Here is a 114,637-nt window from a genome sequence, read left to right as displayed (position 1 = left end):
GAGGGGCGAGTGGTCGACGAGTTCTCGGGCAATGACATCACCGAACAAAACCTCGTCGCAGCCGCAGTCGGTGTCGATGACGATGCCGCCTGACGCGATGGCCCAACCTCTGGAATGAGAACGGATATGAACAGTATCAGCAGCGCCGTAGCAGCCTGGCGCTCCCGCATCAACGCTCAGGCGTTCACCATCGCGATCGCCGCCCTGGTGATCTACCTGGGGTTCGGCATACTCAACCCCCGGTTCCTGGGACTCGACAACCTGCGAGATGTCGCCATCTCTGCCTGCGTGAACGGTCTCATCGGCCTGGGCATGACCTTCGTCATCATCACCGGCGGCATCGACCTGTCGGTGGGCTCAATAGCGAGCCTGTCGGGCATGGTCAGTGCGGCGCTCATGGTCAACCAGGGAATGAACCCGTACCTGGGTTTCCTGGTCGGTCTCGTGGTCGGTGCGCTATGCGGTTTGGTCAATGGAGTTCTGGTGGCACTCGTGCGGCTACCACCATTCATCGCGACTCTGGGAACCATGTCGATATTTCAAGGCTTGGCGTACGTCGTGACCGACGGTTTGCCCGTGTACAACATACCCAAGCCATTCGTCATGATTCTGAACTCGCGAATCATGGGCGTGCCCACCTCGGTAGCGGCCGTCGCCATCTGCGCAATCATCTGCTGGTTCCTGCTCCGGCGCACCGTGTTCGGGCAGAACGTGATCGCAACGGGCGGCAGTGAGGAGACCGCCTGGCTCTCCGGAGTCAACGTCGCCCGCGTCAAGATCATGGTGTATATCCTGGCCGGCACCTTGTCCGGCCTGGGAGGGATGGTGGTCGTTGCCCGCATCTCGGCGGCACAGTCGGAGGCGGGGGCTCCCTACCAGATGACGGCGATCGCCTCCTCCGTGATCGGCGGCGCCAATCTGATGGGCGGCGAGGGCAGCATCGGGGGGACGATTATCGGCGCGCTGATTCTCGGTGCATTGACCAATGGCCTCGTGCTTCTCAGCGTCCCGAGCTTCTACGAGCAGATCGTCACCGGCCTCGTAGTGGTCGTCGCGGTCACCTTCGACCAAGTAGGGAAGAACTGGCCGGCCATGAGGCGCGGCACCAAGCGGCCCAAGCAGCTGGACGGGTCAACGGACGGAGCTCGAGAACCGGGGCTGCCGACCAGCGTGCCCGCAACGGAGGCGGACGCTTCAGGGGTCGACCATGATTGACGTGCCGGTAGTCGACGCGCACCACCACCTGTGCCGGCTCAGTGACGGTTATCCCTGGCTCAGTGGGGAGCCCATTCCGCGGTACCACGGCGACGACACGGCCCTGCGCCGCGACTACTCCATGGAGGACTACCGCGCAGACTGCGCCGGGATACCTGTGTGTGCGTCGGTTGTGGTGGAGAACGGTGCCGCCTCGCCGCTGCGCGAGGCGGAGTGGGTGGACGGGGTGCTCGCCGGCACTAACAGCGTGCAAGTCGCGAAGGCTGATCTGTTGGACCCCTCTGTGCCGGCACTGCTGGAGGAATATGCGGGGTTCTCGACCATTCGGGGAGTGCGGGACATCCTCAACTGGGATCCGGATCCCTATTACAGTCATCGTGCCCGTGACGGAATCATGAACGAGTCCGCGTGGCGAGAGAACTTCGCCAGGCTCGAGTCGTTGGGATTGTCCTTCGACCTCCAGATCTTTCCCAGGCAGCTGGTCGACGCGGCACGGTTGGCGGATGCGTTCCCGTCTACGCGAATCGTTCTCGATCACCTCGGGATGCCCATTTACCGCAACGCGGAGTATCTGCGGAACTGGGGGAGAGGGCTGCGTGAGCTCGCCCGGCGCGAGAACGTCTTCGTCAAGCTCTCCGCACTGGGGACAACGGATCACCACTGGACTGAGGAGTCGATAAGGGGGCCACTGCTGACGGCGATTGACGCGTTCGGAGTCAAGCGGTCGATGTTCGGCAGCAACTTCCCCGTCGATTCGCTCTACTCGGATATGCGGACGCTGTTCTCCGCATTCGCCGCAGTGGTCGCGGACTTCTCCGACGGCGAGCGGCGCCGGCTGTTCGCTGGCACAGCGACCGACTTCTACCGCATGGACGGTGGGAGACTCCAGAGATCGGTACAAGCAGGACATGGGGTCGGGGGGAGTGCAGGCCCTGGTGCGGATGCACTGATGGAACAGGATAAGTGATATGGACTACTCGGCTAGAATAAACTCATACATAAAACAGGGCGTGAGTGTTGAGGGAGCGCTCGCCGCGATAGCTGCGGTGGACGGCGTCGGGTACGTCGACCTCAACTACCCCGAGCACTTTGCGGACGGGCTCGACGTCGTTAGCGAAGCGCTTAAGCAGCATGGTCTGAAACTTAACTCGATCGCGGTTAGGTTCCGGAGCAGGTTCCGGGCCGGAGAGTTCACGGGGCCGTTGGCGGAGATCGCCGACGACGCTTATGCTCTGGTCGGTACCGGCGTAGATGTCGCGAGATTCCTCGGTAGCGACCTGGTCACCCTGTGGCTCGGGTACGACGGCTACGACTACGCCTTCCAGAAGGACTTCGTGAGTGCAACGGACCGGCTTGTGGATGTATACCGGCGGCTCGCCGACGAGCACCCTGACATGCGGTTCAGCATCGAGTACAAGCCCTATGAGGAACGCGTTCACACCATGATCCCCAGTAGCGGCTTCGTCCTCTACCTGCTTGAACGCATCGAACGCCCCAACGTGGGTGCAACTCTGGACTTCTGCCACATGATCATGGCACGCGACTACCCGGCGCACGCCGCGGCACTTCTGCTCGCGGCGGGCAGGCTCTACGGGATTCATCTCAATGACGGGTACGGGGGTAGCGATGACGGCATGATCGTTGGATCCGTCCATCTGTGGGAGACCCTGGAGCTGCTGTACTGGCTCAGGCGCGGCGGGTACCAGGCGCCGATCTACTTCGATACCTTCCCGGTGCGGGAGGATGCGGCGGGTGAACTAAGCGCAAACGTGGCGGCGACGAACAGGCTGCTGAAACTGTTGGAGAGCCGGGACGGGGAGCACATCCAGGAGGTTATCGAGTCTCAGGACGCGCTCCTGGGGGCGGCGCTGCGGTTGGAACTGTTGGGAGGAGGTCGGCAATGACTGCACCCACATCAACAAATCCGAATGTCACGGTCGTGGGCAGCCTCAACACGGACTTTACGGTGAGGGTGGAGCGACTGCCCAGGCCGGGAGAGACGCTCTGTGTGCCCGACGCAGTGATGAGCTTCGGTGGGAAGGGCGCCAACCAGGCGGTCCAGCTTGCCCGACTTGGACTTCCGGTGACCTTCGTCGGGGCAGTGGGTGCCGATGACCGCGGACGCGAATACGTCGACAGGCTGAAGCTGCTGGGTATGGAGATGCACGTCGCCCGGATCGATGGTGCAGCGACGGGTCTGGGCTTCGTTCACTGCATGCCGGATGGAACTGTGTCCTCCACCGTGATCGCCGGTGCCAACGCCCGCGTCACGGCGGCGATGATCGATGAAGCGCTCACCGAGGCGCCGCGGCCCGCGCTGATACTGACACAGAACGAAGTCCCGACCGATGCCGTCGTTGCGGCGGGACGCTGGGCGCGTAGGCATCAGGTTCTCGCCGTGATCAACGCTGCGCCTCATGTCTCGAACGGCGATGAACTACTCGGGCTCTTCGACTACTTCATCGTCAATGAGGAGGAGGCGCTGGGGTATGCGGGCCGGAACCGGGCCCCGCAGGACGTCGCGGGTTGGCTCGGACTGGCGGAGGGGCTGCGGAGGATCGCCCCGAACGTGGTCATCACCCTGGGCGCCCAGGGAGCCGTGTATGCGGGTCCGGGAGGCGTACTGGTGGTGCCGGCGCGCCGGGTCGATGCGGTGGACACGACCGGTGCGGGTGACTCCTTCGTGGGCGCCCTCTGTGGCGCCCTGGCCACAGACGAGACCATCGAACACGCGCTGGAGTGCGCAGCCCGCGCCGGCGCCATGACGACTCTGGGAGTAGGCGCTCAGGAGAGTATGCCGGAGGCGGGCCAAGTGTTCGGGGCAGCCGCGGCCGGGGCGGGCTGACCGACCAGACCCGCAGGGACCGATCCGAGCGATCAAGAAGCTGACATGGGCCCATCTCTGTGGGACAAAAGACCCACTGTCGGCTATCTCGAACGATCGAAGCGATCGAAAAAACGATCGAATAGATCGATCTGGGTTGACGCATCGGCTCGAGCGGGACGATCATGGCGTTGTTCGAACGATCGAAACGATCGCAATCAAGTCAGTCAATGATCGTAACGCTCATTGATGAGGTGCAAGGAGGTATCCATGACGGCTTCACCCAGAGTCCAGGTCCGTCGGCCGGGCAAGACCAACTGGCGGTGGATCGTCGCTGTTGTCTGCGCCTTCGGGCTCGCCATCAACTACATCGACCGTTCCGCGATCTCGGTCTCGCTGCCCTACATGACCAAGGACTTCGACATCACGCCGGGCGAGCAGGGCCTCATCCTGTCCGCCTTCTCCTGGTCGTACGCGATCATGCAGATTCCCGCCGGCTCACTGATCGACAAGTTCGGCGAGCGCGTGATGTTCGGCGCCTCGGTGTTCGTGTGGTCGGTGTGCACCGGCGCCACCTTCCTGGCCAGCAGCTTCGGCATGCTGTTCGGACTGCGTCTAGGACTGGGCATCGGCGAGTCTGGCGCGTATCCGGCCTCCGCCAAGACCGTGTCTCGGTGGTTCCCCCAGCGGGAACGCGCCCGCGCCACCTCCGTCTACGACTCGGGCGCGCGCATCGGCTCCGCCATCGCCACCCCCGTCATCGCCGGAATCATCGGCCTTTGGGGATGGCGCTGGGTGTTCCTGATCGCCGGGGTGCTCGGCATCCTGTGGGCACTTGGCTGGTGGGCTCTGTACCGCCGTCCAGAGCTGGTCGGGCGGATCGGCGAGGAGGAGATGTCGATCATCAACGAGGGCCGCGACGAGGAGGCACGCGAAGCGGCTGCGGCCGGCACCGAGAAGGCCATCCCGGTGCTCGTCCTGCTGCGCAAGCGGGCTGTGTGGGCCATGATGATCGGTTTCTTCTGCGTCAACTTCGCGGTGACCTTCTTCCTCACCTGGTTCCCCACCTACTTGGTTGACGAGCGCGGCTTCGACCTGCTCAAGCTCGGCCTGTTCGGGGCGATCCCCCCGATCTGCTCCATCATCGGCTCCTGGAGCGGCGGCCTGGTCAACGACGCCCTGCTCAAGCGCGGATGGTCAGTGACTCGTGTGCGCAAGACCTGCTTGGTGGTCGGCATGCTGCTGTGCGCCGTCATCGGAGCGGCGGCCTTCGTCCCGACGGCGGGCCTGGCTCTGGCGCTCATGTCGGTGTCTTACTTCGGCTCCGCGTTCACCATCGTCACCATCTGGTGCCTGCCCGCTGACTTCGTGCCTGCGTCCACCGTCGGCGTGCTGGGCGGTACGCAGAATTTCTTCTCCAACATCGGTTCGGCACTCAACCCGATCGTCATCGGCTTCCTGTACGGAGCCACGGGCACCTTCGGCCTGCCGCTGCTGCTGTCCGGGGCCGTATGCATCCTCGGTGCCCTGGTATTCGCCTTCATGCTCCCCAGGGTCGAGCAGATCGACTTCTCCCGGGACGTGGTCACCGTGTGAGACCAGGAATAGACGACCGGCCGGGTGCGAACCGGGCCGAGGCCAACGGCCTGGAGTGTGCACGCCGAGAGACACGCTCCACACAGGTTCATCGCCGCTGACACGACACGACGCAACCACAACAGCGAAAGGAGGTGGGACGATGCGGTCAGAAGCAGTCCTCAACGACCAGGGAGACGCCATGGCCATCACCGTTCGCGCAAACGTCGTAGCCGAGCCTCGCACCAAGGGGGAGCGGCGGCGCGCCCGACTCGTCGAGATGCTCAGCGAGGGATCGGACAAGCGCGCGTCGGTGAATGAGCTGGCCCAGGCCCTGGACGTATCGGTGGTCACGATCCGCAGGGACCTGGCGCTCTTGGAGAAGGACGAGATCATCTCCCGCACCTACGGGGGCGCCTCGCTGGCTCCGGGGCGGCGCGAAATGACCATGGCGCAGCGCGAGGTCTCCAACGTCGTCGAGAAGGAGGCGATCGCCCAGGTGGCCGTCTCCCTGCTGCATGAGGGCGATCTGGTCATCCTCGACGCCGGCTCCACCGCGGAGCGCATCGCCGCCGCCATCGACAACCGCTTCGAGCTCACCGTGGTCACCAACGGGCTGCGCTGCATCAACCGGCTGGTGGGGCAGGACCGGGTGCACGTGCTCGTCCTGGGCGGCAACCTGCGTGGCATCAACGAGACCATCTGCGGTGGCGACGCCGAGATGACCCTGTCCCGCATCTACGGGAACATCGCCTTCGTCGGCGCCGACGCCGTAAGCGCCGAGCGCGGCATCGCCTCCCGCACCTATGACCAGTCCCGGCTGAAGTCGATGATGCTGCGCCAGGCCACCCAGGTATACATCATCGCCGACTCCTCCAAGCTCGACGATGACACCGACTACCCGTACTGGTCCCCGCTGCCCCACGAATGGGGACTCATCACCGACGCCGGAGCGACTCAGGAGCAGCTTGACGCACTCGAGGAGCACGGCGCCACCACCATCCTGCTCGCCGGTGAGCAGGACACCCAGAACTCACGTAATCCCAAGGAAGAACCATGACTGTCAACACGACCGTCGACCTGAACGCCACCATGAGGAAGGCCGTACTGCACGCTCCGAACGACATGCGGATCGAGCAGGTTCCGATCCCGCAGCTTGAGCCGGGGGACGTGCTGCTCAAGGTGACCGGGGCCCTCCTGTGCGGCACGGACGTGCGCATCTACACCGGCCGCAAGACCCGCAACGTGACCCTGCCCTCCACGCTCGGGCACGAGTTCGCCGGGGAGGTGGTAGCCGTGAACGGGGAGCTGCCCGAGGGCGTGTCCATGGGCGACCAGGTCTGCGTCTACCCGCTGGTCCCGTGCGGTACCTGCTCCGCCTGCGCCAAGGGTCACCCCAACATCTGCCGCAACCGCGTCGCCTTCGGCTACCAGCTCGACGGCGGGCTGTCGCAGTACGTGCGAGTCCCCGCCCGGGCCCGCGAGAACCTCATCCCGATCAACAATGTATCCGCCCTGGAGGCCGCCATCGTCGAACCGGTCTCCTGCGCCCTGAACGGCCAGAACCTGGCCAAGGTCGCCGGGGCGGACACCGTCCTGGTGGCAGGGGCCGGCCCGCTCGGCCTGATCCACATCCGCCTGGCAAAGGCGCAGGGCGTCAGCCGGGTGATCTCCGTCGAGCCCAACCAGGCCCGCCACGCCATCGCCCGCGAGTCCGGCGCTGACCTCGTGCTGACACCCTCCGAGGACATCGCCGACCGCATCCGGGCCTTCGCCCCCGACGGCATCGACGTGGTCATCATGGCCATCGGGCGCCCCGAGGCCATGACCCCCTACCTGGGCGTGCTCGCCCCCGGCGCCCGCATCTCCGTGTTCGCCGGCTTCAACTCCGAGGCCAAGCTCGAGTTCGTCGCCAACGACATCCACTACAACGAGTACGAGATCGTCGGCGCCTCCTCCTGCCGCCTGGAGAACTTCCAGCAGGTGGCGCCGATGATCGACGACGGCCGCCTTGAGGTGGCCGACCTGATCGGTACCCAGCTGCCCCTGGATGACGCCGCCCGGGCCATCGACTTGGCGGCCTCCGGTGCCGACATGCGCGTCGGCGTCGATGTCTGGGCCTGAGGCCCGGCCCGTCCCCACACCCCATTCCGACTCGCGTCACCGACGCGAGCCCGGGCCAGCGCACCCTCTTCCGCTCAATCACACCCGACCGACCCGGCAGCTGACCGGGCCGTACAGGAACACACACAAGGAGAAACATCATGTCCATCTACTCGCTCAACCCCGTCGGCACCACCCCCGCCCTCGGCCGCCAATTGCGCCTGCGCCGCCTGCTCGGTGCGGACGGCCGCATGATGTCGGTGGCCCTCGACCAGGCCGTCCCGCGCGGCGTCGCCCCGCGCCTGGCCGACATCAAGTCCACCTTCAACCGGATCATTGCGGCCGAGCCCGACGCCTTCACCGTCTTCAAGGGCATCGCCGGGCACCTGCTGTGGGACAACGACGTCACCGTCCCGCTCATCATCAAGGGCTCCACCTTCTGCGTCGACTTCCACCCCACCTACGACGCCACCGTCGCCTCCGTCCACGACGCCATCCGCCTGGGCGCCGACGCGCTCGCCATCGGCATCTCCGCCGGCTCGGAGAACCAGGTGGCCATGCTGGAGATGATGGCGGCCACCACCGAGGAGGCCCACAAGTGGGGCATGCCGGTCATCTGCCACGCCTACCCCTCGGGGGAGCTGTGGGGTGACCGCAAGGGCTCCACCGAGTCCGTGGTCTACGCGGCCCGCGCCGCCGCCGAATGCGGCACCGACATCGTCAAGACCTGGTACACCGGCTCCGCCGCGGAGTTCAAGCAGGTCGTCGATGCCGTACCCACGCCCGTCGTCGCCGCAGGCGGCGCCCCCGCTCCCAAGCCCATCAACGTCCTGGAGCAGGCGGCCGCGGTGATGGAGGCCGGCGGCGTGGGCATGACCTGCGGACGCAACATCTGGCAGGCCGAGGACCCCGCCAAGATGGTGCGCGCCCTCAAGGCCGTGGTGCACGACGGCGTGGCTCCCTCTCGGGCCGCCGAGCTGCTGGACTGAGGCCTTGCGGCTCCCGCAAGGACGAGAGGCAGACGGAGGTTCAACGATGAGCACATTCGTCGGAATCGACCTGGGGACCTCGGCCACCAAGGCCGTCGTCGTCGACGCCGGTGGGGAGGTGATCGCCCGCGCCCGCTGCGCGCACCCGGCCTCCCGCTCCGTGCACGGCCGCGTGGACCCGCAGGCATGGGCACAGTCCATCCGCGGCGCGCTGGCCGAGCTGGGCCCGGCAGTGGACGGCGCCGTCGGCGTCGGCATCGACGTCCACTGCCCGGTGGCCGTGCCGCTGGACGCCGCCGGCAGGGCCTGCGGGCTGGGGGTGGTGTGGGACAACAACATCCTGCGCTACTACTTCAACCAGTACTCGCAGCGTCGCTCCGAGCAGGCCCTGGCGGCCACCGGGAACCACCCCTCGCAGTCGACCTTCATGGCCCTGGCGCACCCCTACCTGCGCAACCACGACGCCGACGCCTTCGCACGCATGACCACCTTCGGCATGGCCGGCACGTGGCTCGGCGCCCTGCTCACGGGCGAGACCGCGCTGGACCCCACCCAGGCCTCCTACTCCGGCATCTTCAATACGCTGGACCCGGGCCAGGGGTGGATTCAGGAGACCGTCGACCTGCTGGAGATCGACCCGGGCGCGCTCCCGCCGATCAAGCACGCGGTGGAGATCCTCGGTCAGGTCACGCCCGAGGCGGCCGCCGACCTCGGCCTGCCGGCCGGCATCCCCGTGTCGGTGGGCTCCGCGGACACCCCCGCCGCCTCCTACGCCCTGGGGACCAGGCCGGGCACCAAGCCCTTCTTCATCATGGGCACCACCCACGTGATCAACTCCTGCCTGGCCGCGCCGGACACGCGCGCCACTGCGTTGCAGCGCTGCGGCAACCGCCCGGGCGAGTGGCTGATCAACGGGGTGACCAACGGCGGCGACGCCCTGGCGACCGGGGCCCTGGTCACAGGCTTCGGCGGGGAAGGACGCGGCGTCGCCGACATGATCCGCACCGCCTTCGAGATCTCCCGGGAGGACGCGGTCACCGCCCCGTTCTTCATCCCGCACGTCATGCGGGAGCGGGGACCGCTGTGGTTCGAGGCTCCCTGTGCGCGGCTGATCGACATCACCCGCGAGACCAGCCGCGCACAAGTGGCCCGCGGCATCGTCGACGGCGTGCTGCTGGTGGACCGCATGGTGCTCGGCTCCTGCGTGCCCAAGGGCTCGGGCTCCATCTACGTCACCGGCGCCTTCGGGGCCGACGCGGCCTTCCCGCAGATGCTGGCCGACATCCTGGACGCCGACCTGGACCTGGTGGACGAGTCCTACCTTCCGGCCATCGGTGCGGCGGGCATGTGCGGCGCCACCGTGGCCGGACTGGTCCTGCCGGAGGTCGCCTCCCGGCGGGTGAGCCCGCGACCGGACTGGGTGGCCATCAACGACGACCGCTGGGACGCCTTCCGCGCCTCCTGGACCCAGGCCACCGGGCGCGAGCTGCTCCCGGAGATCTGACTGCCGCGGCCGCTCATCTTCAACTGTCACCCCCAACGAAAGGCAATTCCATGACCACTTCTACAAATAGTGTGGACGCCATGAAGCCGACCAAGTCCGTCTACGTCGCCCGGCTGCTGACCGAGTCCGTCACCCGCGAGCTCGGCTCCCACGCCGGCCTGGCCTTCGACATCGGCCAGGAGGCGCCGCCCGCCCGGGCCGAGCTGCTGGAGCGGGTCGCCGACAAGGACGCCGCCATCGTCACGCTGACCGAGCGCATCGATGAGGAGTTCTTCGCCGCCGCCGGCCCGGGTCTGAAGGTGGTGGCGAACGTGGCCGTCGGCTTCGACAACATCGACCTTGCGGCGGCCGCCCGCCATGGCGTGACCATCACCAACACCCCCGGCGTGCTGGACGGCGCCACCGCGGACCACACCTTCGCCCTCATCCTGGCCCTCGGTCGGCGCATAGTTGAGGCCGACCGCTTCATCCGCGAGGGCAACCAGTGGGTGTGGGGCCCGCGCATGTTCGTCGGACTGGACATCTCCGCCGGCGCCACCCTGGGCATCATCGGCCTGGGCCGCATCGGCCTGGCCGTGGCCCGGCGTGCCCGCGCCTTCGACATGCGCGTAATCGCCACCGACGCCACCCGGCCCCTCGGGTCCACGGTCGAGGGCGTCGAGATCGTCAGCCAGGAGGAGCTTCTGGCCGCCTCCGACGTGGTCACCCTGCACGTGCCGCTGCTGCCCTCCACCCGCCACCTGATCAACCGCGAGACTCTCGCCGCCATGAAGCCCGGCGCCTACCTGGTCAACTGCGCGCGCGGCGGCATTGTGGACGAGCAGGCGCTGATCGAGGCGATCGACTCCGGGCACCTGCGGGGTGCCGCCATCGACACCTTCGAGGGGGAGCCGCAGGTGAACCCCGAGCTGATCGCCAGGCCGCAGGTGGTGCTCACCCCGCACACCGCCAGCGCGGGTGAGGCGACCCGCGACCGCATGTGCCGACTCGCCGTCGACAATGTTCTCGCCGTGCTGGCCGGGCGCGAGCCGCTCACTCCCGTGCAGACCGCCTGAGGCGAATGCCGAGGCCCCGCCGCGACCGGAGAGGAAGGACAGCACCGTGAAGATCGTTCTGGCACCCGACTCCTTCAAGGAGAACATGACGGCCCCCGAGGCCGTCCAGGCCATGCAGCACGGCGTGCACGACGTTTACCCCGACGCCGAGACGGTCATGGTGCCCATGTCCGACGGCGGAGAGGGATTCGTGGATGCCGTCACCGCTGCCTGGGGCGCTGGGCTCGTCACGGCGTCCACCGTCGATGCCCTGGGCCGCCCCATCCGGGCCGCCTACGGGCTCGACGGTGACCGCGCCGTCATGGACGTGGCCAGCTGCGCCGGCCTGGAGCTCATCGACCCCGCCGACCGCGACGTCCTGCGCTCGAACACCGCCGGACTGGGACTGCTCATCAAGGACGCCGTCGGCCGCGGCGCGCGCACGATCGTGCTGGGCATCGGCGGGTCGGCGACTAACGACGCCGGCCTGGGCATGCTCACCGCCCTGGGCGCTCGGCTCCTTGACGACGCCGGCGACCCCGTGGCCCCCTACCCCGACCAGTTCGGTCGGATAGCCGCCATCGACCTGGCCGGCCTGCTCCCGGAACTCGCCCGGACCCGGTTTCAGGTGGCCTGCGACGTGACCAACCCGCTGACGGGCCCTGCCGGCGCCACCGCCGTGTTCGGGCCGCAGAAGGGCGTCGCTCGCGAGTCGGTGCCGGTTCTGGATCGCGCCCTGGCGCACGTCGCCCGGGTATCCGGTCACGAGCCGGAGGCGGCCGTGCCCGGGGCCGGTGCCGCGGGCGGCCTCGGCTTCGCCCTGCGGGTCTTCCTCGGCGCCGTCCTGGAGCCCGGAGTCGAGCTGGTGGCCCACGCCGTTGGCCTCGCCGACGCCGTGGCCGGAGCGGACCTGGTGCTGACGGGGGAGGGGTCAGTGGACGCCCAGACCCTGGCGGGCAAGACGCCCGCCGGGGTCGCCCGCGTCGCAGCCGGGGCGGGCGTGCCCTGCGTCGTCTTCGCCGGGCGCATCAAGGACGGGGCGGAGAACCTGCTCGAGCACGGGGTGCGCGAGCTGGTCAAGGTCGGCCCGCCGGACGAGCCCCTGGCGCAGGCGCTGCGCCACGGCCAGGAGAACCTGCGCCGCGCCGTCGGCGACTACCTGCGGCGCTGATCCCCAGCCGGTGCGGGGCCGCCATGCGTGATTTCTACCGATCTGGGCACGTGACTTCTACCGATCTGGGCATGTGACTTCTACCGATCTCGGCGAGTCATTCTGCGGGGGCGCAGGTGCCGGGAGTGTAGCCGTAGGCGGCCAGGGTCTTGTAGGTCTGGTCCGTCGGCGGTGCCGCGAAGCCGTCGCCAACGGGGCCTGCCGGAACCTCCACCAGGTTGACGGCGGCGGTCGTGCCCTCGCCTGAGTCGCTGACGGCGCGGGCCAGTCGGGCCAGGTCCAGCAGGCCGGTGCCGGAGTCGACCCCAAGGTTTCCGGTGAGCGTCCACGCCAGCGACTGGAGCGTCAGCGGGTTATGGCTCCGCTCCAGCAGGGCGGAGATGACGCAGCGCATGACGACGCCGGTGAAGTGGCTGCGTCGTTCTGCCCCCTCCTGCTCCGACAGCGCCACCCACTGCCCGTTGCGCTGCACCTCCGGGTGGCGGGAGCGCACCAGCGCGAGCGCATCGACGCCGTTCAGGTGCTGCGGGCCCGCAGTACCGATCTCAAGGCCCGAGTAGGTGTCGCGCACGGGTTCGTCGATGTCTACGTCGATGCCGCCCAGCGAGTCGACAATCCCGGCGAACTGGGACATATCGACGGTTACCACGTGGGCCGTGGCGATGCCGTAGGTGGAGCAGAGCGCGTCGACGGTGCGCTGAGGCCCCTGAAGAAAGGAGGTCGCCAGACGCTCGTCGAACAACTGCCCCTGCGCCACGGTCAGGTCACGCGGCAGGACCAGCACGTTCACGCCGGCGGCGGTCGGCTGCACCAGCGCGGCCACGTCGGCGCGGGCGCCGTCGCCCACGTCCTCCACGCCGCCGTAGCGGTCGGGGCCATCGGGCAGATCGGTGCGCGAGTCGGTGCCGATCACCAGCCAGGTCTCCGGGGCGTCCGCCCCGGCGGCGTCGGCGGCTGTGGTGAGGCTCGGCACGTCCACGCCGAAACGATCCAGACGGGCGTACAGCACGCCGAGGTCACCGATCCCCAGAAGCAGCGCGGCGGCGAGGAACGCGCCCAGGGTGGTGAGCAGCGGCCGTCTGCGCCACCGTGCGAGCACCCGCGCCCGCCAGGCGTTAACCGCCTGGCGGGCGCGGGTGGTGATGCTGGTCGCTGCGGGCGACGACTCCGGTGCTGTCATCGCCGACAGACTAGCGGTCAGGCGCGACGGCGGGAGCGCAGCAGTACAGCGCCGGAGGCGACCAGGCCGGCCGCGAGCACGGTCAGGGTCAGGCCCTCAGCGCCGGTCTTGGCAAGCTCCTTGCCGGAGGCCTTGGCCGGAACCGCGGCGGCCACCGTCGGGACGGCCGTGGAACCAGTGCCGGCCGTGGTGTCCGTACCCGTCGCGGCGCCGTTGCCGGCGATGCTGTTGCCGCTCGGGTCGTCGGTCGAGCGGGCGGTGGTGCTGTAAACCCCGTTCTTCACGGTGATCAGCGAGACGGAGTCGCCGCCCTCGCCGTAGCGGGAGCCGGTCAGGCGCGACACGTAGGTGCCGTCCGGGACGGAGGGGGCGGGGAAGGTGCCGGAGAAGTTGCCGTCGGCGTCAACGGTGCCCGAACCGATCGTGGCGACGGGAGTGGCGTCGGCGGAGTCGGCGTCGGCCTGGCTGATCAGCGTGGCGGTGGCGGTCTCGCCCGGGGTCAGGCCGGAGGCCGTGATCTCGAAGGACTGCTGACCGGCGGTGCTGCCGTGAATGATGTAGGAGCCGTCGAAGCTGGTGCCATCCAGGATGATCGCCTCGGAGGCGATTCCGCTTTCGCCGACGTTGTAGGCGTTGCACTGAGCCACGATGTACCACGGGTCCACATCGGAGTCGCCGCCGACCTCGGCGACGGCGGTGGACAGATCCAGGGTCGCGGTCCAGGCGCCGTCGGTGCCGGCGTCGACCTCGACGTAGGTGGAGAAGCCGGAGTCCGCCTGGCTGTCGGTGAGGGCGACGCGCACCTTGCCGGGGTTGTCTGCGCTGCCGCAGCCGGATCCGGTCACGGTGATCGAGGAGTTGGGGTCGACGACGAGGCTGGCGGGGGCGTCGAGCGTGAAGCCGTCCGCGGTGGTGTCGGCGAGAGCGGGGGTGGATACGGCTACACCGCCGGCCACAAGGGCGGCGGTGGCGCCGACGGCGGTGATGGAACGTCCTAGACGCATAGATCCTCCAAATGGGATAGATGAGACACGGCGCGGGGCGGCGCCGGACTGAGCTCAGCCTCTCCCGGATCTCGTTTTGAAGACAAGCCTTTCTTGTGTGATCTACCTGTGATTCCGGGCCGGGCTGCCGCCTCAGGAGTCACAGCAGTCGCAAACCTGGGACCTATATCCCGGAAAAGGGGTCTTCTCGCACGAATCGATGGGGAGAAGTGCCCATGTGAGGAGGCCGACTTACAGGGCCTGTTACCAGCAGCTTCCAGCCGATCCCCGCGGTCCCGTCGGCTCGCGCGGATCCGGGGCGGTGCCGCCGGGCCGTTGCCGGCCGACGGCCCCTCGCCTCACCAGATCGTCACGCGCTCTTCGGGCGCGAGCCACAGCGCATCACCCTCGGTGACGCCGAAGGCGTCGTAGAAGGCGTCCACGTTGCGCACGATCCCGTTGCAGCGGAACTCCGCGGGAGAGTGGGGGTCGATCGTCAGCAGCAGCTCGGCGTAGTCGTCCCGGCTCTTGTTGCGCCAGATGCGCGCCCACGAGTAGAAGAAGCGCTCCAGGCCGGTGAGTCCGTCGAGCACCGGCGCCTGCCGCAGGGAGTCGATCCCGGCGTCGGCCAGGGCCAGTGCGTAGGCCTTCAGCGCGATGCCCAGGCCGCCCAGGTCGCCGATGTTCTCCCCGATCGTGAGCTCCCCGTTCACGTGCGGGACGGCGTCGGCCTCCTTGCCCTCGGCCTGCGCCCGCGCCACCAGCGCCTCCGGGCGGTAGGCGTCGTACTGGGCGATCAGCGCATGGGTGCGAGCCTCGAAGGCCTCCCGGTCGGCCGGGGTCCACCAGTCGGTCACCTTGCCGTGCCCGTCGAAGGTGGATCCCTGGTCATCGAAGCCGTGGCCGATCTCGTGGCCGATCACGGCACCGATGCCCGCGTAGTTGACGGCGTCGTCGGCCTGCGGGTCGAAGAAGGGCGGCTGCAGGATCGCTGCGGGGAAGACGATCTCGTTCATCGTCGGGTTGTAGTAGGCGTTGACCGTCTGCGGCGTCATGTGCCACTCCTCCCGGTCCACCGGGCCGCCCAGCTTGCGCAGGGCGCGGGCCAGTTCGAATGCCTCCACCGAGCGCACCGAGCCGACCACATCACCGGGCGTCACCGTCACGGCGCTGTAGTCGCGCCACTTGCTCGGGTAGCCGATCTTCGGGGTGAACAGGGACAGCTTCTCCAGGGCGCGCTCGCGGGTGGCCGGGCCCATCCACTCCAGGGCGGAGATCGACTGCCGGTAGGCCTCGATCAGGCGAGCGACCAGCTGCTCCATACGAGCCTTGTGCTCGGGCGGGAAGTGCCGGGCCACGTACAGCTCGCCCAGCGCCTCGCCCAGCGTTCCCTCGATCAGGCCGACGCCCCGCTTCCAGCGGGCCCGCAGCTCGTCCACGCCCTGGAGCGTGTGGGAGTAGAAGTCGAAGTTCTCCTCCACGAAGGCTCGCGACAGCAGCGCGGCGCGGCCGTGTACCAGGTGCCAGGCCGCCCAGGCGCGCAGGTCCTCCAGCGGCGTGTCCTGCCACACCTGCGCCAGGTGCGGCAGGTAGTCGGGCTGCTCAACAATCGTCTCGTCCAACAGCGTGCCCGGCTGCGCGCCTGCGGCCGCCACGGCCGCGTTCACGCCCTCGCGCCAGGTCGTCCAGGGGAAGCCGGGCGCGGAGCCGACCAGCTCGTCCCAGGCAGTGGGGTTGTTGATCTTCTCGATGTCGCGGCAGGCCACCCGGTCCCAGTGACCCTTGGCCAGCGCCGTCTCAACCGCCATGATGCGCCCGGCGAGCACATCCGCGGCGGCCCCCAGCCGCTCCGGCAGCTCGGCCAGATCCAGCATGCGCGCCACGTGGGCTACGTACGCCTCCCGGATCTCGGCGCGGTCCTCCTCCCGGTAATACGACTCGTCCGGCAGGCCCAGACCCGACTGCTCCATCCAGGTGGTGTAGCGATCCGGGTCGTTCAGATCCACCTCGACGGCGATGTCCACCGGCCCGGTGAAGCCGGCGGCCAGGTGCGCGCCCAGGGCGCGGGCGAGCGCATCCTTGTCCGCCGCCGCCAGCACCGGCTCCAACTCGGGGGCGAGCGGAGCGGCGCCAAGGGCCTCGACGTGCTCCTCGTCCAGGAAGGCGGCGTACAGTGCGCCGAGCTTGTCCGCGGGTGTCGTGGGGACGTCTGTATGGGGGGCGGAGGCCAACTCCTGCAGGATGTCCCGGCAGGCCGCCTCCGCGGCGTCACGCAGCACCAGGAAGGAGCCGGTGGCGGGGCGGTCGGCGGGGATCGTCGTCGTGGCCAGCCAGGTCCCGTTGACGTGCCGGAACAGGTCGTCCTGCGGGCGTACGGAGGCGTTGGCCGCAGCGGTCTCGTATACGCCCGCCAGCACGGTGGCGTCCGAGCCTGCGGACGCCACCGAAGAATCGGCGCCGGATGCGGGGGCGGACGAGGAGGAGTCGGTCGGATCAGTCATGGCGCAACGCTAGCCCGTGCCCAGCGAGCCGCCCGCATCCGCAAGCGGATGGCGCCAAAGGTGTTCGCGTGAGGCACAATTCACCCATGCGCATTCACATCGGTACCGACCATGCTGGATTCGAGCTCAAGGGCATTCTGGTCTCGCACTGGCGCGAGGCCGGCCACGAGGTCATCGATCACGGCTGCTATGTCTACGACCGCCTTGACGACTACCCGGAGTTCTGCATCGCCTGCGCCGAGGCCGTGGTGGCCGACCCGGGCAGCCTCGGGGTGGTGCTCGGCGGCTCCGGCAACGGCGAGCAGATCGCCGCGAACCTCGTCGACGGCGTGCGCGCGGCGCTCGTGTGGAACGAGGAGGTCGCGCGGCTGGCCCGCCAGCACAACGACGCCAACGTCGCCGGCCTCGGCGCCCGCATGCACCCCACCGAGGAGGCGGTGCGGATCCTGGACGCCTTCATAGCCGAGCCCTTCAGCGGCGAAGAGCGCCACCAGAACCGGATCGACCAGATGGCGGACTACGAGCGGCACCGCCCCCGGCGGCAGGCCTGATCGCCGCGCGCCATTCCCAGCCACTGACAGTGCCGCTTGTCACGTTGTAAGTGGAGCATAACCATCGGGTAGCGTCCCCGGCATGCCAGAAGGCCACACCATCCATCGCCTCGCCGGCGCCCTCATGGAACTGTACGGCGGTCAACGCCTGACCGTCTCCTCCCCGCAAGGGCGCTTCGTCGCCGGCGCCGCCCGCCTGGACGGGCAGGTGCTCCTGGACGGCCAGGCGCATGGCAAGCACCTGTTCCTGGCATTCGCGCCGGTCGCCGACGTGCCCGTCGACTCCCCGGACGTGATCTGGCTGCGCATTCACCTGGGCCTGTACGGCTCCTGGACCTTCGACGGCGACAGCGCCTTCACCGCGCCCCACTCCATCGGCGCGCCCCGCCGCAAGGTGGGCGAGCGCGGGGAGCACGCGCTGGCGCACGGCGGCGGCTCAGCGCTGTCCGGCATCAGGGGTGAGGAGCCCGCCTCCGCCGCCCCCGGCGACTGGACGCCGCCCGCGCCCCGCGGTGCCGTCCGACTGCGCCTGGCCGGTGAGCACGGGGTGGCCGACCTGACCGGCCCGGCCGCCTGTGAGCTGCTCGACGCCGAGGGGGTGGCCGCGGTGCGTCGTCGCCTGGGGCCTGACCCGCTGCGCGCCGACGGTGATCCGGAACAGTTCATAGCCGGGGTGCGCCGTCGCAAACGGGCGGTCGGTGAGCTGCTGATGGACCAGTCGGTGCTGGCCGGAGCGGGCAATATCTTCCGCGCCGAGACGCTCTTCCGGGTGGGGCTGTCCCCGTTCCGCCCCGGCAACCGGGTCAGTGTGAAGCGGCTGCAGCAGGTGTGGAACGACCTGGTGCCGCTCATGGAGTACGGGGTGGCCACCGGCTTCATCACCACGGTTGACGCCGCGGAGGTGCCCGAGCCGCTGCCGGTGGGCGATGAGGAGGCGGGCCGCTGGTACGTCTACCACCGCACGGACAGACCCTGCCTGCGCTGCGGCACCGCGATCGCGGAGCGCGAGGTGGCCGGCCGACGCCTGTTCTGGTGCCCGAGCTGCCAGGCCTACTGACCGCGCCCGCTGCCGCCACCACGTTTGCAGGCCGCACGTGAACGCCGCCCCCGGGCTCCGGAGTCGAGCTCCAGGGCACAGGGGGCGGCGGGCTGACTCTGGCCGGAGCCGGCCGGACACGGTAGGAGGCGACTAGATGTAGATGGTCGGGTCGAGCATGAGCTCGGGGTCGGTGCGCGGGTCACGGGCACGTGCCGGCACGCCGACGCCGACGTGGTCCGCGGGGAGGTTCTTCACCAGGACGGCGTTGGCACCGATCTTGGCGCCGTCCTCCACCGTCACCGGCCCGAGCACCTTGGCGCCGGCCCCGATCTGCACGTTGTTGCCGATGGTGGGGTGGCGCTTGCCGGGGTTCATGGACACCCCGCCGAGCGTGACGCCGTGGAACATGAGCACGTCGTCGCCGACCTCGGCCGTCTCCCCGATCACCACCCCCATGCCGTGGTCGATGAAGAAGCGCTCGCCGATCTTGGCGGCGGGGTGGATCTCAATGCCGGTGGCGGCGCGGGCCGCCTGCGACAGGGCGCGAGCCGCGAAGTAGCGGCCCCGGAGCCAGAGGTGGTGTGCCGCGCGGTGCGCCCACAGGGCGTGGACGCCCGGGTACAGCAGCGCCACCTCGAGGTTTGAGCGCGCCGCCGGGTCTCGGCGTCGGGCGGTCGCCAGATCCTCCTTGGCGAGATCAATGAACGACCGACTGGGCTTATGCATGGTGCTCCTCTGGCAAGGGCCTGACGGCAGGTCTGACAACTGACAGGGAAATCAGGGATGGAGTACGCGGGCGGCGCTGTGAACAGCGCCTGACCTGCGATGACCCGCACGGGCAACGCCAGTGGTGGCATCCCTGTTCCCGGGATACCACCACCGACGCCGGAGCGTGTCCGAATCCGCTGTGGGATATGACCGAATGCGGGTGCGGGCGGCCGCGGTTCGGCGGGGCCGCCGGTGGTCGGCGGCTAGTCCAGGTACTCGGCGTACAGCGCGGTCGACAGGTAGCGCTCGCCGGTGTCCGGCAGCAGCGTGACGATCGTCTTGCCCGCGAACTCCGGGCGCTGCGCGATCTGCGCGGCGGCGGCCAGGGCCGCACCGGAGGAGATGCCCACCAGCAGGCCCTCCTCGGCGGCGGCGCGGCGCGCGTAGGTCAGTGCCGTGTCGGACTCGATATGAAGCAGCTCGTCCCAGATGGACTGGTCCAGCACTTCGGGGATCACGTTGGGGCCGATGCCCTGGATCTTGTGCGGTGCGGCCTTGCCCTCGCTGAGCAGCGGGGACTCGGCGGGCTCGACGCCGAAGATCTTCACGCCGGGTACCTGCGCGCGCAGGACCTGCCCCACGCCGGTCAGGGTGCCGCCGGTGCCGATGCCGGCGACGAAGGCGTCGACCTGGGAGTCGGTCGCCGCCAGAATCTCCTGCGCGGTGGTCTCGCGGTGGATCTGCGGGTTGGCGGGGTTGGTGAACTGGGAGGCGAGCACGGAGTTGGGGGTGACGGCCTGAATCTCCTCCGCGCGCTTGACCGCGCCCGCGACGCCGCCCTCGGTGGTGAGGACCAGGTCGGCGCCGAAGGCCCGCATAATGGCGCGGCGCTCCTTGGACATGGTCTCGGGCATGGTGATGACCACCCGGTAGCCGAGCGCGGCGCCGACCATGGCCAGGCCGACGCCGGTGTTGCCGGAGGTCGCCTCGATGATGGTGCCGCCCGGCTTGAGCGCGCCGGAGGCCTCGGCCGCCCGGACGATCGAAAGGGCGATGCGGTCCTTGACGCTGCCGGCGGGCTCGAAGGCCTCGACCTTGGCCAGGACGGTAGCGGGGGCGCCGTCGGTGACGCGATTGATGCGGACCAGGGGAGTGGAGCCGACGAGTTCGGTGATGTTGGCGGCGTATGACATTGCAGTTCCTTAAGTCTTGTGAAGGTGCGGAGCAGATGCGCCGGGTCGGTGGGAGTGATGTGTAGCTCCAGAACCTGAAGGGCGCTTGAGTGCTTGAGGGGTCGAAGGGGAGGGGCGTTAGCAATGCCCTGAGCGCCGGGCATGCGCGCTGCGGCGCGCGCACAGTGTCGTGGCCAGGCGCTCTATCGACACTGGCAGCAGCAGGGGGACATCACGCGCATGACGCTCATGGCCGTCATGGGGGTCCTCCTCGGTACTGGTGCTGCTGAAGGCTGCGGAGTCCCGTCGGCGTACAGTGCGCAGGCCCTCCTCGGGCAAGACCCTAGCGCGTGCGCCGGCGCCGATGTCAAATGTTCCGCATGGTGAGGTGCGTTTCATTGTGCGGGTGCGAGGGCGGTCTCGATGACGCTGCTGCCAGCGGGCTCGGCGACAGCAGCACCCCCGGTCAGTGCCGCCAGTTGCTCGCTCAGCGCCTCGGCGTCGGCCGAGGGCGTGGACAGCGTGAGGACCGCGTGGGTCGCCGCCCACGCCGTCCCCTCCACCCCGATTCCCCCCGGGCCGCGGCCGCGCAGCTGCGCCTCCAGCCTGCCGGCCTCGGTCACGGGCACCCGCACCCGCCACAGGTGACGGGTGTCCAGACGGACCCGGGAGGCGGCTGCCAGGGCCTGGGCGGCGGCCTGCGAGTAGGCCCGGGCCAGGCCACCCGTGCCCAGCAGGGTTCCGCCGAAGTAGCGGGTGACGACGACGGTGGTATTGGTCAGGCCGGTACCGCGCAGCACATCCAGCATGGGCCCGCCGGCGGTGCCGGAGGGCTCGCCGTCGTCGCTGGAGCGTTCGATGGGCTGCGCCCCGGGCACGGAGACGGTGAAGGCGGTGCAGTGGTGGCGCGCCTCCGGGTGCCGGGTGCGGACGGAGGCGATGAAGGCACGGGCGGCGGCCTCGTCGTCGGTGCGGGCCGCCCGCCCCAGGAAGTGGGAGCGCTTGACCTCTAGATCGGTCTCCGGCTGCTCTCCTCGTGCCAGCGTGACCACGGCAGCGGGTGCGGCGTCGGTGGGGGAGTGCGCGGTCATGTCCTCATGTATAGCGGCGGATGCTGGTACGGCACTGTTTTCAGGGGGGACGGGACTGATCTCACACGGCCGGTGAGGGCGCCGGGCTGGAATGGGCTCCGGTCGAACCGCTAAGGTGACCCCTGGTCAACTATCCTTCGGGCTGCTCGTGACCGGGTGGCCCCACGAGTTTGAGAGGAGCGGGCTCATGGCAGTACCGAAGCGGAAGATGTCCCGCAGCAACACCCGCAATCGTCGTTCTCAGTGGAAGGCCAAGCTGCCCGAGCTCCAGACGGTTCGCGTCGGCGGCCGCAAGATCGCGGTGCCTGGTCGGCTGTCGAAGGCCTACCGGACCGGCCTCCTCGAGGACTGAAGCCGCTGACGTCCCGGCGATGCCGGTGACGAACCGGCAGCAGCGGCGGGCCCGGGCCCGTCCCACGCGGGTGTAGCTCAATGGTAGAGCCTCTGCCTTCCAAGCAGATGGTGCGGGTTCGATTCCCGTCACCCGCTCGGTGAACGCGCGGCCGTCCCGAATATCGGTGGCGGTCGCGATCGTTTACGCGGGGTGTGGCGCAGCTTGGTAGCGCGCCTGCTTTGGGTGCAGGAGATCGTGGGTTCAAATCCCGCCACCCCGACGACGAGAAGGTCCATGAGCTTGCTCATGAGACCTTTGAGGAGGAAGGGGCAACCAGGCCGCCAGGCCGAATACCCCGACGACGAGGACACCCGCAGGCCTCCTCGAAAAGTGCTTGGCCTCCGCGCTCAGAGCTGGTCGCGGTTGGAAGCTCTGCCTTAGTTGCACACTCAAGACGCCGCTTAAGTCTTAGAATCCGCGTGATTGTGCGGTTTCGGCGATCGGGTTCGATACAGTGGCAGGCCTCCCGTGTGCGACGGGGGCCTCGTCGCACACGGGAGCACCTTCACTGCTTTTCCGCCGATCCAGTGATTCCGCGTCATTTCAATGAAAAACCAAAGTCAGGAGTTTTTGTTCTGACAACTCCGGTGTGCAGCCACGTTCGGTGGAGCTGATTCACGGAACCGACAGGCGTCGCATCGCCTCACTGAGAAGGACCTCGACAGCGGCTCCGGTCGGGTTCAGCGTGTCACTCGTGTCGGTCTCACGAAGAAGAAGTGGGGGGAGGTGCCTGCCGGACCCCGTGGACGGCCTGGGACCCTCACCGTGGCCGCGGGCTCTCACACCGCGGCCGCCAGTGCGCGAATCTGCGCCGGGGTGGTGCGGCAGCAGCCGCCCGCGGCGCGCACCCCCAGCTCCTTCCAGGCCGGCAGCGCAGCGGCCAGCAGGCCCTCGTCGTTGCCGTCTCCGGACCAGGTCTTGGTGTCGGCGTCGTAGTCCTCGCCGGAGTTCGGGTAGACGATCAGCGGCAGGCTGGTGGCCTCGGCGAGCCGCCCCAGCGCCGTTGTCGCCGACTCCACCCCGGTGCAGTTCGCCCCCAGCAGCCGCACCTGCGGGCAGGCCTGCGCCCAGGCGGCGACGTCCTCCAGCGGCGTGCCATCGCGCAGCGCCCCGCCGTCATCGCGCACCGACAGCGACAGCCACGCGGGCACCCCCGGCGCCTGGTCCGCCAGCAGCCCCAGCAGCGCGCGCAGCTCCGGCCCCTGCGGCATGGTCTCCAGTGCCAGCACGTCCACGCCCGCCTCGACCAGCAGCCGCAGCCGCGGGCGGTGGAAGTCGCGGAAGCCCGCCTCAGACAGCGTGTAGGCGCCGGTGTACTCGGAGCCGTCGGCCAGGTAGGCGCCGTACGGGCCCACCGACCCCGCCACCAGGCCGCGCCGCCCGGTTGCCGCCTCGTGCTCGTCGCGGGCCCGACGGGCCAGCCGCACCGCCTGGCGCACCAAGTTCTCAGCATCCGGGCCGCTCAGGCCCGCGCGCCGGTAGGCGTCTAGATTCGCCTGATAGGTGTTCGTCGTGGCCACATCGGCACCGGCCTCGAAGAAGCTGCGGTGCACCTCCGCGATCGCCCCCGGCGCGTCCCGCATTGCCAGCGCGGACCACAGGGGGCCGGAGGTGTCCACGCCCCGCTTCTCCAGCTCGGTCGCCATTGCGCCGTCGAGGACGATCGTGCCTCGCTGCGCCAGCAGGCGCGCCAGTGCATCGCTCACGTCGGCTCCTTCCCGCTCCCGTTCCCTACTGTCACCCGCCGGCCTTTGACGGTGCAGCCAACCCTAACCGGATAGGCCGGACGCACCTCCAGGAATCTCATGGAACTCAACCACGAGGACGCGACCGCATCCGCGTCGCCCGAGCCAACTGCCCGCGCCGGGTCCAGCCCCGCCGCCTCGCCGTCGCCGGCGGGACGGTCATCCGTGCCCGGCGATGACCCTGCTGCCGACAGGCACGACCGCCTCCAGCGCAAGATGAGCTCCCGCCACCTGACCATGATCTCCTTCGGCGGGGTGATCGGCACCGGCCTGTTCCTCTCCTCTGGCTACACCATCAGCCAGGCCGGCCCGCTGGGGACCGTGCTCGCCTACGCCATCGGCGCGCTCCTGGTCTACCTGGTCATGCTCTGCCTGGGGGAGCTGAGTGTGGCCATGCCCTGGACCGGCGCCTTCCACGTGTACGCCAAGGAGCTGATCGGCCCCGGCACCGGATTCGTGGTGGCGGTGCTGTACTGGCTGACCTGGACCATCGCGCTCGGCTCGGAGTTCACCGCCGCCGGCGCCATCATGCGCCACTGGTTCCCCACCACGCCGGTGTGGATGTGGGCGGCCATCTTCATCGTGGTCGTATTCGCCTCCAACGTGTTCTCCGTGCGGGTATTCGCCGAGGCCGAGTCCTGGCTGGCGGGGGTGAAGGTATTCGCCATCATCGCCTTCATCGTGCTCGGCACCTTGGCCATCGTCGGCCTCATCCCCATGATCGACGGCTCGCCCGCCCCGGGACTGGGAGGCCTCACCCGTGACGGCATCTTCCCGAGGGGCCTCGGGGCGGTTCTGACCACCATGCTCACGGTCAACTTCGCCTTCTCCGGCACCGAGCTGATCGGCGTGGCCGCGGGGGAGACCGCCGACCCCGGTCGCAACATCCCGCGCGCCATCCGCACCACCCTGGTGCGGCTGACGGTGTTCTTCATCGGCTCGATCGTGGTCATGGCCGCTCTGATCCCCTGGCAGGAGGCGGGGGTGAGCGCCTCGCCCTTCGTCACCGTGCTGGACATGATCGGCGTGCCCCACGCGGGCGACATCATGAACGTGGTGGTGGTCACCGCGATACTCTCGGCCGCCAACTCCGGGCTGTTCGCCTCCACCCGCATGCTGTGGTCCCTGGCCAACGAGGGGACGATCCCGAGGATCGTCGCCCACACCAACATGCGGGGCGTGCCGGTGGTGGCGCTGGCCCTGTCCATGGTGGGCGGGCTGCTCGCCCTGCTCAGCTCCGTGGTTGCCGCGGACACCGTCTACCTGGTGCTGGTGTCCATCTCCGGGCTGGCGGTGGTGATCGTCTGGATGGCGATCGCCGCCTGCCAATTCCTCTTCCGGCGCCGCTGGCTGGCCGCCGGGCACGACGCCGCCGAACTCGGCTACCGCACCCCCGGCTACCCCCTGGTCCCCATCGCCGCCTTCATCGGCTCGGCCGCCTCCTGCATTCTGATCGTCTTCGACTCCTCCCAGCGCTCCGCCCTGTACTGGACCGTGCCCTTCGTGGCCCTGTGCTACGCCGGCCACGCCCTGGCCCTGCACCGCGGCTGGGTGAAGGCCTGAGCCGGAGGCCGACACGCGTATGCAACGGCGGCGTCCTGCGCGCGCCGTAGGCTGCCGCCATGCCCTCCTACCGCAGCATCCTCACGGTCACCGACCTACTGCCCGGTCACGGTCCGCGGGACGTGGAGGCCGCCGCCCGCGCCGCCGTGACCTCCTCGACGACGCTCGAGGCCTTCCAGGTCGATGTCGTGCGCGGCCGGCCGCGCGTGACCGTCCGCTTCACCGGTGCCGACGACGCCGAGGCGCGCGCCGTCCATCACCGCACCTTGGCGCAGGTGCGGCAGGCCGCCGTTGTGTCGGCGCAGGTACTCGCCAAGGTGGTGGGTGGGCGGAGCGTGCCCATTGCCATGGAGCAGTGAGGCCTGCACCGGCTACCGCCGTCGCCGGGAGCCGAATGTGAGCAGTTCCCGCCGCCTGTGGGTGGGCTCATTTGTCACCGGGCCGCGGCCGTGCCCTAGGATGGCCCGGAATTGACGCCGCACCAGGGCGTCTGCCAGGGCCAGCCCGGCCCCGCACCTACCAGTCGCATTCATACATTCGGAGCAGAACCCCGTGAAAAGCACCGTCGAGAACCTTGACCCCGCGCGCATCAAGCTGACCGTGGAGGTCCCCTACGAGGAACTGGGGCCGAGCCTCGACGCCGCCTACAAGGAGATCGGCTCCCAGGTTCAGATCCCCGGATTCCGGCGCGGACACGTCCCGCCCCGCATCATCGACCAGCGCGTCGGCCGCGCCTCCGTCATCCAGGAGGCCGTCAACAACAAGCTTCCCGACTTCTACCGTGACGCCATTACGGAGTCCGGCCGCGTGCCCATGGGCCAGCCGGACATCGAGGTCACCGAGCTCGTCAACGTGACCGGCCCCCAGGGCGGCCAGCTCGCCTTCACCGCCGAGGTCACCGTGCGCCCCGAGTTCGACCTGCCCGAGCTCGGCAGCCTGGACGTCACCGTGGACGCCATCGAGATCACCGACGCCGACGTGGACGCCGAGCTGGACAACCTGCGCGCCCGCTTCGGCTCCCTGAAGTCCGTCAAGCGCGCCGCCAAGACCGGGGACTTCGTCACGATCGACCTCAAGGCCGTCATCGACGGCGAGGAGGTCGACTCCGTGTCTGGCGTGTCCTACGAAATCGGCAAGGGCAACATGCTCGAGGGCCTGGACGACGCCCTGGTGGGTCTGAAGGCGGACAAGTCCGCCACCTTCACCACCAAGCTCGCCGGCGGTGAGCACGCGGGTGAGGAGGCCGAGGTCACCGTCACGGCCACCGCCGTCAAGGAGCGCGAGCTGCCCGAGGTCGACGACGAGTTCGCCGAGATGGCCTCCGAGTTCGACACCGTCGACGAGCTGCGCGAGGACCTGCGCCGCCAGGCGACCGAGCGCAAGACCGGCGACCAGGCGATCGCCGCCCGCGACGCCCTCCTGGAGAGGCTGCGCGAGGCGGTCTCCTTCGACGTGCCCGACTCCGTGGTCGACGACGAGATCAAGCAGCACCTGCAGGCCGAGGGCAAGGCCGAGGACGACCCGCACGCCGAGGAGATCCGCGACGACGTCACCTCCGGCGTGCGCGACCAGATCCTCCTGGATGTGCTCGCCGAGTCCCTGGACGTGTCCGTCACCCAGGACGAGCTGCTGGAGTTCCTCATGCAGACCGCCCAGCAGTACGGCATGGAGCCCGCCCAGTTCATGCAGGGCGCCCAGCAGGCCGGTCAGATCCCCGCCTTCGTCTCCGAGATCGCCCGCAACAAGTCGCTGGCCATGGGGCTGCGTCAGGTGACGGTCAAGGACTCCAACGGTGAGGTTGTGGACTTGACCGAGTTCATCGGCTCCGACGAGCTCGACGCCGAGCTGAGCGCCGCCGCCGCGGCCCAGGCCGCCGCAGACGCCGACGAGGTCATCGTCTCCCCGGCCGACGCGGACGACGACTCGGCCGACTCCGGCTCCTCCGCGTCCTCCCCGTCCGCGGACAGCGCCGACGACGCCGAGTGACGTCCACCCGGAACGCTCACGAGGGGCCCGCGCCGGTAAGGCGCGGGCCCCTCGTGCATTGCGGCGGACAGGCGGCGAGAGTATTGCGGCGCCGATATCCGACAGGTACCGTATGACTCAACAGTCATATGACTGGGTGGTCATATCGATGTGGACGGAGTACTGATGCCCAAGGACACGTTCTTCAACCTCACGCAGGACAAGCGTGCCCGCGTAATGGATGCGCTCAAGGCGGAGTTCGCGGAACGCTCCTACGCGCAGGCATCGGTCGACCGCGTCACGGCCGCCGCCGGCGTCTCGAAGGGCAGCTTCTACCAGTACTTCGACGACAAGCTCGATGCCTACACCCACCTGGTGCGCGAACTCATGGACGCGCGTATCGACGTCCAGGACGCGCCGGTGCCCGAGGCGCCCTTCGACGAGGTCCTTCGCGCGATGGTCCTGGGCAGTCGCGACTTCTTCCGGCGCGATCCCCGCGGCTGGGCGGTGCTTGCGCGTGCACTATCCGCCGACGCTCCCGTCGTGCTCGGCTCGGACGAGACCGTCAATGCGGGCGTGCATCGGTGGGCGGTTGCCGCGATCGCCGCCGGACAGGCGGGCGGCGAGCTGCGCGCAGACGTGGACCCCGAAACCGCCGCCTGGATGATGGAGAGGGTACTGCTGGGCGTGCCCGAGTACGTCGTGTCCCGGTTCGGGGTGAGCCCGCAGCAGGCGGCCGCGGACGGCAGCGCCTTCGACCGCCCCGAGATCGCGGCGGTGGCCGACGACGTCGTCGCCATGCTCGTAGCCGCGTTGATGCCTCAGCCGCAGAACCGCACGGGCGGGCGGGCCCATGGTTGAGGCGATCGCCACCCGCTCTCTCGGATTCGCCTACCGAGGTGCTGCCGCTCCCACACTGCACGGCATCGATCTGACGGTCGGTGTCGGAGAGGTGATCGGTCTGCTCGGGCCGAGCGGTGCGGGTAAGTCCACCCTGCAACGGGTCTTGACCGGGCAGCTGCGCGGCGCGACGGGTGACGCCCGGGTACTCGGGCGGGAGCTGTCCTCATGGGGGCGCGAACTGTACGAGCGCGTCGGGGTCGGCCTTGAGCATCCGGTGGCCGTCGGCTGCCTGACACTGCGAGAGAATCTCGCTTACTTCGCGCGCATGTATCCGGCAGACACGCGTGAACCGGACGAACTGCTGGAGCTACTCGGGCTGGCAGAGGACGCCGGCCTGCGCGCCTCGGTCATGAGCAAGGGCATGGGGATACGCCTGAACGTCGCGCGGGCACTGCTGCACCGTCCTGAACTGCTCTTCCTAGACGAGCCGAGCTCGGGGCTGGACCCGGTCGCCGCGTCCCGGATGGTTGATCTCATCACTCGTGAACGTGAGCGCGGCTGCACCGTGGTCGTGACCACCCACGACATGGTCCTCGCCCAGGAGGTGTGCGACCGCGTCGGCTTCGTCGTCGACGGCACCATCGTCGAGACGGGTGCGCCCGCTGAGCTGCGGCGGCGCCACGGCAGGCGTGAGGTGGTATTGACCTGGGACGGGGGCCGGTCCGTGTTTCCCCTCGACGGCCTGGCGGATGACCCGGGCTTCCACCGCGATCTGCGCGAGCGCCGGGTGCACACCCTCCACAGCCAGGAGGCGGACCTGGCCCAGGTGTTCCGTGCCGTCACGGGGCGGGAGCTGTCATGAGGCACGCGGTGCGGCGCACGGCGGCGACCCTCATGCTGGATCTGCGGCGCCAGACGGTCGGCGGTTGCTGGTTGGTGGCGGTGCTGGTCGGGGCGGTGGTGGCGGGCATGGTACGAGGGTCGGGGGTAGAGCCCACCCGCTGGTGGCCGATCCTTCTCCTTGGCGAATTGACGGTGACCTGCTTCTACTTCGCCGCCGTGCAGGTCCTGGCCGAGCGGGGGGAGGGAGTGCTGACGGCCCGGGCGCTCACGCCGACGCGGGAGGAGGAGTACCTGGCCGCTCTAATGCTCTCCCTCGGGGCGTTGGCGGTGGTGGAGTCGGCGGTGCTGGTGCTGGTTACCGGCGACGCGCCGCGGCACTGGCCCGCGTTGATCGCGAGCGTGCTGGTACTGGCCGCCTTCGAGGTGCTCTACGGAGTGATCGTCGTGGCCGGATACGACACGGTGGCGGCCTTCCTGCTGCCCTCGGGATTGTGGACCGCGGTGTTCATCGTCCCGGTGCTGCCCCTTGTGGGGCTGGGCGGCGGCTGGTGGCTGTGGCTCCACCCCCTACAGCCCGCAGTGATCCTCGTGGAGGTCGCCTTCGACCGCGCTACGGGCGCGCTCGCGGCGCCCGCCGTCGTCGTGGGGGCGCTCTGGGCCGCGGTGGGGATGGTAGCCGCTCGACGGCGTCTGCACGCGATGAGCATCGAGGCCGGGGAGAAGTCATGAGACGCAGAGGTTTTTGCCGAGCCGGGGCGAGGACTCCAGGAGGCGCCCGCACGGCGACGACGATCGGGGCACTGGCCCGCATGGCGCCACTGGACCTGCGCCGTCTGACGCGCGATGAACTGCTCTCGTGGATGGCGGTGCTGCCGCTGGTAGTTGCCCCGGTGCTGCGTATGGCCGCTCCGGGGCTGGTCGGCGCGCTCTCGCATCTTGGCCTGGACGCGGGCTCCTGGCTGGAGCCGTTGGGCGCGGTGGCATTCGCCGTGATCACTCCCGTGCTGATGGGAACCGTCGTCGGCTTCATGCTTTTGGCGGACAAGGAGGACGGCACCTGGCGGGCCGTGGCGGTGACCCCGGTGTCATTGCGCGGCTACCTGGTCTGGCGCGCCGGTCTGGCTGTGGGGCTCGCCGGTCCGCTCGCGCTCCTGGGGCTACGTGTAGGCGGATTGAACGATCTGGGCTGGGGTGCGGGCACGGGCCTGGCTCTGGCCGGAGCGCCCCTGGCGGGTGTTACCGCCCTGGCGCTGGCCGCATTCGCAGACTCGACGGTTCAAGGGGTGACGGGAGTCAAGCTTGGATTCGTAGTGCTCGTACTGCCCGCCGCCGTCTTGGACCGCGGCGGGCCGTGGAGCCTGTCAGCCGTGGTGCCCTCGTGGTGGCCGCTGCGGGCACATGCCGCGATACTCGATGGGCAGATATGGCAGCCATGGGCGGCAGGAGCGGTAGCGATCAGCGCCGCCCTAGCGGCGGCCTGCCTGTGCCGCACCGCCAGATCCGCGGTGGGCTGACGCGCGCCCGGCGTGCGCATGATGGCCGTGCATGGCCCGGTGGAACCGGGCATGTCAGCCCCGGGACTCGCGATCATCGACCTCCACCATGACCAGCTGCAGGCGGCACGGGGTGACCGCCGTGAGCGCGTGGCGGTCGTTGGGGGCCAGGTAGATGACGTCGCCCGCGCGCATGCGCTCGGTACGCTGGCCGATCGCGAAGTCCATCTCGCCCTCCAGCAGCGTGACGACGACCGCCTTCGTGGAGGCGTGCTCGGTCAGCAGCTGCCCGGCGTCGAAGGTGAAGATCACGGTGCGCAGGACGGCGTTGTTGACCACGACGCGTGAGGTGGTCGCCTCCTCGCTGATCGGGAGGGCCTCATTCAGACCGAGGCGGAACAGGGACTCGGAGACGGGCGTGGTGGGCACGGCTGACTTCCTTTCACGGCTGCGCGTGGATTGTGCGGACTTGGCGTCCTCTGGCGGAGGGATTTAATACCGCGTATGCCGTTTCAAATCCTTGAGCCGAGGTTACCCGTGTTCTGAGTAGGCGCATCGGTGGGCTCTGGCACACTTCGTCCCTTGGGACCCCGTCGCTAAGCGGCGGGCGACGGCGTCGGGGTGGGCGAACCGCACCGTCGTCGTGTGGGCCGTGAGCGAAAAGCCCCCGATCCTGGGCATGCGCTGGACGGGCATCGGGTTAGCGTTGGCATCACCGAACACGGAAGGACTGACGTGAGCGAGCTCCACACGCCCCCGGCGGCCACCACCCCGGCCGCCGCCGACGGATCCGGGACGGGCCTGGGCCTGACCGACTCCATCTACAACCGTCTGCTCAAGGAACGCATCATCTGGCTCGGCTCCGAGGTGCGCGACGACAACGCCAACGCCATCTGCGCGCAGATGCTGCTGCTGGCCGCCGAGGACCCCGAGCGGGACATCTACCTGTACATCAACTCCCCGGGCGGCTCCGTGACCGCCGGCATGGCCATCTACGACACCATGCAGTACGTCCAGCCCGACGTGGTCACCGTCGCCACCGGCCTGGCTGCCTCCATGGGGCAGTTCCTGCTGTCCTCCGGCGCCCGCGGCAAGCGCTACATCACGCCGCACACCCGCGTGCTCATGCACCAGCCCTCCGGCGGCGCGGGCGGCTCGGCCACCGATATCCGCATCAACGCCGACCTCATCATCAAGATGAAGCAGGAGCTGTCCGAGATCACCGCCGCGAACACCGGCCACACGGTCGAGGAGATCATTCGCGACTCCGACCGCGACCACTGGTTCTCCGCGACCGAGGCTCTCGAGTACGGCTTCGTCGACCACATCGTGAGCTCCAGTCGTGAGATCGGCCCCCAGAACGGAGAGAACTGAGATGACGAGCTCTCGCCCCTACTTCGACGCCGTCGCCCGGCAGTTCCAGGCCGCGGGCATGGCCCCGCAGTCCCTGCCGCAGGCCCGCTACGTGCTGCCCCAGTTCGAGGAGCGCACCGCCTACGGATTCAAGCGGCAGGACCCCTACGCCAAGCTGTTCGAGGACCGGATCGTCTTCATGGGCGTGCAGGTCGACGACGCCTCCGCCGACGACATCATGGCCCAGCTCCTGGTTCTGGAGTCCCAGGACCCCGACGGCCTGATCACCATGTACATCAACAGCCCCGGCGGCTCCTTCACCGCGCTGACGGCCATCTACGACACCATGCAGTACATCAAGCCGCAGGTGCAGACCGTCTGCCTGGGGCAGGCCGCCTCCGCCGCTGCGGTGCTGCTGGCTGCGGGCTCGCACGGCAAGCGCCTGGCACTGCCCAACGCCCGTGTGCTCATCCACCAGCCCGCCATGGAGGGCGTGCAGGGCCAGGCCAGCGACATCGAGATCATCGCCAACGAGATCGACCGCATGCGCGCCTGGCTGGAGGAGACCCTGGCCTTCCACACCGGGCAGCCGGTGGAGAAGGTCCACGCCGACCTCGAGCGTGACACGATTCTGACGGCCACCGCCGCCAAGGAGTACGGCATCGTCGACCAGGTGCTGTCCTCCCGCAAGGCCCCGCCCTCGCCGCACTCGGCCTGAGCGGGAGCGCGCTCGCCGCTGGAGGGGTGGACTGAACGCGGGTGGGGCGGCGCCGGATTTCGGTGCCGCCCCACCCCGCTTCTTCGCCGAGATCGGTAGAAGTTACGTGCCGAAATCGGCATGAGCAACACGGGTTCGGCTCAGCGGCGTCGACCCGGGAACCCCGCTAGGCTGCTCGCCGTGAACTCTTCGTCTCGCGGTGGCCCGCTGCTAGTGAGTGCCTGTCTGGCCGGTTTCGCCTGCCGGTACGACGGCGCCGCCAAGCCGGACCGCGACGTCGTCGCCTTGGCCGCCGAGGGCCTGGCACTGCCGTTGTGCGCCGAGATCGTGGGCGGGCTGCCGATCCCGCGGCCGCCCGCTGAGATCGTCGGAGGAGACGGTGGAGATGTGCTCGATGGGAATGCGCGCGTAGTGACTCGAGACGGCGAGGATGTCACCGACGCCTTCATCCGTGGCGCCGACGCCGTGGCGACGGTAGCCGTTCAGGTCGGCTGCCCGGCCGCCGTGCTGCAGGAGCGCAGTCCCTCATGCGGCGTGAACACCATCTACGACGGCACTCACAGCGGCCGACGCAAGGAGGGGAGCGGCGTACTGACCGCCGCGCTGCACCGCCGTGGGATCGCCGTCGTCACCACGGGAACCGCCAGGGAGCGACGCGCCTGGCGGGCCTGAGGATGCGGCCATGCGCCAGTACGTCGTCGACACCTCACCGATCCTTCGCCACGCTCAGCGGCCGGCTGACGGCGCGCCGAGGCGGAGGCCGATACGAGATGGACTTGCCCGTCTACGAGTTGCGTCGCCTCGACGTCACCGATGAGATGGTGGCGGCCCTCGGCAGCTGCCCGACCGAGGCCTGGGTGGGGCGCGACCTGCTGTGCGTGTTCGACGACGAGGCGACGATCCGGTCCCTGGCTCCCGATATGGGGCGGGTTCAGGAGCTGTCCGGGCCTTGTGCCACGACACCGCCGCAGGGGGCTGTAGATGGGCGCCGTGTCCAGGAGCAGGCGGATCAGGGCTTAGGGCGCGACCGACAATGCTTGTCCGAGGGAAAATGCAGCCACATCATCGGGGCGCTGGCCGATGGCGCGTGCCCAGGCCGTCGGCGTCGTTCGAGACCGGCGCAGGTAATTCACCAGGGCGTCATGGATCCGCGAGCGCTCATAGGGGAGCGAGCTGCCCGGCTCACCGGTTTCAAAACCGCGGCGGGTGAGTTCGGCCATGAGCTGGCGGTGCCCCCAATCGGAAGCTCTTCCGACGTCGTGGACGGAGTGTGCGGCGGCGACGGCGGAGGTGCCGAAACGACGGGCGAGTGCGACAACAGCGTCCAGCGGTGGGGCGGAGGGCGTCATCGCGCGTACGGAATCGGGCGGAAGCAAGAGCGCTGCTGCAAAGACATTGGCCTCCCGTTCCAGCTCCCGGTCCGTGGCGGCGTCGCTCTTGGTGCTGGAGTGCATCAGGAGATGACCGAGTTCGTGGGCAAGATCGAAGCGGGACCGCTCCGGCGTCTTCCGGCGGGCGAGGAACACGTATGGGCGGGCATCCTGACCCCAGAAACTGAAGGCGTCGACGTCCTGCTCGGCCGCCGGGATACCCAGCACCCGAATGCCGTGGGACTCAACGAGCTGCACGAGGTTCGGCAGTGGGAAGTCGCCCAAGCCCCATTGCAGGCGTACCGCCTCAGCGGCCGCCTGAGGGGACAGACCCGGATCGAGTTCCGGAAGTGTGAGCGCAGGCAGGCCAAGCCGCCGGCTCATCTCGCTGAACATGTCCATTCCCAGAGACCCGAGGGCGGTGGCCTGGTGCAGGAGAACTGCGCTCGTACGGCGACGCGCTCTGAAGAAGATCCGCTCATCGGCCACCGTGGCAGCCGGATTCGCTTGGAAGAACGCCACGGGCTGCGCGGTGGCGGCAGCGAGCGCGTCGGCCCTGGTGACGGGGGCGCCGCTGTCTTCCCAGGTGGTGAGAGTACGAGTGGTCACGCCGACGGCGGTGGCCAGGTCTACCCGGGACAAGCCGCCGCGTTCGCGGGCGATCGTGACACGTGTGGGGTGGATGGACATGTCTTGATTGAGTCGATGCTGCCGGGATGAGTGTTATAGCGCCACCACGTCGAAGTCGACGTCGTCGGTGGGACGCCGTGGTGGGATCGCCTCGAGACCAACGGGCTCCAGCGGTACTTCCGGCAGGATGATGCGGGTATGCCACTGCGTGATGACGCCGTCGTCGCACGCAGTGGGGAGCGAGAGCTCGCAGCGAAGCGTGTTTTCACTGCGATCCCAGAAATACAACAGTATCCAGGTGCGCAGTGAAGCACCCCGAGCCACGGCGGTATCCACGGTTGTTGCCCCTTCGGACAGGTCGAGGGCGAGCTGGTGGACAAGCTGGATATGTGAAAGGACGGCGTTATCGTCAACCTCGCCGCGGAGGGTAGGACCCTTGCTTCTCGCGTTGGTGGGCCGTTGGTCTGGGTTTCCGGTGCTGGCGTTCCCTCCCATAACGGCGATGGCGGCAAGACCCTCCGGGCTTACCGAGCGGGGTGCATTGGCGCGGTCGTGGGCCTGCCAGCCGCGGATGTCCAGATACTTGCGTACGGCGCTGACGGTCTTCTCCCAGTGCTCAAAGCCGAAGGCGATGACGGGATCGAATGGCGTGTGTTGGTTGATGGCGGCTTGGAGCCCCTCGTGACATGCCTCGGTCAGGAGGTCGGCATCGAGCCCCATGACTGTTAGCTGTTGTGCGGCCGCCCGGCCCGTGAGAGCCACTCCGGGCGACGGTTGCAACGGGAACGACTCGGTCACGTCCGTGCCCCCTCAGTCTCTCCGACGAGTGTTCAAAACCGGAAGCAACTATACCCTGGAGACGATGGTCAGCAAACCCTGACCCGTGATCACGAACACAGCTGCTACTGGGGCGATGCGGTAGCGGGGGGAGCAACGGGGCGTGCTGTGTCCGCCGGGCTCGACGAGCCATTTCGACCGATCTCGGCACGTTACTTCTACCGATCTCGGCACGTAACTTCGACCGATCTCGGCGAGGGTCAGCGGGTGACGCGCAGGAGGCGGTAGCCCTTGGAGGAGGATTCCCGGTCCACCTGCCAGCCCTGTTCGCCCAGCCACTTGGCCAGCGAGTCCGCCCCCAGGTTGCGCTGCACCACGAGCCAGGCCTCCCCGGTGTCGGCCAGCAGCTCCAACCAGTCAGTCAGCAGCGCGTGCAGCGCCGGCTTGCCGATCCGCATGGGTGGGTTGGACCAGATCAGGTCCAAGCGCGTGCCCGAGCCGCGCAGCTCCTCCAGCAGTGCGTCGGCCGTAACGGCGCGCACGTGGGTGTGCCCGGCCTCGGCGGCGTTGCGCCCGGTCAGTTCCACCGCGCGCTCGTTGACGTCCGTGGCCAGCACCGTGGCCTGCGGGGCGGCGTCGGCAAGGGCCAGGGTGAGCGGGCCCCAGCCGCAGCCCAGGTCCAGGAAGGTGCCCTCCTGCGGCGGGTCGGCCACCTGCCGCAGCAGCACGCGGGTGCCCAGGTCCAGGCGGTCGGCGGAGAACACGCCGGAGGCGGTGGTCACGTCGTGCTCGGTGCCGCGGATGACGAAGTGGTGGCGCCGCTCCTCGGCGGGGGCCTCGGGGGAGGCGGTGAAGTAGTGCTGCTCGCTCACGCGGCCGACCCTACCGGGCGCGGGCGGCCGCGGTCATAAGCGATTCCGCTTCAGGCCGCCCGGCGGGCCAGCAGCGGGGTGAGGGCGAGGGCGAGGGTGAGCACCGCCGTCGTCGGCACCAGCAGGTTCGCCTGCACGCCGGCCGCCGACGGCGCCACGAAAGTGGTCGCCAGCGTGCCCAGGGCGGCAGCGCCGGCGGCGTTCGCCACGGTCGCCGACGTGGCCGCCCGCGCCTGGGAGATGCCGTCCGGCGCGCCGCCCAGGTCCTCCGGCGCGGTCACGCAGCGGATCATTGTGTCCTGGTGGATGATCCCCATCCCGGCGCCCGCCGTCGCGAAGCCCACGTGCAGCCCCCACCAGGGCGCCGCCCCGCCGAAGGCCGCCGTCAGCACGGCCCCGCCGATCGCCAGGCACGCCCCGCCGACGCCCACCCGCATCCGGTATCGGTGCGGCTCGCGGGCCGGATGCGCCGCCGTCCAAATGGCGATCGACGACCAGGCCAGCCCAGCGCAGGTCAGCGCCCAGCCGATCGCAGTCGGTCCCAGGCCGAGCACATCGTGGGCGGCGGGGGAGACCAGGTAGTCCAGCGTGAAATAGGCGGCGCACAGCCAGGCGAGCGTGGCCAGCGCCGCCCGCCGCCCCGGTAGCAGACGCATGGTCCCGGTGGGGAACACCCGGGCGCAGGCCCACACCACTGCGGCCGTCCCGGCCGCTCCGACCGGCGCGAACAGCGCCGACGCCGCGGGCACCGCCCCGATCGCCGCCACGCCGGCGGCCATCACCAGGGCCGGCACCAGCGGGGGATGGGACTCGTCGTCGCTCACGTGCAGGCCGCGGATCTCCCGGGCCATCACCAGGCGCGCCACCACCAGCAGCGGCACGTACACGACCAGTGCCCAGCGCCACCCCCATGCCTGCGACACCGCGGCCGCGTAGCCCGGACCGAGGATGGAGGAGACGACCCAGGTGGCCGACCCGGCTGCCAGGAACAGCCGCCGCCACGCCTCCGGCAGACCCGCCACCAGCACCCCCATGGTCACCGTCGCCAGGGCGCCGGCCGCCAGCCCCCGCAGCACCTCGCCGACCACGTACACGCCCACGTTCGGCGCCAGCGCCCCGGTTACGGCACCGGCCACCAGCACGGCGGTGAGTGCGGTCATGAGCCGGTCCGCGCGCCAGCGGGTGAGCATGCTGCCACCCAGCGGCATGGTCAGGAAGGTCGGCACCATGGCGGCCGCCGTCACCAGCCCGTAGTGGGCGCGGGCGCCCAGGTCTGTGGCCACCAGCGGCAGCACCGTCTGGTTGATGTAGGTCTGCATGCCGGCCAGCAGCTCCACCATCAGCATCGAGGCCGCCAGGTGCCCCACCGGCGTGGTGGCCAGGGCGCGCAACGACGGCGCGGGGGCCGTCGGCGTGGCCCCATCGCCGACCGCGCCGGGATCTCCGGCATCCGGAACGGCGAGAGGATCGGAGTCGGGGGAGCTCACCGCCCGAGCGTATCGGCCCGGGGCGCCGTTGCCCCAGCGACCGCCGACGGCGAACGCGGCCCGCGGGCACTCGGCAAGGAAGTGTCCAGGCAGTAGGATCTGAGCCCGCATGGAAAACACTCAGCATCTCAGCCACTCCGCCGACTCCGCCGTCACCGCCGACAACGACGCCGCTCGCGACGACGCGCCCGCCGTAGCCGCCGACGACCCCGCAGCGGCGCTCGCGTCCCGGGTCCGCTCCCGCGCCGGCACCGCCCTGGCCTCCACCGCCGGGCGCGCCGACTACGGCGACGCCGCCGACGCCGGTGCCCTGGAGCGCGAGGCCCGCGCCGCCACCCGTCGTGTGGCCGGGCTGTCCACCGAGCTGGAGGACGTCAGTGAGGTCGAGTACCGGCAGGTCCGGCTGGAGCGCGTGGTCCTGGTCGGTCTCGAACTGCCCGTTTCCGGTGCGCACCCGGTCCCGGGCCGCTCCGGTTTCGTCGGTCCCAACGGCGCGGCCGGATCCCAGGACGCCGAGACCTCCCTGCGCGAACTCGCTGCCCTGGCCGAGACCGCCGGTTCCGAGGTGCTCGACGCCCTCATCCAGCGCCGCGACCACCCCGACCCGGCCACCTACCTGGGGTCCGGCAAGGCCAAGGAACTGGCCGAAATGATCGCTGACAACGGGGCTGACACGGTCATCGTCGACGGCGAGCTGGCCCCCTCCCAGCGGCGCGCCCTGGAGGACGTGGTGGGCGTGAAGGTCGTGGACCGCACCGCGCTGATCCTGGATATCTTCGCCCAGCACGCCAAGTCCCGCGAGGGCAAGGCCCAGGTGGAGCTGGCCCAGCTGGAGTACCTGCTGCCGCGCCTGCGCGGCTGGGGCGAGTCCATGTCCCGGCAGGCCGGCGGGCGCGTCGCCGGCGGCCAGGGCATCGGCTCGCGCGGGCCCGGTGAGACCAAGATCGAGCTGGACCGCCGCCGCATCCGCCAGCGCATGGCCAAGCTCCGCCGCGAGATCCGCGCCATGGCCCCCTCCCGGGAGGTCAAGCGCGGCTCGCGGCGCCGCGGCCCCATCCCCTCGGTCGCCATCGCCGGTTACACCAACGCCGGCAAGTCCTCCCTCATGAACGCCCTCACCGGCGCCGGCATCATGGTGCAGGACGCCCTATTCGCCACCCTGGACCCGACCGTCCGCAAGGCCGAGGCAGCCGACGGACGCATCTACACCCTCACCGACACAGTCGGCTTCGTGCGCAACCTGCCGCACGAGCTGATCGAGGCCTTCCGCTCCACCCTGGAGGAGGTCGCCGAGGCGGACGTCCTCCTGCACGTAGTCGACGCCGCCCACCCCGACCCGCTCGGACAGATCGTGGCCGTCCACGCCGTCCTGGCCGACATCCCCGGCGCCATGGACGTGCCCGAGCTGATCGTGCTCAACAAGGCCGACCTCGCCGACGCCGTCACCCTTGCCGCCCTGCGCACCCGCCTGCCCGACGCGGCCGTGGTCTCCGCACGCACCGGCCAGGGGCTGCCGGCGCTGCGCGAGCGCGTCGAGGCCATGCTGCCGCGACCGGAGGTGGCAGTGGACGTCGTCGTCCCCTACTCGCGCGGGGACCTGGTCTCCCGCGTCCACGCCGACGGCGACATCGACACCGTCGAGTACGTCGAGGACGGCACCCACGTGGTCGCGCGCGTCGACGCCGCCCTGGCGGCCGAGCTGGCCGCCGTCGACGCCGGATGAGAACCGTGGGCGATACGGCGGCGCCCACCGCCGCGGCCGCCGGGACGGGTACGGCCCATGCCACCGGGAGTACCTCCGCCGGCCCCGAGGAGGAGCGCGCCCAGGAGGCGCTGGCCACTGCCGTGACCGCCCTCGGTGGCAGCCCGCGGGACGGACAGGCGGAGATGACTCGGTGCGTCTCCCGCGCCATCGCCACCCGCAGCCACCTGCTCGTGCAGGCCGGCACCGGCACCGGCAAGTCCCTGGCTTACCTGGTGCCCGCCATGGTGCATGCCGTCGAAGCCGGCGAGCGCGCCGTCGTGTCCACCGCCACCCTCGCCCTGCAGCGCCAGGTGCTCATCAAGGACGCGCCGCTGGCCGCCGACGCCGTCGAACGCACCACCGGCGTCCGGCCCAGCGTCGCCCTGCTCAAGGGCTGGCAGAACTACCTGTGTCGCCACCGCCTCGCCGGCGGCTACCCCGACGACGACTCCGACACCCTCTTCTCGGCCGCGGAGGCCACGCCCCGCGCCCGCGTTGGTGAGGGCACCGAGCAGAGCCTCGGTGAGCAGGTTGTGCGCGTGCGCGAGTGGGCCGCCGACACCGAGACCGGCGACCGGGACGACCTGGTCCCCGGTGTGTCCGACCGCGCCTGGGCACAGGTCTCGGTGACCGGCGCAGAGTGCCTGGGCACCAGCTGCCCCCTGCATGACGAGTGCTTCCCCGTGCTCGCCCGCGCCGCGGCCGCCGAGGCCGACGTGGTGGTCACCAACCACGCCATGCTCGGCATCGCCGCGGCCGGAAACCCCGGGGTACTGCCCGAGCACGAGGTGCTGGTGGTCGACGAGGCCCATGAGCTGGCCGACCGAGTGCGCTCCCAGGGCACGGTGAGCCTGTCGGCCACGGCGGTGGCCCGCGTGGCGGCCACCGCCCGTCGGCATGCCGGCGTCGTCGTCACCGACTTGGAGGAGGCCGGGCAGAACCTGCAGCTGGCCCTGGCGGAGCTGCCCGACGGACGCCTGACCGAAGGGCTGCCGCCCGCGCTCGCGGACGCCCTGACCCTGCTGGAGGCCGCCTGCCGGCAGGTGCTCACCGATGTGCGCGAGGCCGCCAAGGCGGCCGGGCCCGCCTCGGCGAGCGGCGACGCCGGAGCCGTGGCGCTGGCCCGCACCGCCGTCGCGGACATGACCGACGTCGTCGAGCGCATGACCTCCGACTCGGTGGCCCAACGACGCGACGTCGCCTGGGTGGAGCGGCCGCGCCTGGGCGCGGAGCCGCCCAGGCTGACACTGTCGCCCATTGACGTGGCGGGCTCGGTGGCGGATGCGCTCCTGGCGGACCGGGCGGCCGTGCTCACCTCCGCCACCCTCGCCCTGGGGGGCAGCTTCAACCCCATGGCGGCGACGCTCGGGCTCACGCTCGCCGACGCCGACTGGGAGGGCGTAGACGTCGGCACCCCCTTCGACTACGCGCGCCAGGGGATCCTCTACACCCCCACCCACCTGCCCCGCCCCGGGATGGGGATCTCCGAGGCGGCACTGGAGGAGGTGGTGGCGCTTGCCGAGGCCAGCCGCGGCGGCATGCTCGGGCTGTTCTCCTCCCGGCGGGCCGCCGAGGAGGCGGCTGGGGTGTTGCGCGAGCGAACCGGCCTCACCGTCTATGCGCAGGGGGAGGACCGGCTGCCCACCCTGGTGGAGGCCTTCGCGGCCGACGAGGACGCCTGTCTGGTGGGGACTCTGTCGCTGTGGCAGGGCGTGGACGTGCCCGGGCGCACCTGCCGGCTGGTGGTGATCGACCGCATCCCCTTCCCCCGGCCCGACGACCCGGTATCCCAGGCGCGCAGCGAGGCCGTCACGGCCGCGGGCGGCAACGGCTTCATGACCGTCTCGGCCACCCACGCCGCCCTGCTGCTGGCCCAGGGCGCGGGCAGACTCGTGCGGCGGGCGGACGACCGCGGCGTCGTGGCCGTCCTCGATCCACGGCTGCGTACGGCCCGTTACGGCGCCTTCCTGGCTCGCTCCATGCCGCCGCTGTGGCCCACCCGGGACCGCGACGTCGTCCTTGGGGCGCTGGGTCGGCTGGCTGCCGGGCAGTGAAGCCGGATGGAGGCGAATTCTCTCGTACTCGTGCGGCGCCGGGAACGACCGCGTACCCTTGGCCCTGGGTGGGCCAACTCACCAAATCCTGACAACCGTCCAGATACGGAGGAACACAGTGTCAGATTCCACGATCACCAACAGCGCGCAAGGTTCATACCCCACGGCCCGCTCCGGCCGTCCTTCCAAGGTCGCCATCATCGGCGCCGGCGCGGTTGGCTCCACGCTCGCCTACGCCTGCGTCACCAAGGGCGTGGCACGGGAGATCGTCCTGCAGGACATCGTCAAGGAGAAGGTCGAGGCCGAGGCCCTCGACATCGCCCAGGGCATCCAGTTCACCTCCGCCGGGGCCGTGTCCGGGTCGGACGACCCGGAGATCTGCCGCGACGCGGACGTCATTGCCGTCACCGCGGGCGCCAAGCAGAAGCCCGGGCAGTCCCGCCTGGAACTCGCCGGCGCGACCGTCGGCATCATGGAGAAGATCCTGCCCAAGCTGGTGGAGGTGGCGCCGAATGCCATCTTCGTAATGGTCGCAAACCCGGTCGACGTGGTCACCTACTGCTCCAAGAAGATCACCGGGCTGCCCGAGAACCAGATCTTCGGCTCCGGCACCGTTCTGGACACCGCTCGCATGCGGTACCTCGTCTCCCTGGAGACCGGCACCGCCACCCAGAACATCCACGGCTACATCGCCGGCGAGCACGGCGACTCGGAGGTCGCCCTGTGGTCCTCCACCGAGATCGGCGGCGTGCCGATCACGCAGTGGGGCAAGACCCTTGACGGCGGCGTGTTCGACCAGGCCAAGCGCGACCGCATCGCCCACGACGTGGTCCGCTCCGCCTACCGCATCATCGAGGGCAAGGGTGCGACCAACTACGCCGTCGGCCTGGCGGTCTCCCGCATCATCGGGGCCATCCTCAACGACGAGCAGCGCGTGCTCACCATCTCCCCGCTGCTGGACAACTGGCACGGAATCTCCGACGTGTGCATGGCGGTGCCGACCATCGTCGGCCGCGAGGGCGCCGGGCGGCGGCTGGAGCTGCCGCTCACGCTCGACGAGCGCGACCGGCTGACCGCCTCCGCCGAGCGTCTGCGTGAGGTGGCTCGCGGCCTGGGCTACTGATCCCGCCGCGGTCGAATGGTGGAGGGGCCGACCCCGGATGGGGTCGGCCCCTCCACCATTGTCTACAGAGCCCGCAGCACGGTGACGACCTTGCCCATGATCGTCGCCTGATCCCCCGGGATGGGAGCGTAGTCGGGGTTGCGCGGCAGCAGCCACTGGTGCCCGTCCTTGCGGGAGAGCACCTTGACTGTCGCGGAGGCGCCGTCGACGTCCTCGACCATCGCGGCGACGACATCGCCGTTTTCCGCGTCCGGCTGGGCGCGCACGACCACCCAGTCGCCGTCGCAGATGGCGGCGTCGATCATGGAGTCGCCGTGCACCTCCAGCATGAACAGCTCACCGTCGCCGGTCAGACGGCGGGGGAGTGCCAGCACGTCCTCAACCTCCTGCTCGGCCAGGATCGGTGAGCCGGCTGCGATGCGTCCCACCAGCGGCACGGCCACCGCCTCGCCGTCGGCGACGCCGGGCAGCACGGGCAACGACGGCTCCGGCGCGGAGGGGGAGACGGGGGCGACGATGTCCGGCTCGGCGGCGGGCTCAACGATCTCCAGGGCACGCGGCCGGTTGGGGTCGCGCCGCACCAGGCCGAGGCGCTCGAGCTTGTCGAGTTGATGCTTGACCGAGGAGGGGCTGGTCAGGCCCACCTGGGCGCCGATCTCCCGCATGGAGGGGGGATAGCCGCGCGCGGCGACCGCCTCGCGCACCGACTCGTAGACGGCTCGGGCGCGCGGGTCCAGAGACTGCAGGTCTGCCGGCGAGGGGCTTACGTAGGTGGCCGTGGGATCGGTTGCCGTGCTCACGCCGCGGTGGCCCGCCGGACGGGTGGTTGCGCTCATCGCCTGTCCCTCGTTCCCCGGGCTGCCGGCGGCCGGGTGGCCGGGTGCCGGTTAAGGAGCCCGAATTCATGTCGGTGGCCCGTGATGGCCTTGTCTTGTCAAGACTACGGCCGATCGTCCGAGCACTCAAACATGTGTTCGAAAACGCTCTGGACGTGTCGGCTGTGAACCGGTAATCTATCGAACAGACGTTCGTCGAACGTGTGTTCTAGGAGGGTTTCATGAGCGCGCTCGCCGTCCCACTGCCGCCGCGACTTCGGCTGGTATCCGCCGAGGACGGGCCGGCCTCCAGGCTGTCCGTGGTTCCAGGCGTATCGGGCGGGGCTGTGGCGCCCGCCGCTGAACGCGATGACGCGTTGGCGGACGCCTCGCGCCGTCCCCGACTGCGGCTAGTGACCGGCGGTGCTGCGTCGGCAGTTCCTAGTCCGCTGGAGCCGACTCGGCGCCCGGTCACCCCACGGCGCGCGCGGCCGCTCGCCGTCCCGGTCGTATCGGAGAATCCGGCGGAGGCGGCCCGTCCCGGGCGTAAGGCTGCGGCACCCCTGCCCGCCGTCGTGCGTCTGCTCCTCATCATCGGCGCTCTTGTCCTGGCGGCGGTGCTCGTGGTGGCGGGCGGCATTGTGCTCTCCGGATTCCAGTCTGCGCCGGTCGAGACCACCATCGCCACCGTGCAGTCCGGTCAGTCCCTGTGGGACATCGCCGTGGCCACCGGTGCCGGTGATGTCAACGAGGTCATGGCGCAGATCGTCGATCTGAACGGGTTGACCAGCTCCACCTTGCAGGCTGGGCAGACGCTTGTCGTCCCGGCAGGCTGACGATCGTCCCGCTGGGCCGGTGAAGCGCTTGCGGACCCTGCGCAGTACGCATAATCTCCGATTCGTATAAGTGACGAGGAGAACCGGAGGTGGTCGGCATGCGCTGTCCTTTCTGCCAGCACAGCGGGTCGCGCGTGGTCGACTCCCGCACCTCCGAGGACGGTTCCTCGATCCGGCGTCGGCGCCAGTGCACCAAGTGTGGGCGCCGCTTCACCACCATCGAGGCGGCGAGCCTGTCGGTGCGTAAGCGTTCCGGCGCCACCGAGCCCTTCTCTCGCGAGAAGGTCATCCGGGGCGTGCGCCGCGCCTGCCAGGGGCGTCCGGTCACCGACGATCAGCTCGCCCTGCTGGCGCACAAGGTCGAGGAGACCATTCGCGGTTCCGGGCACGCCATTGTCGACTCTCATGAGGTGGGCCTGGCGATTCTCGAGCCGCTGCGCGAACTGGACGAGGTCGCCTACCTGCGTTTCGCCTCCGTCTACTCGGGATTCAATTCGCTGGAAGACTTCGAGGCCGCCATCGCTGAGCTGCGTGCCCGGCACCAGTAACACGCCGGGACCTGCGCGAGTGACGTGCCGGGACCGACACCAATGAGGAGCGGTGTCAGGACCGGCTGCATCGCTGTTGGTGGGGTGTAGCGGTAAGTGGCGTCTGTATCTGGTGACATGCCCTCACCGGGCGTCGATGGCCTCCACCAGGCTGGCGACCAGGCCCGGCCAGGTCCACTTCTCGACCATGAGGGAGCGCCCGGCCGCCCCCATGCGCGCCCGCAGCTCTGGATCCGTCAGCTGGCGCACCAGGGCCGTGACCAGTGCATCCTCGTCTCGGCCGTTGACGACGTTGCCGGTTACGCCCTCCACAACGGTTTCCGGGGCCCCGCCGCTGGTGCCTGCGATCACCGGCAGGCCGGCGGCGGAGGCCTCAAGGAAGACAATGCCGAGCCCCTCGACGTCGAGCCCCTTCCCACGCGTGCGGCAGGGCATCGCAAACACGTCACCCATCGCTACGTGCCCCGGCAGCTCCTCGTAGGGAACCTTGCCGGTGAGGATGATCGCCTCGCGCACCGGAGAGGAGCGGCGCAGCAGCGCAAGCTTCTTCGCGTAAGGACCCCAGCCGACGACGACGAGACGTGCGTCCGGCACCTGCTCGACCACCCGCGGCCAGGCGGCAATCAGCGAGTCCTGTCCCTTGCGGGCCACGAGCCGGGACACGCATACGACCGTGGGGGCCTCCCCCAATCGGTAGCGGGCCCGCAGGGCGGCGCGCGCATCGGCGTCGGGGCGGAAGCGGTCGACATCGATGCCGCTGGGCAGGCGTAGCACCTCCTGCCCAGCGGGCAGGTGCCGACGCAGCTCACCGAGCGTGTAGTCGGAGATGTAAGTGACGACGTCGGCGTCGCGGAAGATCCTGCGCAGCGCCTGGCGGGCGCCGGGCACCATGCCCCAGCCGACCTCGTGGCCGTGCGTAGTGGCGATCACGCGGGTGGCCCCGGCCTGTTTCGCCGCGCGGCCCAGCAGGCCGAGCGGGGCGGCGGCCCCGAACCACACGGTTTCGATGCCGCGGTCGCGGATCAGCTGCTGCATGCGTCGGCGCACGTCCGGGGTCGGCAGAAGCATGTGGGTGGGCATGCGTACCACGTCGAAGGCGGCCTCCCGGTCGAAGGCCTCGGCGGCCGCGGGCCCCTCGGGCGGGGTGGAGGCCAGGACGGTGAGATCGGCGGCGGGCAGGCGCCGGGTGTAGTCATCCAGGTAGGACTGGATACCGCCTACAACGGGCGGGAAGTCGTTGGTGACGAGCAGGGTCCTACGCATGAGAGGGAGTCTAAGGGGAAGCGCGCCCACCGCGGGGGTGCGTGCCCCTGAAGGTGCCGACCGAACTCGGCACGTGACTTCTACCGATCTCGGCACGTAACTCCTACCGATCTCGGCGAGTGGGGGAGGCGGGGTCAGCCCTCGTCGTTGTTGCGCAGGACCTCGGACAGGCGGCGCGCCGCGGCGGCGACCACGGGGCCGTGCACGCGCCCGGGCTGGCGGCCCATGCGCTCGATCGGGCCCGAGATTGATACGGCCGCGATGACCTTGCCGCTGGCTCCGCGCACCGGCGCCGACACGCTGGCCACGCCCGGCTCGCGCTCGCCGACGGACTGCGCCCAGCCGCGCCGTCGGACGGCGGAGAGCATGGTGGCGTTGAAACGCGCACCCACCAGCCCCCGGTGCAGGCGATCCGGCTCCTCCCAAGCCAGCAGCACCTGTGCGCCGGAGCCGCCCTGCATGGACATGGTCGCCCCCACCGGGATGGAGTCGCGCAGGCCGATGGGGCGCTCGGCGTTGGCCACGCACACCCGGACGTCCCCCTGCCGCCGGTACAGCTGCGCGGACTCGTGCGTCTTGTCCCGCAGCGCCGCGAGCACCGGGCCGGCGGCCGCCAGCAGGTGGTCCTCCCCGGCGGCGGAGGCGAGCTCGTTCAGGCGCGGCCCCAGGATGAAGCGCCCCTGCGCGTCGCGGGAGAGCAGGCGGTGGAACTCGAGCGCCACGGCGATGCGGTGCGCGGTCGGCCGGGCGAGATGGGTGGTGGTGACCAGCTGTGCCAGCGTCGCCGGGCCGGCCTCCAGGGCGCTCATGACCAGCGCGGCCTTGTCGATGACGCCAACTCCGCTCCCGTTTTCGATGTCACCCAACGTGTCCATAATCTGATACTGCCATTCCGAGTGCTGAGACTTCAAGTAGCGTGGAGTCAGAAAAACGCCCGGTCTTTGATCGGTTCCGGCAACACGCCTCGGCACCGGGCGGAACGTCCCAGGAAAGGATGCGCAGCGATGGGAATGACTCTGGCACAGAAGGTTTGGCGTGACCACGTCGTCGCGCCGGGCACTGACGGAGCCCCCGACCTGCTCTACATCGACCTCCACCTGGTCCACGAGGTCACCAGCCCCCAGGCCTTCGAGGGGCTGCGCCTGGCCGGCCGCAAGGTCCGCCGCCCCGACCTGACCCTGGCCACGGAGGACCACAACACTCCCACCCTGGACATCGACCTGCCCATCGCGGACGTCACCAGCCGCACCCAGATCGAGACCCTGCGCGCCAACTGCGCCGAGTTCGGGGTGCGCCTGCACTCCCTCGGCGATGCCGACCAGGGCATCGTCCACGCCGTCGGCCCCCAGCTGGGCCTGACCCAGCCGGGCATGACGGTGGTGTGCGGCGACTCCCACACCTCCACCCACGGGGCCTTCGGGGCACTCGCCTTCGGCATCGGCACCAGCCAGGTCGAGCACGTGCTTGCCACGCAGACCCTGCCGGTCGCGCCCTTCAAGACCATGAGCGTGCTCATCGACGGCGACCTCCCCGCCGGGTCCGGCGCCAAGGACATCATCCTGGCCATCATCGCCAAGATCGGCACCAACGGCGCCCAGGGGCACGTCATCGAGTACCGCGGCCGCGCCATCGAGCAGCTGTCGATGGAGGCCCGCATGACCATCTGCAACATGAGCATCGAGGCCGGCGCCCGCGCCGGCATGATCGCCCCCGACGAGACCACCTTCGCCTACCTCAAGGGCCGCCCGCACGCCCCCGAGGGGGAGGACTGGGACGCCGCCGTCGCCTACTGGCGCTCGCTGCGCACCGATGACGACGCCGTCTTCGACACCGAGGTGGTCCTGAGGGCCCGCGACATCGAGCCCTTCGTCACCTGGGGCACCAACCCCGGGCAGGGGCTGCCCATCTCCGCCGCCGTCCCCAACCCCGAGGACATTGCCGACGAGACCCAGCGCCGCGCCGCCGAGCGCGCCCTGGAGTACATGGATCTGAGGCCCGGCACTCCGCTGCGCGACATCAAGGTGGACACCGTCTTCCTCGGCTCGTGCACCAACGGCCGCATCGAGGATCTGCGCGCCGCCGCCGAGGTCGTCAGGGGCCGCACCAAGGCGCCCGGCCTGCGCATGCTGGTGGTGCCGGCCTCCGCCCGCATCCGTCTGCAGGCCGAGGCCGAGGGACTGGACCAGGTGTTCAAGGACTTCGGCGCCGAATGGCGCAACGCCGGTTGCTCCATGTGCCTGGGCATGAACCCGGACCAGCTCGCTCCCGGCGAGCGCGCCGCCTCCACCTCGAACCGCAACTTCGAGGGGCGTCAGGGCAAGGGCGGGCGCACCCACCTGGTCTCGCCCGTCGTCGCCGCCGCCACCGCCGTGCGCGGCACGCTGTCCACCCCCGCGGACCTGCCGGCTGCCAGCGCCGCCTGAGCCGTACCGCCGACTGCCTGAGAAAGAAGCACGCCATGGAGAAGTTCATCCGCCACACCGGCATCGGCGCCCCCCTGCGCCGCAGCGCCGTCGACACCGACCAGATCATTCCCGCCGTCTACCTCAAGCGCATCACCCGCACCGGCTTCGAGGATGCCCTGTTCGCCTCCTGGCGGGCGAACGAGGCCGACTTCATCCTCAACCAGGACGCCTACAAGCGCGCCAGCGTGCTGGTGGCCGGACCCGACTTCGGCACCGGCTCCTCCCGTGAGCACGCCGTGTGGGCGCTGAAGGACTACGGCTTCAAGGTGGTGCTCGCCCCCCGCTTCGCCGACATCTTCCGCGGCAACGCCGGCAAGCAGGGGCTCGTGGCCGGCGTCATCAGCCAGGAGGACGCCGAGCAGCTGTGGAAGATCCTGGAAGCCGAGCCCGGCACCGAGATCACCGTGGACCTGGAGCGGCGTACCGTCGAGGCGGGCTCCTTCCGCACCACCTTCCAGATCGACGACTACGTGCGCTGGACCCTCATGGAGGGCCTGGACGACATCTCGCTCACCCTCACCCACGAGGACGCCATCCGCGCCTACGAGGATGCTCGCCCGGCCTTCAAGCCACGCACCCTGCCCGCCCGCCACGAGCCCGCCGTCGCGGTCACGCCCGCACGGGCTACGGACATGCCCGTGCCCGTCGGCTACCCCTTCCTGCGTCCGGGAGCCTGAGCTACCTGCTCGCGTCGTCGCTCGCCGCCGCACCGGTGAGTTGAAGGCCACGCCCCGGTTCGCTGTGAGCGGGCCGCGGATGCCTCCAGCCGCGGCCCGCCCGCCTATGCTGAGACCGTCCGCGCCCGGCGCGGCGGACGTCCGCAACCTACGGCGTCCGGTCTTCACCCGATTGCTCGGAGGTTTGCATGGTCGACGGTCTGCTCCAGGTCGAGGGCGGGCGCCCGCTCAACGGTGAAATCACCGTCCGCGGCGCCAAGAACCTCGTCCCCAAGGCGATGGTCGCCGCCCTGCTGGGTACCACGCCCTCCGTCCTGCACAACGTGCCGCTCATTCGCGACGTCGACGTCGTCTCCGGCCTGCTCTCCCTGCACGGGGTGAGCGTCGACTACGACCAGGCCGAGGGCGTCCTGCGCCTGGACCCCTCCAAGGTCGAGAGCGCCCACATGGCCGACATCGACGCCCACGCGGGCAGCTCCCGCATCCCGATCCTGTTCTGCGGCCCCCTGCTGCACCGGCTGGGGGAGGCCTTCATCCCCGACCTGGGCGGCTGCCGCATCGGGGACCGCCCCATCGACTTCCACCTGGACATCCTGCGCGGCTTCGGCGCGATCGTGGACAAGCAGCCCCAGGGCATCCGGCTGACCGCACCCGACGGGCTGCACGGCACCGTCATCGACCTGCCCTACCCGTCCGTCGGCGCCACCGAGCAGACCCTGCTCACGGCCGTGCGCGCGGAGGGGCTGACGGAGCTGCGCGGTGCCGCCGTCGAGCCCGAGATCATGGACCTGGTGGACGTGCTGCAGAAGATGGGCGCCGTCATCTCGGTGGACACCGACCGCACCATCCACGTCGAGGGCGTGGACGAGCTCGTCGGCTACAACCACCGTGCCCTGCCCGACCGCATTGAGACGGCCTCCTGGGCCTCGGCGGCGCTGGCCACCCACGGTGACGTGTTCGTCCACGGCGCCCACCAGAGCGACATGACCACCTTCCTGAACATCTTCCGCAAGGTCGGCGGAGCCTTCGACGTGCGCGAGGACGGCATCCGCTTCTACCACCCCGGCGGCGACCTCAAGAGCATCGTGGTGGAGACCAACGTCCACCCCGGGTTCATGACCGACTGGCAGCAGCCGCTCGTCGTCGCCCTGACCCAGGCGGAGGGCCTGTCCATCGTCCACGAGACCGTGTACGAGAACCGCTTCGGCTTCACCGGCGCCCTGCGCAAGATGGGCGCCACCATCCAGGTGTACCGGGAGTGCCTGGGCGGCACCGCCTGCCGCTTCGGGCAGCGCAACTTCTACCACTCCGCCGTCATCTCCGGTCCCACGCCCCTGCACGGTGCCGACATCGTGGTGCCCGACCTGCGCGGCGGCTTCTCCCACCTGATCGCGGCGCTCGCCGCGGAGGGCACCAGCCGCGTCGAGGGCGTGAACCTCATCGACCGCGGCTACGAGCACTTCATGAGCAAGCTCGCCGCGCTGGACGCCAACGTCACCCGCCTGGCCTGACCCGGGGCGGCAGATCCGCCCGGCCCGGGAGCGGGTCCGGCACAGAGCCCGCCTGCGCCGATAGCTAGTTCGGCCCGCGGTCATCCTTCCACCGGGCCTGCCGGGAGTGGGTAGAGTGCCGATGTGTCCAACACACGACGCATGACCCCCTTCTACCGCTTCGCGGCCAGGGGCGCGATCATTCCGTTTCTCAAGGCGGTCTCCAAGCAGCACGTGACCGGCGCGGAGAACATCCCCCGCGAGGGCGGCTTCATCGCGGTCGCCAACCACCTGTCCAACCTGGACCCGCTCACGGCCATGCGGGCGCTCGTGGACGAGGACGTACCCATCTACTCGCTGGCCAAGTCCCAGCTGTTCGAGATCCCCATTCTCGGGCACGTCTTCCGCGCCGGCGGGCAGATTCCCGTGTACCGGGACTCGGCCGACGCCGGCAACTCCCTGGTCGAGGCCGAGCGGCGGCTGCGGGCCGGTGACCCGGTCATGATCTTCCCCGAGGGCACCCTGTCCCGCGACCCGCTGCAGTGGCCCATGACCGGCAAGACCGGCGCCGCCCGCCTGGCCATGCGCACGGGCGCGCCCCTGCTGCCCATCGGCCAGTGGGGAGCCCAGAACGTCCTGGGCGCCTACGGCGGCGGCTTCCGCCCCTTCCCCCGCAAGGACGTGAACGTCCTGATCGGCAAGCCCTTCCACCTGACGGAGTACGGCTCGGACATCTCCGACCGGGACGCCGTGCGCGCCGCCACCGCCGAGATCATGCGGCGCATTACCGAACTGGTCGAGCAGCTGCGCGGAGAGAAGGCCCCCCGCCCCTTCGACATGAAGTACGACGGCGACCCGGGCAAGGGCAATATCGGCGTGCGCCGCCCCGATCCGCCGATGCCGCCCGCGGACCCGGACGACGGCGCCGGCGGCTCCGCGGCCAGCTCAGAGGGCCCTGTGACCGGTGACGGTTCCGGTGAGGAGCACCAGTCATGACCGCCACCGCCGCTGCCCAGCCGCAGGAGCCCGCACGCCGGGCCGCCGTCATCGGTGCCGGCGCGTGGGGCACCACCTTCGCCCGCCTGCTGGCCCAGGCGGGCACGCCCGCCGTCGTCTGGGCCCGTCGCCCGGAGCTGGCCGAGGAGATCAACGCCGGTACCAACACCCGCTACCTTCCCGGCATCCGCCTGCCGGAGACCGTCACGGCCACCACGGACATACGCGCGGCCGTCGCCGGAGCCGGGCTCGTCGTCGCGGTGGTGCCCGCGCAGACCGCCCGGAGCGTGCTGGCCCCGCTGCGCGGCGCCCTGGACGACGACGCGATCGTCGTCTCCCTGATGAAGGGGGTCGAGGCCGGCACGGGCCTGCGCATGAGCCAGGTCATCGCCGAGGCGCTCGACCTGCCCGCCTCTCGCATCGCCGTGATCTCCGGGCCGAACCTGGCCGATGAGATCGCCGCAGGCCAGCCCACCGCCACCGTGGTGGCCGCGGCCGATGAGGCGGTGGCGGCACGGGTAGCCGCCCTGTGCGCGACCGGCACCTTCCGTCCTTACACCAACACCGACGTGCTCGGTGTGGAGCTGTGCGGCGCGGTGAAGAACGTGATCGCGCTGGCCGTCGGCATCACCGCCGGACGCGGCTTCGGAGACAACTCCAAGGCCACTGTCATCACCCGCGGGCTGGTGGAGATCACCCGCCTGGGGATCGCGCTGGGGGCGAACCCCGAGACCTTCGCGGGCCTGGCCGGCATGGGTGACCTGGTGGCCACCTGCTCCTCGCCGCTGTCGCGCAACCAGACCTTCGGGCGGCGCCTGGGCGAGGGCATGAGCGTGGCCGAGGCGGCGGCCGCCTCGCGCGGGGTCGCCGAGGGCGCCAAGTCCGCCCGTGCCGTGCTCGACCTGGCGACCGCGCACGGGGTGGACATGCCCATCACCGCCGGGGTGGTCGCCGTCGTCGAGGGGGCCGCCACCGTGGAGGAGGTCAACGACGCCCTGCTGTCCCGCCCCCGCAAGGCCGAGGGCGTCAACGCCGCGCCGCTCGCCTGAAAGGCCGAGATCGGTAGAAGTTACGTACCGAGATCGGTCGTAATTGCGTGACCGGGTTTAGGGCTCCGTCTGCTCAGTTGCGCAAAAACAGAGTTCCCGTGTCCGGGCTTCTCCGGTCGATGACGACGGTTCGTCACCAACGACGACGGTTCGTCACTTGGCGCCAACGCTTCGGCACTTCCGGCGACGGTACGTACCCCCACCGTACGAACCGTCACAAGAAGGTGCGAATCGCTGACCAGAACATACGAACCCTGACGCGAAGGTACGAACCGTCGTTCGCCGCGAACCAGGGGGAGTGGCGCCTGAACACGCTCGTGCTATGTGCCCCCATTGCCGACCACGAGCCGGCCGATCGGGCCTCCCTGTTGCAGTGTTGCGGCGACACCTTCGGGGCGTACGTCGAGCGTAGAGAGCATGGACACCGGGAACCAGCGGAAGGTCAGATGATCCTCCACGGCACCGACCTCGCCGACGGATGCGGCCTGGATCAAGACGTTCAGCTCATGATGGCTGCCGGTGTCGTCCGTGTATGAGTGCTCGATGAAGCCAAACCCGTGCAGGTCGGTGACTTCGAGCTGGGCCTCCTCGATGAGCTCGCGCACCAGGCACTGCGACAAGCATTCGCCGCTCTCAAGGTGCCCGCCGGGGAGGAACCACCAGGAAGCGCCCGTGCTTTGGACAAGGAGGACCTCGTCCCCACGACGAATCACCCCGCGAACGATGATCTCCGTCGCGAGAGGTCGAAGCGGTATGGGCCCGTCGTCAGTCGTCGTTGGTGTCGTCGTCGGCCACGTCGATCACCAGGCGGGTCGGGTTCGTCAGCGTGAAGATCCGGTAGGTCTGCGAGTCGGTGCCGAGCACCACCTGGAACTGGTCCTCGAAGGCCAGATCGAGGTAGGCCTCCTCGATGCCCTCGTCATCGCCGACGGCGTCGAAGTCGAAGCGCACCGGCTCGGTGTACGCCACCGCCTGCTGCTCCTCACTGATCGGCATGGTGACCCCGGTGCCGGTAATCACCAGGGTGAAGTCGCCCCTGACGTCGATGGGGTCGCCCTTGCCCTGGGTGTGGGCCTGGTCGGTCCACTGCGCCGACCAGCCCGGTGTGCCCTCGCCGGAGAACTCCACCACGAAGCGGGAGTAGTCCTCGTCGTCGTGGGAGCCGATGCGCACCCCGGAGATAATCAACTCCGAGCCCGCGGCCGCCGCCTGACCGTCCGCGCCGGTGCCCCAGGCGGGCGCACCGGACGGGCTGGTCTCCTCCTGGATGAGTGAGCCGGTGGTGGTCGGCGTCTGGGAGGCGGTCGGCGACTGCGACGACGAGGCGTCGTCGGTTGCCGCAGCGGAGGCGGTGACGTCGCCCGAATCGGTGGACGCGGCTGGGGAGGATGCGCCTGCGGAGGCGGTGTCGGTCCCGGAGCCGGACCCGCAGGCGCCCAGGGTGATTGCGCCGGTCAGCAGCAGAGCCAGGGCGGGGATGAGTGCGCGACGGGTGCGGGGAAGCGGGCATGAGCGTTTCATGGCGTCTCCTGACCTCGGGTGAAGCATGTATGTGATGCCAATCATACGGAAGCGGTGGTGGTGATGCCTAGCGGGAGACCCGCGACGGAGCTCGTCGCGGTTTTGCACGGCCGACTCCGTAACGCGGCTTCACGGTGAAAACCGCCTGGTCGCGGTAGCGTTGCCACCATGTCGGCCCTCAATGTCACAGGCGCAGTCAGTACCGGTGAAAACGCGGACTCCACGCGCGCGCCCTCGTCGTCGGCTACTCCGCCGGGCCCGGAATCCCCGGCCGGTGGCAGCGCCCGCAAGCCACGGGTCGCCGTCGTCTTCGGCGGGCGCAGCGGTGAGCACACCATCTCCTGCGCCACCGCGGCCGGCGTGCTGGACGCCATTGACCGGGACCGCTACGACGTGCTGCCGGTCGGCATCACCCGGCAGGGACAGTGGGTGCTGGTGGATGACGACCCCGACGCGCTGCGCCTGAACGACGACCGCCCCCCGGTGGAGATCACCACAGGCGGGCTCGGCCGCGGCGAACTGGCCATGCGGCTGGGCGGCGGAAGCCTCACCGCCATCACCCCCACCGGCCCCCAGGTCCTCGGCGCCGTCGACGTCGTCCTGCCGCTGCTGCACGGCCCCTACGGTGAGGACGGGACCATTCAGGGCATGCTGGAGATGCTGGGTCTGCCCTATGTGGGCTGCGGCGTGCTCGCCTCCGCCGCCGGCATGGACAAGCAGGTGACCAAGGTGCTGCTGCAGGCCGCGGGCATCCCCACCGCCCCGCACGTGCTGGTGGAGCCGCACCGGTGGCGCCGGGATAAGGACGCCGTCCTGGCCGAATGTGCGGACCTGGCCCGCCCCCTGTTCGTCAAGCCCGCCCGCGCCGGCTCCTCCCTGGGCATCACCCGGGTGGAGCACCTCGCCGACCTGGAGGCGGCGATCGAGGCCGCCCGCGAGGTGGATCCCAAGGTGCTGGTCGAGTCCGGCATCGCCGGCCGTGAGATCGAGGTCGCCGTCCTCGCCGGCCACGGCGACGACGCCCCCCGCGTGGCCGAGCCCGGCGAGATCGTCATGGACGCCGCCCACGGCGCCGGCGAGTTCTACGACTACGAGACCAAGTACCTCGCCCACGACGCCGTCGCCATGGTGTGCCCCGCCCGGATCGCCCCGGAATCGCGCGAGCTGCTCATGCGCCGGGCCGCCGAGGCCTTCATCGCCATCGGCGGTGAGGGGCTGACCCGGGTCGACTTCTTCCTCACCCCGGGCGGGGAGGCCATCGTCAACGAGGTCAACACCATGCCCGGCTTCACCCCCTTCTCCATGTACCCCTACATGTGGCAGGTCTCCGGGCTGGCCTACCGCGACCTGGTCACCGAGCTGATCGAGCTCGCGCTGGAGCGCCCCACCGATGTCAATCGCTGAGGGCGCCGACGACGGCGGGCCGGCGTCCGCGGGCGGCTGTACGCCGGGGGCCGCCGTCGGTGAGTTGGGGGAGGAGGCACTGCTGGCGGCCTTCACCCCGTTGCTGCCGCAGGCAGAGCAGGAGGTGGTGCCCAGTGGGGACGATTGCGCCGTTGTCGCCGCCCCGGACGGCCGCTTCTGCGTGAGCACCGACGTGCTCGTCCAGGGAGAGCACTTCCGCACCGACTGGTCCACTGCTCGCGACATCGGGGCGCGCGCCGCCGCACAGAACCTCGCCGACATCGCCGCGATGGGGGCGCACCCGACGGCGCTGGTGGTCAGCCTGGTGCTGCCCCGCACTACCCCCGTCGCCTGGGTGCAGGACCTGGCCCGCGGCTTCGCCGACGCGTGCCGCGGCACGGGGGCGGGCGTGGTTGGTGGCGACCTCAGCGTCGGGGAGCGGGTGGTGATCGCCGTCACCGTCCACGGCGACCTGGGCGGCCGCCGTCCGGTGCTGCGCTCGGGCGCCCGAGCAGGCGACGTCGTCGTCCATGTGGGAACGCTGGGACGCTCGGCCGCCGGACTCGCGCTGCTGCAGGCGGGCCTGGACGACCGCGCCGGCGGGTCGGGCGAGGCCGCGGCCACCGCCCGTACCGGGATCGCCTCGGAGTGCATCGCCGTTTACCGGGCACCTTCCCCGCCCCTGAGCGCAGGCCCGGCGCTGGCCGACGCCGGAGCCACTGCCATGCTGGACGTGTCCGACGGGCTGCTGCGAGACGCCGGCCGGATCGCCCGAGCCAGCGGCGTCGTCGTCGAGATTGCCGAGCCGGATGACGCCCCCGGGGCCGGGAGAGTCGGCCTGTCCGCCGACCTGGCCGCGCTGGAGCCGGTGGCCGGGATGCTGCGGGAGGATGCTGCGGCCGCGCGGGCGCTGGCGCGGCAATGGGTGCTGACCGGGGGAGAGGATCATGGCCTGCTCGCCACTTTTGCGCCGACGGCGGTCCGGGAGCTGCCGACGTCGGCGCGCGTGATCGGGGCCGTGCGCGCCCGGCGGGTGGGCGAGGAGGCGGGCGTGCTGCTCGGCGGGCGCGTGCCCGAGCAACTCGGCTGGGATCACTTCAGGGCGTAGATGTCCGGCCCCGCCGCCATATCTACCGATTTCGGCACGTTACTTCTACCGATCTCGGCGAGGGAAGGGGCTGACGAAGTGAGCAAAGTGAAAGGCCGCCGTCCGCAGATGCGGGACGGCGGCCTCGGATGCCCTGCCGAAGCGGGACGCGCTCAGATGTTGCGCGTCACCTTGCCGGCCTTGAGGCAGGACGTGCACACGTTGAGGCGCTTGGGGGTGCCGTTCACGAGAGCACGTACACGCTGAATGTTCGGGTTCCACCGGCGGCTGGTCCGCACATGGGAGTGCGAGACGCTCTTGCCGAAGACGGGGCCCTTGCCGCAGACGTCGCACACAGCAGCCACGGTTCCACTCCTGAATCTTCTTGGTGTAAGCGCGCGGGCCCTTTGCCCGGCGCCGGGTCTACCGCCCGGCGACACGGGTCGCGGGCAACCCCAGCACCTTATCGGAATCCGCCCGTCGCCCCAAGCCGACGGGGTATGGGCTCGGGCACACGCCGCGTCGCGCGCGGAAGCGCGAAACATACCGCACCCGTTAATCTGGCCCCAGCGGATCCGCAGCTGCGGGCGCGAGCTCCCGTAGCCGAGCGCCCGCCGACGTGAATCGGCAGCACGCGAGCACTGGGAAGGAGAGGCGTGGCAGACCTTATAGGCACGCCCGCGGACGCGAGCACACCGGCACCGGCCATAACCGCGCCGCTGCTGCGGGCCTGGCTGGACGCCGCCCGGACGGTGGCGGAGTCCACCCGGGACCTGGTCGACTCCCTCAACGTCTTCCCCGTGCCCGACGCCGACACCGGAACCAACGTCCTGCTCACCGTCCGCTCCGCCTGCGACGCCCTCGCGCTCCTTCCCCCCGGCGGCGACCTCGCCCAGGCCGCCCGCGCCGCCGCCGACGGCGCCGTCCGCGGCGCCCGCGGCAACTCCGGCCTGCTGATCTCCCAGGTGCTCGCCGCCCTCGCAGATGTGTGCGCCCAGGCTCCCGACCCCGCCGCGCTGCGCCCCGTCGAACTCGTCCACGCCTACGAGCGCATCGCCGTCACCACCTGGAGCGCCGTGTCCCGGCCCGTGACCGGCACGCTGCTGACCGTCGCCCAGGACGCCGCCGCAAGCGCCCGCAGCGCCCTGGAGGAGTCGACCGCCGCCGCCCCGGCGAGCATCTCCGCGGTCGCCGCCTCCGCCGCCTTCGGCGCCCAGGAGAGTGTGGTGGAGACCGCGGGCCTCGGACATGGCGCCGTTGACGCCGGCGGCGCGGCCCTCATGCTCATGTACACCTGCTTGTCGGACACCATTGACGCCGGCGCCGCCGCGTCCCCGGCGTCGGCGACGGCGTCCCAGGCGGGGCGGATCGCCCCCGCGGGCCCGGTCGGCGGGGCCGCACCTTTAGTTGACACCCCTCCGCTCCCGCGATTCCCGTACACCCGGGTGGCCCGGCAGATGCTGGACGACCTCGTCGCCGGCGCCACCCACGGGGGCGTCGCCCGCGACGGCGAGGCGCCCTTCTCCACCGGAGAGTTCGAGGTCATGTACCTCCTGGAGGCCACCGCGTCCCAGGCCGCCGAGCTGCGCCGCCACCTGGAGACCATCGGCGACTCCGTGGGCGTGGTCGGTACCCCCGACGCGCTCGGCGTGGGCATGTTCCAGGTCCACGTCCACACCGACACCCCCCGCGCCGCCCTGCCCCGCCGCGGCCGCGCCCGGCAGGTCTGCGTGCACCACCTGCACCCGACGGCGCTCGCCGTCGCCCCCGCCTGGGAGGCCGACGAGCCGCCCCTGCCCACTTCCGGCCTCGACGACGGTCGCGTCGTCTCCTTCGAGCGGCTAGCCGCCCGCCGCCCCCGGAGCGGCCCGCAGCCCACCCCCGGGGCGGCCGGGGGTGGAGCGGATGCCGAGCCTTTCAGCATGCGGCGCGTAGGCGTCATCGCCTGCACCCGCGCCCCCGGCCTCATCGAGCAGTTCGCCCGCACCGGCGCCGTGGTGGTACTGAACCCCGAACGCGACGGTATTGTCCGCGCCGCCGGCGACATCGGCGCCGCCCAGGCCATCGTCCTGCCGTGCGATCCGCAGGCCGCCGCCAGCGCCCACGAGGCGGCTCGCTTCCTGGCCGCCCGCTCCGCCGTCTCCTCCGTGCGCGGCGCCGGGGACGGCGAGGCCGCCCGCACCGTCCCCGACGGCGTGCGCCTGCTCGTATGCGACACCGACGACGAGGCGCGGGTCCTGGCGGCCGCCGTCGCCGTAGCCGGACAGACCGAGCGCGCCGAACTGGGGGAGCTGGCCACTCGCGCCGGGAGCGTCGCCGCAGCGGTGCGCACCACCGCCCTGGCCGGGACGGACGCCGAGGCCGACGCCGTCGCCGCCGCGCTCACCGCAGCGCTACGCCCCGACGACGAACTGGTCACCGTGATTCTCGGCCGAGACGCCCTGCCCGACGTCGGCGCCATGGCGGCCGCGGCCGTCGCCCGCTACACCGAGCGGCGAGGCTTCTTCTCCGACGGCATCGAGGTCGTCATCCACGCGGGCGCGCAGGTGACCCCCGATGTACTGATCGCCATCGGGTGAGCGCCGCTCATGACACCCGCAGCTACCGAGCGCTCAGGACGGCGCGGTGCCGTCCCCCTGCTCGAGCGTCCGCTCAACCGGATCCTGGGCAAGGCCACCGCCGCCCAGCTGGCCAAGCAGGGAGTGACCACGCCCCGCGCCCTGCTGCGCCTGTTCCCGCGTCGCTACGACACCTGGGGGGATCTGACCGACCTGCGCACCCTCGGTAACGGTGAGCAGGCCACCATCCAGGCGCAGGTCGTGCGCGCCGCCGCCCGCCGCACCCGCTCCGGGAAGCCGCCCGCCCTACTGGAGGCCACCGTCACCGATGGGGCCTCCACCATGGACGTGGTCATGTTCGGCAATGTCGGCCTGGTCAAGCATCAGGCCGAGCAGCTGGCTCCCGGCGCCACCGTGCTGCTGCAGGGCAAGGTCGGGCTGCACCACGGTCGCAGGCAGCTTGCCAGCCCACGCTTTCAGGTGCTCGACGAGCTCGACGAGGCCGAGCGCGAGGCACTCCTGGCCCGCCCCATGCCCATCTACCCGGCCACCGAGTCCATGCCCTCCTGGATGGTGGCCCGAGCCGTGCGCACCGTCCTGGACCAGATCACCCCGGACGACGTTCCCGAGCCACTGCCGCAGTCGGTGCGCTCCGCCGACCGGCTTGTCGACGCCTACACCGCCTACAAATGGGTGCACACCCCCGAGGAGGCCTCCCAGTGGCGCGCGGCCCGCCGCCGCCTGCGCCACGAGGAGGCATTCGTGCTGCAGACGGCACTCGTGCAGCGGCGCGTCCAGCACGCCGCCGAGCACACCGCCGTCGCCTGGCCGGTTCCCGGGGCGGACTCTCTTTTGGCCGACCTGGACGCCGCCCTGCCGTACACCCTCACCGCCGGGCAGGCGCGGGTGGGCAACCGGCTTGCCGAGGCCCTGAACTCCACCGTCCCCATGCAGATGCTGCTTCAGGGCGACGTCGGATCCGGCAAGACCCTGGTCGCGCTGCGCGCCATGCTGCAGGTGGTCGGCGCTGGCGGGCAGGCCGCCCTGCTGGCCCCCACAGAGATCCTGGCCGTTCAGCACCGGGCCTCCCTGGAGGCCCTGCTGGGGCCGCTCGGGCGTGCGGGCATGCTCGACGGCGCACCGCGCGCCACCCGCGTCCGCCTGCTGACCGGCTCCACTTCGACCGCCGAGCGCCGCCAGCTACTGGCCGAACTGGCCGGCGGGGAGCCGACCATCGTGGTCGGCACCCACGCCTTGCTCTCCCAGACCGTGCAGATCCCCTTCCTGGGGCTAATCGTCGTCGACGAGCAGCACCGCTTCGGCGTGGCCCAACGCGACGCCCTGCGCGAGCGCGGCGGTGTCACCGATCCCGCAACCGGTTCCCAGCGCACCCCGCATCTGCTGGTCATGACCGCAACGCCCATACCGCGCACGATCGCCATGACCGTCTTCGGGGACCTGGACACCGCAGTGCTGGATGAGCTGCCCGCCGGCCGTACCACCGTCACCACCCGCCTGGTCCCCTGGGAGCGGGAGCCCTGGGTGGCGCGCATATGGAAACGTGCCGCCGAGGAGGTCGCCTCCGGGGGGCGGGTGTACGTGGTGTGTCCGCGCATCGACGCCGACGACACCGAGGCGGACCAGGAGACGCCGGACCCGCCCGTGAGCGTGCTCCTGGATGAGACCGGAGACCTCCCGGAGGACGCGCTCCCGGCGCGGCCGCTCGCCGCCGTCGTCGACTGGGCTCAGCGCCTGGCCGCCGAGCCCGCGCTCGCGGGCGTAGGCATCGGCACCCTGACCGGTCGGATGAGCGCCTCCGAGAAGGACGCCGCCATGGCGGACTTCATCTCCGGGCGCACCCCGGTGCTGGTGTGCACCACCGTGGTGGAGGTGGGCGTGGACGTGCCGACGGCCTCCATGATGGTCATCCTCGACGCCGACCGCTTCGGCCTGTCCCAGCTGCACCAGCTGCGCGGGCGGGTGGGGCGCGGTGAGCGCGAATCCGTGTGCGTGGCAGTGACCGGGGTGGAAGTCGGCAGCCCTGCATACCACCGGCTCAAGGCCTTCGGGGACATCAGCGACGGCTTCAAGCTGGCGGAGGCCGATCTGGAGTTGCGCAGCGAGGGCAATGTGCTCGGAGCGGCCCAGTCGGGCAGGCGCAGCGACCTGGACCTGCTGCGCGTGGCCCGAGACGGTGCGCTCATCGCCCGGGCGCGAGAGCAGGCGGAGGCGGTCGTCGCCGCCGACCCGATGCTGGCCGAGCATCGGGATCTGGCCGCCGCCATCGCCGACCGGCTGGACGAGGAGGCCGGCGCCTACCTGGAGCGGTCCTGACGCGCCGGGCGCGCACCGGTGCGGGGCCAGCGGGCCGGATCGGTCCGGCCCCGGCTCAAGAGGGTTCAGCGTGCGGCGGGCTCTTCACCGGACGTGGCGCCGTCGTCGTCGGGCTCGGCGAACCAGAGTGTGGTCTCCCCGTACTTGCGTGTGGAGAAGCGGCGTAGGCCCACGGGCCAGGACGGCTCGGGGGAGCGCGAGGAGCGCTCGACCACCACGACCGCGCCCGCCGCCAGCCACGGGTCCTGACGGCGGGGGAGTGGTGCCAGCATCGCCGCCAGGGTGGTCTCGTCGACGTCGTAGGGCGGGTCGAGCAGGACCAGGTCGACCGGCGCGCCCGCCGCCCCGGAGAGGAAGGCCTCCACCTTGGCGGTCACGCTGCGCACCCCGCGCAGGCCGAGGGCGCGGATATTGGCATCGCACACGCGGGTGGCTCGGCGGGAGGCGTCCACTAGGGTCACATCGGTGGCTCCGCGGCTGGCCGCCTCCAGGCCGAGCGCGCCGGAGCCGGCGCACAGGTCCAGCACGCGCGCGTCGCCCACGACGCCGTAGTGCTCGAGGCGGCCGAACAGCGCCTCGCGCACCCGCTCGGAGGTGGGGCGCGTGCCGCCCGCGGGCACATCGATGCGGCGGCCGCCGACGCTCCCGGCCACAATCCTGGTCATGGGGTGAGCCTAAAGGATCGGGCTGCCGCGGGCCGAGCGCCGCTTGCCCCGGGAGAATGTCCGAATCCGGCATAAACGGGTCGCTCACGACGAACGGCGTCATAACAATCGTTGGAATCATGCGGTCGCGTATTCGAGTCGGTTTCCCGATTCCGTCGTTTGTGCCGATTTGGGACACTTTTCCCGCCGAGTACGCACGCAGCTCGCCGCTGTCATAGCGGCCGCCCTCGGCGCGTGACTGCGGCCGCCGACGGCGCCAGAGGCGAGGGGGTGGGGCCGGTGGCGGCGACTAGGTCCAGTGCCACTAGGCTTAAGCCTGATATGCGAAAACCGGGGGCACCGCAGGCGCTCCGCCGGGACCGGGAGGAAGACACATGCCGCGCACCGTCATCGGACCTGCCGACGCCGATCAAGACATGCAGCCCGAGACCGGGGCGGGGCGCCACGCCACGCCCTGGCTCCTCCCCACCGTGCCCGGGACCGGCCGTGGCCGCCATCTGCCGCCGCGCGCCTGGGTCGCCCCCGAAAACACCGACGCCCCGGCCCTGAGCCTGAACGGCACCTGGGCCTTCCGCCTGTACGCGCAGGCACACCCCGAGGGCCTGGACGAGCACGGCGAGCCCATCGCCCCCGACTTCGACACCGCCGACGCCGCCCTGGGCTCCTGGGGTGAGATCGACCTGCCCGCCCACTGGGTGCTCACCGGTGAGGGTGAGCGCGGCCTGCCCTGGTACACCAATGTCCAGTACCCCATCCCGGTGGACCCGCCCCACGTGCCCGACGAGAACCCCACCGCCGACCACGTGCGCACCTTCGCCCTCCCCGCCGACTGGCCCCTGGGAGACTCCAGAGCCCTCCAGGTGCTGCGCCTGGACGGGGTGGAGTCCTTCGCGTCCGTGTGGGTGAACGGCGCCTGGGTGGGCGCCACCCAGGGCTCGCGCCTGCCCTCCGAGCTGGACGTCACCGGGCTGCTGCGCCCGGGGGAGAACACCGTGGCCGTGCGGGTATCCCAGTGGTCGCCGGGAACGTACGTGGAGGACCAGGACCAGTGGTGGCTGCCCGGCATCTTCCGCGACATCACCCTGCTGCACCGGCCCGCCGGGAGGATCGACGACGTCTTCGCCCGCACCGACTACGACCCCGCCACCGGTGTCGGCACCCTTGAGGTCGATGTGGACGCCCCGCCCACCGCCTTCCCGTTGCGGGTCCGGGTGCCCGAGTTGGGCCTGGCGGCCGAGCTGCCCGCCCCCGGCACTGCCCGCCTGGCCGCGCCCGCGGTTGAGCCTTGGAGCGCGGAGGTGCCGCGCTTGTACGACCTGGTGGTCACCGCCCGGGAGGAGACCATGCGCCTGCGCATCGGCTTCCGCCGCCTGGAGGTCGTAGACGGACAGGTGCGTGTCAATGGCGCCCGCCTGATCATCGCCGGCGTGAACCGGCACGAGGTCAACGCCCACTGCGGCCGCGTCTTCAACGAGGACTGGGCCCGCGCCGACCTGGCGGCCATGAAGGCCCACAACGTCAACGCCATCCGCACCTCCCACTACCCGCCCCACCCGCGCCTGCTCGACCTGGCCGATGAGATCGGCCTGTGGGTCATGGACGAGTGCGACCTGGAGACCCACGGCTTCGAGGCCCATGGCTGGCGGGGCAACCCCGCCGACGACCCCGCCTGGCGCGACGCCCTGGTGGACCGCGCCCGCCGGATGGTCGAGCGCGACAAGAACCACCCCGCGATCCTGCTGTGGTCGCTGGGCAACGAGTCCGGCACCGGCCGCAACCTGGCCGCCATGAGCCAGTGGATCAAAGGCCGCGACCCCGGCCGCCTGATCCACTACGAGTCCGACTTCGCCGGCGCCTACACCGACGTCCACTCGCGCATGTATCCGACTCTGGAGGAGATCGAGGCCGTCGTCGGGCGCGGGCAGGAGACCGTCAGCGGTGCACTCGCCGACGTCGGCGCACCCGCCAGCACGCCGGTGGCCGTGCCCGGGCACGCCGCCGCCCGCCTCACCCCGGCTCAGAACGCCCATGTGCGCTCCCTGCCGTTCATCATGTGCGAGTACCTGCACGCCATGGGCACCGGCCCCGGCGGCATCGAGGGCTACACCGCGCAGGTCGAGCCCAATCCCCGCCACCTGGGCGGATTCGTGTGGGAGTGGCGCGACCACGCCCTGGTCGATCCCCGTCCCGCAGCCGGAGGGGCTCTGCGCTACGGCGGCGACTTCGGTGAAACCGTGCACGACGGCAACTTCGTGTGCGACGGGCTCGTCTCCGCAGACACCACGCCCAGCGCCGGCACCACCGCCTGGGCCAATGCGGTCGCCCCCGTCACGGCCGCCTGGGTCGGCGACGCGGGCCGACCTGGTGGGAGCGACGGCGCAGTCCGGGTGCGCAACCGCTTCCACACGCGCACCACCGCCGGGCTCGTGCTCGCCTGGCAGGTGGTTCTGGAACCCTCCGTCGCCGACGGCCCCGCTCCGGTAGGGGCCGACGCCGCCGCGCCCACGGAGCTCCCCGCCTTCGGTGCGGTCACCACCGGTGAGCGTCCGCTGCCGGAACTCGCTGCGGGGGAGGAGACGCTGCTCGAAGCGCCGGAGCTGGCCACCGCCGTGGCCCGTGCCCGCACCGCCGGCCGCGGCGCCCATGTGCTCACCGCCGTCCTGGATCCCGTGATCACCGGGATGGATGACGTCGGCCCCCGCCAGGTAGACCCGGACGACGGCGCCCCTTTGCTGGCCCAGGTGGCCTGCAACGACGCCGCCGGGCGCCGCGTCATGTCCACCCGGGAGGCGGCGGTTCCGGCTTCATCGGCTGAGCCCGCTCCGGCCGGGTCCGCCCACCCCGGCGTGCCCATGCCGACGAGCGCGCCCGGAGGAGACCGCGCCGAGGACGCGAGCGCGGCGGACCAGGGGGCACCTGCCGGTGGCAGCGCCCCGGTCCGGCTGCGCGGCGGCATCCGGTTGGGTCCCGCCCGGCTGGACGGGCGTGGTCGGCTCGTGGAACTGGGCGGACTCGACGTTGTCGGCCCGCTGACCACCGTCTGGCGCGCCCCCACCGACAACGACGAGGGGCACGGCCCGCTCGACTACTGGCATGTGCCCCCGAGTCGCGCCAACCGGGGCGCCGGTTCGGGCGCCCCGGGTCCCTCGGCGGCCGATCGCTGGCGCGAGGCCCGCCTGCACCTGCTGTGCGAACGGTACTTGTCCGCCATCATCGAGGGCGACGCCGTCGTTGTGCGCACCCGCTGCGGCGCGCCGGAGATGAGCTGGGCCCTGGAGACCGTCACCAGGCTCACCGCCGAGTCCGGCGGGCTGCGGCTGCGCACCGAGATCATCCCCACCGGGGAGTTGCCCGTGGTGCTGCCCCGCCTGGGGGTGCGCCTGGGGCTGCCGACGGGGCTGACCCGAGCCACCTGGGCCGGGGTGGGGCCGGCTCCGGCCTACGCTGACCTCGCCGGGGCCTCCCGCCACGGCGTCTTCACCGGTGAGGTGGCCGAGCTGTGGCAGCAGCCGGTCCGCCCCCAGGAGGGCGGCACCCGTCCGGCCCTGCGTCGTCTGCAACTGGCCGGCGACGCCTCCGGGCGCGTAACCGTCGACATCCCGGCCACCGCGCCGGTCGCCTTCTCGCTGAGCCCGTGGAGCCTGGAGAACCTCACCTCCGCCGCGCATGTGGAGGAGCTGCGCCCCGACGCCCACCTGTGGCTGCACCTGGACGCCCTTCACCACGGCATAGGTTCGCGCTCCTGCGGCCCCGACGTGCGCCCGGAGGCCGCCGCCGCGCCCCGTCCGGTGGTGATTGAGGCCTGGCTGGGAGTGGATGCAGACTGACGCTGCCAGGCACAGGCTCGCACGCGCCGGCTCCGGCGCGCGTCCCCGCCCGCCGGAGCCGGTCCGCTAGCCTCGCAGCGTGACGCTTGCCGTATACCCCGGAACCTTCGACCCGATCACCCTCGGCCACGTCGACGTCGTCCGCCGTGCAGGCTCCGTGTTCGACCGTGTGATCCTCGGAATCGCCCGCAACGCCACTAAGGACGGCTCCCGTCTGTTCAGCATTGAGGAGCGGGTGGCGCTGGCTCGTGCCGCTCTGGCCGACCTGCCCGACGTGGAGGTTGCCGTGATCCCCGGTCTGCTTGCCGACTTCTGCGCGCGGCGGGGTGCCGATGCCATCGTCAAGGGGCTGCGCAACGGCACCGACTTCGACGCCGAAATCCCCATGGCCCTGCTCAACCGCGAGCTCGGCGCCCCCGAGACCTTCTTCCTAGCCGCGGCCCCCACCCACGCGCACGTCTCCTCCTCCCTGGTCAAGGATGTCGCCCGCCATGGCGGGGACGTATCCGGGCTCGTGCCCCCCGGCGTCGCCGTCGCCCTGGCCCGTGCCCTGGGAGCTCCGGGCTCAGGCGCAACGGGCGGTCCGCCGTCCGACGACCTCCGCCATGCCAATCCCGAATCCCCGCAGAACCGAAGGACGAACCCGTGACCACCCGCGCCGACGCCGGAGACGACCTGCTACGCATCCTCGACGAGCTTGACGAACTCGTCTCCACCGCCCGCACGCTGCCCATGAGCTCTTCCGCAATCGTGAGCCGCCAGGACGTGCTCGAACTGATCGACCGCGCCCGTCAGGCCGTTCCCACCGCCGTGCACCGGGCCGAGGAGATCGTCGCCGACGCCGACGCGGTCCTCGCCCAGGGGCGTGAGGAGTCCCGGCGGATCGTGGCCCATGCCCAGGAGGAGGCCGAGCGCCTGGTTGCCGGGGAGAACATTGTGCGCATGGCCAACGACCGCGCCGACGCCATCATCTCCACCGCCGAGGAGCGTGCCGAGCGGCTGCGCCACGGCGCCGACGACTACTCCGACCGCTCCCTGGCCGCCCTGCAGGCCGAGATCGACAAGCTCGCCGAGCAGGTACGGGCCGGCCGCGATGCGCTGGCCGCCCGTCTGGGGACGGGAGCCGACGACGCGGCGCCCGACGCCGAGCGGGAGCGTCAGGAGGCGGCCCGGCACTTCGCCGGCTGGTCCGTGGATCCGGCCGCCACCCGCAATTGGACCAAGGGCGGCCGGTAGGCTGTTGGGTCCGCTCGCGGGTAGATTCGCCTGCGCAGCGCCGTCCGGGGCGCGTGTCCCGCGCTGCGGTCGCGCAGCCTCACACAATCCAGGAGGAACACCATGGCCAGCACGGCCGGACTCGTCGTCGACATCGTCGACCTGCCGCAGCAGGTCGGTGCGCTCAAGCACGTTCATCTGGAGGCCGCGGCCCCTGCCGACCTGGGCGCCGAGATGATCGGCGCCCAGGAGGGCAGTCCGCTCGTCGTGGACGCCGAGCTGACCAGCTTGGACAACGGCGTGCTGGTGCGCGGTACCGCCGACGTCCACTTGAGCGGCCAGTGCGTGCGCTGCCTGCGCGACATCGCGGAAGACATGACCGTCTCCTTCGACGAGCTCTACTTCACCCCCGAGGCTGCCCGCGCCCAGGCCGCCGAGGGCGATGAGGAGGCCGACGAGTTGTACATCGTCGGCGAGGCCTCCCTGGACCTGGAGCTCGCCCTGCGCGACGCCCTCGTGCTCGCCCTGCCGTTCCAGCCGCTTTGCAGCAAGGACTGCGCGGGGCTGTGCCCGCAGTGCGGCCAGCGCCTGGACGACCTGCCCGCCGACCATCACCACGAGCAGCTGGACCCGCGCTGGTCCGCGCTCGCCGCCCTGCTGCCCGAAGGCGCGGATGCCGCTGACGCGGGTGCCGCCGCAGACACGGCCGCAGCCGAGGACGAGGAGCACCGCTGATGTCCTCGCGTCGCAAGACCAAGCGCAACACTCCGCCGGCGCGCGAGGACGTGGACACGCTCGTCTTCCGCTGGGGCGAGCGCATCGACGCCGACCTGCTCGACCTGGCCCTGACCCACCGCTCCTGGGCGCACGAGCACGGCGGCCTGCCCACCAACGAGCGCCTGGAGTTCCTGGGCGACTCGGTGCTCGGCATCATCGTCACCGAGAACCTGTACAACGCCCACCCGGACCTTCCCGAGGGGCAGCTGGCCAAGATGCGGGCCGCGACCGTATCAGAACCGGCGCTGGCCGCCGTCGCCCGGGACCTGGGCCTGGGCGAGTTCATCAAACTCGGTCGGGGCGAGGCCCTCTCCGGCGGCCGGGACAAGGACTCCATTCTCTCCGACACCGTCGAGGCCCTCATCGGTGCCACCTATCTGACCACCGGGCTTGAGCCGGTGCGCGTCGTCGTCGAGCGCCTGGTGTCACGTTTCCTCGACGACGCCTCGATGCGCGGAGCGAGCCTGGACTGGAAGACCAGTCTGCAGGAGCTCACCGCCATCCACGGCTTGAGCAACCCCGACTACGAGGTCACCTCGACGGGGCCGGACCACCGGCGCGTGTTCACCGCCCGGGCGCTCGTCGACGGCCGGGTGTGCGGGGAGGGCACCGGCACCTCCAAGAAGATCGCCGAGCACGCCGCCGCGGAGTCCGCCTACGCCACCATCCTGGCCGCCCGCGGCGACGGGGGACTGAGCCTTCCCGGCGTCAACGAGGCCCTGCGCGCCGACCTGGGTGCGGCTCCCGCCCCCAATGCCCCGGCGGGCACCGCTGCCGTGGTCGGCCCGGTGACTTCGGACAAATCCCCTTCCGACTGAGTCGGCCCGAGCTCATGCCGGAACTGCCCGAGGTTGAAACCGTCCGCGCCGGTCTTGCCCGTCACCTGACCGGGCGGGCGGTGGAGCGCGTGGAGATCCTTGACCCTAGGCCGCTGCGGCGCCAGCGGGGCGGGCCGGATGCGTTCGTGCGCCGGCTGACCGGCCGCACCTTCACCGCCGCCGTGCGCCGGGGCAAGTTCTTGTGGCTGCCGCTCGACGACGGGGACGCCCTGGTCGCGCATCTGGGCATGAGCGGGCAGCTGCTCGTGCACGGCACCGCCACCGGCCGCAACTCATCCGCCGCAGCGGGTGCTGACGCCCAGGATGCGCGTGCCTTCCTCGGCGACCCCGGGGCGCCGCGGGTGGACCTGACCGCCACGCGCGCCCCGCAGCCGGCGGGCGATCCCGACGCCCACCCACGCCACCTGCGCGTGCGCCTGCACCTGCGGCCCATTGCCGGTGACGCCCCCGGCGGCGCCGCCCTCGACCTGGTCGACCAGCGCATGTTCGGCGGCCTGCGCATCACCGCCATGGTGCCCACCGCCGATGGCGCGCCCGGCGGCGCCGGCAGCCCCGCCCCACTGATCCCCGTTGACGTGACCCACATCGCCCGCGACCTGCTCGACCCGCACCTGGACCGCCCCGCCGCCGTCGCCAAGATGCGCCGCTCCAACCGGGCCGTCAAGACCCTGCTCATGGACCAGGGCATCGTCTCCGGCGTCGGCAACATCTATGCCGACGAGGGACTGTGGGCCGCCCGCGTGCACGGCCTGCGTCCGGGCAAGGCACTGGGCCCGCGGGTGACGGCGCGACTGCTGGACGCCACCGGCGAGGTCATGGAACGGGCACTGGCCGCGGGCGGCACCAGCTTCGACGCCCTGTACGTGGATGCCGACGGCGCCGCCGGCTTCTTCGCCCGCTCGCTGGCCGTGTACGGGCGGGCCGGGCAGGAATGCCGACGCTGCGGCACGCTTCTGCGGGCCGAGACGATCGGGGGCCGCAGTCACGTGTTCTGCCCCCGCTGCCAGACTCGTCCGCGCCTGCCGCGCGAACGATGACGAGTGCACAGCGGTCATGTGTGACGTAGGTCCCCGCTGCTGCTAGTCTCCGGTCTATGCAGAGTGCTTCCGCGCCCGAAACGGTCCGCGTCATGATCGTGGACGACCACGAGATCGTCCGCCGCGGCATTGCCGAGATTATCGAACGCGCCGACGGGCTCGACGTCGTCGCCGAGGCCGGCTCCAAGGCGGAGGCCATCCGTCGCGCCGAGCTTATGCGCCCCGACGTGGTGCTGGTGGATCTGCAGCTGCCCGACGGCACCGGCATCGAGCTCATGCAGGCGCTGCGCGAGTCCGTGCCCGAGGCCCTGCCGATCGTGCTGACCTCCTTCGACGACGACGAGGCGCTGGCCGAGTCCCTCGACGCCGGTGCGCGGGCCTACCTGCTGAAGACCGTCCACGGCGCCGAGATCAGCGACGTGGTGCGGGCGGTGGCCTCCGGGCGGGTGCTGCTCGACGAGCGCACGGTGACGCGCCGCCGAGCCGATCATGACGACCCCACCGCCGACCTGACCAACGCCGAGCGCAAGGTGCTCGAGCTCATCGGCGACGGCCTGTCCAACCGGGAGATCGGGGAGCGCCTCGGGGTGGCGGAGAAGACCGTCAAGAACCACATCACCTCGCTGCTGGCCAAGATGGGCCTGCAGCGGCGCACCCAGGTGGCTGCCTGGGTGGCCGGCCAACGCGCCTCCGGCTGGCGGCGTTCCTGAGAGGGGGCTGTCGCATCAAGGTTGCGGCCCGCGGCCTTGCGACATGAGTCTCTTTCCAGACTGTTGTCCTTCCCTAACGCTCCGGTGTCGGTTAGATTACGGGAGGTGCGGGCAAGACGTGTCTGAAGGGAGCCGCACTGATGCAGGTCGACTACGAGGATCTGTCCCTCGCGGGGGCCACGCTGTCCAGGCAGGGCACAGAGCACCTGTCCACCATGGAGCAGTTCATAGAGCGGTGGGCGCGGGTGGACTCCGCCGATTTGGGAATGCTCCTAAAGGCGCTCAAGCCGCTCAATGATGCGGTGGTGGAGCTGGGCAAGCTCACCGTGCGCCAGCTGGGCGAGGCCCACGAGTGGACGGGCAAGAAGCTAGACGCCACTCTGGACACCTACGTCGAGACCGACCGGCAGGTCTATGAAGAGGCCGCCCGCATCCTCCGGGAACGCGGCCACACCGTCCCTCCCTTCACGGACCCGAGAACATATCTTCCCGGGTTGGGCGCGGCGGCCCGGGCGGCAGGCCCCGGCTACGGTGGGGGAAAACCATCGGTCATTGAGCAGGTTTACGGTTCTGGTGAAGCCTTGCGAAGGTATGACGAGGACCAGTTCTATCGAGCCGAGAACCGTTACGCCCAGGCGAAGTCGGCCAACCGGGGGATTGAGGAGGCCCAGGACGCGAGTTCCTACCTTGTGCCGCCGGAGCCTCCTACCTCTGAGATTGACAACATGCGCTGGAGCGCTGGCGTCCTGCTCGGCTCTGTGGACTGGGTGTTTGAGCAGCTCTTCGGCTGGTCGCTGCTCAATGACCTCATCTATAAGCCGTTCGCCGGTGATTGGCGGGTCGTCGATGGCGCCTCGACCGCCTGGTCCTATGTGGACAAGGCGCTTGTTGCTATCGGCGAGAACGACTCTGCCGTGCTGCCCGCCCTCTCGGAGTGGACGGGGGATGGCTCCGAGGCATGCAACGCCTTTATCACCGCCCTCAGTGGAGCCACGACGGCGCTCAGCTACGCGGCAGGCTACGTGAGCGGGATCGTTGGCAAGGTGGCCACGGTGGCGAAGCTCGCTGCTTGGGCGGTAGGTGAAGCGCTGAAGACCATTAGCAACCTGCTGTGTAAGCTCGCTCTGAATGCCACCGTCCCGGTGGCCGGGTGGATCAAGGCAGGGGCTGATATTGCGCTGAGTCTCAACGAGATTCTCTCATGCGTACGAGCAATCAACCTCGTCCTAAATCTGATATACGAGGCGATAGCTGGGGTGGTGCAGGCCAAGGCCAAGATTGTTGAGGTCTCCTACACCGTAATCAACATTGGCGAGGCCGCTGTACGCGGGACGGGGGTGCGGGCATGAGTTATGGATTTGGTTCGGAGCCGCGGCACTGGCCCGGGCAGGCCGTTGACCTGGATGCGATCATCGGCAGGCTCCGTTCATTGGGAAGGGAACTGGAGCGCCAGCGGGAGACCGAACAGGAACGGTTCGACCAGCAGGAGGAGGAGCGTGCGCGGATGGCGCGCTCGGGCGAGTTGGGCGAGGACTGGCGCAGGATCCAGAGCCGGATTGATGCCGGCCAGACGACTATCATGGACGTCCTCTCCGGTGCCGACCGCTCCCCGGAGGCCCGCCATCTGCGCGAACAGGCGGAACGCAACATGCGATCCCTACGCTCCCAGTGGCGCGAGCAACAGCGCTCAGGGAGAACCGATACACCCCTTGACCAGATGGATGAGATCCGTGACAGCCAAGGAAGATAAGGAGTACGAGTAATGAGCGACCTGGTGGTGAAGGATGGTGTGCTGGACTGGCTGTCCCAGGATCTTTCCCGTGCGCAGGGGGAGTGGGAGTACTCCTGGAGCCAGCTCGATGGAGGCATGGGTGTGGCACAAGCCGAGTGGAGCGGCCAGGCTGCCAGTGCGGCGGACTCCACATATGGGTCGCTTTCCCGATCGGGGCAGGACCTGAGCTTGATGCTGATGGAGATCATCGCCGCCGTACGCTATGCCGATGATCTCTATGCGGCGGCGGAGCGGCAGGTTGCCAGTATGTGGTCGCTGTGAGGAGCCGCGGGAGTCATCGGTGGGCTCGCTGCCTGTGATACGGGGCGGCTACGCGGTCAACGGTTGGGGAGGAGTGGGCTGTGAGTTCGATCGGTACTAGGTATCCGGCTCGCCGGTTTGTTGTGGCACTGCCTGCTCGGGAGGCGGTGCGGGTGGTGGTTGATGTGCTGGGGCGGGAGGGCTTCTCCCTGGAGGCGTGGGATGCCGATCCCTTCCTGCGCGAGTACGGTCCCTGGACCGGGGCCGCGCTGCGGCGGGGGCATGCGGTCAAGCTCATTCTGCTTACCCCCGTCGTGTATATGGTTGCTCCACTGGCTCTGCTGGTCCCCTGGGTCCGGCGGAGTCTTGGCGTGGTGAAGATGGTGGCGATGGCACAAGATATCGGCCAGGGCAGGTCCGAGTTGCTGGTTGGAGCGTATGACATCGAAAGCGAGTGGATTAGTTCGGGGGCCGTGGCCGCTGCCAAGATGCTGATTGCGACAAGAGAGCGCATGGCGGATCTGGGCGTGCTGTTGGTGGCGGACCCGGAGCAAGTTGACAGGTATGAAGGTCTTCCTGACGACCACCCGTTCCAGATGCAGCAGTGGTGGCTTATCAGGAGGGCGGCGAAGAAGGCTGCCCGGTCGCGCCACTGAGCATGTAATCAGGCAGCCCGCTTCGGCTACCCCGATGGAGTGGCACCCGCCAGGTGAAGCAGGTACCCCGCCGCTCGCCGTCGGAGCGGGCGCGCGGGCCGATCACGAAGCTGCCGCCGTGGCGGCGGGCGCGCTCGGCCATGTTGGCCGTCCCCGAGCGGCGCGTAACTCTGGGGTCCACACCGACGCCGTCGTCCCGGCACACCACCTCCACCACCGGTGCGCCCTGGAAGGGCTCGGCGTCCCCGGAGGCGGCCCCGTCCTGGCCTGCCGGAGGCTGGGAGGCCAGCAGTCCCTCCACCTTCACGTCCACGGTCACCGAGGAGGCCCGGGCGTGCCGGGCCACATTCGAAAGCCCCTCCCGCACCACGGCCACGATGTCGTCGGCCACGTCCGGCTCCACCGCCGCGTCGATCAGCCCGATGAGCTCGTCCTCCCGGTCGCGGGCCGCCTGGGCCAGGCCGTGCCCGTCCACGGTGAGAATCAGGGAGGGCGCGAAGCCCAGCGAGGTGCGGGCCAGCGACGCCTCGCGCCGCAGCCGCTCCACCACGCTGACGTCCTCGTCCCGGTCCCGCAGGGAGCGCACGATCGAGCGGATCTGGCGCACCGAGTCGTCCACCGCCGCCAGGGAGGCATCCAGTGCCTGGCAGGCCACCGACATGTCGGTGCCGGAGGCGGCCCCCTGCTTGCGCAGCCGGTCCCGGGCAGCAGACAGCTGCATCCCGGTGGCGAACAGCTGCTGAATCGCCAGGTCGTGCAGGTCGCGGGCGATACGGGCACGCTCATCCAGGAGCGTGGCCATCTCCTCGGCGTGCTGGGCGTCGGCCAGCTCGAAGGCCATGGTGGCCTGCCCGGCCACCAGCTCAGCGATCTCCAGGTCCTGCTGGGTGAAGCGTTCCGCGCCCTGCTCGCGCAGCAGCAGCATCACGCCCACGCCGCGGCCCCGGTGGATCATGGGCGCGTACAGGGCCGGCCCGAACTGGGACAGCTCCTGCACCAGCAGGTCGGAGGCGCCCCAGGCGTCGGCCAGCGAGTCCTCAATCAACCCGGTGCGTCGTGCCAGCGTCTTCAGGGCGCGCCCCTCGGGAGGGAAGAAGGTGCCCACCAGCTCGTCGGCGTGCTCCCCATCCGCGATCTCGCAGATCCACGTATCGCCCACACTGGGCAGCACCAGGGCGGAGGTGTCCGCATGGGCGACCTCACGCACCCGGCGTGCGATCAATGTCAGCGCATCGTCCTCGTCGGCACCTGACAGCAGCAGCGTGGTCAACTCCTGCGACACGGCCATCCACTGCTCCCGGTCGCGGGCCTCCCGGTACAGGCGGGCGTTCTCCAGCGCGACCGCGGCGGCCTCCGCGAGCGTGAGCACCGCGGTGACGTCCGCGTCGGTGAAGCCGCCGTGCTTGTCGCACAGGTACAGGCGTCCGTAGACCTGCCCGCGCACCCGCAGCGGGGCGGACAGGATGGCGCCGCAGCGCTCACCGTCGTCGGGTGTGTTGCGGACGACAACCCCGGCCTCCTCCGGGCCGGCGCCGGGTGCTCCTACCACCATGGTCGCCAGCTCGTCGGCGGAGGCGGTGGCGGTGCCGGTGGTCAGGGAGGCGGCCGTGGCCGGATCGGCGGACCCGGGAGCGGCGATCGTTCCCCAGGCGGCACCGGTCAGGGCGCAGGCGGAGTCAACGAGCCGATTCAGAGCCTCCGGGACTTTCAGGGAACTCGTCAGCCGCAGGGCCGCCCGGAACAGGCGGACCGTGCTGCCCGTAGGCGCTTCGGTCGCGTGGTGGCGGGCGGCGGGGCTGCCGGGGTAGGACGGCGTGTCAGACATGGTTCTCCTGCTCCTGCTGAAGGGACCAGCGGTATTCGGGGTCGGCGGTGGCGAGGTGCGCATGGGTGCCGCGATGAGTCACGGTGGCGGGAGCCCCCGGATCCGCCTCCTTCGCACGCCCCAGGACGAGCACCTCGTCGGCCTCGGCCAGTGCGGACAGACGGTGGGTGACCAGTAGGACGCCGTGGACGTCGTGGACGCCGCGGGCAGCGGCCTCCGCGGCCGCCGGGCCGTCGGCGAGCACGGCCCGGTCGCCCGCGCGCAGCAGGTCACCCACCAGCTGATCGGCGGTGGCGGCGTCCAGATGCTCCCCGGGCTCGTCCAGCAGCATCAGCGGGGCCGGGGCGGCCAGGGCCCGGGCCAGCAGCAGACGGCGCCGCTCCCCGCCGGAGACGGCAGTCGCATCCGAGCCCAGACGCGTGTTGAGGCCTTCTGGCAGGTGGGCCAGCCAGCGCCCCAGCCCGGCCCGCTCCAGCAGCGTCACGGCCCGCTCGGGGCCGAGCGCGCCATCGGCTACGCGCAGGTTCTCCAGCACGGTGGTGTCGAAGACATGAGCATCCTCCGCGGTGAGGCTGACACGCCCGGCCGCCTCCGCCCGGTCCGCAGCCCACGGAGGGGCTCCGTCAAGAGTCAGCTCGCCGCCGCGCGGTTCCAGCAGTCCTGCGAGGGTCAGCAGCAGTGTGGTCTTGCCAATCCCAGAGGGGCCGACTACCGCCAGGCGTCGCCCCGGAGTCAGGTCAAGGTCGACTCCGTCGAGGAGGACCGGACCCCCCGGCCAGCCCACCGCCAGGCCCCGTGCCCGCAGGTGCGGGCCGGGGGAGGGGACGGCGGGCAGCGGGCGCGGGGTCGGGACTCGGGCGGCGGAGGCCTCGGCGTCCTCGATCAGGGTCACGATGCGCACGGCCGCCCCGGCGGAGGTGACCAGCTGGACGGAGGCCGGGCCCAGGGCCGCCGATGCCTCGAAGGCGCTCAGCGGCACCAGGACGATCACCGCCAGCCACACCGGCGCCAGCCGGCCGTCGGACACGGCCTGGGCGCCTACGAGCGTATTGCCGAGCACCGCCAGCCCCATCGCCACGGTGTCGACGACGGCGGCGAGCGCCGCCGGGCGCGCCGCCCGGTTCCGGGTGGAGTCAAGACGGGCCTCCAGCCGGGCCAGGCCGTCCATGACGCGCGGCATGCGGCCGGCCACGCGCAGCTCATCGGCACCGTCGAGGATGTTCATGACGGTGGCCGACAGGCCGGTGGCCTGCTCCTGGCGGGCCAGCTCGGCGGCGCGGGCGGCCCGGATCGTCACCAGCGGGCCGACCACCCCCGAAAGCAGCAGGCAGACCGCCAGGATCGCCCCGGCCGGGGCGTACACCAGTGCGATCCCCAGGCTGGTGGCCGCCCCCAGTACGGCGGCGACCGCGATCGGCAGCAGGGAGCGCACCACCAGGTCTCCGACGGCGTCCACGTCCGCGCCGACCCGGGCCAGTACCTCTCCGCGACGCAGGCCCGCGATCGTATCGGTGCGGGCGGCGGCCAGGATCTCGTACAGGCGGGTGCGCAGGGCGCTCATGCCGCGCAGCGCGGTGTCATGGGAGAGCAGCCGTTCGCAGTAGCGCAGCACGGAGCGGGAGATGCCCAGCAGGCGCACCGCCACCGGCGCCACCCCGAGGGCCACCACGTCCGGGCCCTGCGAAGCGCGGGCGATCAGCCACGCCGCCACCGCGGACAGGCCGACGGCGCTGGCCAGGCCCAGGGAGCCGACGACGACGGAGGCGGCGAAACGGGCGCCGTCCAGGTCCAGTAGGGCAACGGCGCGGCGCAGGGCGCGCCGCTCGGCGGGAGTCAGCACGGCGCTCATCGGCCGCCTCCGGAGAATACGAGACCCTCAACGGCCGGGTCCGGGGCGGATCCGTCCGGTGCCGCCCCGGGGATGGGGCGGGAGGAGACTGCGACGACGTCGTCGGCCAGGGCCACCAGCGCCGCCCGGTGGGCGATCACCACCACGGTGCGGCCTGCCGCGCGCAGGGCGGCGACGGCGCCCAGCACCTGCGCCTGGCTGGCGGCGTCGAGGTGCGCGGTGGGCTCATCCAGCAGGACCAGCGGCGCGTTGGTCGCCAGGGCCCGAGTCAGCGCCAGGCGCTGCCGCTGCCCGACTGACAGCCCCACGCCGCCCTGGCCCACGGGCGCGTACCACCCGCCCGGAAGCTCGGCGACCACGGCATCGAAACCGGTTGCTGCTGCCGCCGCGGCCAGAGCGGGCGGGACCGGCGCGGGGGAGGGAATCGCGGTGGGGGCGACAGCCGACGCGGCATGTGCGCTTGGTTCGGTCGGCCCGTCCGGCTCGTCGCCGAGCGCGTTGTCCAGGAGCGTGCCGGGAACGAGCACGGGCCGCTGGGGCACCCAGGCGATCTGCTTCCACCAGGAGGCCGGGTCGACGTCGGCCAGGTCCACCGCCCGTCCGTCGTCGGCGAGCACCAGCACCCGGCCCCGGTCGGGGGACAACAGGCCGAGCAGCAGCCCGGCGGCGGTGGTCTTGCCGACCCCGGAGGCGCCGGTGAGCGCCACCACCCGGCCGGGGCGGATCTCGGCGCTCAGGTCGGCCGGCGCCCAGGCGCCGCGGGCGGCCACCGACACCTCCTCCAGCTTGATCGCGGCGGTGCGCAGATCCGGGGCGGGCGTGGTGCCCGGCTGCGGCACGGGTTCCTCCAGCACCGCGAAGACCGCCTCGGCGGTGGCCACCCCGTTTGCGGAGGCGTGGAAGTGGAAGCCCACTTGCCGCAACGGCTGGTAGACCTCGGGAGCGATCATGATCACCAGCAGTCCCGTGGCCAGGTCTAGGCGTCCGTACAGCAGCCGGAAGCCGACCTCGACGGCGATGATCGCCACCGACAGGGTGGTGATGAACTCCAGCACCGCCCCGGACAGGAACGCCACCCGCAGCGTGGACATGGTGGTGGCGTTGTAGGCGCGGCCGAGCTCCCGTACCCGCCGGGCGGGTCCGGCCTGGCGCCCCAGCGCCTTGAGCGTGGGCAGGCCCGCCAGCAGGTCCAGCAGCTGGCTGCCCAGGCGCTCCATGCTGCGCAGGCGTGCCTCGGAGTGGGCCTGGGTGAGGCGGCCGATCAGGATCATGAACACCGGGATCAGCGGGATGGTGCAGACGACGGCGATAGCGGAGGGCAGGTCCTGGGTGAGCAGCACCAGGCCGGTGGCCGGCGTGACGGTGGCGGCAAGCAACAGCTGGGGCAGATAGCGGGTGAAGTAGGGTTCCAGGTCGTCCAGGCCGCGGGTGAGCAGGGTGGCGGTGTCGGCGCCGTGGACGGCGCGCCAGCGCGGTCCCAGGGCGGCGGCGCGGCCCAGCACCTGTCGGCGCAGGTCGAAGGTGACGTCCGCGGCGGCCCGGTGCGCGCGCGACTCCTGCACGTACAGCACCAGGGCGCGGGCGGTCACCACGGCGGCCAGCGCCGCCACCGGGCCCCGGACGGCCAGGGCGGTGGCGTTCCCGGTTATGACCGGAGAGATGGCGTGGGCGATCAGCCAGGCCTGCGCGATTACGAGCAGTGCGGTGAGCACGCCCGTGAGCGCCGTCGTGGCGATGTAGCGCCGGGCCGCGGCCGCGTAGCGCATGAGGCGGGGGTCCAACGGCTTCACGGCACCAGGATAGTGTCAGATTGGGACCGTAGTCCCGCCCTCGGCCGGCTTCCACCCGGCACCTCCACCCGTTCATCCGCCCCTTCCCGGCCCCGCTCGTGCCAGTTGGACCGCTTGTGTCCCCGTTGGACCTCCGTAGCCGCCGGTTACGGCGGTCCAACCGCGCGCAAGGGGTCCAACCAGATGCCGGGGCTGTCGGCTCAGCAACGGCCTGCGAGTCTGGGCGTGGCGCGGTGGCGGGCTTGGGCGCGAATCGCCGGGTGCTTCTACTACGCCGGTTAGGCGTCTACTACGCCCCTTCGCCGTCGGTTGTACGCCTGTGGGGCGTTCAACCGACCGCCAACCGGCGTACTCAACGGCGAAGTGGCGTAGTAGAGGGCGTTGTCGGGACGCGCGTGGATGTTGGCCTCGCCGTTGGGTCGCACGTGGGCGCCAGTGGCGTCGTCGTCGGGCCGGGCGTGGGCGCGCCTCAGCGGGCGGCGGCCTCCGCCAGGGCGTTGTCGCGCACGCGCGTCGGGTGCAGGCCTCCCACGGTGGGGTCGATCCGCTCGGCGTTGACGCGCGCTGCGAAGGTCCGGTACCCCCAGACCGTGTAGAAGAGCACCACCGGCAGGAAGACCACGGCAACCACCGTCATGATCGCCAATGTGGTGTCGGCGGAGGCGGCCTGAGTGATGGTCAGCGAGTAGGCGGGGTCGATCGAGGAGCGCATGACGTCGGGGGCCATCGCCGTGAATACGAGCGCAACCACGCCGGCGATTGCCGCGAAGTGCAGCCCGAAGGCGAGTCCCTGCCGACCGCGGAAGGAGCAGATCAGGGAGCCGGCAAGTGCCGCGGCCGCCCCGGTCAGGGGCAGCCAGGCCCACGCGGTGGCCGAGTAACTGACTGCCCACACGCCCCAGGCGGCGGCCACGAGTGTGGAGGCGATCCCGCAGCGGCGCGCGAGGACCGCCGCCCGGACGGACAGGTCGCCGGCCGTCTTCAGGGCGGTGAACAGGGCCCCGTGGGTGAGGAACAGCAGGCAGGTGGCCGCCCCGCCCAGCAGCGTGAACGGCGTGATCAGGCTGAAGAACCCGCCGGTGACCTGGTGCGAGGCCCCGGCTACGAGCGCGTCCGCGGGCACCTCCGCGGCAGGCACCGGTGCACCGCTAGCGGTGTCCACCACCTCGATCTGCATGCCCTGGACCAGGTTCGCGAAGGCGGCACCCCACAGAATCGCGGGCAGCCAGGCGGCCACGGTGTGCGCCCAGTCCCAGCGGTCGCGCCAGGACTGAGCATTGATCTTGCCGCGCCACTCAATGGCGCATACGCGCACGATCAGGCACAGCAGGATGATGAACAGCACCAGGTAGGCGCCGGAGAACAGCGTGCCGTACCACTCGGGGAAGGCGGCGAAGGTGGCGCCGCCGGCGGTCAGCAGCCAGACCTCGTTGCCGTCCCAGTGCGGGCCGATGGTCTGCACCATGGCGCGGCGCTCGCGCTCATCGCGGCCGAGGATCTTCAGCAGCATGCCCACCCCGAAGTCGAAGCCCTCAAGGGTCAGGTAACCGACCCAGAGGATCGCGATGAGGATGAACCAGAGGACGGAGAGTGTCACGGCGGGCTCCACGGGCTAGTCGGAGAGGCGGTTCAGTACTGGAAGGACAGCAGGGGCGTGGACTGCTCGCCCGGCTGATCCCCGGTGTCGGTGTCGGCGTCGGGAACCGGCGTGCGCACGCCCTCGCGGACGTAGCGGCGCAGCAGCAGGAACCAGATGACGCCGAGCGCGGCATACAGCAGCGTGAAGACGATCAGGGAGGTGAGCACGGTGCCGGAGGAGACCACGGTAGAGACGCCGTCGGCGGTGAGCATGTAGACCTGGGAGACGGGGTCGGCGAGGTTGGGCACCACCACCCACGGCTGGCGGCCCATCTCGGTCATGATCCATCCGAGGGAGGAGGCGACGAAGGGCAGCCACACGCTCCCGAGCGCGATCCTGCCCAGCAGCGGGGAGGTGACCAGACGGCCCCGGCGCGTGAGCCACAGGGCGGCGACACCGATGGCGATGGCGATGGTGCCCAGGCCGATCATCAGACGGAAGGACCAGAAGGTGACCATCTCGTTGGGGGTGTAGTCCACACCCTCGCCGTAGCGTTCGGCGTACATCTCCTGGGCGTCGTTCAGGCCCATGATCTCGGCGTTGGGATCGTTGGTGGCCATGAAGGAGTACACGTAGGGGATGGTGATCAGGTGGGTGGCAGTGCCGTCGGCGCAGCTGCCGAAGGCGGCCACGGTGAAGCCCGCGCCGGACTCGGTCTCGCACAGCATCTCGGCCGCCGCCATCTTGGCGGGCTGCTCCTCGGCCACGACCTGCCCCTGAATGTGACCCGAGCCGAGGGTGAGGGCGCCGGCGATGATCATGGTGACCGCCCCGAAGCGGGTCATGCGCCGCCACAGCGCTCGCGCCTCGAAGTCCTGGCCCGCACGGGCGGCCCTGACCATCCACCACACGGACACTCCGAGGATGAGCGTGCCCGCCACTAGGAAGGCGGAGGAGATCACGTGGGCCACGGTGACCCACAGGATCTTGTTGCCTAGCACCTCGAAGAAACCGCCGATGCCGTCCAACTCGGCCCGGCCGGTGTCCGGGTTGACGACGGCGCCGACCGGGTGCTGCATCCAGGAGTTGGCGGCCAGGATGAAGAATGCGGAGATGTTCGTGCCCAGGGCCACCATCCAGATGCACAGGTTGTGCAGCTTGGGGGACAGCCGGTCCCGGCCGAAGATCCACAGGCCCAGGAAGGTGGACTCCATGAAGAAGGCCAGCAGCGCCTCGAAGGCGAGCGGTGCCCCGAAGATATTGCCGACGAACCGGGAGTACTCCGACCAGTTCATGCCGAACTGGAACTCCTGCACGATGCCGGTGGCGACGCCGAGCGCGAAGTTGATCAGCAGCAGGTTGCCGAAGAATCGGGTGGCCACCCGCCACTGCTCGTTGCCGGTGCGCAGGTGGAGGGTCTCCATGAGCGCCACGAGCGGGGACAGGCCGATCGTAAGCGGCACCAGGATGAAGTGGTAGACGGTGGTGATGCCGAACTGCCATCGAGCCACGTCGAGGGAGTCGAGCGCCATCGGAACAAGGCCCATCTGCGCCGCCTTTCGCGAGGAACCACGGGAAATATAAGAAGGTCCTAAATGGAATCCCGGCGGGGATAGGCTCAGTATAGGCGCTGGATGACGCCGTGTCGTGAAAGGCGCATGAGTCGTTACCGGGCGTCCGCGAGAGGAGGATACGTCCGGGTGGCGGCTCGGTGGTCTGTCCGCCATTGGCGAGACGGCGGCACGATGAGTGCCGGTGTCGCCCGGTGGGCATGCACCTGTGGGATACTCGCCCTGTCACCGGCCGCTGCGTACCGGCAGTCGGTGTCCGAACCTCGGCCGAGACCGCCCGGAAGACTTGCGCCGCCCAGAGCGCCGCCGCACTTCCGCAATGTGCGAGTACCGCCGCAGGCCGGCGCCGCAAGGCGCACACGTAGGCTTTTGGCTCCCCGCTGGGGAGCACGACCGCGCCACGGCGCCGCGGGTACGGCGGAGCTGTAGCGCCCGAAAGTGCAGCTAGACCCATGTCCCCCTCGTCATCGCGCTCAACCGACTCGGCAACTCCGGCTGAGGAGAACCCCGAGGTGAGCGCCCCCAAGCGTCCCGCGCGCCGGCACCGCCGGGTCACCGCCGCGGCAACCGCCCCCGAGGCCGCCGCCCCCGCCGCCCAGCTCGAGGTTGCCGCCGCCGAGCCGGAGACGGAGGCGGAGCCTGCCCCCGAAACCGTCAGAGCCGACGCCGAGGCCGGCGAGACCGAGGCCGCCGACGACACCGCTGAAGCGGCTGCCGAGGCCGGCGAGACCGAGGCCGCCGACGAGGATGAGGCGGCCAACGCCGAGGCCGGCGAGACCGAGGTCATCGAGGAACCGGCGTTGGCAGAGCCCGAGCCGCGTCTCCCCGCCGCCTCGCTGCTGTTCCAGGCGCCCGACCCGGCACTCGCCCGGCGCCGGCGCCGCAAGGTCACCGTGGCTGCCACCACCCCGGTGCAGGCGCCGCAGGCCGAGTCCGAGACGATCTCCGCGCCACAGCCCCAGGACGACGACGCCGACGACTCTGATCGTCGCTCCGCCCCCGCGCGCGAGTCGGCTACCGGCACCACCCCGCGCCGGCGCCGCCGTCGGGCCACCGCCGCGGCCACCGCGCCCGCGCACGTGGAGGAGGCCGCGCCGCCCCGGCGCCGCCGGGGCGAGCCCGCCGAGAGCCCGGAGGCCGCCGGCGACGGTGAGGCAGACGCGCAGGCAGCGGCGCCGGAAGGCGATGAGGACGCTGAGAAGGAGACCGGCAACGGGCGGCGCAAGCGCCGTCGCGGCGGGCGCGGTCGACGGGCCCGCTCCCGTGCGGACGAGCGCGTCGAGACCAATGACGACTCTGCCGACTCGGCGGGCGATGCAGCCGACGCCGCGGAGGCGGAAGCCAAGAACGGGGACGGCGCCGACGAGGCCGCGACGGAGACCGCCGAGGCGCCGGTCGGCAGCTCGCGCCGTCGCCGCCGTCGCTCCCGCAGCCGCTCCGACGCCTCCCGTGACGCCCGCGACGAGGTCACCGCGCTCAAGGGCTCTACCCGTCTGGAGGCCAAGCGGCAGCGGCGCCGTGAGGGTCGCGTCGCCGGTCGGCGTCGTCCCATCATCACCGAGGCCGAGTTCCTCGCCCGCCGCGAGAGCGTCGACCGGCAGATGGTGGTGCGTGAGCAGGACGGTCTGAACCAGATCGCCGTCCTGGAGGATGGGCTGCTGGTGGAGCACTACGTGGCCCGCCACACCCAGACCTCGCTGGTAGGCAATGTGTACGTGGGCCGTGTGCAGAACGTGCTGCCCTCCATGGAGGCGGCCTTCGTGGACATCGGCAAGGGCCGCAACGCCGTCCTGTACGCCGGCGAGGTCAACTGGGACGCCGCCGGCATGGAGGGCAAGCCGCGGCGCATCGAGGACGCCCTGTCCAGTGGGGACACCGTCCTGGTGCAGGTCACCAAGGACCCGATCGGCCACAAGGGCGCCCGCCTGACCAGTCAGATCACCCTGGCCGGCCGCTACCTGGTGCTGGTGCCCGGCGGCACCATGACCGGCATCTCCCGCAAGCTCCCCGACACCGAGCGCAACCGGCTGAAGAAGATCCTCAAGCGGATCGTCCCCGACGACGCCGGGGTGATCGTGCGCACGGCCGCCGAGGGCGCGGGGGAGGAACAGCTCGCCGACGACATCAAGCGGCTCGTGGCCCAGTGGGAGTCCATCGACAAGAAGTCCTCCCAGGTGCTCAAGGGCTCCGGCAAGGCGCCCGTGCTGCTGAAGGAGGAGCCCGAGCTGGCAGTGCGCGTGGTCCGCGACGTGTTCAACGAGGACTTCCGCAAGCTCATCGTGCAGGGACCCGACGCCTGGAAGACCATCAGCACCTACGTCACCGATCTCAGCCCCGAGCTGACCGACCGGCTGGAGCACTGGGTCAGCCCCGAGGACGTCTTCACCGCGCACCGCATCGACGAGCAGCTCGCCAAGGGCTTCGACCGCAAGGTCTGGCTGCCCAGCGGCGGCACGCTGATCATCGATCGCACCGAGGCCATGACCGTCATCGACGTCAACACCGGGCGCTTCACCGGCGGCGCGGACGGCACCCTGGAGGAGACCATCACCCGCAACAACCTCGAGGCCGCCGAGGAGATCGTCCGCCAGCTGCGGCTGCGCGACATCGGTGGCATGGTGGTCATCGACTTCGTGGACATGGTGCTGGAGTCCAACCGGGACCTGGTGCTGCGCCGCCTCGTGGAGTGCCTCGGCCGCGACCGCACCCGCCACCAGGTCACCGAGGTCACCTCGCTCGGCCTGGTCCAGATGACCCGCAAGCGCGTCGGCCAGGGGCTGGTGGAGGCATTCTCCACCCCCTGCGAGTGCTGCGGCGGGCGCGGCTTCATCGTTCACGACACCCCGGTGGAGAACCAGACGGCGGACATGTCCGCCTCCGCGCAGCGGGGGGCCGGCTCCGGGCGGGGGCGGCGCGGCGACTCCGGTGCGAAGTCCTCGGCGAAGGCCGGGTCCAAGTCGAGCGGCAAGTCGTCCAAGACCTCCGGTCGGGGCGGCAAGCCCGCGGCGGACGCCGACAGCAAGGACCGGGACGAGGCCGCCCGCTCCGCCGTGCGCGGTGCCCTCGCCCAGATCGCCGCGGCCGCCGAGCACGCCCATGAGCAGGCCCAAGCGGAACAGGGCGGTGCTCAGGCCCCGGCGGACGCCGGTGTGCCCACCGGGCAGGACGGCGCCGCCGACGCCTCGGAGCAGCAGTCCTGAACCGTGGGGTGCGGAAGAACACAGGCGCTGCGGCCGCTCGCAGGTTGGTGTCGCCCGCCGGATCGCATAAAGTAGTCCGGCGGTGCGTTCCGCACCATTGCCCAAGTAGTCACCCGCAAACGGTGGAGCGCGGCTCCCGGGAGCGGGCGGCTAGAAGAAACGACAGAGATGAGCAGTCAAGTGGTCTACGCGATCGTCAAGGCCGGCGGCCGTCAGGAGAAGGTCTCCGTCGGTGACGTCGTGGTTGTCGACAAGCTTGCCGGCGAGGTCGGCGACGAGGTCACCCTCGCACCCGTCATGCTGGTGGATGGAGACAAGGTGACCGCTTCGGCGGCGGACCTGGCCAAGTCCTCCGTCAAGGCCGAGATCGTCGGCGACGAGAAGGGCCCCAAGATCAACATCCTCAAGTTCAAGAACAAGACGGGCTACCGCAAGCGCCAGGGTCACCGCGCCAAGCTCACCGCCGTCAAGGTAACCGCGATCGGCTGAGCGGTCCGCCCCGCCCGCAGTATCCTTCAGGCACCCGCGAAACAGAAAGAAGCCCCCGACATGGCACACAAGAAGGGTCTTGGTTCCTCCCGCAACGGCCGCGACTCCAACGCCCAGCGCCTGGGCGTGAAGCGCTTCGGCGGCCAGTTCGTCAAGGCCGGCGAGATCATCGTCCGGCAGCGCGGCACCCACTTCCACCCCGGCAGCAACGTCGGCCGCGGCAAGGACGACACGCTGTTCGCCCTGACCGCCGGCAACGTGGACTTCGGTACCTTCCGCGACCGCAAGGTCGTCAACGTCATCGCATCCGAAGGCTGACACGGCCTCAAGCACCATGACGGTATCCGCGAGGGCGGGCGGCTTCGGCCGTCCGCCCTCGCGCATGCCGACCCCGGGGAGACCGCCCCGCCCAGCCCGAGGAGGCGCCCATGCCCAGCTTCATCGACCGAGTGGTCCTGCACGTCGCCGGCGGCGACGGCGGCCACGGCTGCACCTCGATCCACCGTGAGAAGTTCAAGCCGCTGGCCGGCCCCGACGGCGGCGACGGCGGCCACGGCGGCAGCGTCATCCTGGCCGCCGACCCGCGCGTGACCACGCTGCTGACCTACCACCGCTCACCGCATCGCCGGGCCGGCTCCGGCACCCCCGGCCAAGGCGGTTGGCATCGCGGCGCCGACGGCGAGGACCTGGAGCTGCCGGTGCCGCTGGGAACCGTCGTCAAGGACTCTGACGGCACCGTCCTGGCGGATCTGACCCGCGCCGGCGACCGCGTCGTCGTCGCCGAGGGCGGAAGCGGCGGTCGCGGCAACTTCTCCCTGGCCTCTCCCAAGCGCAAGGCACCGGGCTTCCACCTGCTGGGAGAGCCCGGCGACGCCCGCGACATCACCCTGGAGCTGAAGACCGTCGCCGACGTCGCCCTGGTCGGCTATCCCAGCTCCGGCAAGTCCTCCCTGATCGCCGCCATGAGCGCCGCCCGCCCCAAGATCGCCGACTACCCCTTCACCACGCTGACCCCCAACCTGGGCGTGGTGGAGGCCGGCGAGGTCCGCTACACCATGGCGGACGTGCCCGGACTGATCCCGGGCGCGAGCCAGGGCAAGGGCCTGGGTCTGGAGTTCCTGCGCCACATCGAGCGCTGTGCCGTGGTGGTGCACGTGTTGGACTGCGCCACCCTGGAGCCGGGCCGCGACCCGCTGAGCGACTTCGACACCATCGAGGCCGAGCTGGCGGCCTACGCCGAAAGGCTCGGCCGGGACGAGACCGACCCGGCACTGACCGGGCTGCCGCCGCTGATGGAGCGCCCGCGCGTGGTTGTGCTCAACAAGGTCGACGTTCCCGAGGCGGCCGAGCTGGCCGAGCTGGTGGAGGCGGACCTGGCCGGGCGCGGGCTGCCCGTGTTCACGGTTTCGGCGGTCTCCCATGCGGGACTGTCGGCGCTGTCCTTCGCCCTGGCCGAGCTGGTGCAGCGTGCCCGCGAGCAGGCGTCGACGGCGACCGCGGAGCTCCGGCCCATCATCCGCCCGGCCCCCGTCGGCCGTCGCGGCGGGCACGCGGCCGCCACCGTGGCGGTCATCCAGCACCCCGTCGAGGGCACCGTCTACCAGGTGCGCGGTCAGAAGCCCGAGCGCTGGGTGCGCCAGACCGACTTCTCCAACGACGAGGCCGTCGGCTACCTGGCCGACCGGCTGGCCGCCGGCGGCGTCGAGGACGAGCTGGCCAAGGCCGGAGCCCATGCCGGGGACACCGTCCTGATCGGCGACGTCGAGGGCGGCGTGATCTTCACCTGGGAGCCCTCCGTGACCACCGGCGCGGAGTTGCTGGGCGCCCGCGGCACCGACGCCCGCCTGGAGGACCGGCATCGGCGTACGAACGCCGAGCGGCGCGAGCACTACCACGAGCGGATGGACGCCAAGGAGGCCGCCCGCCAGCAGCTGCGGGACGAGGCGGCCGAGGGGCTGTGGACCGACGCGACCACCTGGGAGGACGCATGAGCGCCATGCACGCGGCTGCCGCAGGTGCGGCGCGGACGGCCGGCAGTGATACAGGTGCCGGCCTGCGTCCCGACTCCCTGCCCGAGGGCGCTCGCGTCGTCCTCAAGGTGGGCTCCTCCTCACTGACCCGCCCCGACGGTGGACTGGACTTGAACCGCATCGACATCCTGTCCGGGCTGCTGGCAGGGATGCGCCGCCGCGGGCACGACGTCGTCCTGGTCTCCTCCGGCGCCGTCGCCGCCGGGCTGGTTCCGCTCGGGCTGGAATCCCGCCCCGGCGAGCTGCGCCTGCTGCAGGCCGCCGCCTCCGTGGGGCAGGGGCGCCTGGTCTCCCGCTGGCAGACCGCCCTGAGCGCCTATGGGACCGTGACCGCGCAGGTGCTGCTGACCGCGCAGGACGTGGCCGTGCGCAGCCACTACCGGACCGTGCGCGCCACCTTCGACACGCTGCTGTCCATGGGGGCGGTGCCGGTGGTCAATGAGAACGACGCGGTGGCAACCACCGAGTTCAACCTGGGGGACAACGACCACCTCGCGGCGCTGGTGTCCCACCTGGTGACCGCAGACGTGCTGATCCTGTTCACCGACGTGGACGGCATGTGGACCGCCCGCCCGGGCACGCCCGGTGCCCGCCCGGTGCGTTACGTCGGCGGCAGCGGCGAGCTGGCGGGCGTGCGGGTGGACGGCGACGCCGGCGCCCTGGGCACCGGCGGCATGGCCACCAAGGTGCAGGCCGCGACCATCGCCTGCGCCTCCGGTACGGCCACGATCATCGCCGACGCCGACGACGCCCCCCGGCTGCTCGGCGGGCGCACCATTCCCGCGGACCTGGGCACCTGGTTCGCGCCCACCGGGCCGCACCGCTCCAGCCGGAGGCTGTGGATGGCGCACGCCTCGATGCCCGAGGGCCGCATACTCGTCGACGCCGGGGCCGCCCAAGCGGTCACCGAGGGGAAGAAGTCCCTGCTGCTGCCCGGTGTCGTCGGCGTGGACGGGGACTTCGAGTCCGGGTCGGTGGTGGAGATCGTGGGGCCGCAGCGGGTGCTGGCCCGCGGCATCTGCCGCTATGCCGCCGCCGAGATCGAGGAGGTGCTGGAGGCCCGAGGCCGTGGCGCGCCCGCCCCCGGTGACCACGTGGCACCGGTGGTGCACCGCGACGACCTGGCCGAGCTGCCCCGCACCGCCGGAGCCTGACGTCTTGTCTCCCCGCCTTCCCCTCGCCGAGATCGGTAGAAGTTACGTGCCGAGATCGGTAGAAGTTACGTGCCGAGATCGGTAGAAGTTACGTGCCGAGATCGGTAGAACTGGTGCGGACACCGTCCGGTCCGCGGAGAAATGTCCGGAATCGGCACAAACGAGGCGCTCGCACCGAACGGCGTCTGAGTGATCGTTGAAATCATGCGGTTTTGTTTCCAGCCCGCGGTGCTGAACACGGTGTTTGTGCCGATCTCGGACAATCGCTGCCCACAGGCGCGAGGGCGCGCACCACATCGACGTCGGAGTCGCCCGCGGGTGTGGCTATCGGCGCGCGTGCCAGCGACCTCGTCGTAGATACACGACGCCGTGCGTAGGCTGACGCCTACCCGCCCGGCGCGGGTGCGGCTAGAGTCGGGTGTCATGACGACCTCAACCGCCGCCACCGGCTCCGCCGACGACGCCGAAGCCCTCGTTGCCACCACCGCTCGCGCCGCCCGCCAGGCCCAGCGCGTCCTGGCCGGTCTGAATCGGGAGCGCAAGGACGCCGCCCTGCACGCCCTGGCCGATGCCCTGACCGCCCGCACCGAGGCCATTCTCGCCGCCAACGCCCAGGACCTGGAACGGGCGCGGGAGTCCGGCATGAAGCCGGGGCTCATCGACCGCCTGGCCCTGAGTACCGACCGTATTGCCGCCATCGCGGACTCTCTGCGTGAGATCGCCGCCCTGCCCGACCCGGTCGGCGAGATCGTCGACGGTCAGACACTGCCCAATGGGCTGCGGGTGCGGCGGGTGCGCGTGCCGCTGGGCGTGGTCGGCATGATCTACGAGGCCCGCCCCAACGTCACCGTGGACGTGGCCGCCCTGACCCTGAAGTCCGGTAACGCCGTCGTGCTGCGCGGCGGCAGCGCGGCCGCCGCCACCAACGCCGCCATCATCACCGTGCTGCGCGACGCCCTGGCGGCGGCGGGGCTGCCCGCCGACCTGGTCACCACCGTCGACCCGGCAGGCCGGGCCGGGGCGACCGCCCTCATGCACGCGCGCGGTCTGATCGACGTGCTCGTGCCGCGCGGCGGGGCGGGCCTGATCCGGGCGGTCGTGGAGGAGTCGAGCGTCCCGGTGATCGAGACCGGCTCGGGCAACTGCCACGTGTATGTCGATGCCGCCGCCGATCTGGCCGCCGCGGTGGACATCATTGTCAATGCCAAGACCCAGCGGGTCGGCGTGTGCAATGCCGCCGAGACGCTGCTCGTGCACCGCTCCGCCGCCTCCGCCTACCTGCCGGCCGCCGCGGACGCCCTGTGGGAGCGCGGTGTCACGCTGCACGCCGACGCCGCCGCCCGCGCCTGCCTGGAGGAGCAGGCCGCCGCACAGGGCCGCGCGGAGCTGCTCGTGGAGGCCACCGAGGCGGACTGGGAGACCGAGTACGGTAGCCTGGATCTGGCGGTGCGCGTGGTGGACACCATCGACGACGCGATCGCCCACATCACCGCATACTCAACCGGACACACCGAGGCGGTCCTGACCCAGGACGTGACGGCCATGAACCGGTTCGTCGCCGGCGTCGACTCGGCCGCCATCATGGTCAACGCCTCCACCCGCTTCACCGACGGCGGGCAGCTGGGGCTGGGCGCCGAGCTGGGCATCTCCACCCAGAAGCTTCACGCCCGCGGCCCCATGGGCCTGGCGGCGCTGACCACCACCAAGTGGGTCGTCGAGGGGGAGGGACACGTGCGCCCCTGACCCCGTCGGCCCGGCCCCGGTCCCCGCGGGCGGGCCGACTCCCAGGAGGACAGAACCATGAATCCCGACCGTGGCAGGGCGCTGGCGGTAATCGTCGCCGTCGCGGCAGCCTTGCTGCTCGTGTGCGTGGGCGTCCTGGTCATGCGACGCCCGGCCAGTCTCGGTGATGAGCCTGGCATTGCCGTAACACCGGCCGCGACGGCCAGCGCCCCGGTCGCGCGCAGCACCGGCCCCGTCATGAGCCCCTCCGCAGATGACGACCGGTCCGACGACGGTGACGACGATGAGCCCGAGGTGGTGCAGCCGGCCCCGCCGCAGGCCGTCACTCCGCAGACGAGCAGCGACGACACCGACGTCGACGACGATCCTGATCCTGACAACGGTGATGACTCTGATGCTGCGGATGACGATGACAAGGACGATGACTGAGCCCGGCGGTTGACAGCCGCCGGGAGCGGCCGCGCCCCGGGCAGTCATGAGTCGTCTCGGCCGGTAGCCGCCGGTGGCGGCGGGCGAGACCTCAGGAAAGCCGGTAGCCGACTCCGCGCACCGTCTCCAGCCGGTCCTTGCCGAGCTTGCTCCGCAGGTAGGACACGTACACGTCCACCACGTTCGAACCCGGGTCGAAGTCCAGCCCCCACACATTGGCCAGCAGCTGCTCCCGGCTCAGCACCTGCCCGGGGTGGCGCATGAACATCTCGGCGAGCGCGAACTCGCGCGCCGACAGGTCCACCCAGTTCCCGTCCACCCGCACCCGGCGCTTGCGTATGTCAAGGGCGAGGTCCTCGTGCTCCAGGACTCCCGGCTCGGTCGGCGCCGCCTCGCGCGGGCGCAGTCGCAGGCGGATCCTGGCCACGAGCTCGTCGAAGGAGAAGGGCTTGGGCAGGTAGTCGTCGGCGCCGCCCTCCAGGCCGGCCACCCTGTCCGCGACGGATGAGCGGGCGGTGAGCATGATGACCGGGGTGCTCACGCCCTGCCCGCGCAGCCGCTCCAGCACCTCGAACCCATCGATGTCCGGCAGGCCGACATCCAGCAGGATGATGTCGGCGTCTCCCAGCAGTGCCATCTCGATGGCGTCGCGCCCATTGTCCACGACCTTGGGCGCGAATCCGGCGGCCTTGAGGCCCTTGGTGAGGAAGGAGGCGATGCGGGCCTCGTCCTCCACTATCAGTACTGTGCTCATGGCGCGTCCAGAGGCTTGTTCATGTCGTTCACAGGTCTCCTTATGCTGTGTCGGAGGGCGTTTGAGCAGGGGAGGTGAGGGGGAGGCGCAAGGTGAACACGGATCCTCTCCCGACCTCGGAGGTGATGTCGAGTCGGCCGCCGTGGGCGGCGACGATGTTGTCCACAATGCTCAGCCCCAGCCCGGAGCCGGAGGCGCGCCGCTGCGCCTGCGCGGTGCGGGCGAAGCGACGGCGCACCCTCTCCAGGTCCGCGGGGGCGATCCCCATGCCCTCGTCCCGCACCCAGGCGCGCAGCTCGGCGGCGTCCGGGGACGGGCCGGAGGATATGGCCGAGCCGAGCCACACGCGCGAGTCCGCCTCGGAGTACTTGACCGCATTCGCGGCCAGCTGCAGCCAGGCCTGGGTGATGCGTGCCGGGTCGAGCACGGCGGTGCCGGAGGCGCACTCCTCCAACTGCCACCGGCGTTCCCCCAGCGCGCCGGCCTTGTCGAACACCTGCAGAGTCAGCGTCTCCACGTCGGTGGGCTCGGGGGACACGAAGTCGCTCTGGGAGCTGCGGGCGAGCTCCAGCAGCTCGCCGACGAGCGTGCTCATCCGGTCCAGCTCGTCCAGGGCCAGCTCGGAGGTCTGCTGCACATCGGCGGGGTCCTCGGGATCGATGAGCTCCAGGTGCCCGCGCACCACCGTGATCGGGGTGCGCAACTCGTGCCCGACGTCGTCGAGCAGCTCGCGCTGGGCCTCCACCGCCCGCTGCACCCGGTCGAGCATGCGGTTGACCGCGGCCGCCAGTGCGGACAGGTCGTCCCGCCCGCGCACGCGCACCCGGGTGGTCAGGTCGCGCTCGTCAATGGACTCGGTGGCGTTGCGCAGTTCCCAGATGGGACGCAGCAGTCGGCCGATGCCCAGCCAGGCCAGTGCCGTCACCAGTGCCACGGTGACGACCGCCGCTGCCGCGTACAGCCGCATGGTGCGCCACAGGCCCGCCTCGGCGACGTTCAGGTCGACGGCGCGTACCAGGGCCGCCGTCGTGGTCCCATCGGTCACCGGCACCACCAGCACGCGGTAGCGCCCGGCGGCGGTGTCGACGGTCTTGATGGTGGACACGCCCGCCTCCGCCATGGTCAGCAGCCGCTTGACCAGCTCGGCGTCCGCCTCCGGGCGCATGTCGACACCCTCGGCGGACACCAGGCGCACGGAGCCGTCCACGATCCCGAGCTGCCCCTCACCCGAGCCGAGCACCGAGTGCCCCATGTAGGTCTGGAGCACCTGGGTCGGGTCGGTCAGCGGTGTCCCGGTGACGGGATCGACGCCGGTGTCCGCCAGCCGACGCAGCTCCTGGCGGGTCAGCACGAGGCGGTCGTCGATGTCTGCGTGCGTGGAGCGCAGGTCCAGCACCCACACGGCGGCGCCGGACGTCGCCAGCGCCACCGACGCGACCAGGACGATCGTCCACATGATCCGGGTGCGGATGGTCGCCCGGGAGAACGGGGCGGTGACCTTCACGTGTCTATTGTGCCCGGCCCGTCGCGCTCCGTGTCCCCGCGGGCCTCCCAGGCGTCAAGAGGACGGCCGGCCAGGCGCAGGGTGGTGTCGGTCCAGGCGGGCAGCCACGCCTGTGCGCCGGGGCGGAAGGCGTGCACGCAGCTCAGCCGCAGGCGGGACGCCAGGTAGTAGACGGACAGGCGGGGCGCGCCGGCCAGGCCGCGGCCCAGCCCGTGCAGCAGCGCGCTCACTCGCGCGTGCGCCGCCGCGCCAAGCCGCCCCTGGGCGCGCATGAGGTCGACGTGTGCCGCCAGGTTGCCCAGGTCCAGGGCCGGCTCCGCCAGGGCGGCGGTATCCAGGTCGAGCAGGGACAGGGTGCTGCCGTCCCACAGCAGCTGGCCGTCGTGCAGGTCTCGGTGGGAGGCCGCCGGCGCCTCGCCGGGCTCGGCCAGTCGGGCACACACCGCCCCGACGGCGGCCGCGAGCGCCTCCGGTGCGGCCCCGACCGGGGCGAGCGCCCCCAGCGCCTGCGCCCGCCGGTGCCAGCGGCGCAGCACCGCTGCCTCATCCGCCCCGGTGTGCTCCGGCAGCGTCTCGGGGCGGACGGCACCGGGCCACAGCTCGGCCAGTCGCTCCCAGCCGGGCAGGCCGGCGTCCCCCAGGTCGTGCAGCGAGGCTCCGGGCAGCAGCTCCAGGTCCACTCGGGAGGGGGAGCGGTCCAGCACCTCGGCGGTGCGCAGGCCCGCCCGCAGGAACGGGCGGGCCAGATGCGGGTCGGACAGCCTCGCGGCCCGGCCGGCGCGCACCAGCTTGCGCACCCGGTCCGTGCCGAGGACCACGGCGCGCCGTCCGGCCCGGTGCACCACCAGCCTGCCGTCTCCTGACGGCGGCAGCAGGCTCGGCGACAGGTCGGGCAGGGCCGGATCCTCGGCATGGGGCAGCAGCTCCAGCCGCCCGAAGCTGTCGATCCTGCCGGCGCGCAGGCGGCCCGCCGCGTCCAGGCTCTCGAAGACCAGGCCCCGGTCCCCATCGGGCCAGGCCCGGCGCAGCCCGGGCACCTGCTGCAGCCGCGCCATGGCCGACGGCGTGGAGGCGTCGGTGCGGACAGGAGCGGCGGGCCTCATGACGCCTCCCGAGAGCATCCAGCGGCGTCGGCGGCGCGGTCGTGAGTCCGCCGGGCCGGGGCGAGCAGCCGCTCGATCCGATCGATCTCGGCGGCCAGCCGACGGCGCCACTGCTGGTCGCCGTGGCGGAGGGGGTCTTGTATGCGGGCCAGCCGGGCCCGGGCGATGGCGGCCCGCAGCTCGTCCGCGGGCGGTACCCGCCCGCCGGCGTCGGCGTACCCCGCCAGGAGCGCCTGCCCGGATGCGGGGTCGGCCACGGCCAGGTAGGAGCCCAGGTCGACGGCGGCGGGAGCAAGCCGGGCGCGGTCGAAGTCGGTCAGCCAGATCCGCCCGGAGGCCTGCTCGACCAGCACCTGGTCGGGGGAGGCGTCGCCGTGGCACAGCACCGGTAGTCCCTGTGGCGAGAGCGCCGACTCGGGGGCAAGCGCCTGACCGAGCCGACGCACCCGGGCGGCGAGCGTCGGGTCGAGGTGACAGAGCACCTGGGCGTGCGCCAGCGCCAGGGCGCGCGGGCCGGGGCAGGTGGTCTCCAGCTGGTTATGGAGCGCTGCGGGCAGGTCGGTGGTGGCGGCGTGCAGGGCGGCCAGAGCGGCGCCGACCCGGGCCGTGGCCGCCGGGTCGTGGTGACGTTCCAGGTCGGTGTCGCCGACGAATGCCTGCACGCTCAGGTGTGCGTCGTCCGCGTGGCCGGGCGTGGGCAGCGGCGGGGGCACGGAGAGGTGACCGGCGGCGAAGTCCTGGAGGGCGAGGGCGCGGTGCTGGGAGGCGGCGGTGACCCGCACGACGCCCCGGGGCGTGCGTACGACGAGGCGGCGCTGGGGGTTGTAGCGCAGCAGGTTTCCCTCCAGGGTATCCAGGAGCCCGATCTCGCGGGCCCGGGCGATGTGCTTGACCAGCGCCGGATCGGCGGCCACCTCTCCAACCTGGAGCAGCAGGCCGTCGTCGGTGTCGTGCTGGCGGGTGCGCAGCCCCAGGTGCGCGCCGCGACGGGCGGCCTTGGCGGCCTTGACCCGGCTGCCCGGCCACAGCAGCCGGGCCCAGCCGGCCGAGCGTCCGCTGTCCGCCTCCAGCAGGGAGGCCGTCACCGACACTCCGGGCTTGATGCGCAGCCGGGCGGCCCGCACCGGGGCTCCCACCAGCTGGCTGAGCCGGTCCGGGTCGAGCACCGCGTCTACGGCGCTGCGCGTGCTACTGATGAACATGGGTCCTCCTGGAGGCGCCATCGGGGGCATCATCGGCCCGGCCGTTCGTGGGGACGGGGCCCCGCTTGGCGGTGGTGAGCAGCTCCCGCTGTGCGGCGCCCGCAGCCGCCCAGGCCCGGAAGGCCGGGGATTCGGCGAGCAGCCGCTGCGGAGGGCCGTCGAGCTGGACCCGGCCGTTCTCAATCCACACCACCCGGTCGGCGCGCATGGCGACCTCGGTCTCGTGCGTGACCGCCAGCAGGGTGCGGCCGCGCGAGAGCCGGTCGACGGCGTCCAGCACCGCCGTGGAGGAGGCCGGGTCCAAGCCGGTGGTCGCCTCATCCAGGATGACCACCGGGGCGGCGCGCAGCAGGGCCCGCACAATCGCGACCCGCTGGCGCTGCCCGCCGGACAGGGTGCCGCCGCGCTCTCCGACGACGGTGTCGTAGCCGTCGGGCAGGGAGGCGATGAACTCGTGCGCTCCGGCCGCCACCGCGGCCGCCTCCACCTCGGCGTCAGTGGCCTCGGGGCGGCCCATGCGAATGTTCTCCCGGATGGTGTCGGCGAACAGGACCGCCTCCTGGTGCAGCACCGATACCTGGGCGCGCAGTTCGGTCAGGTCCAGGTCCTTCAGGTCATGCCCGTCCAGGCGCACCCGCCCCGCCACCGGGTCGAGCGAGCGCACCACCAGCGAGGTCAGGGTGGACTTGCCGGAGCCGGACGGGCCAATGATCGCCACGTGCTCGCCCGCTGTGATGGCCAGGTTTACGCCGTGCAGGATCTCGTTGCCGTCGTACTCGGTGGTCACGTCCTCGAAGTCCAGGGCGCCACGCACCCGCCCGAGCGGTACCGGGTCTGCGGGGGAGACGATGTCCGGCTGCACCTCCATCAGGTTGGCCACTCGCTCCCCGGAGGCCGCGGCCCGGGCGATGCGGCCGGTGTACTTGGCCATGTCCCGCAGCGGCTTCATGGTGGTGCGCAGGTAGGTGTTGAACAGCACCAGGTCCCCGGGGGTCATGGCGCCGGCCAGCACCCGCAGGCCCCCGCCCACCAGCACCACTGCGGAGGCCAGGCCCACGATCACGTCGGTGGTGCGCTCCAGCCTGGCCGCCAGCCGCAGGGAGCGCACGCCGGCGTGCAGGGAGGTCTGGTTGGCGTTTACGAAGCGGTCCTCCACGATCGGCTCCAGCCCGTAGGCCTGCACCACCTTGATGGTGCTCAGCGCCTCCTGGGCGGTGTTGGCCAGCTGCCCCTCCGACTTGCGGGTGCGGCGGGCGGCGGAGGTGATCTTCTTCGAGCTGCCCGAGGAGGCCAGGAAGAACAGTCCGATCGCGGCCACCACCACGAGTGACAGCAGCGGGTCCAGCCAGACCATCACCCCGAGCATGACCGTCAGGGTCAGCACGTTGGCGGCCAGCGGCAGCCCGGCGGTCACCGCCACGTCCTGCATGCGGGCCACGTCGGATACCAGGCGCTGGACCGTGTCGGCGCTGCGGTTGCGGGAGTGGAACTGCTGGGACAGTGTCTGCACGTGGTGGAAGGCCCGGCGCCGCAGTGCGATCGCGGTGCGGGAGCCCGCCAGGGCGAAGGAGACGGTGGCCAGGTAGTTGCACAGCGCCCGCAGGGCGACGATCGCGATGAGTGCGGCCCCCAGTCCCACCAGCCGTACCAGGCTCGCGGGCGCGTAACCGGTCTCGGCCCCCAGCGAGGACAGCACCGAGTCGATGACGATCTTCATGGGCCAGGGCTCGGCCACGCGGAAGGCCACCTCTGCCAGCAGGGCGAGAGTGCCGCCCGCCACCAGCCCGGCCTGCGGGCGCAGGTTCGGGGCGACCAGGCGCAGGGTGCGGGCCAGGGCGGAGCGAGTGAGCTGGGGCTCAGACATGCTGCACCTCCGCCTGACTGAGGATCTGGGCTACGACGGTGTCCCAGCCGTAGCGCTTCTCGGCGCGGCGGCGTCCGAGCTCGCCCCGTCGGGCGCGCAGCTGCGGGGCGACGGCGAGGTCGTCCAGGGCGGCGGCCAGGGCCGCCGGGTCGGACGGCGGCACCAGCACCCCGATGCCGTCGAGCAGCCGGGGCAGCTGGCCGACGGCGGAGGCGACCACCGGCAGGCCGGCCGCCAGGTACTCCAACACCTTCAGCGGCGAGAAGTACTGCTCGTCCTGGCCGCCCAGGTCCGGGTAGGGGGCCACGCCGATGGCAGTGCCCGCCAGCGCGGCGGGCACGTCCTGAGGGGCGAGGGCCCCGCGGAAGTCCACGTCCAGGCCGAGCTCCACCGCCTGGACGCGCAGGGAGGCCAGCTCGGGGCCATCCCCGATAATGCGCAGGCTCCACTCCTGGCGGGCCAGCGCGGCGGCCCGCAGCAGGTCGGCGACGCCGTGCCAGGGCTTGAGCGTGCCCACGAAGGTGACGATCACGCGGTCGGGGTCCTCCGGGGCGGGAGTAAGCCGCTGCAGGTTGACTCCGTTGGGGATGGTGACGGCACGCGGGGCGTCGGCGTGCCCGCACACCCAGCGGCGCACCGGCTCGGAGACGCACACGATGGTGCGGGCGGCGCGCACCTGGGCGCGCAGGGCCGCCAGCGCCCCCGCCTCGTCCACCAGTTCGCGGTGATGGCGCTGCTCGTCGATCAGCGGGGAGTTCACCTCCAGCACGCCGGGGATGCCAGCGTCGGCCAGGGCGGCCAGGGCGGTGGAGAACAGGGAGTAACGCTCATAGACCAGGTCGGCGCCGTCCGCGCGCACCTGCTCGGACAACAGGGTGGCGGCTTCGGCCTGGGCGCGCTCGCGGGCGGCGGCGTCGGCCGCATCGATCCGGACGATATGCACGTGCAGGTCCGTCAGGTCCGCGGGCACCAGGTTGCCGCGGCGCACCGCGTACACGGTCACGTCGTGGCCGGCGCGGCGCAGCGCCCGCACCACCTCCTGAATGTGGACGGAGGCGCCCTTGGAGCCGAAGACGGGGACGCCCGGGTCGGCGCAGATGTAGGCGATGCGCATCAGTGGCTCTCCTCGAGTTGGGGGCTGGACTGCCAGGCGGACAGGACGGCCGCCTGGGCGCGGGAGTCGAAGTCCCGCTCGATCAGGGCGCGGGCATTGCGGGCCAGCGGGGCCGGGTCCACCGTTCCCTCCGCCAGCTCGCGCAGGGCCCGGGCGAGTGCCTGCGGGTCGCCGGGCGGCAGCAGGATCCCCGTGTCGCCGTCGCGAACCACTTCGGGAAGGCCGGAGACTTCGGTGGCGATCACGGGGGTGCCGCAGGCCATGGACTCCAGGACCACGGTGGGCAGGCCGTCGATGTTGCCGTCGTCGGTCGGGACGCAGGGGGCGGCGAACACCTGGGCGCGGCCCAGCAGGGCGCGCACCTCCGCCTGGGTAAGCGGCCCCAGCAGCCTGACGCGGTCTGCCAGGCCCAGGGCGGTGATCTGCCCCGCAAGGCGGTCGTGCTCCTCGCCCTCCCCGGCGATGTCCGCCACCACCGGCACGCCGGCCTCGGTGAGGATGCCGACGGCGTCGATGAGGTCGTTGAATCCCTTCTTGGGCACCAGCCGACCCACGGCCGCGATGTGCAGGGGGCCGACTGCCGGTGCGGGCGGGCGGAAGGGGAAGCGGTCGAGTTCGAGGGCGTTGTAGCGCAGCTCGATGCGGGCGCCGGTGCCGGCCAGCAGCGAGTGCAGATTGCGCTCGTTGTAGCGGCTGATGGCGATCACCCGGTCGGCGTCGGCACAGATGCGGCGCAGCCACAGCCGGTCGACGGACTCGTGGTAGATGTCCTTGGCGTGGGTGGTGACGGTGTAGGGGATGCCGGCCAGGCGGGAGGCGATCCAGGCGGTGCGGCCCGCCAGGGAGGCGAAGTGCGCGTGCAGGTGGGTGATGCCCGCGTCGCGTGCGCTGCGGGCCAGCGCCGCCCCCTGAGCGACCTCGTCTCCGGGCAGGTCGGCCACAGCGGGCAGGATCTCGGCCAGGTGGGTGCGCATGTCCGGCTCCTTGAGCGAGGAGGCCAGCAGCTCCCACATGTCGATGGCGCGGCGCGGGCGCGGCACCCAGTTCACCTGCGCGCGGATGCGGGCGATCTCGGGGTGGAAGCGGGAGTCGGTGGTGGGGCGCAGGGCGTAGATGGTCAGGTCGTCGCCCAGCGCCTCGCGGGCGAGCATCTCGGTGACCACGAAGGTCTCCGAGAAGCGGGGGTAGACCTTGAGCACGTATCCGATGCGAGTCATGACGCTCTCTCCTGGAGGTGGTGGGTTGCTAGCTGGGGGCGCAGCAGGGCGGCGGCGCGGCGGACGGCGGCGGGCAGGCCATCGGTGTTCAGGCCGGTGCGGGACACGCGCCTGGTAACGGCTCCGGTGGCCCAGGCAGTGAGCCCCTCGGGGCTGAGGTCGGCGGTGCGCATGACGTCGACGGCGTCCGCTGCCTGCAGGGCGCGGGCGCGGATGAGCTGCTCCAGCCGCGGCTGCTCGCGCGGGACCATCAGTGCCGGGGTGGAGGTGGCCAGGATCTCGCAGGCGGTGTTGTAGCCGCCCATGGCGACCACCGCCGCGGCGCGCTCGATCCATCGGCTCAACCCGGGCAGCGCACGGTGCACCTCGGTAGCGGGGCCGGCGGCGGTCTGCACGGCGTCGAAGCCGGCCTCGTCCAACTGCGGTCCGGTGACCAGTACGTGCCGGTGGCCGGGGGGAGGGGCCATGCGGGCGGCGCTGCGCAGCAGCTCGAGGCCGTCCGAGCCGCCGCCGACGGTGGTCAGGACGAAGGGGTCCTCCGGCGCCCGGCGGCCGTGGTCCAGCAGGCTGCGTCCCTTGGCCAGGTAGCCGGTGAAGACGGCGCGGTCGCGCAGGGACATCGGGACCTCGCCGGTGGCCACCGGGTCGTGCACAGCGGGATCGCCGTAGATCCACACCTCGTCGATCAGCTCCCGCAGGTTGGCGGGGGCATCCAGGTTGCGCCACTCGGCGGCGGCGACTTCCGGTGCATCCAGCACCTCTCGCAGACCGAGCACGATCCGGGTGTGGGGACAGGTGGCGCGCAGGTGCTTCAGGGGCGCGCGCAGCTCCTTGCGGACCCCGTAGATGTGGCGGTCCACGATCACCAGGTGCGGGGCGAAGCGCTGCAGGGCGGAGGCCACCAGTCCGGAGCGAAGCGTCGCCAGCGAGTCGGGCGTGCCGCGCAGGCCGCGTGGACGGTAGCCGCCGGAGCTCTTGGTGAAGCCCGGGAGCACCAGCCAGTCGAAGCCGGCGGGGAGGGAGAACCCGGGGGAGGGGGAGACGCCGGCCACGAGCAGGCCGGTGACCGAGGCGCCGGTGAGGGCGGGCAGGTCTGAGGCGATCCGGTGGGCGAGCGCCAGGTTGCGGCGCAGGTGTCCCAGCCCCTGGGCGTCGTGGCTGTAGAGCACCACGCGGATGCTGGGGGAGGGCGGACGCAGCGTTAGGGCGCGCGTCGGCGTGGGGGCGAGGGCCGCGGGTGAAGGCATGGGAACCGACGCGGCGATCGCGGGCGGCGGGGCCAAGGTCTGTGCCGGGGGTTGTCTGTCAGTCATGGGAGTCTTCTTTCCGATCGCCCGATGGCGACTTCATCAATCAGGCTCCCGTCCGCCCAGAAGACGACGATGAGATGACTATGAGAGTCCTCTAAGGCGGGTGCCGGCGTCACCGGCGGCGGACCCGCGTCCTCGATGTTGCGCCCGCCTGGGCGCCGTGAAGGGAAACGGGGAGGGCGTCCGAGTATCGACTCGGACGCCCTCCCCGATCCCATGGCGCCTGGGCTGCCGGACGGCGACGCGACCAGGCCACAGCCTGATTCCGTCGAGTCCGGCCCGCACCGGCCCGGCTCAGATGATGAACGGCGCGATCAGGAAGCCCAGGGCCACACACACGATGATGGCGGCGGTGCCGGGAAGCACGAAGGGGTGGTTGAGCACCATCTTGCCCACGCGTGTGGAGCCGGTGTCGTCCATCTCCATGGCGGCGACCGTCGTCGGGTAGTTGGGCAGCAGGTAGTAGTTCGCCACCGCCGGGTAGGAGGCGACCAGTGCCGTCCCCGGCAGGCCCAGGGACACCATGAGCGGCATGAACGCCCGGGTGGTGGCCGCGTGGGAGAACATGAGCGGTGCCGCGAAGTAGAAGAACACGGCCACCAGCCACGGCGCCGCCTGGAACGGGCCGGACAGCGCGTTGGAGATGGTCTCCTCGTACTGGTTGACGAAGGCGTTGCCCAGCCAGGCCAGACCGAGGATGCACACGGCGGCCGTCATGCCGGCGCGGAAGGTGTCCTGAGTGGCGATTTGCGCCGTGGGCCGCTTGGCTGCGGCACAGATTATCGCGGCCGTCGCCAGCATGATGGTCATGATCGCGGGGGTCGAGCCCATCGGCGGGTCGGACATGATGCCCAGCTCCGGGGAGGAGACGGTCGCGTAGGTGACCACCAGGATCAGGGCGACCAGGAAGATGATGAGGCTCGGAACGGCGCTGGGCGCGGCCTTGTAATCGGCGGCCGCGGCGGCAGACGGCTTGACCAGTCCCTTCGCCTTGCGCTCGAGGTAGACCGGGTCGTCCTCAAGCTCGCTGCCCTGGAAGTAGGCGACGACGGCGCCCACCAGACAGCCGATGAAGGTTGTGGGGATGACAATGGCCAGGCACTGCAAGTAGCCGATGTTGATCGGCTCCAGGGCAACGACCAGGGCGACCATGGCGGCGGAGATCGGAGAGGCGGCCACGCCGACCTGGGAGGAAACGACGGCGATGGACAGCGGCCGGGAGGGGCGGATGCCGTGCCCCTTGGCCACGTCCACAATGACGGGGATGACTGAGTACGCGGTGTGCCCGGTGCCGCACAGCAGGGACATCAGGTAGGTGACAATCGGCGCCAGGAACACAATCTGCTTGGGGTGCTTGCGCAGCAGCACCTCGGTGAGGTGGACCAGGTGGTCCATGGCGCCCGCCAGCTGCAAGGCGGCCACTGTGCAGATCACCGACATGATGATGCCGATGACCTCCCAAGGGGCGTCGTCCGTTGATGTGTGCACGCCGGTCAGTACCAGCACCAGGATGCCGGCGCCGCCGGCCAGGCCAATGCCGACGCCGCCCATGCGGGCACCGATGATTATGAACAGCAGGACGACGGCAAGATGGAACCAGATCATCGTCGGACTCCTTTCGGGATGGGGTCAGCGGCGCCGGCATCCGGCTTCCCGGTCGGAGCCTGTTCCGAGGTTCACCGACATTGGCAGGGACTCGGGTGGAGCACCATTGGCAGGATGACGACAACCTGCTGTGATCGTAGCCATAGTTGGGTGCTGGTGTGTGCGTTTTGCGGCGGTGGATGTCATGACTTGCGGACCGTCGTGGACGTCTCAACATTGGCTTGCCGCGTGTGAGAATCGGTCTGTGCCGGACCGGCGTGGCAGGATGGAGGTGCTCGCGCGCAGTCGGCGAGCGGGACGGACTGGAGGAGAGTGCGTGGAAGGCAGCAAGGAGGGGCGCTCGTGAGTGACAGCACGCGCCCCCTGCGCATCGGCATCATGGGTGGCACCTTTGACCCGATCCACCACGGCCACCTCGTCGCCGCATCCGAGGTGCAGGACGTCTTCAACCTCGATGAGGTCATTTTCGTGCCCACCTGGGCGCAGCCCTTCAAGAAGGACCGGAGGGTCTCTCCTGCCGAGCACCGCTATCTGATGACGGTTATCGCGACCGCTTCCAACCCGCGTTTCACCGTCTCCCGGGTTGATATCGACCGCGGCGGCACGACTTACACAATCGACACGCTCCACGACATCATGGCGGAGTACCCTGGCGCCGAGTTGTACTTCATTACGGGTGCTGACGCGCTCGCCCAGATCCTCACCTGGAAGGACAATGAGGAGATCATGTCCCTGGCGCACATGGTCGGGGTGACGCGGCCGGGGCACGTGCTCACAGACACGGGCCTGCCCGCGGACAAGATCTCGCTGGTGGAGGTGCCCGCCATGGCCATCTCCTCCACCGCCTGCCGTAGGCGCGTCGGCCGGGGCGGACCGGTGTGGTACCTCGTGCCCGACGGCGTGGTCCAGTACATCCGCAAGTACGGTCTTTACCGGATGGCCGAGCGGTCCGCGTCCACCACGTCCATGACCGCCCGTGTTGCGCGTGAGCAGTCCCTGAGGAAGGAGAGCGAAGGTGAGTGAGAACACCGTCGTCAACCAGCCCGAGTCCGGCTCGGCGGGTGCCGCCCCGCGTCGCAGCCGTCGTGCCATGCGGGAGGCGGAGCGAGCTGCCGAGCGCGAGGCCTACCTGACCGGGCAGCAGCCGCTGCTCACCCGCCGCGAGATGCGGCGCCTGCGTCAGGAGGCTGAGGCACTGCAGCAGGCGCTTGAGGCCGGTGAGATCACTCCTGAGCAGGCCCGTGCCCTCCAGGACCCGCTCGCCGATCAGCCCGTCATCCAGGCCCCCGCGCACGAGGCGACCGGGCATCACACCGCTCCCGCAACGCCGGTCGACGGCGTGCCCGCCGAGCAGTCGCCGACGGCGACGCCCGCCACGGCCGAGACGCCGGCCGAACCGGACCTGGAGGCCGAGACGCCGGTGGAGGCGGAGGCCCCGGCCGAACCGGACCTGGAGGCCGAGACGCCGGTGGAGGCGGAGGCCCCGGCCGAACCGGACCTGGAGGCCGAGACGCCGGTGGAGGCGGAGGCCCCGGCCGAACCGGACCTGGAGGCCGAGACGCCGGTGGAGGCGGAGGCCCCGGCCGACGAGGCGCCTACGCCGCTTGCGGAGGAGACCGAGGCGGTCACGCAGCCCGAGGGCGCGCCGTCGGCCCAAGTCCCGGTGGTAATTCCCTCTCCTGAAGCGCCTGCGACGGGCCAGGCCGCCGAGGACGAAAACGCGGAGATCACTCCGGCAACGGATGAGGGCGCGGATGCCGCCCCGGCAGCGGGGGTTCCGGGCGCCGCATCCCCACAGGTGGCGGGCACCAGGCTGACCGATGCGCAGATGGAGGAGATCTCCGCTCTGCCCACCGGCGTCCTCGAGGCCGTCGACGCCCCGATCGCGGCGGAGACCACTGAATCCGCAGAGCCCCGCCCGGTCCCTACCCGACGCTCGCTCAGGCACCGGCGGGCGTCCGACGACGGGCGCAATGCTGAGGAACAGTTGGAGACCGCTGGTACTCGGCAGCCGAGTCCCGCCGCAGTCGGCGGCGACGGCACCGACACTGGTGAGCTCCCGGTCCAGTCGGCCGAGCAGGTCGCGGAGCAGGAGCAGCAGGATGGCGCCGGGACGCCGTCGGAGGAGGCCGAGGCGGCCGCGCCGACCCGTCGCCCGATCGTCCGTATTCCGGCCGCCGCTCAGGGCGTGCGCACGGTGGATACAGACACGGGCGAGCTGAGCGCCGTCCAGCCGGTCATCCAGCCGGACGCGGCGCTGCAGGTCTCGCAGCAGTCCGGCTCTGACCTTCGTGAGGAGACCGACGGTATCGACGATACCGAGGCTCAGCCCGATGCCGTCGAGATCTATGACGGCATAGACAATCCGCAGTGGCCCTCCCTGGATGCGGCGGAGTCAGCGGCGAGCGACGATGCAGTGGAGACAGTCGCTGCTACGACCCCGGCGGCCGCCGTGGAGGACACTGACGAGCGGGTAGCTGCGGCGCCGGGAAAGGCCCAGGGCGGCTCAGGTCCGGGACGAATCCTGCTGGTAATTCTCCTGGCAGTGGTACTCGCATTGGTGGTACTTGCGGTTTTGTGGTACTTGGACAACAGTGGTGCAATCTCCATCTTTTCTCAAAGCACCGAGGCAATCGAAACCTGGACGCGGCTGGTGATCTGACCCCACCTCGCCGCTAGAGTTAAAGGCAGAGCCCAACCACCAGCCGCAGAAGGAGCCCCGTGCCCGCCACTGAACACGCCGTCGAGTTGGCCGCCGCAGCGGCCCGTGCCGCCGCAGAGAAGAAGGCGGAGAACGCCGTCGCCATCGATGTCTCCGAGCGCCTGGCCTTCACGGATATCTTCCTGATCGTCTCCGCCGCCAATGACCGCCAGGTACGCGCTGTTGTCGATGCCGTAGAGGAGGCCATGTTCAAGGCGGGTGCCAAGGCCCGGGTGCGAGAGGGACTCGAAGAGGCCAACTGGGTGCTCCTGGACTACGCCGACGTCGTTGTGCACGTGCTGCGGGACGAGGATCGCGAGTACTACGGGCTCGAGCGGTTGTGGAAGGACTGCCCGATGGTGCCCCTCCCCGCCGTCGAGCCGGAGCCCGCCCAGGGCTGAGGCCAGGCTCGTCGGAGCGTGTAGATCATGACGAGACTGATCCTGTGGCGGCACGGGCAGACCGACTACAACGCCGGGATGCGCGTGCAGGGACGCATCGACATCCCCCTCAACGAGGCCGGCCGTGAACAGGCGCGGGCGGCGGCGCCCGGGTTGGCCGCACTGGATCCGGTGCGCATTGTCTCCTCCCCGCTGATCCGCGCCCGGCAGACCGCGCATGCTCTGGCTGAGCTGACCGGCACGGAGGTCGAGTTCGACGAGGGGCTGCTCGAGCGCTCCTTCGGCCGCTGGGAGGGGCTGGCGCGTGCCGACATGGAGGCGCACTGGCCCGAGGAGTACGCCGCCTGGCGCCGGGGGGAGGATCCCGCCGGAGTGGGCGTGGAGACTCGGGCCGCTACTTCGGCGCGCGTGGGAGGTACGCTGCGGCGCATCCTTCAGGAGACGATGTCGGCTGAGGATCGAACCGTCGTGGTCGTCTCTCACGGCTCGGCGATCACGCTCGGCGTGAGCCACCTGCTGGGGCTAGATTCGGGCTCCTGGTTCGGGCTGCGGAGCATGGACAACTGCCGTCATGCGGTGCTGCTGCCGGGGGAGCGTCAGCCCGGCTGGATGCTGGCCGAGTGGAATGCGCAGTAAACGCTCCGGTGTGCGGGCGGCAGCGGTTTCGAGCGGACGGGTGAGGCACTGCACGTGTTTCTGATTTGCTCGGGACGCGTCTGACTCCGTAGAGTTTGGGCGTTGCCCGCGAGGGCGGCACCCGCGAGGGGCTATGGCGCAGTTGGTAGCGCGCTTCCATGGCATGGAAGAGGTCGGGGGTTCGAATCCCCCTAGCTCCACGATCACCACCGCGGGCGCGGTGGGCAGGTCATCCTTAGGGGCTATGGCGCAGTTGGTAGCGCGCTTCCATGGCATGGAAGAGGTCGGGGGTTCGAATCCCCCTAGCTCCACGCAGACTCGTGAGTCATGGGCTCCGCCGTGGGCGGGGCTTTTTTCGTACCCGACTGGATTGCGCTTGTGGTCAGGACGCCGGCGCGGGGCTGCCTCTGGTGCTTGCGGGTTATCGGCGCGAATGTGGTGCTTTGGGCCGGCGTGTCGGCGGAGGCGTGCTGCCGGCCTCCTCGGTTTGGACCGCTGTCCCCCTGTTCGGACCCCGAGAGTCCGTTTGGACCGCCGTTGCATGCGGCGTGGACGGTCCGAACCGGCGCAAGGGGTCCGAACCGGCGCAAGGGGGTCCAAGCCGGCGCAAGGGGGTCCAAACTCGGGGCGGTTCAGCGTCGGTGCACGGTCGGTGTACACCTGGGAGCCCGCCTGGCCGGGCGGGGCGGGAGCGGGCGGACCGGCACCAGGCGGCGTGGCGGCCGGGGCCCGGCAGGCGGTGCGCATCCGCCGTTGGGTGCCTGCGACGTGGTGCGGCCGGACTTCTTCATAGGGGTCTGGCAGATCGGGCAGAGCCCTTGCCCGCGGGGACCGTGTTCTCACGGCCCGCACATCTGCCCGCGGATGCCAGGCACCGGCCCGGATCAACCCCCAGACCATAATCGCCCCGGCTTTCGCGCACCACACCAACCAAGACCCCGACATTAAACACCATCATCGCGCCGACAACTCCTGGATTGCGTGTGTGGTCAGGACGCCGGCGCGGCTGCCTCTGGTGCTTGCGGGTGTGATTGGGCGGGGCCGACCCGTGAGCGCGCCGCTAAGGCTCAGGCGGCGATGGTGCCGGTTCCCACCAGCGCGATGATCAGCAGGCCCAGCAGCACGCGGTAGATGAGGAAGCCGGTGAACTTGTTGGAGGAGACGAAGCGCAGCAGCCAGGCGATGGTCGCGTAGGCCACCAGGCCGGAGACCACCGTTGCGATCAGGGTGGCGCTCCAGCCCACCGTCGCGGAGATGTCACCAGCTGCGGTTACCGCCTCCAGGGCGCCGGCGGCCAGCAGCGCCGGGATGCCCATGAAGAAGGACAGCCGGGTGGCGGTTACTCGGTCGAAGCGCAGGAACAGTCCCGCGGAGATGGTCGCCCCGGAGCGGGAGATGCCGGGGAAGACGGGCGCGAGCGCCTGGAAGGCGCCGATGGTCAGGGCGTCCTTGATGGACACCTCCCGCATGCCCTTGCCCGCAGAAGTGTGGGCGGCGCCGGAGGGGCCGTCGCTGCGCCGGTCCGCCAGCCACATGACGCCCGACCACAGGATCAGCGCGCCGGCGATCACCCACAGGGATCGGGAGGTCACTTCAATGAAGTCCTTGAACAACAGGCCCACCGCGGCCACCGGGATCGACCCGAGGATGATGCCCCAGCCCAGCGTGTAGTCGGGATCGGTGCGCGCCTCGGTGTTGGCCAGGCCCTTGAGCCAGGCGGCGACGATGCGCACGATGTCGCTCCAGAAGTAGACGACGGCGGCCAGGATCGCGCCTACCTGGATGATGGCGGTGAAGGCGGTCATGCCAACGTCGTCGATTTTGTAGCCGAGCAGTTTCTCGACGATGTTCAGGTGCCCGGTGGAGGAGACGGGCAGGAACTCGGTGATGCCCTCGACGATGCCGAGGATGACGGCGTGCAGCCAGTTCATGAGGCTCCCAGGGATCGGGTGCAATTAGTTCCCTGAGAGGCTACCGGGCGCGGGCCGCGGTGTGCGCGTCTGGGCGTGTGGAACCGGCCTCAGCCGCCCGGCAGCGCTCGCCTGATGGGCGGCCCAGGTCAGTCAGTCTCGGCCGACAGGTGCTCCAGGACCGCCTCATGCAGCAGGGTGTTGGTGGCCACGGCGCTGCCGCCCCAGGGGCCCGGCTCGCCGGCCAGGGAGGTGAAGCTGCCGCCCGCCTCGGTGACGATCGGCACCAGCGCACCCATGTCGTACAGCTCCAGCTCCGGCTCGGCGGCCAGGTCCACCGCGCCCTCCGCCAGCAGCATGTAGGACCAAAAGTCCCCGTAGGCGCGGGTGCGCCAGCAGGCCTGCATGAGTGAGAGCATGCCGCGGAGCCGCCGTCGCTCGGCCCAGCCGGACAGCGAGGAGTAGGACAGGGAGGCGTCCTCCAGGCTCGCCACGCTGGACACGTGCAACTGGCGGGCCGAGGCCAGGGAACGGCCGGTCCAGGCGCCGCCGCCCCGCACCGCCCACCAGCGCCGTCCGAGCGCCGGCGCGGAGACCAGGCCGACGACGACCTCGCCGTCCTCGACCAGGCTGATGAGCGTGGCCCACACGGGTACGCCCCGCACGAAGTTCTTGGTGCCGTCGATCGGGTCGATCACCCATTGGCGGGGGGAGTGGCCGGTGGTGCCGAACTCCTCGCCGAGCACCGAGTCGCGGGTGCGGGCGCGGGCCAGGTAGTCGCGGATCAGCCGTTCGGCCTCGCGGTCGGCCGCGGTCACGGGGGTCAGGTCGGGCTTGGTCTCCACCTCGAAGTCCTGGGCGTCGAAGTGGGCCTGGGTGAGCGGGTCCACCTGGTCGGCGATGGTGTGGGCCAGGTGCAGGTCGTCGCGCCAGCGGCGCTCCGCGGCGGGCGGCGTGGGGGAGGAACCGGCGTTGCTGCTCATGGCACGAGGGTAGACGGCGCCGACCCGGATCCCGTGGTGGCCGGGCCGCGGGCGGTTCGATTGGCGTGGCAGGCCGTGCCACGCCTGCTGCAGCGCGCCGGCCCCGGCCCTCATCCTGCGGGAGGAGATGCCACGGGTCGAAGGTTGCAGACGGCGGTGGGCTTTGGTACCGCAGGACCCCGGAAAGATCCGTCGAAGTGAGGTTTCGGGCGCGCCGGCACGCTCCTAGCGTGGGCCTCAACTGCTCCGGATGCGCCGGAACCAAGTGAAGGAGCCCCGCCCATGCCCGCCATGCTCGACCTGCGCCGCACCCTGGCCGCCCTGGTGGCGGTGGCCATGAGCGCGGCGCTAATAGTCTTCAGCTTCATCGTCTCCGACACGGCCACCACCCAGATGACCGCCGCCGCCCGCGCCAGTCTGGGGGACGCCGACGTCGTCGTCCTGCCCGAGCGAGGCGGGGAACTGTCCGACGCTGCCGCCTCCACCCTGTCCGCGGCTCCCGGCGTGGCCGGTGTGCGCAGCTATTCGGAGGGAACCATCTGGATCGACCGCATGGGCAGCGGCGGCGGCACCGAGTTCACCTACGTGCTGGACGTGCCCTCCCTGTCCGGCAGCACGCGCCTGACGGAGGGGCGCCTGCCGGAGAAGGAGGGCGAGATCGCGGTCTCGCCCTCGGTGGCCGAGCAGGATGTCGCGGTCGGCAGCGCCATGGCGCTCAAGGACGATCCAGTCGCGGTCCCTACCACCGCCACCGTGGTGGGTGTGATCGCCCCCGGCCCCGAGATCACCCGCTGGAGCACCGATGAGCAGTACATCTTCGCCACCGCCGACGAGCGCGCCGCCCTGGGACTGTCGACGGCGCCGGCTGCCCTGTACGTCAGTGCCACGGACGGCATGAGCACGCAGGAGCTCATGGACTCCGTCTCGCAGGCCCTCGACGCGGCCGGTTTGGACGCCAGCGTCTACGCCGCCTCCGACATCGTCATGATGCGCGCGTCGAACATGGGCGACATGAACTCCACCACGCAGATGCTGTTGCAGTTGCTCGGCCCGGTGTGCGCGGTGGTGGCCGGGATCGTGATCGCCACGACCTTCTCCACCCTGGTGGCGCGGCAGGCCCGGCAGGTCGGGCTGCTGCGCTGCATCGGTGCGGGTCGCGCCCAGGTGTTCGGTTCGGTGCTGCGCAGCGCCCTGGCCACCGGCCTGGCGGGCTCGGCGGTGGGCACGCTCCTGGGCGTGGTGCTGGCAGGCCTGTTGACCCGCTCCGGGCTGGTCGATGGCCTGGAGACGCGCTACCTGACGGTCAACCGGCAGACCATGGTGCTGGCGGTGGTGCTCAGCACCGCGGTGACGCTGGTGGCGGTGGTGCGCCCCGCCCGTCAGGCGACTCGTGTATCCCCGCTGGTGGCCCTGACGGGGCAGGTGGCCGATGAGCGTTCGCTGAGCCGTCGCCGGATGCGGACCGCCGCTGCCGGGGTGGTGGTTGCCCTGATCGGCCTGGGCATCACCTGGCTGAGCATGTGGGCGCAGGTGGTCATCTACACGGCCGTGGGTGCGGTGCTGATGGTGCTGGGCGTGCTGGCGGGGCTGCCGCTGCTCGTCGTCGGCGGGGCCCGGCTGGTGGAGTGGCTCGGTGGTGGTGCCCGCCGGCCCGTGCTGCACCTGGCCGCCCGCAACCTGGCGCGCAATCCGGGGCGCGCCGCCGCCACGACCGCCTCGCTGCTGGTCACGGTCACGGTCGGCGCCACCCTCCTGTCCGGTATTGCCACCACCAGCGCCTCCGTGAACGCCATTATGGGCGCCAGCACGCCGGTCGACATCCGCGTGGACGGGATCACCGTCGCCGACGACGCCGCGGCGCTGGCCGCCCGCGCAAAGACCGCCGACGGTGTGGAACAGGCGGCGGTGGTCCCCGTACTGGAGGTGGGCATCACCCCGAGCACCTACGAGGTAGACGAGATCACCGTGTCCGCGGTGGACCCGGCCGCGGTCGCCCCGGTTCTGCGTTCTGACAAGGGCCTGGAGGGGCTGGACGACGATACCCTCGTCCTGGCCAACAACTACGGTCTGGCCGAGGGCACGGCCGTCACCCTAACCGGCTCTGAGGGCAGCAGGGAGTTGACCGTGCACGTGGCCGAGTCCGGTATCGGGCCGGTCGTCACCCGGGCGGTCGCCGCCGAGCTGTCCGGAGGCGAGGTCACGGCCACCTCCCTGTGGGTGCGCACCGCCGGGGACGGCACCGACACCAGCGTGGTCGATGCGGTGCGCGACGCCCTGCAGCGGCCCGACCTGGTGGTCAGCACCTCCGCCACCGAGCGCACCAGTCTCAATAACCAGGTTGGTCGTATCGTCACCATCATTGTGGCGGTGCTGGCCTTCACCCTGCTGATCACCCTGTCCGGGCTGGCCAACACCACCGACGTGAGTGTGCTGGAGCGCTTCCGGGAGATCGGGGTGCTGCGCGCCACCGGGGTGCAGCGCGGCCAGGTGCGGCGCCTGTTCATCACCGAGGCGGTGCTCACCTCCCTGCTGGGCGGGTTGCTCGGGGCGGCTGTGGGGACGGTGTGCGGTATGACAGCCGTGGTCGCCGTGTTCGGGCTCGACGCCGCGGACAGCCTGGTGCTGCAGGTGCCCTGGCTGGGACTCGCCGGGATTCTGCTGGCCGCCGCGGCCATCGGTGTGCTGGCGGCGCTGCGGCCCGCCGGCCGCGCCGCCGCCGTCGCTCCGGTGAGCGCGCTGGCCCAGGAGTAGGGAGCGGCCCGGGGTTCGGGGCGGCCGCTCCGAGCGAGGCAAGTCGGAGACAGGAGAGCTTCGCTTAGCTACTGTGCTGGCATGCACCCTCCTGCTGCGTTTGCTACATTATAGATGTAGCAAACGCAGCAGGAGGTCGTATGAGAACCGCAGACGCACTCCGCACGTTATCTTCCGCCACTGGTTCGCAGCGAGGCCTGATCACCACGGCTCAGGCCTCACGGCTCGGCATCGACCGAACCACACTCACCCGCCTGACTGCCTCCGACGGGCTGGTCCGTATTCGCCACGGCGTGTACGCACTGCCCGGCTCTGAAAGTGATCTGCACCAGGATGTTCGCGGCGCATGGCTAAGTACGGACCCGGGGCGGTTCGCAGACGAGCGCGTCGATGACCCGGACAGCCCCGCCGTTTCTCACACGTCCGCAGCGGCGCTGCACGGTATCGGCGAACTTATTCCGAGTCGTCATTCCTTGACGGCTCCAACCAGGAAACAGACTCGCCAGCCTGATATCCGCTACCGACAGGCCCCACTCACTGACAGCGATGTAACCGTCGTCGACGGCATTTCGGTCACCACCGTCCCGCGAACCATTGCCGACCTGGCCGCTGATCACACCGACGTGGAGCATCTTGCGGCAGCCGTGAGAGACGCTGTCGGCACTTCGCAGGCCGACCTCGAGGAGATCGCCGTAGCGCTTGAGCCCTACACATCCGCGTACGGGCACAAAACCGGAGCCGATCTCGTCGCCGCACTCCTGACGATCGCCGGCCCGCCGTCTGCAGCCCTCCAAACCATCCGGTACGCGCCTGCAACGCTGATCCCGCAGATGGGGCTGGATGAGGCAACGACTCGGCGTCTGACTGCGGCTGTTCACGGGATGGGGGCGTAGATGATTGACCGGCTCGCCGCTTCGCGTCTGCGGCAGTCGTTGAACTCGCGCATCAGGCTTGAAGCCAGACGCCGCGGAGTCACTGCCGACGATATTCGTCAGCAGTACGTCTTCGCGCTGCTGACTAAGCGCCTGTTCGCCGATGAGACGGATGCGTGGCTGCTTTTGGGCGGTAACGCGCTGCTCATACGCACTCGGGGTGGCCGCTTCACCCGCGACGTCGACCTTGCCCGCGCACATGGCTGGACTGACGTGAAAGAGCTGAGAGAAGAACTCAAGTCGGCCCTGAGCCGACCCATTGATTCTGATCCGTTCCGTTTTGAACTCCTCAACGTGTCGCCGCACAGCGCGCCCGATGCTTACGACTATGGAGTTCTGACGGCAAAGGCCGACGTCCGGGTCCTGCTCGGGGCCTCCGAGTTCAGCCGTTTCAGCATAGACATAACCACCCGGCGCCACATCAACGGTCCTGTTGACCGGCTTACCCCAGCACCGATCATCCAGCATGAGACGATCGCGGATCTACCGCCTGTGCCCACAGTGCCTGTTGAGAACCATCTTGCGGACAAGATCTGTGCGCTATACGAACTGCACGGAGAGACACGCACGGCTTCCACGCGCTACCGCGATTTGGCAGACATCGTTCGCATCATTGTCAACCTCGACTTCGACGCCGCGAGACTGAGCGAAGTGGTGGATCACGAGTCCAGTCGCCGGCGAATCCCGAGGCCAACCGCGCTCGTCTCGCCTTCCCCGGGGTGGGAGCGTGCCTACTCCATTCAGGCGCGCGAGTTCGCCGAGTTTCCGGCAGCGCTTTATTCGCTCGACGCCTCGCTCAAGGTGGCCGCTGCGTGTCTGGATGAGGTCCTCAACGGTTCACGTCGTCAGGGACGCTGGGACCATACCTCCGCCCAATGGCGAGACTGAGGTTCCGATGTGGACCGCGGCTCGTGCAGGCGGAAGGCCGGCGTCAGGGACTACCCCGAGTTGGTGTGACTGTGGTCTCGTGCTGGAGGGTGAGACGGGGGTGGTGCGAAGGTGGTAGACGGCGCTGAGACTTTTGTCCGCGGCCGTCCGATAGTTCCGTCTTTCGGCGTATTTTCAATGGTTTCTGGGGTTCCTAGGGTTTAACCCGTCAGCCAGTTCAAGCCGTTACGGAGGGATCCCGATGTCCGCCCCCACCGAATCCACCTACCTGGGCCTGTCCGGCGCCGACCCGGCCGCCCCGAAAGTGGTCGAGGCCCGCATGCTCACCAAGATCTACGGCACCGGCGGGGCACAGGTCACCGCCCTGGACCACGTCTCCCTGGCCGTCAGCCGCGGCCAGTTCGTCGCCGTCATGGGGCCCTCCGGCTCGGGCAAGTCCACCCTGCTGCACTGCCTGGCCGGACTGGACACCCCGAACTCCGGCAGCGTGTTCATCGCCGGGAAGGACCTGGCCCGGATGAACGACCGGCAGTTGACGGCGGTGCGCCGCGACCAGCTCGGCTTCGTCTTCCAGGCCTTCAACCTGCTGCCGCAGCTGACCGCGGAGGAGAACATCCTGCTGCCGCTGCGGCTGGCCCACCGCAAGCCCGAGCGGGACTGGTATGACGCCGTAATCGACTCCCTAGGG

Annotated in this window: 100 protein-coding genes and 4 tRNA genes (1 of these 104 cut by a window edge); 69 read left to right on the top strand and 35 right to left on the bottom strand. The window is 70.7% G+C overall.

The genetic code is table 11. The features are described 5' to 3' along the window. The 12 genes from BLR49_RS06220 to BLR49_RS06165 all read left to right on the top strand — a co-directional run. A protein-coding gene (locus tag BLR49_RS06220; protein ID WP_092535080.1) for a sugar ABC transporter ATP-binding protein crosses the window boundary here: on the top strand, positions 1–93 show its end. Its footprint begins 1,416 nt before the window's first position; 93 of the gene's 1,509 nt are visible here — the last part of the coding sequence; the start codon falls outside the window, past its left edge; its stop codon occupies positions 91–93. Positions 94–126: 33 nt separating this feature from the next. After that, positions 127–1,215 (top strand): ABC transporter permease, encoded by a 1,089-nt coding sequence (locus BLR49_RS06215; protein WP_176765795.1) that lies wholly within the window; start codon positions 127–129, stop codon positions 1,213–1,215. After that, entirely contained in the window at positions 1,208–2,182 is a 975-nt protein-coding gene (locus tag BLR49_RS06210; protein ID WP_092535074.1) for an amidohydrolase family protein, read from the top strand. Before BLR49_RS06215 ends, BLR49_RS06210 begins: the two co-directional genes overlap by 8 nt. A 1-nt stretch (position 2,183) precedes the next feature. After that, positions 2,184–3,119, top strand: coding sequence for a sugar phosphate isomerase/epimerase family protein (locus tag BLR49_RS06205; RefSeq protein ID WP_092535071.1), 936 nt, complete (start codon positions 2,184–2,186; stop codon positions 3,117–3,119). Further along, on the top strand, positions 3,116–4,060 hold the full coding sequence (locus BLR49_RS06200) for a ribokinase (RefSeq protein WP_092535068.1): 945 nt from the start codon (positions 3,116–3,118) through the stop codon (positions 4,058–4,060). Before BLR49_RS06205 ends, BLR49_RS06200 begins: the two co-directional genes overlap by 4 nt. 249 nt (positions 4,061–4,309) lie before the next feature. Next, a complete protein-coding gene (locus tag BLR49_RS06195) occupies positions 4,310–5,635 on the top strand; it encodes an MFS transporter (RefSeq protein ID WP_092535065.1) in 1,326 nt (441 codons plus the stop codon). 142 nt (positions 5,636–5,777) lie between these two features. After that, a complete protein-coding gene (locus tag BLR49_RS06190) occupies positions 5,778–6,674 on the top strand; it encodes a DeoR/GlpR family DNA-binding transcription regulator (RefSeq protein WP_092535063.1) in 897 nt (298 codons plus the stop codon). Then, positions 6,671–7,738 (top strand): alcohol dehydrogenase catalytic domain-containing protein, encoded by a 1,068-nt coding sequence (locus tag BLR49_RS06185; RefSeq protein ID WP_218121317.1) that lies wholly within the window; start codon positions 6,671–6,673, stop codon positions 7,736–7,738. The genes BLR49_RS06190 and BLR49_RS06185 overlap by 4 nt, the downstream gene beginning before the upstream one ends. A 140-nt stretch (positions 7,739–7,878) precedes the next feature. After that, a complete protein-coding gene (locus BLR49_RS06180) occupies positions 7,879–8,706 on the top strand; it encodes a class I fructose-bisphosphate aldolase (protein ID WP_092535060.1) in 828 nt (275 codons plus the stop codon). Positions 8,707–8,752: 46 nt separating this feature from the next. Continuing rightward, a complete protein-coding gene (locus tag BLR49_RS06175) occupies positions 8,753–10,210 on the top strand; it encodes a xylulokinase (protein ID WP_092535058.1) in 1,458 nt (485 codons plus the stop codon). A gap of 50 nt (positions 10,211–10,260) precedes the next feature. Further along, positions 10,261–11,265, top strand: coding sequence for a 2-hydroxyacid dehydrogenase (locus tag BLR49_RS06170; protein WP_218121316.1), 1,005 nt, complete (start codon positions 10,261–10,263; stop codon positions 11,263–11,265). Between the two features lie 46 nt (positions 11,266–11,311). Then, positions 11,312–12,415: a glycerate kinase gene (locus BLR49_RS06165; protein ID WP_092535055.1), complete on the top strand. Its 1,104-nt coding sequence runs from the start codon at positions 11,312–11,314 to the stop codon at positions 12,413–12,415. 97 nt (positions 12,416–12,512) lie between these two features. Here the strand turns inward: BLR49_RS06165 and BLR49_RS06160 are convergent, their stop codons facing one another. The 3 genes from BLR49_RS06160 to BLR49_RS06150 form a co-directional block, all read right to left on the bottom strand. Beyond that, on the bottom strand, positions 12,513–13,595 hold the full coding sequence (locus BLR49_RS06160; protein WP_092535053.1) for an LCP family protein: 1,083 nt from the start codon (positions 13,593–13,595) through the stop codon (positions 12,513–12,515). Positions 13,596–13,612: 17 nt separating this feature from the next. Then, positions 13,613–14,599: an LPXTG cell wall anchor domain-containing protein gene (locus BLR49_RS06155; protein ID WP_092535050.1), complete on the bottom strand. Its 987-nt coding sequence runs from the start codon at positions 14,597–14,599 to the stop codon at positions 13,613–13,615. A 338-nt stretch (positions 14,600–14,937) separates the two neighbouring features. Next, positions 14,938–17,079, bottom strand: coding sequence for a M13 family metallopeptidase (locus BLR49_RS06150; protein ID WP_092535047.1), 2,142 nt, complete (start codon positions 17,077–17,079; stop codon positions 14,938–14,940). A gap of 86 nt (positions 17,080–17,165) precedes the next feature. On the opposite strand from BLR49_RS06150, the gene BLR49_RS06145 reads away from it, so the two are divergent. Then, entirely contained in the window at positions 17,166–17,630 is a 465-nt protein-coding gene (locus tag BLR49_RS06145) for a ribose-5-phosphate isomerase (RefSeq protein ID WP_092535044.1), read from the top strand. 82 nt (positions 17,631–17,712) lie between these two features. Beyond that, entirely contained in the window at positions 17,713–18,687 is a 975-nt protein-coding gene (locus BLR49_RS06140; RefSeq protein ID WP_092535041.1) for an Fpg/Nei family DNA glycosylase, read from the top strand. Between the two features lie 132 nt (positions 18,688–18,819). Here BLR49_RS06140 and epsC read toward each other — a convergent pair whose 3' ends face one another. From epsC to BLR49_RS06125, 3 genes are all read right to left on the bottom strand, one after another. Then, a complete protein-coding gene (epsC, locus tag BLR49_RS06135) occupies positions 18,820–19,395 on the bottom strand; it encodes a serine O-acetyltransferase EpsC (RefSeq protein ID WP_092535038.1) in 576 nt (191 codons plus the stop codon). A 245-nt stretch (positions 19,396–19,640) separates the two neighbouring features. Further along, a complete protein-coding gene (cysK, locus tag BLR49_RS06130; RefSeq protein ID WP_092535035.1) occupies positions 19,641–20,570 on the bottom strand; it encodes a cysteine synthase A in 930 nt (309 codons plus the stop codon). A gap of 374 nt (positions 20,571–20,944) precedes the next feature. Further along, entirely contained in the window at positions 20,945–21,640 is a 696-nt protein-coding gene (locus BLR49_RS06125) for an IMPACT family protein (protein ID WP_092535032.1), read from the bottom strand. Between the two features lie 187 nt (positions 21,641–21,827). Between BLR49_RS06125 and rpmF the strand changes: the two genes are divergently transcribed. From rpmF to BLR49_RS06110, 3 genes are all read left to right on the top strand, one after another. Next, positions 21,828–21,992 carry a 50S ribosomal protein L32 gene (gene rpmF / locus BLR49_RS06120; RefSeq protein ID WP_092535029.1) on the top strand — a complete coding sequence of 55 codons (165 nt, stop codon included), beginning with the start codon at positions 21,828–21,830 and terminating at the stop codon, positions 21,990–21,992. A 66-nt stretch (positions 21,993–22,058) separates the two neighbouring features. Beyond that, positions 22,059–22,129: transfer RNA gene (locus BLR49_RS06115), tRNA-Gly, on the top strand. A 51-nt stretch (positions 22,130–22,180) separates the two neighbouring features. Further along, positions 22,181–22,254, top strand: a tRNA-Pro gene (locus BLR49_RS06110). Between the two features lie 559 nt (positions 22,255–22,813). On the opposite strand, the gene mmuM is transcribed toward BLR49_RS06110, so the two are convergent. Next, positions 22,814–23,740, bottom strand: coding sequence for a homocysteine S-methyltransferase (gene mmuM, locus BLR49_RS06105; RefSeq protein ID WP_092535026.1), 927 nt, complete (start codon positions 23,738–23,740; stop codon positions 22,814–22,816). A gap of 255 nt (positions 23,741–23,995) precedes the next feature. On the opposite strand from mmuM, the gene BLR49_RS06100 reads away from it, so the two are divergent. From BLR49_RS06100 to BLR49_RS06070, 7 genes are all read left to right on the top strand, one after another. Beyond that, complete coding sequence (locus BLR49_RS06100; RefSeq protein ID WP_218121319.1) at positions 23,996–25,342, top strand: amino acid permease; 1,347 nt, start codon at positions 23,996–23,998, stop codon at positions 25,340–25,342. Positions 25,343–25,401: 59 nt separating this feature from the next. Further along, positions 25,402–25,701, top strand: coding sequence for an FMN-dependent dehydrogenase (locus tag BLR49_RS06095; protein ID WP_092535020.1), 300 nt, complete (start codon positions 25,402–25,404; stop codon positions 25,699–25,701). 193 nt (positions 25,702–25,894) lie between these two features. Further along, on the top strand, positions 25,895–27,328 hold the full coding sequence (gene tig / locus BLR49_RS06090) for a trigger factor (RefSeq protein ID WP_092535017.1): 1,434 nt from the start codon (positions 25,895–25,897) through the stop codon (positions 27,326–27,328). Between the two features lie 165 nt (positions 27,329–27,493). Continuing rightward, positions 27,494–28,168 (top strand): TetR/AcrR family transcriptional regulator, encoded by a 675-nt coding sequence (locus BLR49_RS06085; RefSeq protein ID WP_086614685.1) that lies wholly within the window; start codon positions 27,494–27,496, stop codon positions 28,166–28,168. Continuing rightward, positions 28,161–29,012, top strand: a complete 852-nt coding sequence (locus tag BLR49_RS06080; RefSeq protein ID WP_092535014.1) for an ABC transporter ATP-binding protein — start codon at positions 28,161–28,163, stop codon at positions 29,010–29,012. Before BLR49_RS06085 ends, BLR49_RS06080 begins: the two co-directional genes overlap by 8 nt. Continuing rightward, the gene (locus tag BLR49_RS06075) at positions 29,009–29,722 is read left to right on the top strand and encodes a fluoroquinolone export ABC transporter permease subunit (protein ID WP_092535011.1); all 714 of its coding nucleotides are present in this window, start codon (positions 29,009–29,011) and stop codon (positions 29,720–29,722) included. Before BLR49_RS06080 ends, BLR49_RS06075 begins: the two co-directional genes overlap by 4 nt. Next, a complete protein-coding gene (locus BLR49_RS06070; RefSeq protein WP_218121315.1) occupies positions 29,719–30,507 on the top strand; it encodes a hypothetical protein in 789 nt (262 codons plus the stop codon). Before BLR49_RS06075 ends, BLR49_RS06070 begins: the two co-directional genes overlap by 4 nt. A 54-nt stretch (positions 30,508–30,561) precedes the next feature. On the opposite strand, the gene BLR49_RS06065 is transcribed toward BLR49_RS06070, so the two are convergent. Continuing rightward, positions 30,562–30,915 (bottom strand): cupin domain-containing protein, encoded by a 354-nt coding sequence (locus tag BLR49_RS06065; protein WP_086614688.1) that lies wholly within the window; start codon positions 30,913–30,915, stop codon positions 30,562–30,564. A 306-nt stretch (positions 30,916–31,221) separates the two neighbouring features. Between BLR49_RS06065 and BLR49_RS06060 the strand changes: the two genes are divergently transcribed. From BLR49_RS06060 to BLR49_RS06050, 3 genes are all read left to right on the top strand, one after another. Next, positions 31,222–31,860, top strand: a complete 639-nt coding sequence (locus tag BLR49_RS06060) for an ATP-dependent Clp protease proteolytic subunit (RefSeq protein ID WP_092535005.1) — start codon at positions 31,222–31,224, stop codon at positions 31,858–31,860. Position 31,861: 1 nt separating this feature from the next. After that, a complete protein-coding gene (locus tag BLR49_RS06055; RefSeq protein ID WP_092535002.1) occupies positions 31,862–32,557 on the top strand; it encodes an ATP-dependent Clp protease proteolytic subunit in 696 nt (231 codons plus the stop codon). A 180-nt stretch (positions 32,558–32,737) separates the two neighbouring features. Then, positions 32,738–33,229, top strand: coding sequence for a 2-thiouracil desulfurase family protein (locus BLR49_RS06050; RefSeq protein ID WP_245690504.1), 492 nt, complete (start codon positions 32,738–32,740; stop codon positions 33,227–33,229). A gap of 344 nt (positions 33,230–33,573) precedes the next feature. On the opposite strand, the gene BLR49_RS06045 is transcribed toward BLR49_RS06050, so the two are convergent. The 4 genes from BLR49_RS06045 to BLR49_RS06030 all read right to left on the bottom strand — a co-directional run bounded on the left by BLR49_RS06045 (position 33,574) and on the right by BLR49_RS06030 (position 37,693). Continuing rightward, positions 33,574–34,617 carry an ImmA/IrrE family metallo-endopeptidase gene (locus BLR49_RS06045; RefSeq protein WP_092534996.1) on the bottom strand — a complete coding sequence of 348 codons (1,044 nt, stop codon included), beginning with the start codon at positions 34,615–34,617 and terminating at the stop codon, positions 33,574–33,576. Positions 34,618–34,650: 33 nt separating this feature from the next. Then, positions 34,651–35,355: a hypothetical protein gene (locus tag BLR49_RS06040; RefSeq protein WP_092534993.1), complete on the bottom strand. Its 705-nt coding sequence runs from the start codon at positions 35,353–35,355 to the stop codon at positions 34,651–34,653. A gap of 239 nt (positions 35,356–35,594) precedes the next feature. Then, positions 35,595–36,206, bottom strand: a complete 612-nt coding sequence (locus BLR49_RS06035; protein ID WP_092534990.1) for a class I SAM-dependent methyltransferase — start codon at positions 36,204–36,206, stop codon at positions 35,595–35,597. Positions 36,207–36,256: 50 nt separating this feature from the next. Then, complete coding sequence (locus tag BLR49_RS06030) at positions 36,257–37,693, bottom strand: MFS transporter (protein WP_245690503.1); 1,437 nt, start codon at positions 37,691–37,693, stop codon at positions 36,257–36,259. A 109-nt stretch (positions 37,694–37,802) separates the two neighbouring features. Between BLR49_RS06030 and hflX the strand changes: the two genes are divergently transcribed. The 3 genes from hflX to BLR49_RS06015 all read left to right on the top strand — a co-directional run bounded on the left by hflX (position 37,803) and on the right by BLR49_RS06015 (position 42,614). Next, positions 37,803–39,416, top strand: coding sequence for a GTPase HflX (gene hflX / locus BLR49_RS06025; protein WP_092534987.1), 1,614 nt, complete (start codon positions 37,803–37,805; stop codon positions 39,414–39,416). A 122-nt stretch (positions 39,417–39,538) separates the two neighbouring features. Beyond that, the gene (locus BLR49_RS06020) at positions 39,539–41,491 is read left to right on the top strand and encodes an ATP-dependent DNA helicase (protein WP_483860450.1); all 1,953 of its coding nucleotides are present in this window, start codon (positions 39,539–39,541) and stop codon (positions 41,489–41,491) included. Between the two features lie 118 nt (positions 41,492–41,609). After that, positions 41,610–42,614 carry an L-lactate dehydrogenase gene (locus tag BLR49_RS06015; RefSeq protein ID WP_092534981.1) on the top strand — a complete coding sequence of 335 codons (1,005 nt, stop codon included), beginning with the start codon at positions 41,610–41,612 and terminating at the stop codon, positions 42,612–42,614. Between the two features lie 62 nt (positions 42,615–42,676). Here BLR49_RS06015 and lexA read toward each other — a convergent pair whose 3' ends face one another. Then, positions 42,677–43,450, bottom strand: a complete 774-nt coding sequence (gene lexA / locus BLR49_RS06010) for a transcriptional repressor LexA (RefSeq protein ID WP_092534978.1) — start codon at positions 43,448–43,450, stop codon at positions 42,677–42,679. Between the two features lie 221 nt (positions 43,451–43,671). Between lexA and BLR49_RS06005 the strand changes: the two genes are divergently transcribed. Beyond that, positions 43,672–44,265 (top strand): LysM peptidoglycan-binding domain-containing protein, encoded by a 594-nt coding sequence (locus tag BLR49_RS06005; RefSeq protein ID WP_092534975.1) that lies wholly within the window; start codon positions 43,672–43,674, stop codon positions 44,263–44,265. Between the two features lie 98 nt (positions 44,266–44,363). After that, the gene (nrdR, locus tag BLR49_RS06000) at positions 44,364–44,813 is read left to right on the top strand and encodes a transcriptional regulator NrdR (RefSeq protein ID WP_092535161.1); all 450 of its coding nucleotides are present in this window, start codon (positions 44,364–44,366) and stop codon (positions 44,811–44,813) included. 123 nt (positions 44,814–44,936) lie between these two features. Here nrdR and BLR49_RS05995 read toward each other — a convergent pair whose 3' ends face one another. Next, on the bottom strand, positions 44,937–46,076 hold the full coding sequence (locus tag BLR49_RS05995) for a glycosyltransferase family 4 protein (RefSeq protein WP_092534972.1): 1,140 nt from the start codon (positions 46,074–46,076) through the stop codon (positions 44,937–44,939). A gap of 134 nt (positions 46,077–46,210) precedes the next feature. Further along, positions 46,211–46,951: an IclR family transcriptional regulator gene (locus BLR49_RS05990; RefSeq protein ID WP_092534969.1), complete on the bottom strand. Its 741-nt coding sequence runs from the start codon at positions 46,949–46,951 to the stop codon at positions 46,211–46,213. 129 nt (positions 46,952–47,080) lie between these two features. Between BLR49_RS05990 and leuC the strand changes: the two genes are divergently transcribed. The 5 genes from leuC to BLR49_RS05965 all read left to right on the top strand — a co-directional run bounded on the left by leuC (position 47,081) and on the right by BLR49_RS05965 (position 52,753). Then, entirely contained in the window at positions 47,081–48,499 is a 1,419-nt protein-coding gene (leuC, locus tag BLR49_RS05985) for a 3-isopropylmalate dehydratase large subunit (protein WP_092534966.1), read from the top strand. A gap of 35 nt (positions 48,500–48,534) precedes the next feature. Beyond that, a complete protein-coding gene (gene leuD / locus BLR49_RS05980) occupies positions 48,535–49,218 on the top strand; it encodes a 3-isopropylmalate dehydratase small subunit (protein WP_092534963.1) in 684 nt (227 codons plus the stop codon). Positions 49,219–49,406: 188 nt separating this feature from the next. Next, on the top strand, positions 49,407–50,729 hold the full coding sequence (gene murA, locus BLR49_RS05975) for a UDP-N-acetylglucosamine 1-carboxyvinyltransferase (protein WP_092534960.1): 1,323 nt from the start codon (positions 49,407–49,409) through the stop codon (positions 50,727–50,729). A 141-nt stretch (positions 50,730–50,870) separates the two neighbouring features. Beyond that, positions 50,871–51,704, top strand: a complete 834-nt coding sequence (locus tag BLR49_RS05970; RefSeq protein ID WP_092534957.1) for a lysophospholipid acyltransferase family protein — start codon at positions 50,871–50,873, stop codon at positions 51,702–51,704. After that, positions 51,701–52,753: an NAD(P)H-dependent glycerol-3-phosphate dehydrogenase gene (locus tag BLR49_RS05965; RefSeq protein WP_092534954.1), complete on the top strand. Its 1,053-nt coding sequence runs from the start codon at positions 51,701–51,703 to the stop codon at positions 52,751–52,753. The genes BLR49_RS05970 and BLR49_RS05965 overlap by 4 nt, the downstream gene beginning before the upstream one ends. 320 nt (positions 52,754–53,073) lie before the next feature. Here BLR49_RS05965 and BLR49_RS05960 read toward each other — a convergent pair whose 3' ends face one another. Then, on the bottom strand, positions 53,074–53,466 hold the full coding sequence (locus BLR49_RS05960; RefSeq protein WP_176765794.1) for an NUDIX domain-containing protein: 393 nt from the start codon (positions 53,464–53,466) through the stop codon (positions 53,074–53,076). Between the two features lie 52 nt (positions 53,467–53,518). After that, positions 53,519–54,274 carry an AMIN-like domain-containing (lipo)protein gene (locus BLR49_RS13860; RefSeq protein WP_092534948.1) on the bottom strand — a complete coding sequence of 252 codons (756 nt, stop codon included), beginning with the start codon at positions 54,272–54,274 and terminating at the stop codon, positions 53,519–53,521. 168 nt (positions 54,275–54,442) lie between these two features. Here BLR49_RS13860 and BLR49_RS05950 point away from each other — a divergent pair, with 168 nt between their 5' ends. After that, positions 54,443–55,678: a D-alanine--D-alanine ligase family protein gene (locus BLR49_RS05950; protein ID WP_092534945.1), complete on the top strand. Its 1,236-nt coding sequence runs from the start codon at positions 54,443–54,445 to the stop codon at positions 55,676–55,678. Beyond that, on the top strand, positions 55,665–56,786 hold the full coding sequence (locus BLR49_RS05945) for a thiamine-phosphate kinase (RefSeq protein WP_092534942.1): 1,122 nt from the start codon (positions 55,665–55,667) through the stop codon (positions 56,784–56,786). The genes BLR49_RS05950 and BLR49_RS05945 overlap by 14 nt, the downstream gene beginning before the upstream one ends. Before the next feature lie 152 nt (positions 56,787–56,938). On the opposite strand, the gene rpmB is transcribed toward BLR49_RS05945, so the two are convergent. Further along, on the bottom strand, positions 56,939–57,130 hold the full coding sequence (rpmB, locus tag BLR49_RS05940; protein WP_073327266.1) for a 50S ribosomal protein L28: 192 nt from the start codon (positions 57,128–57,130) through the stop codon (positions 56,939–56,941). 291 nt (positions 57,131–57,421) lie between these two features. On the opposite strand from rpmB, the gene BLR49_RS05935 reads away from it, so the two are divergent. Next, on the top strand, positions 57,422–59,344 hold the full coding sequence (locus tag BLR49_RS05935) for a DAK2 domain-containing protein (RefSeq protein WP_245690501.1): 1,923 nt from the start codon (positions 57,422–57,424) through the stop codon (positions 59,342–59,344). A 9-nt stretch (positions 59,345–59,353) separates the two neighbouring features. Then, complete coding sequence (locus BLR49_RS05930) at positions 59,354–61,657, top strand: ATP-dependent DNA helicase RecG (RefSeq protein WP_092534939.1); 2,304 nt, start codon at positions 59,354–59,356, stop codon at positions 61,655–61,657. A 65-nt stretch (positions 61,658–61,722) separates the two neighbouring features. On the opposite strand, the gene rsmD is transcribed toward BLR49_RS05930, so the two are convergent. Continuing rightward, positions 61,723–62,322 carry a 16S rRNA (guanine(966)-N(2))-methyltransferase RsmD gene (rsmD, locus tag BLR49_RS05925; RefSeq protein WP_092534936.1) on the bottom strand — a complete coding sequence of 200 codons (600 nt, stop codon included), beginning with the start codon at positions 62,320–62,322 and terminating at the stop codon, positions 61,723–61,725. 374 nt (positions 62,323–62,696) lie between these two features. Between rsmD and BLR49_RS05920 the strand changes: the two genes are divergently transcribed. The 11 genes from BLR49_RS05920 to BLR49_RS05870 all read left to right on the top strand — a co-directional run bounded on the left by BLR49_RS05920 (position 62,697) and on the right by BLR49_RS05870 (position 73,415). Then, entirely contained in the window at positions 62,697–66,149 is a 3,453-nt protein-coding gene (locus tag BLR49_RS05920) for a glycoside hydrolase family 2 TIM barrel-domain containing protein (protein ID WP_092534933.1), read from the top strand. Between the two features lie 79 nt (positions 66,150–66,228). Then, positions 66,229–66,798 (top strand): pantetheine-phosphate adenylyltransferase, encoded by a 570-nt coding sequence (coaD, locus tag BLR49_RS05915; RefSeq protein WP_092534930.1) that lies wholly within the window; start codon positions 66,229–66,231, stop codon positions 66,796–66,798. Further along, positions 66,795–67,385 (top strand): ATP synthase subunit B family protein, encoded by a 591-nt coding sequence (locus tag BLR49_RS05910; protein ID WP_092534927.1) that lies wholly within the window; start codon positions 66,795–66,797, stop codon positions 67,383–67,385. Before coaD ends, BLR49_RS05910 begins: the two co-directional genes overlap by 4 nt. Positions 67,386–67,487: 102 nt before the next feature. After that, positions 67,488–68,099, top strand: a complete 612-nt coding sequence (locus BLR49_RS05905) for a YceD family protein (RefSeq protein ID WP_092534924.1) — start codon at positions 67,488–67,490, stop codon at positions 68,097–68,099. Further along, positions 68,099–68,959 carry a ribonuclease III gene (gene rnc / locus BLR49_RS05900; RefSeq protein WP_092534920.1) on the top strand — a complete coding sequence of 287 codons (861 nt, stop codon included), beginning with the start codon at positions 68,099–68,101 and terminating at the stop codon, positions 68,957–68,959. The genes BLR49_RS05905 and rnc overlap by 1 nt, the downstream gene beginning before the upstream one ends. Before the next feature lie 14 nt (positions 68,960–68,973). Continuing rightward, positions 68,974–70,017: a bifunctional DNA-formamidopyrimidine glycosylase/DNA-(apurinic or apyrimidinic site) lyase gene (gene mutM / locus BLR49_RS05895; protein WP_092534917.1), complete on the top strand. Its 1,044-nt coding sequence runs from the start codon at positions 68,974–68,976 to the stop codon at positions 70,015–70,017. 56 nt (positions 70,018–70,073) lie between these two features. Further along, positions 70,074–70,727: a response regulator gene (locus tag BLR49_RS05890; protein ID WP_092534915.1), complete on the top strand. Its 654-nt coding sequence runs from the start codon at positions 70,074–70,076 to the stop codon at positions 70,725–70,727. Between the two features lie 140 nt (positions 70,728–70,867). Beyond that, positions 70,868–72,076, top strand: coding sequence for a hypothetical protein (locus tag BLR49_RS05885; protein ID WP_092534912.1), 1,209 nt, complete (start codon positions 70,868–70,870; stop codon positions 72,074–72,076). Beyond that, positions 72,073–72,477, top strand: a complete 405-nt coding sequence (locus tag BLR49_RS05880; protein WP_092534909.1) for a hypothetical protein — start codon at positions 72,073–72,075, stop codon at positions 72,475–72,477. Before BLR49_RS05885 ends, BLR49_RS05880 begins: the two co-directional genes overlap by 4 nt. Before the next feature lie 12 nt (positions 72,478–72,489). After that, positions 72,490–72,780, top strand: coding sequence for a WXG100 family type VII secretion target (locus BLR49_RS05875; protein ID WP_092534906.1), 291 nt, complete (start codon positions 72,490–72,492; stop codon positions 72,778–72,780). An 80-nt stretch (positions 72,781–72,860) separates the two neighbouring features. Continuing rightward, positions 72,861–73,415 carry a hypothetical protein gene (locus BLR49_RS05870; protein WP_143013717.1) on the top strand — a complete coding sequence of 185 codons (555 nt, stop codon included), beginning with the start codon at positions 72,861–72,863 and terminating at the stop codon, positions 73,413–73,415. On the opposite strand, the gene BLR49_RS05865 is transcribed toward BLR49_RS05870, so the two are convergent. From BLR49_RS05865 to BLR49_RS05845, 5 genes are all read right to left on the bottom strand, one after another. Further along, on the bottom strand, positions 73,375–75,240 hold the full coding sequence (locus BLR49_RS05865) for a GAF domain-containing sensor histidine kinase (protein ID WP_245690499.1): 1,866 nt from the start codon (positions 75,238–75,240) through the stop codon (positions 73,375–73,377). The two genes, BLR49_RS05870 and BLR49_RS05865, sit on opposite strands and share 41 nt — an antisense overlap. Next, on the bottom strand, positions 75,233–77,089 hold the full coding sequence (gene cydC, locus BLR49_RS05860) for a thiol reductant ABC exporter subunit CydC (RefSeq protein ID WP_092534900.1): 1,857 nt from the start codon (positions 77,087–77,089) through the stop codon (positions 75,233–75,235). The genes BLR49_RS05865 and cydC overlap by 8 nt, the downstream gene beginning before the upstream one ends. Then, positions 77,086–78,879: a thiol reductant ABC exporter subunit CydD gene (gene cydD / locus BLR49_RS05855; protein ID WP_218121314.1), complete on the bottom strand. Its 1,794-nt coding sequence runs from the start codon at positions 78,877–78,879 to the stop codon at positions 77,086–77,088. The genes cydC and cydD overlap by 4 nt, the downstream gene beginning before the upstream one ends. Positions 78,880–79,348: 469 nt before the next feature. Further along, positions 79,349–80,476: a cytochrome d ubiquinol oxidase subunit II gene (cydB, locus tag BLR49_RS05850; protein ID WP_092534894.1), complete on the bottom strand. Its 1,128-nt coding sequence runs from the start codon at positions 80,474–80,476 to the stop codon at positions 79,349–79,351. A gap of 32 nt (positions 80,477–80,508) precedes the next feature. Next, a complete protein-coding gene (locus tag BLR49_RS05845; protein WP_092534891.1) occupies positions 80,509–82,005 on the bottom strand; it encodes a cytochrome ubiquinol oxidase subunit I in 1,497 nt (498 codons plus the stop codon). Between the two features lie 476 nt (positions 82,006–82,481). Here BLR49_RS05845 and BLR49_RS05840 point away from each other — a divergent pair, with 476 nt between their 5' ends. The 7 genes from BLR49_RS05840 to BLR49_RS05810 all read left to right on the top strand — a co-directional run bounded on the left by BLR49_RS05840 (position 82,482) and on the right by BLR49_RS05810 (position 91,074). After that, a complete protein-coding gene (locus tag BLR49_RS05840; RefSeq protein WP_092534888.1) occupies positions 82,482–85,229 on the top strand; it encodes an Rne/Rng family ribonuclease in 2,748 nt (915 codons plus the stop codon). Between the two features lie 168 nt (positions 85,230–85,397). After that, positions 85,398–85,718, top strand: coding sequence for a 50S ribosomal protein L21 (rplU, locus tag BLR49_RS05835; protein WP_092534885.1), 321 nt, complete (start codon positions 85,398–85,400; stop codon positions 85,716–85,718). A gap of 60 nt (positions 85,719–85,778) precedes the next feature. Continuing rightward, positions 85,779–86,036 carry a 50S ribosomal protein L27 gene (gene rpmA, locus BLR49_RS05830; protein ID WP_092534882.1) on the top strand — a complete coding sequence of 86 codons (258 nt, stop codon included), beginning with the start codon at positions 85,779–85,781 and terminating at the stop codon, positions 86,034–86,036. Between the two features lie 110 nt (positions 86,037–86,146). Next, positions 86,147–87,709: a GTPase ObgE gene (gene obgE / locus BLR49_RS05825; protein WP_092534879.1), complete on the top strand. Its 1,563-nt coding sequence runs from the start codon at positions 86,147–86,149 to the stop codon at positions 87,707–87,709. Positions 87,710–87,714: 5 nt separating this feature from the next. Continuing rightward, positions 87,715–88,902 carry a glutamate 5-kinase gene (gene proB, locus BLR49_RS05820; RefSeq protein WP_092534876.1) on the top strand — a complete coding sequence of 396 codons (1,188 nt, stop codon included), beginning with the start codon at positions 87,715–87,717 and terminating at the stop codon, positions 88,900–88,902. A gap of 423 nt (positions 88,903–89,325) precedes the next feature. Then, complete coding sequence (locus BLR49_RS05815; RefSeq protein ID WP_092534873.1) at positions 89,326–90,645, top strand: glutamate-5-semialdehyde dehydrogenase; 1,320 nt, start codon at positions 89,326–89,328, stop codon at positions 90,643–90,645. Positions 90,646–90,702: 57 nt separating this feature from the next. After that, on the top strand, positions 90,703–91,074 hold the full coding sequence (locus BLR49_RS05810) for a hypothetical protein (protein WP_092534870.1): 372 nt from the start codon (positions 90,703–90,705) through the stop codon (positions 91,072–91,074). A 91-nt stretch (positions 91,075–91,165) separates the two neighbouring features. Here BLR49_RS05810 and BLR49_RS05805 read toward each other — a convergent pair whose 3' ends face one another. From BLR49_RS05805 to BLR49_RS05765, 9 genes are all read right to left on the bottom strand, one after another. Beyond that, a complete protein-coding gene (locus BLR49_RS05805; RefSeq protein ID WP_092534867.1) occupies positions 91,166–91,828 on the bottom strand; it encodes a response regulator transcription factor in 663 nt (220 codons plus the stop codon). 40 nt (positions 91,829–91,868) lie between these two features. Further along, positions 91,869–93,332 carry a sensor histidine kinase gene (locus BLR49_RS05800; RefSeq protein ID WP_425425757.1) on the bottom strand — a complete coding sequence of 488 codons (1,464 nt, stop codon included), beginning with the start codon at positions 93,330–93,332 and terminating at the stop codon, positions 91,869–91,871. Continuing rightward, on the bottom strand, positions 93,329–94,435 hold the full coding sequence (locus BLR49_RS05795) for a phosphotransferase (protein WP_092534864.1): 1,107 nt from the start codon (positions 94,433–94,435) through the stop codon (positions 93,329–93,331). The genes BLR49_RS05800 and BLR49_RS05795 overlap by 4 nt, the downstream gene beginning before the upstream one ends. Beyond that, positions 94,432–95,637: a phosphotransferase family protein gene (locus tag BLR49_RS05790; RefSeq protein ID WP_092534861.1), complete on the bottom strand. Its 1,206-nt coding sequence runs from the start codon at positions 95,635–95,637 to the stop codon at positions 94,432–94,434. The genes BLR49_RS05795 and BLR49_RS05790 overlap by 4 nt, the downstream gene beginning before the upstream one ends. Then, positions 95,624–97,501, bottom strand: a complete 1,878-nt coding sequence (locus BLR49_RS05785; RefSeq protein WP_176765793.1) for an ABC transporter ATP-binding protein — start codon at positions 97,499–97,501, stop codon at positions 95,624–95,626. Before BLR49_RS05785 ends, BLR49_RS05790 begins: the two co-directional genes overlap by 14 nt. Then, on the bottom strand, positions 97,494–98,615 hold the full coding sequence (locus BLR49_RS05780; protein ID WP_092534858.1) for a glycosyltransferase family 4 protein: 1,122 nt from the start codon (positions 98,613–98,615) through the stop codon (positions 97,494–97,496). The genes BLR49_RS05785 and BLR49_RS05780 overlap by 8 nt, the downstream gene beginning before the upstream one ends. After that, positions 98,615–99,832: a glycosyltransferase gene (locus tag BLR49_RS05775; protein WP_092534856.1), complete on the bottom strand. Its 1,218-nt coding sequence runs from the start codon at positions 99,830–99,832 to the stop codon at positions 98,615–98,617. Before BLR49_RS05775 ends, BLR49_RS05780 begins: the two co-directional genes overlap by 1 nt. Next, positions 99,829–101,145 (bottom strand): glycosyltransferase family protein, encoded by a 1,317-nt coding sequence (locus BLR49_RS05770; protein WP_245690496.1) that lies wholly within the window; start codon positions 101,143–101,145, stop codon positions 99,829–99,831. The genes BLR49_RS05775 and BLR49_RS05770 overlap by 4 nt, the downstream gene beginning before the upstream one ends. Positions 101,146–101,436: 291 nt before the next feature. Next, a complete protein-coding gene (locus BLR49_RS05765) occupies positions 101,437–102,747 on the bottom strand; it encodes an anaerobic C4-dicarboxylate transporter family protein (protein WP_092534850.1) in 1,311 nt (436 codons plus the stop codon). Between the two features lie 342 nt (positions 102,748–103,089). Here BLR49_RS05765 and nadD point away from each other — a divergent pair, with 342 nt between their 5' ends. From nadD to BLR49_RS05735, 6 genes are all read left to right on the top strand, one after another. Next, on the top strand, positions 103,090–103,770 hold the full coding sequence (gene nadD, locus BLR49_RS05760) for a nicotinate-nucleotide adenylyltransferase (RefSeq protein WP_092534848.1): 681 nt from the start codon (positions 103,090–103,092) through the stop codon (positions 103,768–103,770). Next, positions 103,763–105,409: a hypothetical protein gene (locus BLR49_RS05755; protein WP_092534845.1), complete on the top strand. Its 1,647-nt coding sequence runs from the start codon at positions 103,763–103,765 to the stop codon at positions 105,407–105,409. Before nadD ends, BLR49_RS05755 begins: the two co-directional genes overlap by 8 nt. Positions 105,410–105,468: 59 nt before the next feature. After that, positions 105,469–105,849: a ribosome silencing factor gene (gene rsfS, locus BLR49_RS05750; RefSeq protein WP_092534842.1), complete on the top strand. Its 381-nt coding sequence runs from the start codon at positions 105,469–105,471 to the stop codon at positions 105,847–105,849. A 27-nt stretch (positions 105,850–105,876) separates the two neighbouring features. Then, on the top strand, positions 105,877–106,485 hold the full coding sequence (locus BLR49_RS05745) for a histidine phosphatase family protein (RefSeq protein WP_092534840.1): 609 nt from the start codon (positions 105,877–105,879) through the stop codon (positions 106,483–106,485). Between the two features lie 127 nt (positions 106,486–106,612). Continuing rightward, positions 106,613–106,685: transfer RNA gene (locus BLR49_RS05740), tRNA-Ala, on the top strand. A 38-nt stretch (positions 106,686–106,723) separates the two neighbouring features. Further along, positions 106,724–106,796 (top strand) — tRNA-Ala (locus tag BLR49_RS05735). A gap of 756 nt (positions 106,797–107,552) precedes the next feature. Here the strand turns inward: BLR49_RS05735 and BLR49_RS05730 are convergent. Both BLR49_RS05730 and hisN read right to left on the bottom strand, forming a co-directional pair. Continuing rightward, a complete protein-coding gene (locus tag BLR49_RS05730; RefSeq protein WP_092534837.1) occupies positions 107,553–108,416 on the bottom strand; it encodes an undecaprenyl-diphosphate phosphatase in 864 nt (287 codons plus the stop codon). A 128-nt stretch (positions 108,417–108,544) separates the two neighbouring features. Beyond that, positions 108,545–109,378 carry a histidinol-phosphatase gene (gene hisN, locus BLR49_RS05725; RefSeq protein WP_092534833.1) on the bottom strand — a complete coding sequence of 278 codons (834 nt, stop codon included), beginning with the start codon at positions 109,376–109,378 and terminating at the stop codon, positions 108,545–108,547. Positions 109,379–109,660: 282 nt separating this feature from the next. On the opposite strand from hisN, the gene BLR49_RS05720 reads away from it, so the two are divergent. The 4 genes from BLR49_RS05720 to BLR49_RS05705 form a co-directional block, all read left to right on the top strand. Beyond that, positions 109,661–112,129, top strand: a complete 2,469-nt coding sequence (locus tag BLR49_RS05720) for an ABC transporter permease (protein WP_092534830.1) — start codon at positions 109,661–109,663, stop codon at positions 112,127–112,129. 140 nt (positions 112,130–112,269) lie between these two features. Beyond that, complete coding sequence (locus tag BLR49_RS05715) at positions 112,270–113,022, top strand: type IV toxin-antitoxin system AbiEi family antitoxin domain-containing protein (RefSeq protein ID WP_092534827.1); 753 nt, start codon at positions 112,270–112,272, stop codon at positions 113,020–113,022. Continuing rightward, positions 113,023–113,949 carry a nucleotidyl transferase AbiEii/AbiGii toxin family protein gene (locus BLR49_RS05710; RefSeq protein WP_092534824.1) on the top strand — a complete coding sequence of 309 codons (927 nt, stop codon included), beginning with the start codon at positions 113,023–113,025 and terminating at the stop codon, positions 113,947–113,949. It begins immediately after the preceding gene. Between the two features lie 241 nt (positions 113,950–114,190). Continuing rightward, positions 114,191–114,637: ABC transporter ATP-binding protein (locus BLR49_RS05705; protein ID WP_143013716.1), on the top strand; the 447-nt coding region annotated here is incomplete at its 3' end.

The sequence above is a fragment of the Actinomyces ruminicola genome, from assembly GCF_900103885.1.
GTDB classification, from domain to species: domain Bacteria; phylum Actinomycetota; class Actinomycetes; order Actinomycetales; family Actinomycetaceae; genus Actinomyces; species Actinomyces ruminicola.
Note: the sequence above shows the minus strand (reverse complement) of the source record. Positions and strands in the feature narration are given on the sequence as shown.

What these genes read in the sequence shown, in the direction of transcription:
- BLR49_RS05920 (WP_092534933.1), top strand. Translation starts at nt 62,697, where the DNA reads ATGCCGCGCACCGTCATCGGACCTGCCGACGCCGATCAAGACATGCAG.
- BLR49_RS05810 (WP_092534870.1), top strand. Translation starts at nt 90,703, where the DNA reads ATGAATCCCGACCGTGGCAGGGCGCTGGCGGTAATCGTCGCCGTCGCG.
- BLR49_RS06190 (WP_092535063.1), top strand. Translation starts at nt 5,778, where the DNA reads ATGCGGTCAGAAGCAGTCCTCAACGACCAGGGAGACGCCATGGCCATC.
- BLR49_RS05730 (WP_092534837.1), bottom strand. Translation starts at nt 108,416, where the DNA reads ATGAACTGGCTGCACGCCGTCATCCTCGGCATCGTCGAGGGCATCACC.
- BLR49_RS06140 (WP_092535041.1), top strand. Translation starts at nt 17,713, where the DNA reads ATGCCAGAAGGCCACACCATCCATCGCCTCGCCGGCGCCCTCATGGAA.
- BLR49_RS05775 (WP_092534856.1), bottom strand. Translation starts at nt 99,832, where the DNA reads ATGACTCGCATCGGATACGTGCTCAAGGTCTACCCCCGCTTCTCGGAG.
- BLR49_RS05770 (WP_245690496.1), bottom strand. Translation starts at nt 101,145, where the DNA reads ATGACTGACAGACAACCCCCGGCACAGACCTTGGCCCCGCCGCCCGCG.
- BLR49_RS05880 (WP_092534909.1), top strand. Translation starts at nt 72,073, where the DNA reads ATGAGTTATGGATTTGGTTCGGAGCCGCGGCACTGGCCCGGGCAGGCC.
- cysK (WP_092535035.1), bottom strand. Translation starts at nt 20,570, where the DNA reads ATGTCATACGCCGCCAACATCACCGAACTCGTCGGCTCCACTCCCCTG.
- BLR49_RS06200 (WP_092535068.1), top strand. Translation starts at nt 3,116, where the DNA reads ATGACTGCACCCACATCAACAAATCCGAATGTCACGGTCGTGGGCAGC.
- rplU (WP_092534885.1), top strand. Translation starts at nt 85,398, where the DNA reads ATGAGCAGTCAAGTGGTCTACGCGATCGTCAAGGCCGGCGGCCGTCAG.
- BLR49_RS06150 (WP_092535047.1), bottom strand. Translation starts at nt 17,079, where the DNA reads ATGACTGATCCGACCGACTCCTCCTCGTCCGCCCCCGCATCCGGCGCC.
- rsmD (WP_092534936.1), bottom strand. Translation starts at nt 62,322, where the DNA reads ATGACCAGGATTGTGGCCGGGAGCGTCGGCGGCCGCCGCATCGATGTG.
- BLR49_RS05745 (WP_092534840.1), top strand. Translation starts at nt 105,877, where the DNA reads ATGACGAGACTGATCCTGTGGCGGCACGGGCAGACCGACTACAACGCC.
- BLR49_RS05805 (WP_092534867.1), bottom strand. Translation starts at nt 91,828, where the DNA reads ATGAGCACAGTACTGATAGTGGAGGACGAGGCCCGCATCGCCTCCTTC.
- BLR49_RS05780 (WP_092534858.1), bottom strand. Translation starts at nt 98,615, where the DNA reads ATGCGCATCGCCTACATCTGCGCCGACCCGGGCGTCCCCGTCTTCGGC.
- BLR49_RS06080 (WP_092535014.1), top strand. Translation starts at nt 28,161, where the DNA reads ATGGTTGAGGCGATCGCCACCCGCTCTCTCGGATTCGCCTACCGAGGT.
- BLR49_RS06210 (WP_092535074.1), top strand. Translation starts at nt 1,208, where the DNA reads ATGATTGACGTGCCGGTAGTCGACGCGCACCACCACCTGTGCCGGCTC.
- BLR49_RS06215 (WP_176765795.1), top strand. Translation starts at nt 127, where the DNA reads ATGAACAGTATCAGCAGCGCCGTAGCAGCCTGGCGCTCCCGCATCAAC.
- BLR49_RS06175 (WP_092535058.1), top strand. Translation starts at nt 8,753, where the DNA reads ATGAGCACATTCGTCGGAATCGACCTGGGGACCTCGGCCACCAAGGCC.
- BLR49_RS05785 (WP_176765793.1), bottom strand. Translation starts at nt 97,501, where the DNA reads ATGTCTGAGCCCCAGCTCACTCGCTCCGCCCTGGCCCGCACCCTGCGC.
- proB (WP_092534876.1), top strand. Translation starts at nt 87,715, where the DNA reads ATGCACGCGGCTGCCGCAGGTGCGGCGCGGACGGCCGGCAGTGATACA.
- BLR49_RS05905 (WP_092534924.1), top strand. Translation starts at nt 67,488, where the DNA reads ATGGCCAGCACGGCCGGACTCGTCGTCGACATCGTCGACCTGCCGCAG.
- BLR49_RS05930 (WP_092534939.1), top strand. Translation starts at nt 59,354, where the DNA reads ATGACACCCGCAGCTACCGAGCGCTCAGGACGGCGCGGTGCCGTCCCC.
- BLR49_RS06170 (WP_218121316.1), top strand. Translation starts at nt 10,261, where the DNA reads ATGACCACTTCTACAAATAGTGTGGACGCCATGAAGCCGACCAAGTCC.
- BLR49_RS06085 (WP_086614685.1), top strand. Translation starts at nt 27,494, where the DNA reads ATGCCCAAGGACACGTTCTTCAACCTCACGCAGGACAAGCGTGCCCGC.
- BLR49_RS05720 (WP_092534830.1), top strand. Translation starts at nt 109,661, where the DNA reads ATGCCCGCCATGCTCGACCTGCGCCGCACCCTGGCCGCCCTGGTGGCG.
- BLR49_RS06180 (WP_092535060.1), top strand. Translation starts at nt 7,879, where the DNA reads ATGTCCATCTACTCGCTCAACCCCGTCGGCACCACCCCCGCCCTCGGC.
- BLR49_RS06145 (WP_092535044.1), top strand. Translation starts at nt 17,166, where the DNA reads ATGCGCATTCACATCGGTACCGACCATGCTGGATTCGAGCTCAAGGGC.
- BLR49_RS06005 (WP_092534975.1), top strand. Translation starts at nt 43,672, where the DNA reads ATGAGCGCGCTCGCCGTCCCACTGCCGCCGCGACTTCGGCTGGTATCC.
- BLR49_RS05795 (WP_092534864.1), bottom strand. Translation starts at nt 94,435, where the DNA reads ATGAGGCCCGCCGCTCCTGTCCGCACCGACGCCTCCACGCCGTCGGCC.
- rpmA (WP_092534882.1), top strand. Translation starts at nt 85,779, where the DNA reads ATGGCACACAAGAAGGGTCTTGGTTCCTCCCGCAACGGCCGCGACTCC.
- BLR49_RS06045 (WP_092534996.1), bottom strand. Translation starts at nt 34,617, where the DNA reads ATGTCCATCCACCCCACACGTGTCACGATCGCCCGCGAACGCGGCGGC.
- BLR49_RS06185 (WP_218121317.1), top strand. Translation starts at nt 6,671, where the DNA reads ATGACTGTCAACACGACCGTCGACCTGAACGCCACCATGAGGAAGGCC.
- obgE (WP_092534879.1), top strand. Translation starts at nt 86,147, where the DNA reads ATGCCCAGCTTCATCGACCGAGTGGTCCTGCACGTCGCCGGCGGCGAC.
- rpmF (WP_092535029.1), top strand. Translation starts at nt 21,828, where the DNA reads ATGGCAGTACCGAAGCGGAAGATGTCCCGCAGCAACACCCGCAATCGT.
- hflX (WP_092534987.1), top strand. Translation starts at nt 37,803, where the DNA reads ATGGAAAACACTCAGCATCTCAGCCACTCCGCCGACTCCGCCGTCACC.
- BLR49_RS05710 (WP_092534824.1), top strand. Translation starts at nt 113,023, where the DNA reads ATGATTGACCGGCTCGCCGCTTCGCGTCTGCGGCAGTCGTTGAACTCG.
- BLR49_RS06205 (WP_092535071.1), top strand. Translation starts at nt 2,184, where the DNA reads ATGGACTACTCGGCTAGAATAAACTCATACATAAAACAGGGCGTGAGT.
- hisN (WP_092534833.1), bottom strand. Translation starts at nt 109,378, where the DNA reads ATGAGCAGCAACGCCGGTTCCTCCCCCACGCCGCCCGCCGCGGAGCGC.
- rnc (WP_092534920.1), top strand. Translation starts at nt 68,099, where the DNA reads ATGTCCTCGCGTCGCAAGACCAAGCGCAACACTCCGCCGGCGCGCGAG.
- BLR49_RS06195 (WP_092535065.1), top strand. Translation starts at nt 4,310, where the DNA reads ATGACGGCTTCACCCAGAGTCCAGGTCCGTCGGCCGGGCAAGACCAAC.
- lexA (WP_092534978.1), bottom strand. Translation starts at nt 43,450, where the DNA reads ATGAGCGCAACCACCCGTCCGGCGGGCCACCGCGGCGTGAGCACGGCA.
- BLR49_RS06125 (WP_092535032.1), bottom strand. Translation starts at nt 21,640, where the DNA reads ATGACCGCGCACTCCCCCACCGACGCCGCACCCGCTGCCGTGGTCACG.
- BLR49_RS05875 (WP_092534906.1), top strand. Translation starts at nt 72,490, where the DNA reads ATGAGCGACCTGGTGGTGAAGGATGGTGTGCTGGACTGGCTGTCCCAG.
- BLR49_RS05715 (WP_092534827.1), top strand. Translation starts at nt 112,270, where the DNA reads ATGAGAACCGCAGACGCACTCCGCACGTTATCTTCCGCCACTGGTTCG.
- BLR49_RS05885 (WP_092534912.1), top strand. Translation starts at nt 70,868, where the DNA reads ATGCAGGTCGACTACGAGGATCTGTCCCTCGCGGGGGCCACGCTGTCC.
- murA (WP_092534960.1), top strand. Translation starts at nt 49,407, where the DNA reads ATGGTCGACGGTCTGCTCCAGGTCGAGGGCGGGCGCCCGCTCAACGGT.
- BLR49_RS05845 (WP_092534891.1), bottom strand. Translation starts at nt 82,005, where the DNA reads ATGGGCCTTGTTCCGATGGCGCTCGACTCCCTCGACGTGGCTCGATGG.
- BLR49_RS06055 (WP_092535002.1), top strand. Translation starts at nt 31,862, where the DNA reads ATGACGAGCTCTCGCCCCTACTTCGACGCCGTCGCCCGGCAGTTCCAG.
- BLR49_RS06155 (WP_092535050.1), bottom strand. Translation starts at nt 14,599, where the DNA reads ATGCGTCTAGGACGTTCCATCACCGCCGTCGGCGCCACCGCCGCCCTT.
- leuD (WP_092534963.1), top strand. Translation starts at nt 48,535, where the DNA reads ATGGAGAAGTTCATCCGCCACACCGGCATCGGCGCCCCCCTGCGCCGC.
- BLR49_RS05995 (WP_092534972.1), bottom strand. Translation starts at nt 46,076, where the DNA reads ATGCGTAGGACCCTGCTCGTCACCAACGACTTCCCGCCCGTTGTAGGC.
- BLR49_RS06100 (WP_218121319.1), top strand. Translation starts at nt 23,996, where the DNA reads ATGAGCTCCCGCCACCTGACCATGATCTCCTTCGGCGGGGTGATCGGC.
- BLR49_RS05840 (WP_092534888.1), top strand. Translation starts at nt 82,482, where the DNA reads ATGTCCCCCTCGTCATCGCGCTCAACCGACTCGGCAACTCCGGCTGAG.
- BLR49_RS05890 (WP_092534915.1), top strand. Translation starts at nt 70,074, where the DNA reads ATGCAGAGTGCTTCCGCGCCCGAAACGGTCCGCGTCATGATCGTGGAC.
- cydC (WP_092534900.1), bottom strand. Translation starts at nt 77,089, where the DNA reads ATGAGCGCCGTGCTGACTCCCGCCGAGCGGCGCGCCCTGCGCCGCGCC.
- BLR49_RS05765 (WP_092534850.1), bottom strand. Translation starts at nt 102,747, where the DNA reads ATGATCTGGTTCCATCTTGCCGTCGTCCTGCTGTTCATAATCATCGGT.
- epsC (WP_092535038.1), bottom strand. Translation starts at nt 19,395, where the DNA reads ATGCATAAGCCCAGTCGGTCGTTCATTGATCTCGCCAAGGAGGATCTG.
- BLR49_RS06095 (WP_092535020.1), top strand. Translation starts at nt 25,402, where the DNA reads ATGCCCTCCTACCGCAGCATCCTCACGGTCACCGACCTACTGCCCGGT.
- BLR49_RS05790 (WP_092534861.1), bottom strand. Translation starts at nt 95,637, where the DNA reads ATGTTCATCAGTAGCACGCGCAGCGCCGTAGACGCGGTGCTCGACCCG.
- BLR49_RS05990 (WP_092534969.1), bottom strand. Translation starts at nt 46,951, where the DNA reads ATGGACACGTTGGGTGACATCGAAAACGGGAGCGGAGTTGGCGTCATC.
- BLR49_RS13860 (WP_092534948.1), bottom strand. Translation starts at nt 54,274, where the DNA reads ATGAAACGCTCATGCCCGCTTCCCCGCACCCGTCGCGCACTCATCCCC.
- mutM (WP_092534917.1), top strand. Translation starts at nt 68,974, where the DNA reads ATGCCGGAACTGCCCGAGGTTGAAACCGTCCGCGCCGGTCTTGCCCGT.
- nrdR (WP_092535161.1), top strand. Translation starts at nt 44,364, where the DNA reads ATGCGCTGTCCTTTCTGCCAGCACAGCGGGTCGCGCGTGGTCGACTCC.
- BLR49_RS06160 (WP_092535053.1), bottom strand. Translation starts at nt 13,595, where the DNA reads ATGACAGCACCGGAGTCGTCGCCCGCAGCGACCAGCATCACCACCCGC.
- BLR49_RS05865 (WP_245690499.1), bottom strand. Translation starts at nt 75,240, where the DNA reads ATGTCTGACACGCCGTCCTACCCCGGCAGCCCCGCCGCCCGCCACCAC.
- BLR49_RS05815 (WP_092534873.1), top strand. Translation starts at nt 89,326, where the DNA reads ATGACGACCTCAACCGCCGCCACCGGCTCCGCCGACGACGCCGAAGCC.
- leuC (WP_092534966.1), top strand. Translation starts at nt 47,081, where the DNA reads ATGGGAATGACTCTGGCACAGAAGGTTTGGCGTGACCACGTCGTCGCG.
- BLR49_RS05950 (WP_092534945.1), top strand. Translation starts at nt 54,443, where the DNA reads ATGTCGGCCCTCAATGTCACAGGCGCAGTCAGTACCGGTGAAAACGCG.
- BLR49_RS05945 (WP_092534942.1), top strand. Translation starts at nt 55,665, where the DNA reads ATGTCAATCGCTGAGGGCGCCGACGACGGCGGGCCGGCGTCCGCGGGC.
- BLR49_RS06070 (WP_218121315.1), top strand. Translation starts at nt 29,719, where the DNA reads ATGAGACGCAGAGGTTTTTGCCGAGCCGGGGCGAGGACTCCAGGAGGC.
- BLR49_RS05970 (WP_092534957.1), top strand. Translation starts at nt 50,871, where the DNA reads ATGACCCCCTTCTACCGCTTCGCGGCCAGGGGCGCGATCATTCCGTTT.
- BLR49_RS05965 (WP_092534954.1), top strand. Translation starts at nt 51,701, where the DNA reads ATGACCGCCACCGCCGCTGCCCAGCCGCAGGAGCCCGCACGCCGGGCC.
- BLR49_RS06075 (WP_092535011.1), top strand. Translation starts at nt 29,009, where the DNA reads ATGAGGCACGCGGTGCGGCGCACGGCGGCGACCCTCATGCTGGATCTG.